We start from the raw sequence: 109,952 nt of genomic DNA on the forward strand, positions 1-109,952 counted from the left end.
TTTATGGGTTTTTTTGGGGGGGGGGGGGGGGGCCCGCGCGCCCCCGGGGGGGGGGGCGGGGGGGGGGCGCCCCCCCCGCCCCGAGGCTTGGGCCAGGGCTCAGGAGCTGGAGCGGCGGGAGCCGCCCAGGGCTTCCTTGACGGGCGACGCCGCGTCGCTGGCGGTGCGGTTGGCGATCTCGGTCAGGGCCTTGGCCTGCGCGGTGACGGCGTCGAACGAGCGGCGCGCGTGCGTGGCCTGCAGCTCGACGGCCTCCGAGAGCGACCGGACGCCCGACAGCGCCTTGAAGTAGCCGAGGGTCGCGTCGGCGTTCGTCTGCATCGCCTGCAGCAGCGTCTCCGAGAAGGCCCTCATGCCCTTCGCGGCGGCCTGCCCGCTCGTCTCCATGCCGGCCTTCACGGCGTCGGCGTTGGACTGGAAGCTCGCATAGGCGCTGCGGGCCTGGCCCATCTGCTTGGCGGCCATGTCCTGCATGGAGCCCGGCAGCCTGCCGGGCAGGAAGGCGGAGAATTGCGGCGCGACGGCCTTGAAGGGCTCCATCACGGCTTCGAAGGCGGCCAGCACGTCAGGCGAGGACGGGGCGGGCTTCGACGGCGCGGATGCGGTGGCGGCCGGCTTGGCGGCGCTGACGGCGGCCTTGACCGCCTCGGCGGCGACCTCGACCTTCGCGGCCGGAGCGGCGACGGCCGCCTTGGAGACGCTGGCCTCGAGCGCCACCGGGATCACCGGCTTCGCGGCCGGGCCCGACACGGCGTGCGCCGCGGCCGCGACCTTGGCGGCGGCCTTGACGGGAGCGGCGGGCTTGGCGGAGGCGGCGGGCGCAGGCTTGGCCGACGCCTTGGCGATGACGGGCTTGGCGGCCACGGGCTTGGCGGCGACGGGCTTGGCGGCGACGGACTTGGCGGAGGCCGGCTTGGCGTTCGGCGCCTTGGCGGCGGCCGGCTTGGCGGCGGGAGCCGCGACGGGCGGCTTGGCTTCGGTCTTGGTCACGGGCATGGCGGGTTCCGGAGTCTTGACGGGCTCGGGCGCTCTCGCGACCGAGGGCGCATGGACGGGTTTGGGCTCGGCCGCCTGAGCCGGGGCCTTGGCCGCGACGGCGGCCGGCGCCTTGGCGGGCGCGGCGGCCTTGGGCTGGACCCGGCTGGCCGGGACGACGGGCGTGGAGGGCTTCACGGCCAGCGGGCTCGGCTTGACGGCCGGCGCCGTCGCGGCCGGCGCGGGCGCCGGGGTCGGCTTCACGGACGCCGGTTCGGCGGCGACGGGCGCGGGCGCCTCGCTCTTCGGAGCGGGCGCCGCTGCGGCGGGCGCTGCTGGGGCGGGCGCGGCCTGCACGGCGGGCCTGCTGTCGAAAAGCGGCGCGGGGGCGGCCGGCTTCACGTCCCTGGCGGGCTTTTTGGCGGGGGCGTTCTGATCGGAGCTGGCGCCCTTGGCGCGCGGCTTGTCGGTTGCTGGCATGGTGGACCTCTATCCTTCGACGCCACGGACTCGCGCCGTGGCCGGATGGGGCCGCCAATTCCATGGGAGCCGTGCTCCCCGGCGGGAGTCGCGCTCCCGAGCCGCCCCTGGCAGCAGGTTCCGGGACGGCGACGCCGCCCCGGTACGCGGAACGCTCTTTACTTGCGCTTCATGCCTTCGGCGGCCTTCTGCACCGTCGCCTGGGCGTCGGCCGTGGCCTTCTGGAAGTTGGCCTGAGCCTCGGTCGCGGCCTTCTGGACCGTGGACTGCATGGTCGCGCCGAGATCCTGGAGCTGGCTCTGGAGGGCGGCGATCTGCGCCTTCACGAACTCGCTCTGGTGCTGCATGACCTCCTGCACGTCCTTGGCGCGGACGAGCTTCTGGGCCAACTCGAAAGCGGCGCCGACATTCTGCTCAGCGTAGCCGATCGCCTTGGTGGCGATGTCCTTGCCGGTGCTCTGAACGGTGGTCGCCTGGTTCTCGGCGGTCGAGACGGCCTTGTTGGCGGCGCCCAGGAAACCGTCGAAGGCCTTCTTGGCCTGCTCGACGCTCTTCTCGGCGAAGTCGCGCATCTCATTGGGGATTTCGTAGTTGATCGGGCCCTGCGCCATGGCGCGTATCCTCACGCGGAGCCATGATGCGGATCCCGCCACGGCGAGGCTCCTGTTCGCGTGGCGGTATTGGATTGTGCACTGCACACATAATGCTGCATTGCACAATCGTCAAGCACTTCCTGCGACATTAACGCTGTCGCCAATCCCTTGCATCCGGGAGCGCCGCCGTGTTGGACCTGATCGCCCGGACGACATTATATTAAGGGGTTGTTAGGGATATGAGAGCGGGCTAAAGCCTGCGCAAGGGAAGAGGTCAGGCTTGTCGGACATCGCCGACCAGGGGGCGCGCGCGGATCGGGCCGCCGTCGATCAGGAATTGGCCGCGCTCGACGAGCGAGGCCAGGCCGTGGTCGTGCTCGCCGGCGGCGGCGACCGCGTGCTGTGGGCCACCTCGAGCGGCGCGGCGCTGTTCGGCTTTCGCGACCCCGCCGAGCTGACGGCCGCCGTTCTGGACCCTCGCAGCTTCCCGGTGGAGCGCTTCGCCGAGCTCGCCCGCGGCGCTGCGCCGGAAACCGGCGCGCGGCTGGAGAGGCTCCGGCTGTCCGTGGGCCGCAGGATCGAGCTGGCCACCTTCGCGTGCCGCCGCGCCACGCTGGCGGACGGCGAGCCCGTGCTCGTGGCCATCGCCATGAACGGTCCGGTCCGCGCCGCCGGGTGGCGCTCGCCGCGCTCCGCGCTGGCGCCGCCCGCCTTCGCCCGCGCGCCTGCTCCCGGCGGGGTCCAGGCGCCGGCGCGGGTCGACGCCGCGGCCCTGCGGGCCCGGTTCGGCGGGCGCAGCCTGGCGCGCTTCACCTGGCGCACCGACGGCCAGCACCGCCTGGAGGACATCTCGGCGGATTTCGCCCGGGCGGTGGGCGAAGCCCATGCGCCCAAGGCCGGCGAGGATTTCGGCGCGCTCGACCATTATGGCGTCGAGGGCGGCTGCGCCGACTTCGCCGCCGCCCTGGGGCGCGGGCAGACCTTCACCGGGGTGGAGGTGATCTGGCCGGTCGCCGGCGCGGACCGCGAAGGCGTCGTCGTGGCGCTTTCGGGCGTTCCGACCTTCGATCGCGACCGGGGCTTCACAGGCTATCGCGGCTTCGGGGTCGTCCATCTGGATTCCCTCGCTCCGCTCAGCGCGCCGCCCGCGGAGCCGACCGCCGCCGCTTCCGCGGACGAGGCGGCGGCGCCCGTCGAAACGCCCCCTCCTGCGGCTGCGCCGCCCGCGGAGGCGCCGCGCGACATTCTTTCGCTGACGAGCCCGGCCGCCGACGGTGCGGCGGCGCGCAGCGTCGAAGACCTTCCCGCGCCCCCGGCCGAGGCCGCTCCCGAGCAGGACGTCGCCGAGCAGGAGCCGGAGGCCGTCGCGCCCTCGGCCGAGGGCGAGGCGGGCCGGGACGAGGATCCCGCTCCGCCCCCCGCCCCTGACGCGTCCCAAGCCGCCCCGCGCCCGACGCGCACGGCGCCCATGCCCTTCGTTGTCAGCGGCTCGGCCCACGCCACGCTCGGGACCGGCAAGGTGGTGCCGCTGCGCACCGGCTTCGTCCGGGCGCCGGACCCGGCGCTCGGCGCTCCGGGGCTGAGCCGGAGCGAGCGCCATGCGTTCCGGGAGATCGCCCGCGCCCTCGGCGCGCGGGTCGAGGGCGACGAGACGCAGGACGCCGACTCCCTGCCGTCCTCCCCGACGCCCGAGCCGAACGACGAGGCCGCCGCCGAGAGCTTCGGCCCTGAACCCACGAGCGCGGATGCGACGGCGCAGGAGCGCGAGGCCGCCTTCGCCGCCGACGCCGCGCCCCCCGCCCACGAGCCGGACGAACCGGATCTCTTCGCGGCGGCGGAGCCGGAGAGCGCGGCGTCCGTCGAGCCTCCCCGGCCCGACCCGCTCCCGCCCGGGCCCGAGCTGTCCGATCTGGCGCGCAACGCGGAGACCATCTTCGACCGCATCCCGGTGGGCGTCCTGGTCAGCCGGGGCGACGTGCCGATCGTGATGAACCGCACGCTCCTGGACGTGCTCGGCTATGAGGACATCGACGCCTTCCATGCCGAAGGCGGCATGGGCAAGCTGTTCCTCGGCAGGCCCGCCGACAGCCTGGAGACCCTGCCGGAAGGGTCGGCCGTCGTGCTGGCCACCCGCGAGGGCGAGGGCGTGGAGGTCGACGCCCGGCTGCAGTCGATCGTCTGGGACGGCCTGCCCGCCACCCTGATGTCGTTCAGGCGCGCCATCGACGGGGCGGCGCTCCCCAAGGTCAAGGCGATGGAGCTCGACCTGAAGCGCCGGATGGGCGAGGCGCGCGAGCTGCGCGCCATCCTGGACACCGCCACGGACGGGGTGATCGTCATCGACGAGGCCGGGCGCGTGCTGTCCCTCAACCGCGCCGGCGAGGCGCTGTTCGGCTACGACCAGAACGAGGTCGCGGGCGAGACCTTCATCACGCTGTTCGCGCCCGACAGCCACGCCCTGGCGCTCGACTATCTGGAGGGCCTCAAGGCCAACGGCGTGGCGAGCGTGCTGAATGACGGCCGCGAGGTGGTCGGGCGCGTGCGGCAGGGCGGCCGCATCCCGCTGTTCATGACCCTGGGCGCGATCAGCGACCTTCCCGACCGCAAGTTCTGCGCGGTGCTGCGCGACATCACGCCGTGGAAGAAGGCCGAAAGCGACCTGCTGGAGGCCAAGCGCGCGGCCGAGCACGCCAGCGCCCAGAAGTCCGACTTCCTGGCCAAGATCAGCCACGAGGTGCGCACGCCGCTGTCCGCCATCATCGGCTTCGCCGAGGTGATGATCGAGGAGCGCTTCGGGCCGATCGGCAACGAGCGCTACCTGGAGTATCTGCGCGACATCCACGCCTCGGGCGGGCACGTGATCAGCCTGGTCAACGATCTCCTCGACCTGTCCAAGATCGAGGCCGGACGGTTCGACCTCAACTTCATCAGCGTCGACGCGAACGAGATCGTGAGCCGGTCGGTCGCCATGATGCAGCCGCAGGCCGGCGCGGGCCGAGTGGTGCTGCGCACCAGCCTGAGCCAGCGCCTCCCGCATGTGGTGGCGGACGAGCGGTCGCTGCGCCAGATCGTGCTGAACATCCTGTCCAATGCGGTGAAGTTCACCGATCCGGGCGGGCAGGTGATCGTCTCGACCGCCTTCACGGACCGGGGCGAGGTCGCCCTGCGGGTCCGCGACACCGGCATCGGCATGACCGAGAAGGAGATCGAGACCGCGCTGGAGCCGTTCCGGCAGGTCTCGACCGCGCGGCGCGCCGGCGGCACGGGGCTGGGGCTGCCGCTCACCAAGGCGCTCGTGGAGGCGAACCGGGCGGCGCTGACCATCCGCTCCGAGAAGGATTCAGGCACGCTCGTGGAAGTGACGTTCCCGACCACCCGCGTGCTGTCCGAATAGGAGCGCAGGCCGCGCCGCGGCCCGTCGACGCTGGGCGGATCCCCCCGTCCGGCCGCACGTTGTCGCGCAGGCCTGACGTGAATGGAGGACTGGTCGTGGGCGAGGAGCGGGTAGGACGAAGCGAGGTCCGCGAGGGAGCGCGCCGCTGGGCGCCGCGGCTGGGCGCCATGCTGCTGGGAGCGGCTCTCGCCCTGCCGGACGCCGGGCCCGCCTCCGCCCGCGAGTGCACTTGGGGCCAGCCGGGCTATCGAGACTGCGTCGACGGCGAGATCGCGCACCGCAGCCGGCGGGTGAAGTCCGGCGACCGCAGCGCCATCTACAAGACCGCGCCGGTGCGCCGGCGGCCGGGCACGCTCACGCCCATCGAGCCGGTTCCCGGTCCGCAGCCCTCGCGGGTGGACGGCCGGCCCATCCCGAGCCAGGAACACCGGCTCGACGCGATCAGCCGCCAGAACATGCGGCGGGACGCGATCCCGAACCCGATCCAGGCGCCGGACTCGCGCATCAACACCATCCCGGGCCGGATCTGCCCCAACAACATCTGCTGACGGCCGCGCCCACATTGCCGAAAGTTCATCCGCCGGCCAGCCTCGCGTGAGGGCGGCCATGATCTGATCCTCTCAGCCAAGGTCCCGCACGGACCCGAGCTCCCAGAGGAGACACCACCATGGCGAACAGACGGAACAAGGTCATCATGGGCGGCGTCGCCGCCGTCCTTCTGGCCGGCGGGCTGACGGCCGCCGCCGCCCACGGCATGGGCCATGGCTGGGGCGGGCATGGCGGGCGCATGGGCGGCATGATGGGCGAGCGGTTCTGCGCCTCGTCGGAGGCGCTCGCGCCGCGCGTCGCCGGCCGGCTGGAGGCCGCGCTGAAGCCCACCGACGCCCAGAAGGCGGATTTCGAGGCGCTGCGGAAGGCCATGGGCGACGCCGAAGGCAAGCTGAAGGCGGGCTGCCCCACCGCGGCCGAACGCGCCGACCGCACGCCTCCCGGCCGGCTCGCGCTCGCCGAGAAGCGCATGGCGGCGGGGCTCGACGCCCTGCGGACGGTGAGGCCGCCCTTCGACGCCCTCTACGCCAAGCTGGACGACAAGCAGCGCGACTCGCTGCGCTGGATGCGGCCCGGGCCGATGTTCGGCGAAGACGGCCCCGGCTGGCGCCAGGGTCACTTTTGGAGCCGCGGCGAGCGAGCCAACTGAAACGGAGGACGTTTCCGACCGAAGAAGGCTGGAGAGTCAGTGTGAAATCGAAGCGGCCGCCGCTGATTAGCGGCGGTGCGCCGTCTGTGCCGCCAAGGAAGCGCTGCTTCCCGAGGTCTCACGTTCAGTAGAGCACCACCGAGCGGATCGACTTGCCCTCGTGCATCAGGTCGAAGCCCTCATTGATGCGCTCCAGCGGCATCGTGTGGGTGATCAGGTCGTCGATGTTGATCTTGCCGTCCATGTACCAGTCGACGATGCGCGGCACGTCGGTGCGGCCGCGGGCGCCGCCGAAGGCCGAGCCTTTCCAGACGCGGCCGGTGACGAGCTGGAACGGCCGGGTGGCGATCTCGGCGCCCGCGGGCGCCACACCGATGATGATCGACTGGCCCCAGCCCTTGTGGCAGCACTCCAGCGCCTGGCGCATCACCTGGACGTTCCCGGTGCAGTCGAACGAGTAGTCGGCCCCGCCCTTGGTGAGCTCGACCAGATGCGCGACGAGGTCCCCGCCGACCTCCTTGGGGTTCACGAAATCGGTCATGCCGAATTTCGTGGCGAGCTCCCGCTTGGACGGGTTCACGTCGACGCCGACGATCTGCTCGGCTCCCACGAGCCGCAGACCCTGGATGACGTTGAGGCCGATGCCGCCGAGCCCGAACACGACCGCCCGGGCGCCGGCCTCGACCTTGGCGGTCCAGATCACCGCGCCGATGCCGGTGGTGACGCCGCAGCCGATGTAGCAGACCTTGTCGAAGGGCGCGTCCGGCCGGATCTTCGCCACCGCGATCTCGGGCACGACGATGTAGTTGGAGAAGGTCGAGGTGCCCATGTAATGGAGCACGGACTTGCCCTCGAACCGGAAGCGGCTGGAGCCGTCCGGCATCAGGCCCCTGCCCTGGGTGACGCGGATCTTCTGGCAGAGATTGGTCTTGCGCGAGAGGCAGTACTCGCACTCGCGGCATTCGGGCGTGTAGAGCGGGATGACGTGGTCGCCCTTGCGCAGCGAGCTGACCCCGGGGCCGCAATCCACCACGACGCCCGCGCCCTCGTGCCCGAGCACGGCCGGGAACAGGCCCTCCGGGTCGGCGCCCGAGAGCGTGTAGGCGTCCGTGTGGCAGATGCCGGTCGCCTTCACTTCGATGAGGACCTCGCCGGCCTTCGGGCCCTCCAGATCCAACTCCACGATCTCGAGAGGCTTGTTGGCGGCGAAGGCGACGGCGGCGCGGGTCTTCATGAACAATCTCCGGTTGTATTCAGGGAGAATATCGCGCCCGCGCGCGACGGTCATGCGCGATCGTGGTCGTCACGGCGACGGGCCGGAGCCGAGTCGCCGCGGCTCGATCTGTCGGCGCAAGGAAAGCAACACGTTCCGGTTCTCTGAAATGAGAGCGGGGCGACCCCTTGCGGCGGCTGCAACGCGTCACCATCCTTTGCTTATTGGGGTCCGGGACCCTCTGGTAGTCTCCGTCGAGACTGCGATGTCGGACTCTTCCACCTGTCAGGCGCGTGACAACGCTCTGCTCTTGGGAGTTCGACATGCATTATACCTCCAGCTTCGGCGCTGATCGTCCTGCCGGCGAGGCCGCGCGCGCATCGCGGGCCGAGTCGCTGCGGCGCCTCGACGCCCTCGCCCGCCTGCTGGACAGCGCGGTCGCGATCCCGGGCACCCGGATCAGATTCGGCGCGGACGCCGTTCTCAACGTGATCCCCGGCCTCGGCCTGCTCGCCGCCAAGAGCGTCTCCGCATACCTGATCTGGGAAGCGCGCCGGCTGGGCGCGCCCGCGCCCCTGCTGGCGCGCATGGTCGGGCACGTGGCCCTGGACGCCGCCCTGAGCGCCCTGCCGGTGATCGGCTGGTTCGGCGACGTGTTCTACCGGGCCAATCTGAAGAACATGGCGCTGCTGCGCGCCTTCCTGGCCGACGACGCCGGCGCGCACGCGCCGTGGCGCCGCGGCCGGCCCGTGGGCTGAAAAGCCCGCCCTTCGTCTCCCCGCACGATCTCTCGGTTTCGATTCAGCCCACAGGAGGACTCCGCATGCCCACCCGCAACGCCAGCCGCCATACGTCCATGCAGGACTATCTTCACGACCTGCAGGGGGCCGAGGCCGAGCTGATCTTCGAGGCCGTCGTGGCCGCCTGCGCGGTCATCGCCTATGCGGACGGATGGGTCACCCCCGACGAGGAGCGCCGCATGGCGGGCCTGATCCGCAATTCCGAAACGCTGAGCGGCTTTGGAGCCGGCGATCTCGCGCACGCCTTCGAGGAGGCGACCGCGCGTTTCGAGGAGGACCACGACGGCGCCGAGGCATCGGCGCTGGCCTCCATCGGTCGCCTGAAGGGGCGCGCCCGCGACGCCGAGATGCTGGTGCGCATCTGTTGCGCGGTGGCCTCCGCCGACGGTTCGTTCGACGGCGAGGAACGCCGCGCCGCGACCCGGATCTGCAAGGCGCTTGGCCTCGATCCGGCCCGGTTCGACCTGCTCGACGCGGCCTAGCCTCAGCCGCGGGCTAGTGCCCGCCGCCCGCCGCGGCGCCTGGCTTGGGGGGCGCGGGCTTGCGCAGGAAGACGACCAGAAGGGCCGTGACCAGGAACAGGCCCGTGAGAAGGGTGAACGCGTCGGCGAAGGCCATGACCTGCGCCTCGCGCCGCACCAGGCCGGCCAGCCGCTTCACGCCCGCAAGCTCCGCGTCCGAACCCAGGCGGGACAGCGAGCCCTGGATGGCCGCCAAGGTCTCGACCGCCGCGTTGCGGCTCCAGTTCACCGTCTCGTGCAGGCGCGCGAGATGCAGGTCCATGCGGTCGTTGATGACCGTGTTGATGATCGCGAGACCGACCGCGCCGCCCAGGTTGCGGGTGAGATTGTAGAGGCCGGAGGCGTTCTTCAGCCGGGCCGGCGGCAGCGTGCCGAGGGCGAGGTTGTTGATCGGCACCATGCAGAACATCAGCGACACCCCGCGCAGAACCTGCGGCAGCAGCAGCTCGCCGAAGTCCCAGTCCTTGGTCAGCCCCGAGGCGATGAAGGTGCCGGAGGCGAAGCCGATCAGCCCGAAGAACAGCATCACGCGCGGATCGAGCTTCGACGACAGGCGTCCGGCCACGGGGGCGGTGAAGAACATGCACAGGCCCGTGACGAACATGGTCTCGCCGATCTGCAGCGCCGAGTAGCCGCGCACCCGCCCGAGATAGAGCGGATACAGGTAGGTGAGGCCGTAGAGGCCGATGCCCAGGATGAACGAGAACAGGGACCCGCCCGCGAAGTTGCGGTCCTTGAAGGCGCGCAGGTCGACGATCGGCTCCTCGGCCGTCAGCACGCGCCAGAAGAACGCGACGGCCGCCGCCGCCATGGCGACGGTGAAGACCACGATCAGCGGCTCCTCGAACCAGTCCTTGGTCGGGCCTTCCTCCAGCACATATTCGAGGCTGCCGAGGAACGTCCCCATGAAGGCGAGGCCCCACCAGTCGAAGCGGTCCATCAGCGAGAGGTCCGGCTTGTCGAAGTCCACCAGCGTGTAGGTCGCGATGGTGACGGCGACGCCCGGAATGACGTTGACCAGGAAGAGCCAGTGCCAGGAGAACAGCTCCGTGAGATAGCCGCCCACCGTGGGGCCGATCGTGGGCGCCAGCGTCGCCACCAGGCCGATGATGGGCGACACGACGTTGCGCTTGGACGGCGGGAAGATCGTGAAGGCGGCCGCGAACACGCTGGGGATCATGCCGCCGCCGATGAAGCCCTGGATGGCGCGGTAGACGATCATCTGCTCCAGGCTTGTGGCGGTGGCGCAGAGCGCGCTCGCGAGCGTGAAGCCGGCCGCCGATGCGGCGAACAGGTAGCGCGTCGAGAAGGCCCGCCCGAGGAAGCCGGACAGCGGGATCATGATCACTTCGGCGATCAGGTAGGCGGTCTGCACCCACGAGATTTCATCCGCCGAAGCCGACAGGCCGGCCTGGATCTCGGCCAGCGAGGCCGAAACGATCTGAATGTCCAGGATGGCCATGAACATGCCGAAGACCATGGCCATGAAGGCGATGAGGCGCTTCGGATCGATGCGGTCGGGGTTCGTGGCCGCGGCGGGGCGCGCCGGGGCCGGGAGAACTTTCGCCGTGGCGGTTGCGTCAGTCATCGCGTGTGCTCCGCTCGCGCTCCAAAGCTGAGCTTGCGGCTAATCTCAAGCCCCTCATCCTGAGGAGCAGACCCGCTCGGGTCTGCGTCTCGAAGGACGAGGGCTCCAGCAAATCGAGCGTTCTGGACCCCTCGTCCTTCGAGACACATCGCCAAGGGGCGATGTTCCTCAGGATGAGGGGCATTGGGATCAGGGCCGCCCATCCGGCCTGCCCTTGCCCCCCGCCTCACTCCGCCTTGGCGCTGCGGGTAGGCTCCGCCGCCGCGGCCGAGACCGGGCCTTCGCCGTCGCGCTTGGTCCAGACATTGGCGACGACGCTCAGGCCGGGGCGCAGCAGGCCCTGGCGGGCGACGTCCTCCGGCACCGCGATGCGCACGGGCACGCGCTGGACGATCTTGGTGAAGTTGCCGGTGGCGTTCTCGGGCGGCAGCAGGCTGAAGATCGAGCCCGACGCCGGCGCGAAGCTCAGCACGTGGCCTTCCAGCTTGCGGCCGGGCAGCGCGTCGACCTCGACGTCGACCTTCTGGCCGGCCTCGATCCGGGCGAGCTGCGTCTCCTTGAAGTTGGCCTCGACATAGACCGAGCCGAGCGGCACCAGGGCGGCGAGGCGCGCGCCGGGCTGGACATAGTTGCCCACCTCGACGGCCCGGTTGCCGATGACGCCGTCGACGGGCGCGGTCACGACCGTGAAGGAAAGGTCCCGCTCGGCCTTGGCGAGCGCGGTCCGAAGCTCGTCCAGCGTGCGGCGGGCTTCCTGCTCCTGCGCGCGGGCCACGGCGATGTTGGCGTCGGCGGCGTCGAGCGCGGCCTTGGCCGAGTCGACATTGGCGGCCGCCCGGTCGTGGTCGGCGCGGGTCTGGTCGAGACGCTGCTTGGAGCCGAAGTCGCTGGCCGCCAGGGCCTGGGCTCGGGCGAAATCCGCCTGGGCGCGGACCTGCTCGGCCTGGGCCGCCGCCAGCTGGGCGCGGGCCTGCCCGAGCCCGGCGGTCAGCGCCTCGACCTGGCGGCCGATGCGGTCGATCGTGGCCTGCTGGGTGTCCACCTTGCCGCGCGCGGCCTCGACGGCCAGCCTGTAGTCGCCGTCGTCGATGCGCGCCACCACGTCGCCCGCCTTCACGGCGGCGTTGTTGGCGAATGGCACGGCGGTGACGTAGCCCGGCACCTTGGCGGCGAGCGTGGTGACGTCCGCCTTCACATAGGCGTCGTCGGTGGAGACGATGAAGCGGCCATGCGTCCACCAGCCATAGCCGAACCAGCCGCCGCCGCCCGCCGCGGCGAGCAGCAGCGCCGTCAGGACGGCGCGCTTGCGGGAGCGCTTGGGCGGCAGGACCTGTCCGTCCAGCCCGCGTTCGGCGGCCGGTCCGTCCCGCTTCGCCACGAGCGATCCCGCGGAGGGCTGCGCGGCGGGCATGGCCTCGGGCCCCCGCTCCCGCACTTTCACCTGATCCTGCGCCTCGTCTCCAAGCAGAGCCTTGCCTTCGTGGAGAGCTGCGCCAGACTCGTCGGACATCGAAAAACTCCCCGGGCGCGTCACGCGGCCCGTCTGATCCCTGGACGCCCGTGGCGTCCGCCATCGAACCGAACGGTTCGGTCATTCACATCTTGCAATATGGGGCTTCAGCGGCGATATCAAGAGGTGACCGAACCGTTCGGTCATTTTTCGGAGAACGACCCCACGATGAGCGGCAGCTCCCCCACCCTGCGGGATCCCGATCCCACGGCCGACGCGCCCCAGTCCGTCATCGGCTCCGATCCCGCCAAGCGGCGGCAGATCGTCGACGGCGCGCGCGCGATCTTCCTGGAGAGGGGCTTCGAGGGGGCCAGCATGGGCGAGATCGCCCGGCGCGCCGGCGTCTCCAAGGGAACGCTCTATGTCTATTTCCAGAACAAGGAACAGCTGTTCTGCGCCATCATGGACGAGGAGCGCCGGCTCCATCTGGACCGGCTCGGCTCGCTCGATCCGGATCGCGACCTCAGGGAGGTGCTGGTCCAGTTCGGCCGCAGCCTCGTCATCTTCATCCTGAAGAGCAAGACCGTCGCCGGCATGAGGGCCGCGATCGCGATCGCCGAGCGGATGCCGGATGTCGGGCGCGCCTTCTACGAGCGCGGGCCGGCGACCACCATCAAGACCATGGCGGCGTTCCTCGACCGCAAGGTCGCCCAGGGCGAGCTCTCGATCCGCGACACCCGGCTTGCGGCCAACCAGCTGCTGGACCTCTACCAGACCTCGCTCGTGCGCCCCGCCCTCTTCGGGCTGGAGCCCTCACCCGAGGAGTTCGACGCCAAGGTGCAGACCGTGGTGGAGGCGGCGGTCGATCTCTTCCTGCGCGCGCACCGGCGCGACGACGGCGGCGAAGGCCGGAGCTGAGACGCCGTCGCCGCCTGTGCGATGGCGCACAGGCGGCCCCGCCAGGGCGTGGTTGAAGGACTCCAGCGAACGCAAGAGTCGCGCGGAGATCCTCATGGCTCGTATCGACAGTCTCTTCATCAGCGCGGCCCTGCTCTACGCCATCCTGGGCGTCGGGCTCGGCATCGGCATGGGTATGGCGGAGAACTTCGCCTACGCCCACCTGCATGCGCATATCAACCTGCTCGGATGGGCGACCCTGGCGCTGTACGGCGTCGTGCATCGCTGCTGGCCGGAGCTGCGCCGCAGCAGGCTCGCGACGGTCCAGTTCTGGCTGGCGATGGCCGGGCTGCCGGTGTTCCTGATCGGCCTGCCCTTCGCGCAGTTCCACCAGAACCCGGCCGGCGCGATCGTGGGCTCGCTGATGATCTTCAGCGGCGCCATCCTGTTCTTCGCGCTGTTCGCGCGCTGCGCCTGGAGCGGCGCGCGGCTTTCGGCGGAACCCCTCGCGGGGGCGCGCCCGCGCGGAGCCTGAGCCTCGGCATTCGGCCCCTTCGGAAGCCCCCGAAGGCGCGCCCGGCCGGTCCCCCCGGCCGGGCTTTCGTTTGGGCTCAGTTGGCCGTGACCCCGGCCGACTTCAGGACGGGCGTCCAGCGGGCGACTTCGGCGGCCACGAAGGTCTTGAGCGCCTCGCGCGTCCTGCCGTTCTCGTCCGGCAGGACGCCGCCGAGATCCTCCAGGCGCTTCTTGGTGGTGGGATCCGCGAGCGCCTTCACGAGGGCGTCGTTGAGCTTGGCGGTGATCTCGGATGACGTGCCCTTGGGCGCGAAGATCGCGTTCCAGGCGCTGACCTGGTAGTCCGGCAGGCCGGCCTCCTTGGTGGTCGGCAGGTCCGGAAGCGCCGGCGAGCGCTCCGGCGTCGCGATGGCGTAGGCCTTGATCGACCCCGCCTTGATCTGCTCGACGAGGTTGACGATCTGGTCGCACATGAAGTCGACCTGGCCGGAGACGAGGTCGTTCAGGGCCGGGCCGGTGCCCTTGTACGGCACGGCGGTCGGCTTGATGCCGAGCTGGACGTTCAGCATCACGCAGGTGGTGTGCGACACCGAGCCGATGCCCGCATGGGCCTCGTTGAGCTTGTCGTTCTGCTGCTTGGCGTAGCTCACGAACTCCTTCAGGTCCTTCGGCGGCAGATCCTTGCGGGCGACGATCACGATGGGAGTGCCGGCCGCCATGCCGACGGTCTCGAAGTCCTTGGTGGGATCGTATTTGAGGTTCGGGTAGAGGGCCGGCGCGGCGCCGTGCGTGCCCATGTGGCCCATCATGATGGTGTAACCGTCCGGCGCGGCCTGGGCCGTGCGGGTCGATCCCGTCGTGCCGCCGGCGCCGGCGACGTTCTCGATCACGATCTGCTGGCCGAGCGTGCGCGACATGTGCTCGCCCACGATGCGGGCGACCACGTCGGTCGGGCCGCCGGCGGCGAACGGCACGATCATGGTGACGGGCTTCGTCGGATAGCCCTGGGCGAAGCCGGGGGCGGCCGTGGCGAGCAGCAGCGCGGCCGCTGCGATGGCGGTGGACTTCATGGCGATCACTCCTGGTGACGGCGCCTTGGCGGCGCGCTCTCGGGCTGGGTCCTGACCGACGGGCCAGGACCGGGGGTGGACCTTCATTCGGTGAAGACCTCGTCGCGTCCCTTCTGGATCGACGGGAGCAGCGCGACGGCCAGCATGACGGCGGCGACGACCAGCAGGCCGGCCGAGACCGGCCGCTCCACGAAGGTGGAGAAGCTGCCGCGCGACAGGATCAGCGCCTGGCGGAGCTTCTCCTCCATCAGCTTGCCGAGCACGAAGCCGAGCAGCAGCGGAGCGGGCTCGAAGCCGAGCTTGATCAGCACATATCCCATGAGCCCGAAAAACGCCGTGAAGAGCACGTCGGACGGGTTGTTGTTGATGGAATAGATGCCGATGCAGCAGAAGATCAGGATGGCGGGGAACATCAGCCGGTAAGGCACCTTCAGGAGCTTCACCCACAGGCCGACCAGCGGCAGGTTGATGATGAGCAGCATCAGGTTGCCCAGCCACATGGACACGACCATGCCCCAGAACAGGCTGGGATTCTTGGTCATGACCTGCGGGCCGGGGATGATCCCGTGGATGGTCATGGCGCCGACCATCAGGGCCATGACGGCGTTGGGCGGAATGCCCAGCGTCAGGAGCGGGATGAAGGCGGTCTGCGCGCCGGCGTTGTTGGCCGATTCCGGCCCGGCGACGCCCTCGATGGCGCCGCGGCCGAAGCGGCGCGGATCCTTGGCGAGCTTCTTCTCCAGCGTGTAGGACGCGAAGGGCCCCAGCACGGCGCCGTTGCCGGGCAGGATGCCCAGGATGGCGCCCAGGCCGGTGCCCCGGATCACGGGCCAGAACGAATCCTTGAAATCCTGCTTGCTCGGCAGCAGCCGGCCGATGGAGCCCTTCATGACGTCGCGGGTCTCGGGGCTCTCCAGATTGCGCAGGATCTCGGCGAAGCCGAAGAGGCCCATCGCCAGCACGGCGAAGTCGACGCCGTCGGAGAGGTCCTGCAGGCCCATCGTCATGCGTTCCTGGCCCGATTCGAGGTCGGTCCCGACGGTGGACAGCAACAGGCCCAGCACGATCATGCCGAGCGCCTTGACGATCGAGCCGCGCGCCAGCACCACGGCGAAGACGAGGCCCATCACCATCAGCGAGAAATATTCGGCCGGGCCGAACAGCAGCGCGAGCTTGGTGAGCGGCAGGCCGAGCGCGGCGATCACCAAAGTGGAGACGCAGCCGGCGAAGAAGGACCCGATGGCGGCGATGCCGAGCGCCACGCCGGCGCGGCCCTGCTTGGCCATCTGGTGGCCGTCCAGCACCGTGACCACCGAGGTGGCCTCGCCCGGGATGTTGACCAGGATGGCCGTGGTGGAGCCGCCATATTGCGCGCCGTAATAGATGCCGGCCAGCATGATCAGCGCGCCAGTGGGATCCACCCCGAAGGTGATCGGCAGCAGGATGGCGATGGTGGCGATCGGCCCGACGCCCGGCAGCACCCCGATGAGCGTGCCGATCAGGCAGCCCACGAAGCACAGCAGGATGTTCACCGGCAGCGGGATCAGGCCGATGAGCGGCACCGAGACAGGCGCCAGCTTCAGGACCGTGGAGAAGCCGAGCGCGAGATTGGCGAAGAGATCCATCGGTCAGCGCTCAACCAAAAGCCAGGACGGGGATCGGCAATCCGAGGATCACCTTGAACAGGACGATGCAGAAGCCGGTCATGACGATCGAGAAGATCGCGGCCTCCTTCCAGCGCACCTCGTCGGTGGCGAAACAACTGATCAGCATGGATGCCGGCCCGGCGACCGCGAGGCCGGCGCTGCGGATCAGCAGGGCGAAGACGATGACCGAGCCGAGGATGAAGAGCGGACCGCGCAGATGCCAGCGCTCCAGCGCCGGCCCCTCGGCGACGAAAGCCAGGACGACGAGCAGCAAGCCCAGCCCGCCGACGATCACGGCGAGCGAGGTGGGCAGCATGCCGGCGCCCATGGCCCGCAGCGTGCCGAGCGGAAGGTCCGATCCCTGCCAGAGCGCGAAGGCCGCGACGGCGACCAGGAACAGCCCGGCGGCGGCGTCCTGCGGATTGCGCAATCCCCTGGCGCGCGAGCCGCCCGCGGGGCTCTCGTGTGTTCCGTCCATCGACCGTTCCCGCCCCAATTCGCCGGATGACGCCTTCGCAGGGGAGCCCTGCCGGCATTTGTAGTTTTCAGCGGTCCTTTTGTTGCAATAGGTTGGCCCAATATCAAGCCGGTTCGGCGGTGAAACCGCGCCGGAGCAGACAGGAAACGCCCATCATGGCCCAAACCGGCAGCAATCGAACCCATCGCGTCGCCGTCATTCCAGGAGACGGAATCGGCAAGGAAACCGTGCCGGAGGGCGTGCGCGTCCTGGAGGCCGCGGCCAAGCGCTTCGGGTTTCAGCTGCAGCTCGACGACTTCGACTTCGCGTCCTGCGACTATTACGCACGCCACGGGCGGATGATGCCGGAGGACTGGAAGGACCGCATCGGCCAGCACGACGCCATCTTCTTCGGCGCCGTGGGCTGGCCGGACACGGTGCCCGACCACGTGTCGCTCTGGGGGTCGCTGATCCTGTTCCGCCGGGAGTTCGACCAGTATGTGAACCTGCGGCCGTGCAAGCTGATGCCCGGCGTTCCCTCCCCGCTGGCCGGCCGCAAGCCCGGCGACATCGACTTCTACGTCGTGCGCGAGAACACCGAGGGCGAGTACTCGTCCGTGGGCGGGCGCATGTTCCCCGGCACCGACCGCGAATTCGTGGTGCAGGAGAGCGTCTTCACGCGCCACGGCACGGACCGGATCCTGAAATTCGCGTTCGATCTCGCCCAGAAGCGCGAGAAGAAGCACCTCACCTCGGCCACCAAGTCGAACGGCATCGCGATCACCATGCCGTATTGGGACGAGCGCGTGGAGGCGATGGCGAAGGCCTATCCGGACGTGCGGTGGGACAAGTACCACATCGACATCCTGACGGCGCATTTCGTGCAGAACCCGGACCGTTTCGACGTGGTCGTCGCGTCCAACCTGTTCGGCGACATCCTGTCGGATCTCGGCCCGGCCTGCACCGGCACGATCGCGATCGCGCCGTCGGGAAACATCAACCCGGAGCGCAACTTCCCGTCGCTGTTCGAGCCGGTGCACGGCTCGGCCCCGGACATCGCCGGCAAGGGCGTCGCCAATCCGATCGGGCAGATCTGGTCGGCCGCCATGATGCTGGAGCATCTGGGCGAGGTCGACGCCGCCCGCGCGATCGTGCAGGCGATCGAGACCGTCCTGTCCGAGCCCAAGCTGCGCACGGGCGACCTCAAGGGCCCGGCCAACACGACCCAGTGCGCCAAGGCCGTGGCGGACGCGCTCGCCTAGGGCTTGGCGGGCGGCGCGGGGGCGGCGGCCGGCCTGCTCCCGCGCCCGGTGAAACATTGGCGATTGTCAATGTCGGGCACGCGGGCTAGGAGACTGGCCTGCCACCGAGCCGGACCCGATGGACATCGCCCCCCAGACCCTCGTCTCGATCCTGCAGATCATCTGGATCGACCTCCTGCTGTCGGGCGACAACGCGGTCGTGATCGCGCTCGCATGCCGCTCGCTGCCGCCGCGCAAGCGCCGCGCCGGCATCGTGCTGGGCGCGAGCGTGGCGGTGCTGCTGCGCATCCTGTTCGCCTTCGTGATCAGCTGGCTCCTGGAGGTTCCGTTCCTCGGGCTGGCGGGCGGAGCGCTGCTGTTCTGGATCGCCGTCAAGCTGGTGACGGGCGAGGACGAGGAGCACGCCGTGAGCGAGAGCGACACGCTCTGGCGCGCGGTGCGCACGATCGCGATCGCGGATGCGGTGATGAGCCTCGACAATGTGGTGGCGATCGCCGCCGCGGCGGACGGCGACGCCAAGCTCTTCGTGTTCGGCCTGCTCGTCTCCATTCCGCTGATCGTGGTCGGGTCGACCCTGATCATGACGCTGATCGCCCGCTTCCCCATCTTCGTATGGGGCGGCGCGGCGCTGCTGGGATGGATCGGCGGAGAGATGATCGTCGGCGATCCGCTGGTCGCGGCGCGGCTGGGCGACACGGCCGCAAGACTGGCCACTCCGGCCGCCGTCGCAGGCGCGGCGCTCGTGGTCGTCGTCGCTGCGGCCTTGCGCGCGAGGCGGTCGGCGGTGCATCACCACTCCTGACACGCCCGCCACCGACTGCGAGACCGACTCCCCATGGACCTGAACTGGCACACCGCGCTCGCGATCCTCGAGGTCGTCTGGGTGAACATCCTCCTGTCGGGCGACAATGCGGTGGTGATCGCCCTGGCCTGCCGGGGGCTCCCCGCGCGCCAGCGGCGCGCCGGACTGGTGCTCGGCGCGGGCGTGGCGGTGCTGCTGCGCATCGTGTTCACCGTCATCGTGGCCAAGCTTCTGTCGACGCCTTTCCTGCGCATCATCGGCTCGATCCTGCTCCTGTGGGTGGCGGTGAAGCTGATCGCCGAGGACGACGAGGCGGACGACGACGCGGTCAAGGCCAGCGAGAGGCTCCTCAGCGCGATCTGGACCATCGCGGTGGCCGACATGGTGATGAGCCTCGACAACGTGCTGGCGATCGCGGCGATCGCCAAGGACAACATGGCCCTGATGGCGCTCGGCCTGGTGATCTCGATCCCGCTCATCGTGGCCGGCGCCACCCTGATCATGGCGCTCCTGGCGCGGTTCCCGCTGATGGTGTGGGCCGGCGCGGGGCTGCTCGGCTGGGTGGCGGGCGAGATGCTCGACTCGGATCCCTATCTGGTGGAGCGCTTCGGCGAGACGCAGCTGAAGCACCTGGAGATCCCGTTCGCCATCGCCGGGGCGGCGATCGTGCTCGGGGTCGGCTTCGTCATGAAGCGGCGCGCATCCGTGCACGCCGCCTGACCGCCGTGGGCCAGGCCGCGCCGCCGCCCCTGACGCTCAAGGGCATGCTCCTGGGCGCCCGCCTCGTGGCTCCGCTGATCCCGGGCAGCATCGTCTTCGCCGCCGCCTTCGGCACGACGGCCGCCCAGAAGGGCCTCAGCGTGCTCGAGACCATGCTGATGAGCGGGCTGATGTACGCCGGCTCGGCGCAACTGGTCGCGCTGGAGCTGTGGCGCGCCGAGGCCTGGACGGGCGCCGCCATCCTGGCCATCAGCGCGGTCGTGTTCACCGTCAATGCGCGCATGATCCTGCAGGGCGCGTCGCTGCAGCCGTGGATCTATCCGCTTCCCAACCGGGTGCTCTGGCCGAGCCTGGCGCTGTTGACCGACGCCAACTGGCTGATCGGCACGCGCTATCACGCGGATGGCGGGCGGGACGCCGGGGTCCTGATCGGGGCCGGGGTGATGCTGTGGGTGGTGTGGGTCGCCGGCACGCTGCCGGGACGGCTGCTCGGTGGCCTCATGGACCATCCCGAGCGCTTCGGCGTCGACCTCGTGATGCCGATCGTGTTCACCGCCATGGTGGTGCCGCTGTGGAAGGGCCGGCAGGACACGATCTGCTGGACCGTCGCGGCGACGGCCGCGCTGGCCACCGCCTGGCTGTTTCCCGGCTACATGTTCGTGGTCGCGGGCGGCCTCGCAGGCTCGCTGACGGGCGCGGCGCTGGGCGTTCTCGACGACCGCAGGCGGTCCGGCCATGGATAGCGCGGCGTGGTTCGGGCTTTCGGCCGGCTCGCTCGCGGCGATCGCCGCGATGGCGGCGGCGAGCTACCTGTGCCGCGTCCTCGGCGTGATCCTGATGGCGCATGTGCCGCTCACCACGCCGGTGCGGCGGGGGCTGGCCGCCCTGCCGGGCTCGATCATCGTGGCCATCATCGCCCCGCTCGTGGTCCGGGGCGGCCCGGCCGCGCTGGCGGCGCTGGGGGCGGCGCTCACGTCGATGCTGATCAGGCGCAACGAGCTGCTGGCCCTCGCGGTGGGCCTCACGACCGTGACGCTGTTGCGGGCCGCGGGTTTCTAGCCCCAGGCGCGCCGCCGGCCACGGATCGCGGATGTGCTAGCGCTTCAGCCGCTCGGTGATGCGCTTGGTCAGCATGTCCCGCACATGCCGGTAGGCGTCGAGCTTCTGCTCACGGGAGCCCTGCACCAGAGTGGGGTCGGGCGTCGGCCAGTATTCGACGTCGACCGCGCTGGTGCGCGTCAGCTCGAGCGCCTTGTGGTGCGCCTCCGGGCTGAGCGAGATGATGAGGTCGAAGTTCAGCCCCTCCCAGTCCTCGAGCTCCTCGAGCGTCCGGGGCTTGTGCTTGCTGGCGTCGATGCCGATCTCGTCCAGCGCCGCCACCATGAAGGGGTCGGTGTCGCCCTTGCGGGCGCCCGCCGACTGCACATAGACCGACTTGCCGAAATAGTGCCGCGCGACCGCTTCCGCCATGGGGGAGCGCACGGCGTTGTAGGCGCAGGCGAACAGCACTGCGCCGACCCGCCGGCCCGGGGCGCCCTCCTGCATGGTCACCCTTTCCAGTGCAGGGCCATGATCAGCGTGATGAGGCGGCGGGCCGTATCGAAGTCGACCTCGATCTTGCCGTCGAGACGTTGCACGAGCAGTTCCGCAGCCTCGTTGTGCAGCCCGCGGCGGCCCATGTCGATGGCCTCGATCTGGGCGGCGCTGGAGGTGCGGATGGCGGCGTAGTAGCTCTCGCAAACGAGGAAATAGTCCTTCACCACCCGCCGGAAGGGCGCGAGCGAGAGGATATGGGTGATGACGCTGGCGCCCTTCTCGTCGCGGACGTCGAGCGCCAGCTTGCCCTCCAGCAGGCCGATATGGAGCGAATAGGGGCCGCCGTCATGGCCCGGAAGGCCGAAGCAGTTGCACTCGATCAGGTCGTAGATCGCGATCGCGCGCTCATGCTCCTGCTCGGGCGCGGCGCGTCCAATGGAGACGTCGTCGAGGGTCACGGCCGCGAGGCGCTTCGTCGGCTTTGCCGTGCCGCCGGCGTCGTGATCCTGCGCCATCCGTCCCCTCACCCCAGATTGAGCCGCACCGCCACCGATCGGGCGTGCGCTTCCAGTCCCTCGGATCGTCCCAGCGTCACCGCCGTTGGCCCGATCGCGCGCAGCGACTCGGGGCTGCATTTCAGGATGGAGGTGCGCTTCATGAAGTCGAGCACGCCGAGCCCGGACGAGAAGCGCGCCGAGCGCGCCGTGGGCAGCACGTGGTTGGGCCCGCCCACATAGTCCCCGACCGCCTCGGGCGTATGGGCGCCGAGGAAGATCGCGCCGGCGTTGCGGATGCGCGCCGCCAGCGCTTCCGCCTCGTCGCACTCAATCTCCAGGTGCTCAGGCGCGAGGCGGTCGACCAGCGCGACCGCGTCGCCGAGGCGGGGGACGAGGATGACGGCGCCGTAATCGCGCCAGCTCGCGCCCGCGATGGCGGAGCGCGGCAGGGTCTTCAGCCGGCCCTCGACGGCGGCCTCGACCGCGTCGGCGAGTTCGGGACTGTCGGTGATCAGGATCGACTGGGCGGCGGCGTCGTGCTCGGCCTGGGCCAGAAGGTCCGCCGCGATCCAGTCGGGATTGGCGTGGCGGTCGGCCAGCACCACGACTTCGGAGGGGCCGGCGATCATGTCTATGCCGACCTGGCCGAAGACCCGCCGCTTGGCGGCGGCCACATAGGCGTTGCCCGGTCCGACGATCTTGGCGACGGGCGCGATCGTCGCCGTCCCGTAGGCCAGCGCCGCGATCGCCTGGGCGCCGCCGACCCGGTAGATCTCGGAGACGCCGGCGATCCGGGCCGCGGCGAGCACGGCGGGGTTCATGGCCCCGTCCGGCGTCGGCGCCACCATGACGATGCGCGGCACCCCGGCCACCTTCGCCGGGACGGCGTTCATCAGCACCGAGGAGGGATAGCTCGCCGTGCCGCCCGGCACGTAGAGCCCCGCGGCCTCGACCGCCGTCCAGCGATGGCCGAGCTCCACGCCCAGGGCGTCGACATAGCGGTCGTCCGACGGCCGCTGGCGCGCGTGGTAGGCTTCGATGCGCGCATGCGCGAGCCGCAGCGCCGACACGACCTCCGGATCGCAGGCGCGCCAGGCCCGTTCGATCTCGTCCTCGGTCACGATCAGGCCGGCCGCATCGATGTCCAGCCGGTCGAAGCGTCGGGTATAGGCCACGAGGGCCTCGTCGCCCCGGGCCACGACCTCCTCGATGATGGCCTTGACGGTCAGGTCGACGTCCTCCGACGCCTCCCGCTTCTGCGCGAGGAGGCCGGCGAAGTCCGCGTCGAAGGTGGGCGATCCGGCCTGGAGCCGAAGCGGCATCGAAGGGCCTTTCATTCTGCGAGGTCGTGCAAGGGACGGTTCGGCGTCTCCCAGGCCGGCCCGAGGTCGCGCAGCTCGGCCTCCAGGCACTCGACCTGGAGCCTGACGGCGCCGCCGCCCGAGAAGACGAGCGTCACATGGCCGGAGGGCGCGTCGCCCGGCGTGAAGGTCACGGCCAGCAGGTTGAGCACCGCGTCCGGGTCCTCGGCGCGGACGCGGCTGCGCTGCACCTTGAGCACGCGCGCGAAGGAGAGGCCCGTCCTGCGGCGCTCGCCCTTGGGACCCCGGACGGCCTCCCAGGCGAAGCGGTTGGCGACGAGAGCGAAGCGCTTCTCGCGGGGAAGATAGGTCATGTCGCCGACCTTCAGGACCGCGTCCTGCAGGTGCGCGGAGACGACCGCCAAGTCCTCCTCGTCGAGCGCCATCAGCTTCAGGGCTTCTACGCCGGTCATCCTTGTCCCTCGCTGTGAGACCCTGTAGCCGGGCCTCGGCCTTGGCGCAACCGAACCGCCGCGCCAGCCCCCAAATGGGCAGCGCAACGCGCGGTTCCAAGCCTCGGCGGCGCCGGCCGAGGCCCGCGCGGCGCGGGACGGATCACACCCGCCTTCGGGAGCCTTGATGTTTTTGCAGTTTATGCGTGAGATGCGGCGTGGCCAAAGCCACGCTGAAGCGGCGTCCAGGGACGCGACGGGTCGGAGAACCAGATGCGGAAGACCATCGCCATGGCGGCGGCGGGCGCTCTCCTGAGCTTATCGGGAGCGGCGGCCGCGAGCGAAACGCTCCCGGGCGGAGCGATCCTGCAAGGCCAGAGCGGCCGGATCGAACTCGCCCAATACTATGATCCGCCCCCGCCGCCCGGCTATTACCGCCCGCGTCCGCCGTCCTATGACCCGGACCCCTATTACCGCCCGCGCCAGCCCTCCTATCGGCCCGACCCCTACCGGCAGCCCCGCCCCTACTACCAGGAGCAGCCCCTTCGGCCGCGCGGGCGCATGACCGACATGTGCATCACCTCGCGTGGGCCCTGCCGCGTCTATCCCCAGCCGCCCGGCCGGCCGTGCCGTTGCGACGTCCCCGGTTTCGGGACGAAGCGGGGCGTGACGGGTTACTGAACGCGCCATGGAACGGGATGCTGGAGCGGAGCATTGAGCTTCGGTCCAGCCGTTCGCTCAAGGAGACGACCCGTGAAGCATGTCCATCTCGCCGCGTTGACCATCGCCGCTTGCCTGGCGGGAGCCGGCGAGACCTACGCCGCCGCCGCCGACTCCGTCGACCGGGCCGATCCCTACGCCCAGCCCGGCTACGGCCGTGGGTATGGCCGCCCCGGCGGGCAAGGCTACGGGGGTCAAGGCTATGGCGGCCAAGGCTATCGCCAGCAGCCCGCGCCCGCGTATCAGCAGCCCCGCTACGCGCCGCCGCGCCATGTGCAGCCGCGCTATGCGCAGCCCGAATACGCCCCGCGCTATGCGCCTCAGCCGCGCTACGTCCAGCCCGAATACGCGCCGCCGCGGCCCTATTACCGCCAGGGCCGCTACGCCTCCACCTGCCTGACGTCGCGCGGCGCGTGCCCGGCCCGTCCGGCGCCGCCGAACAGCCCGTGCGGCTGCGACATCCCCGGCTTCGGCTACAAGCGCGGCGCCACGACCTACTGACCGCGCCCACGCCGGCGTCCGAACGCGCCGCCGCGGCTCCTCCGCGGCGGCGTTTCCGTTCAGCCGCTGATGCGCTCGACCTCCGCGCCGCAGCGCACCAGCTTCTTCTCCAGCGCCTCGAAGCCCCGGTCGAGGTGGTAGACGCGGTGGACCATCGTCTCGCCCTCGGCCGCCAGCGCGGCGATGACGAGCGAGACCGAAGCGCGCAGGTCGGTCGCCATCACGGGCGCGCCCTTCAGCACCGGGGCGCCCTCCACGATGGCGAGGTCGCCGTCCAGGCGGATCCGCGCGCCCAGGCGAGCCAGCTCCTGCACATGCATGAAGCGGTTCTCGAAGATCGTCTCGCGGATCCGGGAGGTCCCGTCGGCGCGGGTCATCAGCGCCATGAACTGCGCCTGAAGGTCGGTCGGGAAGCCCGGGAAAGGCTCCGTCGTGACGTCGACCGGCGCGATGCCGCGGCCGTTGCGGCGCACCCGGACGCCCTCGTTCGTCGACGTGATCTCGGCGCCGGTCTGCGCCAGCACGTCCAGCGCGGCCTGCAGCAGCTCGGGCCGGGCGCCGCGGAGCAGGACGTCGCCTCCCGTCATCGCCACCGCCATCGCGTAGGTGCCGGTCTCGATGCGGTCCGGCAGCACCGGATGGCGCACGCCGCCCAGCGACGTCACGCCCTGGACGACGATCCGCGACGAGCCCGCGCCTTCGATGCGGGCGCCCATGCCGATCAGGCACTGCGCGAGGTCGACGACTTCCGGCTCGCGCGCGGCGTTCTCGATCACGGTCGTCCCGTGGGCCAGCGTCGCCGCCATCAGGGCGGTGTGGGTGCCGCCCACCGTGACCTTGGGAAACGCCACTTCGCCGCCGCGCAGCCCGCCCGAGGGCGCGCGCGCCACTGCATAGCCGGCGTCGATGTCGATCTTCGCCCCGAGGCTCTCCAGCGCCAGCAGCAGCAGGTCCACCGGACGCGTCCCGATGGCGCAGCCGCCCGGGAGCGACACGCGCGCCTCGCCCATGCGGGCCAGCAGCGGCGCGATCACCCAGAAGCTGGCGCGCATGCGCGAGACGAGCTCATAGGGGGCGGTGGTGTCCACGATGGTCCGGGCGCTGAACCTCACCGTCTCGCCCGCGTCGTCGGCCTGCCCGGCGCGCTTGCCGTCGATCGAGGCGTCGACGCCGTGGTTGCCCAGGATGCGCATCAGCTGACGCACGTCGGACAGGCGCGGCACATTCTCCAGGATGACCGTCTCCGGCGTGAGCAGGCTCGCGATCATGAGCGGCAGCGCCGCGTTCTTGGCGCCTGAAATCGGAATCGAGCCGTTCAGGGGGCTGCCGCCGACGATGCGGATACGATCCATGGGTCACCCGTGTTGGGGCGCCGGCCTCCGGCGCCGCGTATGCGACAGTTCGCGACTGACGTCGCTGGATTTAAGGCTCACCAGCGGGTCTGAATGCGACCGATGCAGGGCCTTGCGCCCGCCTTCGCTCCAAATCCCCGGATCGTGGCCATTCGGTCACAGAGGCTTCGTTGGAGGGGTCGGCGGGTCCGCCGGCGCCTCGTCCGCGGGGCCTTCGGGGCCGCGTGCTTCGGCCCCGTCGACGCGCGACCGCGCCTGCGCCTTGCGACGCTTCAGATTGTCGCGCAGCGCCGCTGCGAGCCGCTGGGTTCTGCGGTCTTTCTCGGTGGAGCCGGTCACCGGACACTCCGTGGGCGGGACGGTCTCCTTCCAGGAAGGCCATCCGAAAGCCGGGGTTAAGCAAGCGGGGCGATGATTATGCGTTCGGCGCGATCCAGACAACCGCCGGCGGCGCGCGGCCCCCTTATTTCAGCCGCAAGGGCGGGCCATTCCAGCGCCGCGCTGGTCGGGACATCTGCGGATTGAACCGCCTGACGGCCCGTGCCATGGACATCAGCATGGATTACGCAGCGTTCTTCGAACAGGCCGTGAGCGATCTGAAGGCCGAGCGGCGCTACCGCGTCTTCGCCGACCTGGAGCGCATCGCCGGCCGCTTCCCCCACGCCATCCGGCATACGGCGCAAGGGCCGCAGCCCGTCGTGGTCTGGTGCTCCAACGACTATCTCGGCATGGGCCAGCATCCGGCCGTCATCGAGGCGCTGGCGTCCACGGCGAGGCGCATGGGCGCGGGCGCGGGCGGGACGCGCAACATCTCGGGCAACCACCATCCGGTGGTGCAGCTGGAGGCCGAGCTGGCCGACCTGCACGCCAAGGACGCCGCGCTGGCGTTCACCTCGGGCTACGTCTCCAACCTCACCGGCATCGCCACCATCGCCAGGCTGATCCCGGACTGCCTGATCCTCTCCGACGCGCTGAACCACAACTCGATGATCGAGGGCGTGCGCAACGCCGGCCGGGAGAAAGCCATCTTCCGGCACAACGACCTGGAGCACTTGGAGGACCTGCTGCGGCGCGCCGGGCGGGACCGGCCGAAGCTGATCGTGTTCGAGAGCATCTATTCGATGGACGGGGACATCGCCCCGATCGGGCGCATCTGCGACCTCGCCGAGCGCCACCAGGCGATGACCTATATCGACGAGGTGCATGCCGTCGGCCTCTACGGTCCGCGGGGGGCCGGCGTGGCCGAGCGCGACGGCGAGATGGGCCGCATCGACGTCATCGAGGGCACGCTGGCCAAGGCCTATGGGTGCCTCGGCGGCTACATCGCCGGCTCCGCCCCGATGGTGGACGCCGTGCGCTCCCACGCCCCGGGCTTCATTTTCACCACCACGCTGCCGCCGGCCGTGGCGGCCGCGGCGTGCGAATCGGTGCGTCTCCTGAAGGCCTCCGGCGAGGAGCGGGAGCGGCACCAGCGCCAGGCGGCCCGCACCAAGGAGGTTCTGGCCGCCGCCGGGCTTCCGGTGATGCCCACCTCGACCCACATCGTGCCGCTGATGGTGCGCAACGCGGAGCTGTGCAAGGCGGCGTCGGACCGGCTGCTCGACACGCACGGGATCTACATCCAGCCGATCAACTATCCCACGGTGCCGCGGGGCGAGGAGAGGCTGCGCATCACCCCCACGCCGTTCCATGACGAGAGCCTGATCCAGGCCCTGGCTGACGCCCTCGTCGAGGTGTGGGATCACCTTGGCGTTCCGCGCGACGCCGCCGCCCCGCTCGCCGTCGCGGCGGAGTGACGGGAGGCGCGACCCCCACGAAAATGGCCCGCGGCGGCTTGCGCCCCCGCGCCCCATGTGGCAAGAGACCCCCGCTTCGGGACCCACGGCGCTTCGCCCCGTCCCGCTCGCTGCCGTAGCTCAGTGGTAGAGCACTCCCTTGGTAAGGGAGAGGTCGAGAGTTCAATCCTCTCCGGCAGCACCAGCCTAAGTCACTGACTCGCCAAACAGTCGTTGAGCAAGCTTCTCTGAGTCGCCGCTAGCGCGTCACGTGCACAGCGATCGGGTCGCTTGCCGGGAAGCTCTCCTCCTCGGCTTCGTCTAGGCGCTCATCGAGCCGCTCTTTGGAGTTCTCCGGAGAAGGCGGCGCTTCGTGCTCTAATGGCCTCGAGATGGGCTCGGCGCGTTCAGCGTCGGACGGTGTCGGTCGCGAACCACTCATCAGAGTTTCCTCCTCACTAGAGAACGGCAGCTAAAGAGTAGAGGCTGCGCTAGCCGCACGTGGGTAGATGGATTGGTCGAACAGATCGTCCGTGGGCGGCGCGACTGCGAAATCACCAAGCCGAACCTGGTAGGCCAACATCGTCCGTGTGTCCTCAAGGATGGAGGTCGGGTCGGTCGTGAAGTGCACGGCACGGGATTTCAGCGCCTTCTCCATCGTCGCCGGGCTGACCAGTCCGCCGCCCAAGATCGTGGCGACGACGGGTGCTGCAAGTCCCGGTTCCGTTGTCAGTTGTCGGGTCGCCTTAATGACGTGAGCCACAAATGAGATCACTGCGTCAGTGTGTTCCCGGATGAGTTCGCCGCGTGCGGCTATCACCACGCCGGGGATGCGGGGGAACATGTCCGTCGACACGATGATCTGGCGGGCCGTTGGGTCGCGCTCGAGCACCAATGTCAGGGAGGGCTCAAGGAGAGTGCCGCCGTCGATCGCCCCTGCCAGCATTGCCTGCTGAACGGCTTCAATCCCCATGGGGACGATCTCAACGTCAGTCGTCGCCACCTTCGCCGTCTCTCGCAACCAATATTGGAGCGCGACCGTCGGGACGGCTCCCGGTGGAAGCGTCCCGATCTTCGCTGGGCGGCCAGCATCCCTTCGGAACGCCGCAAACGCCTCGTCGGCGTTGCGGCCAGCGGCGAAAGCCCGGGCCAGGGCGCCTCGCGCAGCAAAGCCAGATCCGCCCAACGCGCAGGACGCGACGACGCGAACGTCGATGCCCTTCGACCGGGCCACCGCGATGGGGGCAATCCCAATGGCCATGAGGTCCATCGTTCCGGACGCAAGCGCCTGGATGCCAGCCGGACCTGAGTCAAACTTGACCAGGTCGAGCACGAAGCCAGCGATCGCTGAGTTCCGGCTGTCCGCCACCATGAATAAGGCGCTTGCGCCGATCACGGGCACGTAGCCCACACGGAGTCGCACAGGCTGCTGTTGCGCGCTGGCGAGTTGTGGAGACAAAGCCGCGCTGGTCGCCGCGGCCAAAAACGATCGCCGATCCATCGGAGTTTTCACCAATTCCGGCTCTAGCGCATGCCACAGCCTAATCCAGCAGGCCTCGCCCGTCCCCTACTGTTCTCATCACACTCTTGGCCAGCTACGAGCGCTTGGGCTTCGATGTCCGCGGCTGCGGCCCAAATGGGGCCCAGCTCCGACCGGGTCTGGGGCAATCGCGCGTTTTCCTGCCATGGACGAGCGCGGCGTATTTTCTCAGATCTGTGCGGAACTTAGGCCACCCCGGATACGGTGTTCCCCCTAGGGAACATCCGATTGTACGCGGTCGACTGGCGCTTAATGTCTCCGCTTTACTTTCAAGGGTTCACTCTCGATCCGGGGACACAGGCCATGACCCAGCACGCTTTCGATCTAGCGGGGGTGAATTGGCCAAAAATCGGCTCGGATTCCTCTTCGGATTGCTTTGGTGATCATCCGTCCCACCGAGCCCGCTTCCGGACACCTTCAGCTCAGCAGATCGTTCTTACCCCGGCAGGGAACACCATCTATCGGGAAGGGGAGCCTTGCCGTGCAATCTTCCAGGTTGCGCACGGCCTTGGGCGCACGTGACCGGCACAGCCGCCCAGGACGTTCCTACGCGTTACCGTCATATCCCGGTATTCGAGAAGCCTGTGGCCTCGGACGCCTTCGCGGCTCAGGTCGCCGCGACCGCGCGTCCTCGGCTCCGAGGAGGGTGAGAGCCCCCTGCCCCAGGGCCGGGCGACATCGCGCTGCCTGCCATGAGCGGAACAGATCGCGTGCCTGCCAACGGGAGAACGTTCCGGGCGTGACCGCGTTGGCGCGGGAACCCCCGACGGAAAGGATCTGCCATGGCCGAAGGTCAACAAGGCATACGCCTCCAGGTCGCCAACTCGCGCGCGGAGGACGCCGGTCGTGGCGTCGCCAGGATGGGTCCCAAGGCGCTGGCCGAGCTCGGCCTCAAGCCGGGCGACGGCGTCGAGATTATCGGCAAACGCCATACGGCGGCGATCGTGGTTCCACATTACCCCGAAGACGAGGGCCTGGACGTGGTCCGCCTGGACGGCCTTCAGCGGATCAACGCCGGCGTGTCCAGCGGCGATCATGTCGAGGTGCGGCAGGCGGATGTGAAGCCAGCCGCCCGCGTCGTCCTGGGTCCGGCGCAAAAAAACATTCGCCTGCAGGGCTCGGGCGAAGCCCTGTCGCGCACGTTCCGCGGCCGCCCGATGGTGGCTGGAGACATCATCTCCACCTCGGCCCAGTCGCCTTTGAAGACCGATCCGCGCGTGCCGGACGAGTTACGCGGGCTGTTCAACCTGCCGAGCTACGGGCTGCAGGAGATCCGCCTCGTGGTCGTCTCCACGGCGCCGCGCGGGGTGGTCCAGATCACGCCGCAGACCGATATCGAGCTGCGTGCCCTATATGAGGAGCCCAAGGAGGCCCGCCGCGCCGACGTGACCTATGACGATATCGGCGGCCTGGGCGACACGGTCGACCAGGTTCGCGAGATGGTCGAGTTGCCGCTGCGCCATCCCGAGCTGTTCCAGCGGCTCGGCATCGACCCGCCCAAGGGCGTACTGCTCTATGGCCCTCCCGGGACAGGCAAGACCTTGCTGGCGCGCGCGGTCGCCAACGAGACTGAGGCGCAGTTCTTCAGCATCGCCGGACCCGAGATCATGGGCCGCCACTACGGCGAGTCCGAGCAGCGGCTGCGCGACGTGTTCCAGCAGGCCCAGCAGAACGCGCCCTCCATCATCTTCATCGACGAGATCGATTCGATCGCGCCCAAGCGCGAGGAGGTCACCGGCGAGGTGGAGCGGCGCATCGTGGCGCAGCTCCTGACTCTCATGGACGGCCTGGAGCCGCGCCAGAACATCATCGTCATCGGGGCCACCAACCGCCGCGAAGCCATCGACGAGGCCCTGCGCAGGCCGGGCCGTTTCGACCGCGAGATCGTCATCGGCGTCCCTGACCAGCCCGGCCGGCGCGAGGTGCTGGCCATTCACACGCGTGGCATGCCGTTGACGGAGGACGTCGACCTCGACGAGATCGCGCGCGTCACCTACGGCTTCGTCGGCGCGGACCTGTCGGCGCTGGCGCGCGAGGCCGCCATGGAGTCGCTGCGGCGCATCCTGCCCGACATCAACCTGAAAGACGGCATCCCGCCCGATGCCATGGAGCGCCTGCGCGTGTCGCGCGGCGACTTCATGAACGCGCTGAAGCGGGTGCAGCCTTCCGCGATGCGCGAGATCATGATCCAGGTCCCCAATGTCAGCTGGGAGGACATCGGGGGCCTCGACGAGGCCCGCACGCGCCTGCGCGAGGGCGTGGAGCTGCCGCTGCGCTCGCCGGAGTCGTTCCGCCGCATCGGCATCCGTCCAGCAAAGGGCTTCCTGCTCTTCGGGCCGCCCGGCACCGGCAAGACGCTGCTCGCCAAGGCGGTGGCGCGCGAGGCGGAAGCGAACTTCGTCGCAACCAAGAGCTCCGACCTCCTCTCCAAATGGTACGGAGAATCCGAGCAGCAGGTGTCGCGCCTGTTCGCCCGGGCCCGGCAGGTCGCCCCAACCGTGATCTTCTTCGACGAGATCGACTCGCTGGCCCCGGCCCGCGGCGGCGGGCTCGGCGAGCCCGCCGTCACCGAGCGCGTCGTCAACACCATCCTGGCCGAGATGGACGGGCTCGAAGAGTTGCAGGGCGTCGTCGTGATCGCGGCGACGAACCGGCCCAATCTGCTCGATCCCGCTTTGCTCCGCCCCGGCCGTTTCGACGAGCTCGTCTATGTGCCCGTGCCAGACATGGCGGGCCGGCGGCACATCCTCGGCATCCACGTCAAGAGCATGCCGCTCGCGCCCGATGTCGACCTCGACGTCCTGGCCGAGCGGACCGCCCGCTTCACGGGGGCGGATCTGGAGGATCTCACCCGGCGCGCGGGCCTGCTCGCGCTGCGTGAGTCGCTCGACGCCAAGGAGGTCAGCCGGGCCCATTTTGAGCAGGCCCTGCGCGAGACGCGCCCCTCCGTCACCGCCGAGATGGAGCGCGACTACGAGGAGATGCTGCACACGCTGAAGCAGGAGCAGCCGGCCCGGCGGCCGATCGGCTTCCTGCCCCTGCGCGACGCCGCCGAGTGAGACAGCTTGTCCGCGATGCAGGTGTAACGGGTTGACGGGACAGCCCTTATCGGTCGGGCCGCGCCCAGACCTGGCTGAAGTCGAAGTGTCCCGGATATATCCGCGACGGCTGACGCGCGGTGCGCTAGAGCCCCGGGCGCCCTACACCCGCAGGGGCGGCGGCGTTTCCTCAGCCTGGGCCAGTTCACGAAGCAGCATCAGGATTTCCTGAGGCAGAGGCTCGTCGACGACGTCGTGCCAAAACTCCCAAAGGGCCTGCTCGATCAAGAGGGTGTGCTGCTCGCCAGCCATCACCTTATCGTCCGGTTCCATCGCTCCGCCTTGTCAGCCATCGCCGCCCTGTGCTGACAGAAGTTCGCCGCTTCCGCATCGTTCTATGTGGGAGAGCAAAGGGAGCCGTGTGTGCGGTCTGTTCTCATCCTGGCCAGTTGTCTCGGGCAACGCGTCACGGCGTCCTTTATCGGTCGTAACATTCGCCTTGCCCACAGAGGCGATGCAGGGAGTCCTCAGGCCCTCTTGAGCGCCTGCTCGACCCAATCGACGATCGCCGTCGTCGGCATCGCGCCCGAGGTGCGAGCGATCTCTTGCCCTTTGCTAATCATGATCATGCTCGGAATGCTGCGAATGCCGTAGCGCCCGGCAATGGCGGGTTCCGCCTCGGTGTCGAGTTTGCCGAGCCGCACCCGCGGCTCCAGCCGCGGCGCCGCCCTCTCGAAATTGGGAGTCATCATTCGGCACGGGCCGCACCATTCCGCCCAGAAGTCGATCACGACCGGCAGGTCGCTCTTGAGCGCGTGCGAATCGAAGTTCGCGCCGTTGAGCTCGACGGCTTTGCCAGCAAAGAGAGGGTTGTGACACCGCCCGCATTTCGGGTTGCTGTCGATTTTTGCGCGGGGAACGCGGTTCACTGATGCATCGGTCGGACAGGCGACGAACAGGATCTCGGCGCATGCTTCCGGCCGGCTATCGATGGTCGATTCGGACATCGGCGTCTCCTTGACACGGCGCGGCAGGCGGGTGCAGTCGGAGCGGCGCGCTAGCTTTTGGGGGCTTCACTCGCAAGCGCCTCCCGCAGCGCCTGTTCCTTGCTGAGATCGAGCGACGTCCTGATGACCGTGCCCCCGGTCCCCTTGATCGCCTCCAGGACCTTGTCGGTCGTCATCCGTCGGATGAGCAAAAAGAGAGCGGCGTTGCCCGGCTGAAGGTTCGCCGCCAGTTCCTTCATGAAGCCATCGTCGACGCCAATGTCCGAGAGCGCCCCGCCCAGGGCGCCGGACGCGGCGCCCACCGCTGCTCCGAGTACCGGCATCAGGAAGATGGCGCCGATCAGAAGTCCCCAGAGGCTTCCCGAAAGGGCGCCGATCGCCGTCGTGCTAACGAGCTGGTTGAGCCTGATCTTCCCCGACGCCGTCTTGACAGCGATCACGGCGTCTTCCAGCTCGATCAGGTATTCGCGCTGCAGGCGGAGCAGCTTCTCGCGCACCTCCTCGGCCCTTTCGTCGGACGGGTAAACGATGACCACCAGATCCGGCATTTCGTCCTCCTGGACATCTCAATGGGGCCGCAGCTGGCGCCGTGAGGAGCCGGCAGAGTCCGATCCGAACCCGGCCCGCAGTCAGCTTTGTCGAGAGGATGTGACCCGCCCGGCCAGCCCGCCGTGACGACCATCAGCAAAACGCATATTCGGTCAGCCTCGCAGGGCTGCTGCAAAATCGGCGATGTCCATTTCGAGTTCGTCGCTCAGTCGGACCTGCAGAACTGCCGAGAGCATGTCGAGGAGCGCACGGCCCGTGGAGGCCCTTGAACCCGGTCGGATCGCAAGCGTGAGTCGCGATCCGCGGTCCAGTGCGTCGATGATGAAATCCCGGTCGAAGTAGCGGTCGGAACTCGCAACAAAAAGCCGGAAGCGATGCGGATGGGCGAATTCGATCACCTCTGACTCGAGGACGGCATCGGCCCCAAGCAGGAGTCGTCGCTCGCGCAGTCTTGACCCTTCGCCCAGCGGGCCCTCCGTCAACAGTTCCGCGCTCTCGACTGTCCGCAGGACGAGAGGCCACTCCACCGCGTTCGAGACCAGGCGGAACACCTTCGCCGGTGACGCAGCGACCGTCCTGCTCGCATGGATCTGCATGGTTCACCCCGGGGAGTGTTGGATGAGGCGGCGGCGCCGCCAGGGCCATCCTCGTCGCCTGGAACAATGAGACGGACGTTATCGCCGCGTCCGTGACGATCGTCAGCAAATGGGCGCTCCAGCCCGGGCTCGCACAGCCCCCGACAGCCGGTGCTGATCATTGCTGACGTCGGTCAGTGTCCTGCACGCGTCGGCCAGATACCGTGCTAACAGACGACGCCCAACCCCCGTGCGCAGATCGCAACGCTGAAGCGACCCAGCACGACACTGCCATGCGGAGGTCAGCCATAAGGTTTCGTCGTCCGGCGCTCCCCGAATCGGCGAAGGAAAAGCCCTAGGAGGGCGAAGTTCTTGCCCTCTGTCCCGGCATTCGGAACGGAAATGAAATCCTCCGACTACTAAGCAGCTCACTGAAATCGGATGAGGCTCACGGGTTCTTTGCTTATTCGTACAGGGGTACGCGATCATGGCCAAACTCGCTCTTTACGTGCCGTTGAAAGCCAAGCCGGGCAAGGAAGGCGACGTCGCCAACTTCCTTCAAGCGGCGCTTCCGCTTGTTCAAGAAGAAATCGGCACGCTGAGTTGGTATGCAATCGAAGAAGCGCCCGGTCAGTTCGCAATCTTTGACACCTTCGACAGCGAGCAGGATCGACAGGCGCATCTTGACGGTAAGGTGGCCGCAGCGCTTATGGCGCAGGCGAGCGAACTATTCTCAGAGCCGCCGCAGATTCACAAGATATCGATCCTCGCAGCAAAGTGAGCTTACACCCCCGAACACACCGTTTCGGACACTTCAGCCAGTGCTCGATCGGCCCGATCGATATGGGCTGTCCCTGGCGCTTGGAGATATCGCCCTCGAACCCGAGCTTGACGCGAGCGCAAAGCGGGGCGGTAGCGCGAGCGATCACGCAACTGAGTAGCTGAGATCGGCGGCTCTCCGCCACGGGGCGCGCGCCAGGCGTTCGCCCATGGGAGTGCGCTAGCCGCCGAAAGCGGGAGAAGTGAGCGGCGTCAAACGAGAGACACTCTTGCGCCGCGCAAGCGGATAGGGGAGCAACGGGTCGTTTCAGGCGGCTCCGAAAGAATCCGTGCGCAATGTTCGGTCGGATCGGCTCAGGCGGCGCAGGTGTTCTTAAACTGACGATCGTCAGGGCGCATATTGCATCGAGATGTCATAAGATTGAGATGACGCCTTTGAAACCGAACTACTGATCTGGATGCAACAATCAACACAGGACTCCGACCCATGGCCAGATCACTCATTGGGAGCGAAGGGGTTATGCTTCGCATCAACGGCTCCGATCATCTGCTGCAGATCGAGCCGCGGGTCACGCTGTTGGATGCGTTGCGAGAATACGCGCATCTCAACGGCACCAAGAAAGGCTGCGATCAGGGCCAGTGCGGCGCCTGCACGGTTCACGTCGATGGGCGGCGCGTCCTCTCTTGCCTGACGCTTGCGGCCCAGGTCGAAGGGCTGGCGATCACCACGATCGAGGGTTTGGCGGTCAACGGCAGCCTGCACCCGGTACAGGAGGCTTTCATTCGCCACGACGCCTTCCAGTGCGGATACTGCACGCCTGGTCAGATCATGTCGGCTGTCGCCTGTATTGACGAAGGCCGGACCGGTTCGGACACGAGCATCCGCGAATATATGTCCGGCAATTTGTGCCGTTGCGGCGCCTATCCGCACATTGTCGCGGCCGTGCGCGACGCGGCGCAGGCCATGGGTTCTGCTGGGGGGCGAGCACGATGAACAATTTCGAATATGTTCGGGCCACCGCCATTCCCGACGCGCTGAGGGCCGTCGCCCGTCAACCTGGCTCCCGCTTCCTGGCTGGCGGCACCACCATGGTGGACCTCATGAAATGCGGCGTAGAGGTTCCGTCAGCGCTCATTGACATCACGCGCTTGCCGGGCCTCGACACCATAGAAACTGGTCCGGCGAGCGTGCGCATCGGCGCTCTCACAACGATGAGCGATGTCGCCGATCACCCCGAAATCCGGACGGAGTTCCCGGTTTTGTCGGAATCGCTGTGGCGTGGCGCCTCGGCCCAACTGCGTAACATGGCCACCATCGGTGGCAATCTGATGCAGCGGACACGCTGCAGCTATTTCCGCGAACCAGGGGTCTACGGCGCCTGCAACAAACGCAATCCCGGTTCGGGCTGCGCAGCCCTTGAGGGCGTCAACCGCGGCCATGCTGTCTTGGGCACGAGTCCAAGCTGCATCGCCACTAACCCCGGTGACTTTGCAGTCGCTCTTATCGCCTTCGACGCTACTGTCCATGTTGAAGACGGCCAGCAACAACGTCGCATCCCAATCGATGACTTCTTCCTGTTGCCCGGAGACACGCCCGATGTTGAGCACCCACTCTCGTCCGGTGAATTGATCGTCGCGGTCGAGGTTCCGACCTCCGCAGCGCTGCGCCGCTCGCACTACCTCAAGGTGCGCGACCGCGAGTCTTACGAATTCGCGGCGGCAAGCGCCGCTGTCGGCTTGGAACTCGAGGCGGACGGGCGCACGATTCGAGACGTCAGGGTCGCGCTCGGCGGCATCGCCACCAAGCCGTGGCGGGCGCGCACCGTCGAAGCGGCGCTAGTCGGGCGTACTTTCGACGAGCCGACCGTGCGGGCCGCAAGTCGCCTGGCCACCGAAGGCGGCGTCGACCATGGCGAAAACCGCTTCAAGATCGACCTGGCTCCCCGCGTCGTCGCGCGTGCGCTGCTGACCGTTGGAGGGATCGCCTGATGGCTGCCACCAATTCTGAATCGCTGGAGAGCAACGGAACGTTTCTCGGTCGTCGCATCTCGCGTGCTGATGGCGTCGCGAAAGTTACCGGGCAAGCCGATTACGCCCTCGAACACGACTTGGCAGGCATCGTCCATGCCGTGATCGTCGAGAGCACCGTGCCGTCGGGGCGCATCGGAAAGATCGATCTTGCTGCGGCCCGGACGATGCCGGGTGTGCTGCGGATCTTGACCCATGCCGACGCCCTGCCGCTCAAGAGTTGTCCCATGGTTCCGGCGGGTAGTGTCATGGAGAGCTTCTTGCCGCTCCAGGACGACCGCATCCGATACAACGGTCAACCCATCGCTCTCGTGGTCGCCGATAGCTTCGATCATGCAACCGAGGCTGCGGGCCGCGTGCGCATCGACTACGAGACCGAACTGGCCGTCTCGCACATGGATGACCCAACGGCTAGACCCATTGACGTCCCCGGCGCCCCGTCATCCGGTGTGGGCCGGGGCGACGCACAGGGCGCGCTCGCGGCGGCGGCGGTGCGCCTGGAGGCCGTCTACACCACGCCCCGTGAATACTCCTGTCCGATGGAGCCGCTTGGAGCAATCGCAGCCTGGGGCGATGGCGGCGGTCTGACCGTTTGGATGCCGAGTCAATGGGCAGAGGGTGCACGAAGGGCGTTTTCCGACTGGTTTGCAATTCCGATGGAGGAGGTGCGCGTCATTTCACCGTTCGTGGGCGGTGGCTTCGGAGTCAAGGTCACAGCTCACGCGGACTCGCTTCTCGCGGCGATGGCTGCGCGCGAAATGCGACGACCGGTAAAGCTGGCGCTGACCCGTCCGCAGAACTTCACCGGCAACGGCTTACGGCCCGCGATACGGCAGAAGCTGACGCTCGGCGCCAGCCAAGACGGAAAGCTGCAGGTGCTCATTCACGAGAATACCAGTGAGACCTCCGTCGATGACGATTATGTCGAGGGTGGCGCGGCCACCGCCAAGGTCATGTATTCCGTGCCGAACCTGAGCGCGACGCAGAAACTGGTGCGGGTCAGTTCCTTCACTCCGAGCTGGAAGCGCGCGCCCGGAGAAGCGATCGGTGCTTATGCGCTCGAAAGCGCGATGGATGAACTTGCCTACAAGCTTAAGCTCGATCCCATCGAATTGCGGCTACGCAACTACGCAAGCCAGGATCCTGAATCGGCGAAACCCTGGTCGACCCGCCGGCTGCGCGAAGCCTATGACGCCGGCGCACGCGCATTTGGCTGGGAGAGACGCTCGCCGGAGCCGCGTTCGATGCGAGATGGCCACGAATTGATCGGATGGGGAATGGCGGGCGGCGCTTTCCCGAATGTGCACACGCCCGGCGAGGCGAGGGTCACGATCGCCGCCGATGGTTCGGTCGATGTCGCATCGAGCGGCGCGGACATCGGTGGCGGCACCTACACCATCCTTGCTCAGACAGCCGCCGACGCGCTCGGCGTCCCGTTCGAGCAGGTTCGCGTTCGGCTCGGCGACACCAGCCTGCCGCGCGCACCGGTCGCCGGAGTTTCACAGATCGCCAATCTCCTCACCGGCGCCGTGGATAAGACCGCACGCGCCGCTCGCGAGGAGCTGCTGACGCTAGCGTGCAGTCATGCTGGTTCACCATTCAGGGCCAAGCGAGCGAACGACTTCACGATCAAGGATGGAATGATCGCGCCGAAGGATGGCTCCGCAGAAGCCGTCATGATCGCCGAGCTGATGCGACTGGTCGGGCGTGATCGGATCGAGGTCACGCGCAACACCATGCCGGCCGACAAGGCGTCATCCGAAACTGAGCAGCGCGACGCCTATGACAGTTTCAAATATATGGGCCCACCGTCGCCCGACCATGCGACTTATGCATGGTGCGCGCAATTCGTGGAGGTTCGTGTCGACGAGGACTATGGAACCGTGCGTGTCCGCCGCATGGTCGGAGCCTTTGATTGCGGCAGGCTTTACAACCCCAAGCTCGCCGAAAGTCAGTGGAAGGGCGGCATGATCATGGGAATGGGAGAAGCGCTTCTCGAAGCCATACACATCGATCGCCGCTATGCACGAATCACCAATAACAACCTTGCCGACTACGTCGTGCCGGTGAACGCCGACGTGCCTGATATCGAGGTCATTTCAGTGGGCGAGCCGGACTTTCACGCCAGCGCCCTCGGCGGCAAGACGGTGGGTGAAATCGGCGTAGTCGGCGCTGCCGCCGCCATCGCCAACGCCGTGTTCCATGCCACCGGCAAGCGGGTGCGCGACCTGCCGATCACGATGGAGAAGCTGATGTAGGTGCGCGATCGGGCGACGTTCGGACGAAGCAAAACGAGGAATTCAGTTCTGCGCGTCTCAGGCTCGTCCCGGCGCCCGGCGGACATCTTGCTGATCCGCTGGCTGACGTGCAGCCGCTTTGGAGGGCTCAGCCATGTATGCCGCCGCTCTCGCCGCCACGGCCTTGTTGTTGGCGCATGATGTCTACGGCGACCTCCGCAGCCGGGAAGGCAATTTGTGCTGTACGGGTGACCCTGTGCGTGGCGATTGCGAGTGGGCCGAGTACCGGCTTTTGCCGGATGGCGACGTGGAGATGCTGAGCCATCGCCACCGCACCTGGATCCATGTCGCGCATCAGATGGTGGTGTGGCTGCCGATTCCCGGCAGCGATCGCCCGGCGCATTGGTGTGGAGTGCGGCGCATGCCGGTCCTTCCTGGACAGATGTCTCCTCTGACGCCTGAAAACCCTGATCCGCGCTTTTTCACCTATTGCGCCTTCATCGATCCGGGCGGAGCTTGAGGAACCGGCTGCGATCCACTGAATAGGCTAGGCGCCGTTCGAGCTTTGATCCCAGAAACAGACTGCGGCCCACACTTGATCTCGCCCGTTGCGTGTGCGTGTTCGGGCCATCCTGCGCCCGGCCGGAACATACGCTTTCGACCATCGTCGGTGGATGATGACCCGGCCAAGCTGCGCACCCCGATCGACAGAGGCGCGCCAAAGGGGCCGAGCGCAAGGGGCTGGCTTCCGCAGCGCATCGTCGGGAGGGCTGCTGGACTAAGCCGAGCGAACGGCGACGACTCGCTTGACACTGTTGCTCCAGAGCGGACTCTGGCCTGCAGGATTGAGCTTACGCCTGCGCTCCTCAATCCGCTGTCATGATACGCCCTGTAGATCACGCACAGATCCGGAGGTCCGTCATGCGCACACTCGCACTCGTTGGATCCGCACTGTCCTTTGCAGCAGTCTTCTGTGTGCCGCCCCGTAGCGTCGCACAGGACCACGCTGTCGGGATCGCCACCCTAGAAAACCTCAAATGGGGCGACGCTCCCGCCGTACTGCCTAAGGGAGCTCAGTTCGCCGTATTGGCTGGCGACCCCACCAAGGCAGGACCATTCACGATCCGCCTCAAGATCCCCGCAGGCTACAAAATTCCGGCTCACAGCCATCCTACGGCTGAGGCCGTCACGGTGATCTCGGGCGAGATGAGTGTCGGGATGGGGGAAAAGTTGGACGAAGCTAACGCTCACAAAATGCCGATGGGAGCCTTCGTCGACCTCCCGGCGGACATGAACCATTTCGCGTTTTCGACAGCCGGCGCCATTCTTCAAATCAACTCAACTGGGCCTTTCGCAATCAAGTACGTCAATCCGGCTGACGATCCAAGCAGGAGCTAAACTCGGCTATAGCGCGTTGCGCCGCTTCGTCGCCGAGTCCAGTCATCGCGATTCGGCATCGAACCGGCGCGGCTATGGCCACCGACTGACGTCGCCCGAGCGAAGGGTCCAGGGGCGTCAGCCAAGCTGATAGGCCCTCCTTGGGCGTTTTCTCCCTGGACTTGACGCCGACGCGCGCCGCTGCGACGCCAGCGCCGCCCTGGTGGAGCGTTTTCGCAGTCCATCGGAAGATCCGAACGCCCCCACGGCTTCGCTTCCCTGTGCGAGGCCACGGCGTGCGCCGGTGCGGAGGCGGACCGACCCGATGGCCCGGTCTCACGTCCACTCCCTCCAAGCAGGTCCTGGCGCCGGGCGTGAGGCTTCCGGACACCGCTCTCCATCGATGATCCCGATTCCCGTCACGAAGGCCAAAACTGGGGCACAGCCAGATCTATGATAGACACACGTGAGAAAAATCGCTCGTCGGCAGCAAGCATGGACGAAGATATCAGAGAAAAATAGTTGCTGACGTCCCCACATCCGTGCTCCTCCAGTGCGAAGTTGAGAATAACATCGGGAAGGGCCGCAGATCGACGCGGCTATGCCATGCACAGCGACGTATTGAACCGTATTACTACGTATGACGGCCAGCGAGACCGGCCAGAACGCCCTACCAGAACGCTGGAAGATAGCGCCACTTTCTCTCTGGTCGGCACCTGGGAGTGGGACTTCGGAACAGGACATGTGACCTGGTCTGACGGACTCTACGGGCTGCTTGGCCTCAAGCCTGGCGAGATGCCGGCCCGCCTCGAATCCTTCATGGAACGCGTTCATCCGGAGGATAGGCCGAGGGTTCAGGCCAGCACCGACGCGGCCAAAACGAGGGGAGAACCCCTTGATTCCGAGTTCCGGATCATTCGTGCGGACGGTGAGGTCCGCTGGATCGCCGCAAAGGGCGAGATCTTCTGCGATGGCGCTGGCAAGCCGGCCTGGGCGGCTGGCGCCCTGTTCGACGTCACTCACATCCGCGAGGCTCAGCGCGACCTTGCAGCCCGGGAGGAGCGCTACCGCGCGCTCGCCACGCTGAACTCCGTCGGTGAATGGCGAGGCACCTCGACCGGCGAGCAGATCGAATGCCGCTTCTGGTCAGAATTCACAGGACAAGATCCAGAGGACTATCAGGACCACGGCTGGCTTGCCGCGATTCACCCGGGTGACGTGGAATGGATCAAGGGGATCTATTTCGACGCCCTCGAACTTGGCGCGAGCGCCGTTTGGAGCTTCCGGGTTCGTCACCACTCCGGGCAATACAGGTGGTGCCAGTCAAAGATGCTGCCCCTCAAGGACGGACAGGGCGAAATCCGCGAGTGGATCGGATCGATAGAGGACATCCACGATCGCCGCGAGGCGGAGGAACAGGCCAGAACCGAGGGAGAGCGCAGCAGGCTCGCTCTCGAAGCGGCGCGCATGGTCACCTGGGATTACGATCTGCAGACCCAGTTCGTCACCAGGTCTGAAAACGGCGCGGAGATTCTCGGGATCGGTTCAGGCGATGTGAGCGAGACCGAGCACTACGTGCATCCCGACGATCGCCAGCGCGTCATGGACGCCTTGCGCTGCATCCAAGACACCGGGAGTCCGTTAAGGATCAGAGTCGCCGGACGCGATGGGTTCGAGCCCGGGGAAAGCTGCTGTGCGATCTGCAGAAGGGCACTCGCCGCATCATCGGAATTACGTTTGACGTCACCGCCCAGAAGGAGGCCGAGTCCGAGCACGCGCGTGTCAGAGAGCAGGTCGCCAAGGTTGAGGGCCGGCTTGCGGCCCTTTCAGCGGTCGCCGGGGACTTCGTCTGGCTGGCAAGTCCGGAAGGACTGCTCGAAGATTGTCTCGGCTGGAAGGATTTTACGGGACAGTCGGCCCCGCAGATGCAGGGCTGGGGCTGGCTCAATGCGCTCCATCCTGCTGACCGCGAGCGGGTGCGCGATGCCATGCTGACGCAGCCGGGGGCTGAGCGAAACGAAGGCGAATACCGACTCCGAACCCGTACCGGCGATTATGTGTGGGTCCGCTCCCGCGGAGCTCCTGTCGCCCATAAGGATGGCTGGGTCGGTGAATGGATTGGAGTGATCGAGCGCCGGCCCGTCGCTGCGGAGGCATCCGGGAAGGCCGGGCAGGGGCTTCATGCAGGCGCCCCGAACGGATCGGATGGACCGCTGGACAGGCAGGTCATCGGCGGCGCCCAGATCCGTGCGGCGCGAGCCCTCGTGAACTGGTCAGTGCGTGAGCTGGCGAAGGCGTCAGGCGTATCTGCATCGACCATCCGGCGCACCGAGGAGGAGGTCGGGTACCCCGAGAACCGGGACCACGGCAGGCTGTGCATGCTCCGCAATGCGCTCGAGGCGGCGGGGGTCGAGTTCCTGTGCTCGGCAGGCGGCAGGGGCGGAGTGAAACTCGCCCCCGGCTGAGTCGCGCCTCGGGGTGGCGTCCCTGGACCACCTCCAGTCCCGGACAGGCCCAAATCAGCCTTGGTGAACACGGCAGCCCTCATTGGGGGTCTGCCCCCATTGTATCCGCTGAGCGATTTTGTCTCTCAGCATGTCGTCAGCACTCTTCGCGAGAGCAAGAAATGCTCGCGTAAGCGATGTGTACTTTCCCTTTTCTGATCCACGTTATCGAATTAATACATTGGCAATGTGCTCGTCCATAGTCTTCGTACTGTCAATTAGAAATGGAAGGAACAGATGATCAATATGATGATTTCGTTTTTCCGCGACGAAGAAGGGGCTACTGCAATCGAATATGGACTGATTGCAGCTCTGATTGCCATCGGCCTCATTGGGGCCGTGGGAAGTCTCAAGAGTAACCTCTCCAACACTTTCGATAACGTTGGAGCAAATCTCGGCAACGCATCAACGGCGACCGAGTAACACCGTGAACCGCAGGGCCTCGGCTTAGCGAGGCCCTGCGGATCGCCGACGAGATCCCATCAGTCGTCGGGCGCATCATTGGGAGGATTGAACGATGCAAGGGAAGCGCCTTCAGATGGCGCGTTGCGTGCGAGAGCATGCTCTCGAGGACATTTCTTTGATGGGGATCGAGAGCAAGGTCGAGGACGCCTACCGCTCTCTCATGGGCGTCGCATGGTCGGCGGGATCGCGAAAGCCTGATCATGGACATCGCCGCCGGCCTCTGCGCTGCAGACCGAATCCGGATTCATGCGCCGTGGCAAGCGCTTGCTGACGAGCCAGATCCATCCGAAAGCCCGTGACGCCGGGTAAGTCCGTCAGACGCCTCTTCAACCGCCGCAGGAGGAGTTATGCAGCTGTCAGCCGAGGGTCTGACTTGTCTGGTCGTCGACGATGATCCGGGCGTGTGCGCCTTTCTGTCAGCAGCCATCCGACAGATGGGCTGGACCACGCACTGCGCCGCGACTCGCCTCGCCACCCGTAACGCCGTGGCGGATTTCGACCCTCACCTCGTTCTCCTCGACTTGGCTCTTGGGTCGACGGACGCGATCGAGGTGATGTCCGATCTGACCGACATGAGATTCACAGGAGGCATCATTCTCATCAGCGGGCGGGGGCACGAAGTCCTCAATCAAGTGGCCCGTGTCGGAAGGAAGATGGGCCTGCAGGTGAGAGCGCCGCTTTCGAAACCTTTCGGTCTCGAGCAGTTGCGGTCCGCCTTCCTCGGCGAAGAAGAAGCGATCGTCTCCCGCAACACATTGAGCGTGCACGACACCCTCAGGAAGGGCCAGCTGGAACTCTCATACCAACCTCGCCTTGATCTCGCCTCCCGCACAATCACGTCCTTTGAAGCTATCTTGAGGGTGAGGCATCCCCGGATCGGTTTGATCGATGCTCCCAAGGTCTTCACGAAGCTGTCGAGGGATGATCTCTGGTCGATCGCTTCATTCTCAATTTCGAGCATAGTCCGGGATTGGAGCCAGATTTCTCAGGTATGCAATGTTCCCTTCGCACTCACTATGCCAGCCTGCCTGCTTGGCGGCCCAGGTATGGTGGATTTCGCGCGCAGCGTGTTGCCTTCAAGCAAATCGTGGCCGGGCCTGGTTTTTCTGATTCCCGGCGACGAGTTGCTGGAAACGATCCTGGCCAGCCGCGACGCCACGCTTCGACTGCAGCTTTATGGGGTTGACATTGGGGTAGACGACTTCGGGTTGACCCCCAGTTCGTTGTCGATTCCAGAGACGCTGATTTGCTCAGAGGTGGTGCTCGCCCCGACCATTGTAAACGGGGCGGCGAGTGAGGGTGTTCGCGCCGGACTTTGCAAAGTAGCGCTGAACCGTGCCCGCGAATCCGGAGCGCGGGTGGTCGCCAAGGGGTTTGTGCACTCTGAGGACATCAGTGTCCTGCGCATCCTCGGCGCCGAGATCGGCCAGGGACCCGCACTGTCCGATGCCTTCGCTCTAGAGGATTTGCTGGCCTATCTTACGCCGATCGCAGCCGAGTGATTTGCTCAGTCCCGGTGGCGGGCGCCCGACCTCCCCGCCCCGTGAACCGTTCGCCCCTGGGTTGGGCCGATGCGCCCGGGGCGGCCGAGAGGCCAAGCCCGATCAGTCCAGCAAGCATCCAACCCAGCAACTCACCATCCCGCTCCTCCCAGAGCCTTCGCAGGTCTTTGCGTTTCGCCGCAGTCCGTCCGGCGTCAGGCGAACGGCCTGCCCTTTCGCCCGAACAGGATCTGCGGATAGCAAGAGGCTTGTCGGGGCCGCCCAGCTCGACAAGGTCTCCCATCGCTCAACGGGAGGGAGGCTATGCGCTACCTGCTGATCGAGGCCCATAAGGGTGACCTCCTGTTCGGCTACAACAAGCTCGCTCAGGGTCTGTTCGACCGTGAGGAGATCGTACGTCGCGAGCCGGGCTCGGTTCGAAGGGTGCTGCATGACCAGCATGTCGACGGCCGCTTCAGAGTCCGGCTTTACGGCCCCTCGTTTTAGATCACAATCGGGGGGCGACGGGCTGGGCCATGAGCGGGCCCCGGCTAGGTCGACTGTATTCATATACTGAGACAGGTCGCCGAAGGGCGGCGGGCCTGCCCAGCAAATCGGCGGGCAAAGCCCGCTTTTCCCGCATGAGTTGCGGTTGACAGGGCTATACTCGCGTGAAACCGTTATAGTCGTCTATGACAGTTCCACGCGATGGAGATCGGTCATGCCCTCCGATGACAGCCCTGATCAGGGGCTTGCGGCTGCGCCTCGCGGCTATCCGGCGCTGGACGAGGACCGGATGGCGGCCCTGGCCGGGCGGCTGGAGCAGATCGTCGAGCTCCTTCACGAAGGCGCGCTGACCGAGCTCCAGCGCCAGGACATGCGCCTGAGCCTGAAGGCGCAGATCGCCAGCAGCGAGGCGCTGCATCGGGTCAGGCTGCAGAACTCCGAAGAGCCGGCCTTCATGTTCCACGCCGTGCAGGGATAGGCCCGTGATAAGCGACGACGTCGCCTTCCTGTCGATCCGGGAGCTCGGCGCGCTGCTGCGCAAGGGCGAGGTCTCGCCCGTCGACCTGGCGAAGCTCTATCTGGAGCGTCTGCAAGGGATCGGGACGGCGATCAGGGCGGTGGTCACCATCATGGACGACGTCGCCCTTCGGGAGGCGAGGCTGGCGGAGGCCGAGCTGCGCAGCGGGCTCGACCGCGGTCCGCTGCACGGCGTTCCGTACGGGCTGAAGGACATCGTGGCCGCCGTAGGCGCGCCGACGACCTGGGGGGCTCCGCCCTTCGCGGGGCAGAGTTTCGACCGCGAGGCGACGGTCGTGACCAAGCTGAGGACGGCGGGCGCGGTCCTGGCGGCCAAGCTGGCCACCATCGAGATCGCCGGCGGCATGGGCTACGACAACCCGGACGCGTCCACGACGGGACCGGCCGCCAATCCGTGGGACCCGAACCGCTGGACGAGCGGATCCTCCAGCGGGCCGGCCGGCGCGGTGAGCGCGGCCGCGGTTCCGTTCGCCATCGGCAGCGACACCAGCGGATCCATCCTGTTCCCGGCCGCCTATACGGGCACGGCGGGGCTGCGCGCCACCTATGGACGCGTCAGCCGGGCCGGCGCGATGACCTTGTGCTGGACCTTGGACAGGCTCGGCCCGATGTGCCGCACGGCCGACGATTGCGGCCTCGTGCTGGAGGCGATCGCCGGCCCCGACCCGCTGGACCGCTCCAGCCTGGCGCAGCCCTACCGCTATCGCCGGCCGAACCCGCGCCGCTCGGGCTTCCGCTTCGGCGTGGTGGAGGGATGCTGCGACGGGGCGGAGCCGGAGGTGAAGGAGCGATTCGAGGAATCTCTCGCGGTTCTGGGCGACATCGGCGCGCTCGAGAGCGTGGAGCTGCCGGACTTTCCCTATGCGGAGGTCACGCAGACCATCTCGGGCGCCGAGGCCTATGCGGCCTTCGACGAGTTCGTCGCGAGCGGCCGCACGGCGGAGCTGAAGGCCCGCAAGGCCCATGGGCACAGGCTCGCCGCGGCGGTGCTGCCGGCGCACGACTACATCCGCGCCCAGCGGATCCGCCGCCTCATCGCCGACAGCGTGTCCGAGCTGGCCGGCCGCTACGACGCCCTGCTGGCGCCCTCGCTGGGCGTGGTGGCCTGCAGGATCGACGAGGACTTCGAATACGGGCTGCCGCGCGCCTCCGGGCGGCGCCCGCTCAATCTGGCCGGCGTGCTGTCCGGCGCGCCGACGGTGTCGATCCTCAACGGCTTCGGCGAGGGCGGCCTGCCGACCGGCATCCAGTTCGCCGGCGCGCCCTGCGCCGAGAACGCCATCCTGGACGCGGCCCACGCGCTGGAGCAGCGCCTGGGCCTGAGCCGGCTGCGGCCGCCGCTCGCCGCGGCGGCGTCCCCGGGCCCGCCGCACGGGAGGGCTGCGACGTGAGCAGCTACGTCCTGCGGCGCATCCTGGCGATCGTCGCGCTGGCCTTCGGCATCAGCGTCATCGTCTTCCTGATCATCCGGCTCATCCCGGGCGACCCGGTCGCGGCCCTGCTCGGGACCGGCGCGGGCGACAAGGAGGTCGCGACCCGGCTGCGGGCGCAGCTCGGCCTCGACCTGCCGATGCACGTCCAATATCTGCAGTGGATCTCGGCCCTGTTCCACGGCGACTTCGGCTATTCCTACGGCAACCAGCAATCGGTGACCTCGCTGCTGGCGGCGAACTTCCCGGCCACGATCCAGCTCACCATCGCCGGACTGGCCCTCTCGCTCAGCTTCGGCATGGCGCTCGGCATCCTGGCCGCCGTGAAGCGCAATCGCGCCGCCGACACGGTCGCCATGACGGTGGCGCTCACCTTCATGTCGATCCCGAGCTTCTGGCTGGGCCTCCTCCTGATCCTGGCCTTCGCGGTGACGCTGCCGTGGTTCGACGTCGTCGGCGGCACGTCGCTGAAGGGCCTCGTCCTGCCGGCGACCACGCTGGCGCTGGGCTCCATGGGGTTCAACGCGCGCTTCGTCCGGTCCAGCATCATCGCCGCGCAGGTGCAAAGGCACGTCATCACCGCGCGGGCCAAGGGCGTCAGCCGCGTGCAGGTGTTCCTCAGGCACGTGCTGCGCAACGCGCTGCTGCCGATCCTGACCATCGTAGGCCTGCAGGTGGGGCAGCTGCTCTCCGGCACGGTCATCGTCGAGACGGTGTTCTCGCGGCCCGGCATCGGCAGGCTGCTGGTCCAGGCCATCCTGGCGAAGGACTACCTGACCGTGCAGGCGGTCGTGTTCATCATCGCCGGCATCTACGCGCTGACCAACTTCATCGTCGATCTCCTCTACCCGGTGTTCGACCCCAGGGTCGCGAGCAGGTGACCGGGCCATGACGATCCACAGCGACGCCGCCCCCGCCCCGCTCCCGCCGCCGCCGGCCGTGGACGACCTGCAGGACGCCATCACTCCCAAGGTCCCGCGCTGGCGCGTCGCCCTCCGGGCGCTGCGGCACCGCAGCCTGCTGGCGGGCCTGATCATCTGCATCCTGCTGACCGCGCTGGTGGCGGCCGCGCCGCTGCTGACGCCGCTCGACCCCAATGCGCAGGACCCGATGGCGACGTTCTCGCCGCCCTCGTTCGAGCACCCGATGGGGGCCGACGCGTTCGGGCGCGACCTTTTCGCCCGCGTGCTCTATGGCGGGCGCACGACCATGCTGGCGAGCCTGCTGGTCGTCGTGCTGGGCTGCGTGTTCGGCGCCAGCATCGGACTGATCGCGGGCTATTTCGGCGGGGCCGTCGGCTTCATCATCATGCGCTTCGTCGACCTGCTGCTCGCCTTCCCGGGGATCCTGCTGGCGCTCACCGTGACGGCGATCCTCGGCCCGGGGCTGATCAACGGCGTGATCGCCATCGCGGTGATCCTGGTCCCGGTCTATGCGCGCCTCGTCGAGGGCGCCACCGCCGAGGTCCGCAACCTGCCTTATGTGGACGCGGCCATCACGCTCGGGGCGGGTCCGTGGCGCATCATCGCGCGGCACATCTCCCCCAACGTGCTGTCGGGCGTGATCGTGCTGACCACCACCTGGCTCGGCATCGCGGCGCTCTGGATCACGGCGCTGGGCTTCATCGGGCTCGGCGTCCAGCCGCCCACGCCCGAATGGGGCAGCATCCTCAATGACGGGCAGAACTACATCACGCTGGCGTGGTGGATCACGGTGTTCCCCGGGGCGTTCCTGTCGCTGTTCGTCATCGGGGTGAATCTTATCGGCGACGGCCTCAGAGACGAACTCGATCCCACGCTGGCCCGGCGATAGCGGCCCAGAAGCAACGCCCCCCTCGACGGAGTCGAACCATGCAGAAGCGAGCCCGCACCCCCCTCTCCAAGCAAGCTTTCGCCGCCGCGCTCGCGGCCGGCGCCCTGTCGCTGGCGGCGCAGGGGGCGACCGCGCAGACGCCCAACAAGAACGCCAAGCTGACGGTGGGCTGGGCCGAACCGATCGACTCGCTCAATCCCGCCACCACCGGCGCCCGCAATGTCGGGCCGCTGGCGATGAACATCTTCGACACGCTGGTCTGGCTGACGCCCGAGTTCGAGGTGACGCCGCATCTGGCCACGAAGTGGACGGTGTCCGACGACGGCAAGACCTACACCTTCACGCTGCGCGAGGGCGTGACCTTCCATGACGGGACGCCCTTCGACGCGGAAGCCGTCGTGGCCAACATCAAATACATCACCGACAAGGCCACCCAGTCGAAGATCTCGCTCGGCCTGCTCGGGCCCTGCGGGACGGCGGAAGCGGTCGACAAGATGACCGTCAAGTTCACCTGCGCGACGCCCTACGCGCCGTTCCTGGCGCAGCTGGGCGAGCCCTACCTCGGCATCCAGTCGCCCAAGGCGATCGCCGAGTTCGGCAAGGACCTGGCTCTGCACCCCACCGGCACGGGTCCCTTCGCGTTCGTCAGCTACGAGCCCAACCAGAGCCTCGTGCTGAAGCGCAACGAGGCCTACAACTGGGGGCCGGCGGCGGTGAAGCATTCCGGCCCGGCCAACATCGCGGAGATCAAGTTCCAGATCGTCCCGAACTCCCAGGCCCGCGTCAGCCAGTTCCAGAGCGGCCAGTCGCAGATGATGCAGCAGACGCCCGGCGTCTACTGGAACGCCTTCCAGAAGGCCGGGACCTACACGGCCATTCCGGTGCCGATCAGCGGCCTCGGCATCTTCGCCCCGATCAACGCCTCCAAGTTCCCGACCGACGACATCCATGTCCGCAAGGCCATCCAGTACGCCATCGACAAGAAGGGCGTGATCCAGCTCGCCGAGGCCGGCGTCTTCCCGCCCAGCAACACGCCCCTGCTGAAGGGGATGACCGGCTACGACGCGTCGCTGGAGGACTCCTACCCCTACGATCCCGCCAAGGCCGAGGCGTCGCTGAAGGAAGGCGGCTGGACCAAGTCCGGAGAGTTCTGGGAGAAGGACGGCAAGCGCCTCGCCTTCACGATCAACGCGATCGCGACCGTGCCGTCCTATCCGCTGCTCGCGCAGGCGATGCAGGGCTATCTGCGCAAGATCGGCATGGACGTTCAGGTGCAGCAGCTCGCCACGCCGGCCTGGCTGGCCGCCAACACGAGCGGCGAAATGTCGATGACCCCGCTCCAGTATATCGGTGTCGACCCCGACGCGCTGCACTTCTGGTTCCTGCCCAACGAGTACTTCAACTGGAGCAAGTTCTCGGATCCGCAGCTCACCAAGCTGATCACCGAGGGCCAGCAGGAGCGCGACCCGGCCAAGCGCACCAAGATCTATCACGAGGCGCAGAAGATCATCATGGACAATGCCGTGATGATGCCCATCCGCCAGAACATCGACCTGGTGATGACCTCCAAGAAGCTGACCGGCGTGACCTATGCGGGCGGCGGTTTCGAATATCTCTGGGCCGCCTCGCTGGCCGACTGACACTCAAGCGCGAAGGGAACCGCCCATGAGAACGCTCATCAGGGCAGACCGGCTGATCGACGGCTCCGGCGCCGCGCCCCTCACGGACGCCGTGCTGGTCGTCGAGGACGGCGCGATCGTGGGCGCCTTCCAGGGCCGGGCGCCCGAGGGCCTGGCGACGGCGGAGGCCGAAACCATGGACTTCCCCGGCTGCACGATCATGCCGGGGATGATCGACACCCACGTCCACCTGAATCTGCCGGGCGACGGCACCTCGCTGGAAGACGCGGTGAGGGAGCCCGAAGGCGTCCTGGTCGCCACCTCGGTGATGACGGCCCAGCGTGCGCTGGCGGCCGGCGTCACCACCGTGCGGGACGTCGGCGCGTTGCGCAGCACCGCGATCCATGTGCGCCGGACGCTGGAGCTCGGCTACGGGCTCGGCCCGCGGGTCCTGGCCTGCGGGCAGCCGATCACCATCACGGGCGGACACACCTGGTACATGGGCGGCGAGGCCGACGGCGAGGACGCGCTTCGCCGCAAGGTGCGCGACATGGTCAAGCTCGGCGCCGACTTCATCAAGGTGATGGGCAGCGGCGGCGGGACCGTGAACACCATCTCGTACAAGCCGTCTTACCGGCGCGAGGAGATGGCGGCGCTCGCCGACGAGGCCCATCGGCTCGACCGCAAGATCACGGTGCATTGCCTGTGCGCCGAGTCCACGGACTACGCCATTGCGGCCGGCGTCGACCAGATCGAGCACGCCGGCTTCATCGCCGACGCGAAGGGAAACCAGCGCTACGACCCCGCCGTGGTGGACAGGCTCGCCCGCTCCGGCATCCCGGTCACCAGCACGCTGGCGGTGGGCGGCTCGGTCCTTCGCACCATGCGGGCGAAGGCGAAGAGAACGCCGGACGAAGAGGCGCTCCTGACCCGCTGGATCAAGATGTTCGACGAGAACCTGCTGCATTTTCGCAAGATGCGGGAGGCGGGCGTGCGCTTCGTGGCCGGGACGGACGCCGGCTGGCGGTTCACGCCCTTCGACGGGCTGCCCTTCGAGATGTCGCTCATGCATGAGGGCGGCATGCCCAAGGCGGAGGCGATCACGGCTGGGACCGGCTACGCCGCGGAGGTGATCGGCATCGCCGACAAGGTCGGCGCGCTGAAGCCCGGCCTGGCGGCGGACGTGATCGTGGTCGCGGGCGATCCGACGGACGACCTCGGAGCGCTTGAGGACGTCAGGCTGGTCATGCAGGCCGGCGTGGTGCGCAGCCGCTCCGGCGGCGCGGCTCCAGGCCGGGCGGCGCGATGACGGCGCAGCGGCGAGGCCGGACATGCTGAACGGGACGCGCCCAGCACAGGACGGCGGAGCGGGCTCGCCGCTCGCCGCCGGCGCGCCGGAGCTTCTGTCTGTCCAGGAGCTGCGGACGCATTTCCGCACCGCGTCCGGCGTCGTGAAGGCGGTGGACGGCGTCAGCTTCTCCATCGGCGCGGGGGCGAGCCTCGGGATCGTGGGCGAGTCCGGCTCGGGCAAGAGCGTCACCTCGCTGTCGATCATGCGCCTGATCGAGCCGCCCGGCTTCGTCGCCGGAGGCCATATCCTGTTCAAGGGCCGCGACATCGTCAGCTTCTCGGAGCGCGAGATCCGCGGCATGCGGGGACGCGACATCTGTCTCGTCTTCCAGGACCCGATGGCCGCCCTCAACCCGGTCTACACGGTCGGCGACCAGGTGATCGAGGCGCTGCAGGCCCATCAGGACATGGGCCGGCGCGAAGCCCGCGACCGGGCCATCGCGCTGTTCAAGATGGTCGGCATCCCCGCGCCCGAGCGCCGGGTCGACGACTATCCCCACAAGCTCAGCGGCGGCATGCGCCAGCGGGTCACCATCGCGATCGCGCTAGCCAACGAGCCCGACCTTCTGATCCTCGACGAACCGACCACCGCGCTGGACGTCACCATTCAGGCCCAGATCCTCGATCTGGTGAAGGACCTGCGCCAGCGGATCAACACGGCCGTGCTGCTCATCACCCACGACATCGGCGTCGTGAAGGAGATGTGCGAGGAGGTCGTGGTGATGTATGGCGGGCGCGTCATGGAGCGGGGGGCGACCGCGCAGGTGACCGGGGCCCCCCGGCACCCCTATACGGTCGGGCTTCTCTCCTCCATCCCGAGCCCGGCCATGAAGGGTCGGCGCCTCAACGCGATCGGGGGCTCGGTGCCGAGCCCCCTGCGCATGCCGCCCGGCTGCCCGTTCCAGCCGCGCTGCCCCCATGCGATGCCGGTCTGCGCGACCACGCCCGAGCTTCGCCCCACCGACAGCGGCAGCCTGGCCGCCTGCTGGCTTTACTAGGATGCGCAGATGACGAGGCAGGGCCACGCAGACGCGCAGGAACACGCCACGGGGGCGGCTCCCCTCCCCGCCGCGGGAGAGGCGCTGCTCGAGATCCGCAATCTCAGGACCTGGTATCCGGTCCGCAGCGGCGTCTTCAACCAGAAGACCGAGTGGCTGAAGGCCGTGGACGACGTCTCCTTCTCGATCCAAAAGCGCGAGACCTTCGGCCTCGTCGGCGAGTCCGGATGCGGCAAGTCCTCGCTCGGACGGTCGATCGTGCGGCTGGAGCGGCCGCAGTCAGGCCAGGTGCTGTTCGAGGGCGAGGACGTCCTGACCGCGTCGGAGCGCCGGCTGAAGGCCCTGCGGCCCAACTTGCAGGTCATCTTCCAGGACCCGCATGGCAGCCTCGACCCGCGCATGACCATCCGGCAGATCATCGCCGAAGGGCTCGTGATCCAGGGCGAAGCCGGCCGCGACGAGCGCGACGAACGGGTCGAGCATCTGGTCAGGGTGGTCGGGCTGCGCAAGGAGCATCTCGACCGCTACCCGCACGAGTTCTCGGGCGGCCAGCGCCAGCGGATCGGCATCGCGCGCGCCCTGGCGCTGCGGCCCAAATTCGTCCTGGCCGACGAAGCGGTCTCGGCGCTCGACGTGTCGGTGCAGTCGCAGGTGCTGAACCTCCTGTCGGACCTGCAGGAGGAGTTCGGGCTCACCTACCTGTTCATCGCGCACGACCTCTCGGTCGTGGAGTATTTCAGCGACCGCGTGGGCGTCATGTATCTCGGCAAGCTGGTCGAGGTCGCCAGCGCGGAGGACCTCTACGCCGACCCGCGCATGCCCTACACCCAGGCGCTGCTGTCCGCCATTCCGGGCGGGGGGCAGGACGGCAGGCAGGAGCGCATCATCCTGCGCGGCGACGTGCCGAGCCCGCTCAACCCGCCGTCCGGCTGCCCCTTCCGGACCCGCTGCTGGATGGCTCAGGAGATCTGCGCGCAGGCGACGCCGCCCTTGCGGGAGGTCCGCCCGGCCCACTGGGCGGCGTGCCACTTCGCAGACTGACGCCCTTCTTCCCCCGGAGATCCGAATGCTGGCGATCCACCATCCCGACCAGGCGCTGCACGATCCTGACCAGGTGTTCCGGACGGGCCGCTTCATCGCGCAGCCCGACCGCAGCGAGCGCTACCGGATCTTCCTCGATGCGGCGCGCCAGGACGGGCACGCGATCGTGGAGGCGCCGCTGGGCGGCCTCGAGCCGATCCTGGAGGTGCACGACGCCGGCTATGTGGCGTTCCTCCAGACGGTCCATGAGCGCTGGTCGGCGCATCCCGACTACGGGCCGGTCGCGATCCCGAACGTGCACCCCACCCACCGCATGCACCGCAAGCCGACGGAGCTGCTGGGCGAGTTCGGCTGGTACTCCAACTCGACCTCGTGCCCGATCACGGCCGACACCTGGCGCTCGTTGAACGCCAGCGCCCAGGCGGCGATCCACGCGGCGGACCGCCTCGCCGGGCCGGAGCGGGCCGTCTACGCCCTGTGCCGGCCGCCCGGCCACCACGCCTATCCCGACCTGATGAGCGGCGTCTGCTTCCTCAACAACGCCGCCATCGCGGCGCATCGGCTGACGAAGAGCCACGGCAAGGTCGCGCTGGTCGACATCGACGTCCACCACGGCAACGGGACGCAGTTCATCTTCTACGAGCGCGCCGACGTCCTGTTCTGCTCCATCCATGTCGATCCCAGCCTCACCGCGCCCTATTACGCCGGCTATTCCGACGAGTGCGGCGCCGGGGCCGGACAGGGGCTGACCTACAACCAGCCTCTCCCCTGGGGGACGCAGGACCCCGCCTGGCTGGACGCCGTGGACGGCGCGCTCTCCCGCGTCCGGGCCTTCGCGCCCGGCGCGCTCGTGGTGTCGCTTGGGTTCGACGCCGCCGAGCATGACCCGGTGGGCGCTTTCGGGATCACCGGCGACGGCTTCGCCGAGGCGGCCCGGCGCTTCGCCCGGCTCGCCCTGCCGACCCTGCTGGTGCAGGAGGGCGGCTATCTGAGCCCGCATCTCGGGGGCTATCTGAGCCGCTTCCTCGGCGCCTTCGAACGCCCCTCCGCCTGACCCACGAGAAGGATGACGACCATGCAGACTTTGCCGCCGCTCCGGACAGGCCGGGCCCGCAGGCTGACCGGCTCCCTCACGCCGTTCGAGGGCGTCGAGCTCTCCTTCGTGATCGTCGAGGGGCCTCGGCCCGGGCCATGCCTCGTCGTCACCGCGGGGGTGCACGGCTCCGAATTCTGCTCGGTCGAAGCCGCCGTCAGGCTCGCCCAGACGCGGCCGGAGGACATCAGCGGCACGCTGCTGGTGCTCCCGATCGTCAACCAGCAGGGCTTCTACCGGCGCAGCATCTACGTGATGCCGCAGGACGGGAAGAACCTGAACCGCATGTTCCCGGGCGACCCTGAGGGCACCGCCAGCCAGCGGCTGGCGCACTGGCTCGTCGCCAACATCTATCCGCATGCGGACGCCTATCTGGACCTGCATGGCGGCGACCTCGACGAAAGCCTCGCGCCGTTCACGATCTTCCCGAAGGGCTGCGCCAAGTCCGAAGCGCTCGCCGCCGCTTTCGGCGTCCCGGTCGCGGTCGCGGCGACCCGGGCCGGATCCACCATCATGGCCGCGAACGCGCTGGGCGTGCCGAGCCTGCTGCCGGAGGTGAGCGGAAACGGCCTGTGGGGCGAAGAGACGGTGGCGCAGCTCACGCGCGGCCTGCACGGCGTGATGCGGTCCATCGGCATGCTGCCGCAGGAGGCCGGATCCCCTGCCCCGGCCAGGCCGGAGATCATGACCATGTGGGTGCCGACGGCGCCCTGCTCGGGCCTTTGGTACGCCCGGGCCGAGGTGTCCGACACGGTCGAGAAAGGCGCGGTGATCGGAGAGATCCGGGACGTCTTCGGCGAGGTCCGAGAAACCATCCGCTCCGAGCAGGACGGCCGGATCCTGTACCGGCTCACCAGCCTGTCGGTGAACCAGGGCGAGGCGCTGCTGGGCGTGGGCTCGCCGCTGGCGGCCTGAGCCCCGCGTTCAGCGGCGGCCGGAGCGCCGGGCGAGGAAGTCCGACACGCGGGCCAGGCCGGCCTTCAGGATCTCGGGCCCGTTGGCGTAGCCGATCCGGACATGGCCCTCCATCTCCATGGCCGACCCTGGCGTGAACAGCACGCCGGTCTCCTGCAGCAAGGCGATGCAGAAGTCGCGGGAGGGCATGTCGAGATCGTATTTCAGCAGGGCCGTGGTGCCGGACTTGGGGCGCACCCAGGAGATGAGCGGCTCCCGCTCGACCCACTCCGCCAGCATGGCGAGGTTGCCGCGGGTGATCGCCTGGCTGCGGGACAGGACCTTGTCCCGGTTCTCCAGGGCCAGCGTGGCGAAGTAGTCGTCGATCATGCCGACCGAGATGGTGTTGTAGTCGCGGTGATGCATGACGCCCTCGATCGCCTCGGCCGGGCCCGCGACCCAGCCGAGCCTGAGCCCGGCGAGCGAGAACGCCTTCGACATGCCGGCCGTGCTGACGCCCTTCTCGTAGACGTCGGCCATGGAGGCGGTCATGCCGTCCCCCTCCTGGTCGGTTCCGCGGTAGACCTCGTCGCACAGGACCCAGGCGCCGCTCGCCCTCGCGATGGCGGCGATCTCCTCCAGCATGGCGCGGTCCATCAGCGCGCCGGTCGGGTTGTTGGGGTTGTTGATGGCGATGAGGCGCACGCCCGGCGCGGCCAGGTCGCGCAATTCGGCGAGATCGGGAAGGAAGCCGTTCTCCTCCCGCAGGCGCAGATGCACGACCTCCGCGCCGATGCTTTCCGGAATCGAATAGTGCTGCTGATAGGTCGGGATGACCGAGATGACGCGGTCCCCGCGCGACACCAGCGCCTGGTGCACGAGCGAGTTGGCTCCGATCGTCCCGTGCGTGACGACGATGTTGGAGCGCGCCTGGCGCTCGTACATCGACGCGATGGCGTCGCGCAGCCTGTCCGACCCCTCGATGGCGCCATAGGTCATCTTCATCGGCAGCAGCTCGGAGAGGCCGGGGTCGTTCTTGCCCGCGAGGGCGAGGAGCTGGGCGATGGTGAGGCTTTCGACGCAGGTCTCCGCGAGATTGAGCTCGCACCGGGTCTCGAACTCGTTCATCCAGATTTCGACGCCGAACGGGCGGATATGCATCGCGTGTCTCCAGACCGGGCAGCCGGCCGGAGCCTTGTAGCGACGATCGGGCGCGGAATCACCCCCGCGTTGCGCGGGTCCGGCGCGATGCTTGCGCGCGCCGCCGCGACGTCCGGATGATCCGTGGCGTCACGCCGCCATCGTGAAGGCGTCGGCCTGCTGGACCTCCTCGGTGACGACGGTGAAGCGCTTGAGCAGATGCGGGCCGAAGGAGGTGATCATGGCGACGTCCGCCGCGTCACGCCCGCGCGCGATCAGGATGCGGCCGATGCGCGGCTGGTTGTGCCTGGCGTCGAACGTGTACCAGCGCCCGCCGATATAGGCCTCGAACCAGGCGTTGAAGTCCATGGGCGCCGGATCGGGATCGACGCCGATGTCGCCCAGATAGCCGTTGCAGTAGCGCGCGGGAATGTTGAGGCAGCGACACAGGGTCACGGCGAGGTGGGTGAAGTCCCGGCACACGCCCGTGGCCTCCCGATAGGCCTCGGACGCGGTGCGCGTGGCCCGCGCCTGCGGGTAGCTGAAGACGAGGCTGCGGTTGACGAAGTCGCAGATGGCCTGGACCTTCGCCCAGCCGCCTTCGATCGCGCCGAAATTGCTCCAGGCGAGCCCGGCCAGGAGGTCGGTCTCGCAATAGCGGCTGCCCAGCAGGTAGGGCAGGACATTGGCCGGCAGAGAAGCGGGCGGGATGGCCTGGGCCGCCCAGTCCACAGGGTCAGGCTTGCCGCTGTCGCGGGCCACGCCATCCAGTCGCATCGTCAGCGCGCCCGGAAGGGCCGTGACGCGGCGGCTGACATTGCCGAAGGCGTCGACGAAGGTCTCGACCGGGACATCCTGGCTCACCGAGAACGGCGTCTCTCGGATGATCGAGGCGCGCCGGTCGGGATGCACGTCCATGGCGGTGACGAGGGTGGTGGGCTGGCTGATTTCGATCTCGATATCGAAGCCGTAGCGGATGAGCATCGGAGAACCTGCTGAGGCGCGAGCGTAAGGGATGTCCTCGCAACGGGCGGCGGCCTCGTCGGTTCCCTGGCTCGCAATTTGCTCATTTCATGGGCAGAAATGACGCTTCTGGAGCCGCGCTTTCGGGGCGACCCGGGCGATGCGCGGGCTGCGCGAGGGCGGCTCAGCCCTGGATGGGCCTCACCGCCAAAGCGAGGTCGGCCGCAAAGGGCGGCAGGGCCAGGGTCAGAGCGCCATGCTGGCTCGCTCCCTCCAGGCGCGCCGCCGGCTCGCCCGCCGCGGTGTCCCACGCCGTGGCCCGGTAGCGTCCGGGCTTCAGCCCCGGGATGGACAGCGTGGCGGACACGGGCGCGGCGGAGCGGTCCACCATGCCGCGCCGGTCCAGCGCGTCGGTCCGGAGCAGGTAGACGAGCGCCTGCCGGTCGTCGCCGCAGGCCGTGACATGCAGAGCGGCGGCGCTCTTCGCCTGCGCGTCGATCGCGACGCGACGGAAGGACAGCCAGTCGATCTCGGGCATGAAGCGCGACAGCGCGGCCTGGGCCCGCCGCATGCCGTCGGTCAGGCGATGGGGCCGCCGGTTCGGCCAGCGCATGCCGCCGCCCGCCCCTCCGGCCGCCAGATGCGCCCACTGCATGTGCCGGAAATACTCGTCGTCGAAGTCCTCCGGCAGGGTCTTCTTCTTGTCCTTGAACAGGTGGATCGGGCCGTGCTCGGTGTCGAGATACGGGCGCATGTCCCTGATCTCGCCGAGATGCGCCCGCACGTGCCGGGCCATGTCGAGGGCCGGATCGACGGTGTTCTGCGGGTCGTCGATAGTGCCCTTCTGGTAGACGTGGATCGTCGCGAAATCGAGATCCGGGTGCCGGAACAGCGGCTCGTTCATCGGCAGGTGGCCGCGCCATTCGAGTTCGGGACCGAAGAGCGACACCGTCTGGGGATGGCTGCGGCCGTAGAGGTCGCGCTCCAGCCGGCGCACATGGCCGGACAGGTCCGCGATGAATTCGGGGAAGCAGTCGGCGCTGTCGCCGGCCTGCGCGGGGTGGATCTCGTTCCACAGGTCCCACGCGAAGAACGCGCCCGAGCCGCCCCAGCGCCGGACGACGAATTCCAGCCGCGCCTTGATGGCCTTGCGGGTCTCGCCGCAGAGGAGAAACTCGGACGGCGACGCCAGCGGCCCCCCAAGGGCGCGGTTGTAGGGGTGCCAGTCCCATCGCAGCCACGTCCAGAACGTGTCGAAGGGCGTGATCAGGAAGCGCAGGCCCCTGCGCTCGGCCATGGCGAAGAAGTCGTCCCAGAGCCGGATCATCGCCGGAACGAAGACGCCGGCCGGACGCTCGAAATGGCGATGACGGATCTGCGCGTATTCGAGCATGACCCGGATGACGGTGGTTCCCTGGGCGGCGAGGCCGGCGAGATAGCGGTCCACCCCGGGCAGGTCGCGGCGGCGAAACAGCCCGTTCAGGTCGACCCACGAGATCGCGTCGTTATAGCCGATGGGGTGCCAGGGATCGCCGTCTTCGGTCTGGAAGTAAGGCGCGCCCGGCGCAACCTCGATCCAGGGCTGCCTGACGGGCGAAATCGACGCATGCGGCGCGAGGCGGCGCTTCAGATCAGACATGAGGCGGGCGACCCATGCGGGCGGGTCGCTTTTCGGTGAGGGCTGAGGAGAACATCGACGTCTCTGGCGCGGATCGTGGAACTCTGGATAAGCGGGCTCGCGCAAAGATCGTTCCCAAGTTCCAGACTTCCGTTCGCCTCCCCGCCGGCGTCCTCAATGCCTGTAGGCGGGCTCTTCGGCGTCCAGCACGCGCTTCACGCTCTCCAGGTGCAGGCGGGCCGACTCGGGGTCGCCCTCGCGCATCTGCCGGGCCGCGGCTTCGGCGACCGCGGGCGCGATGGGGGTGACGGCGCGCCCGGTCGCCATGGCGAGGCACTGCGCCTGGCAGGCGCGCTCGAGGTAATAGAGGTCGTCCCAGGCCTCCGCGATCGTCGGGCCGAGCACCAGCACGCCATGGTGCTTCATGAACACGATGTCGGCGTCGCCGATCGCGCCCGCGATCCGGTCGCCCTCGCTCTCGTCGAGAGCGAGCCCGTTATAGTCCCGGTCCACCGCGGTGCGGCCATAGAATTTGAGCGAGGTCTGGCCGGCGAAGAGCAGCGGGTCGCCCTCCGTCATGGCCAGCGCCGTGGCGTAGGGCATGTGGGTGTGGAACGCCGCCCGGGCGCGCGGGATGGCCTTGTGGATCCGCGCGTGGATGTAGAAGGCGGTCGCCTCCGGCTGGCCCTCGCCGTCGACCACGTTGCCGTGCAGGTCGCAGACCAGGAGCCGCGAGGCGGTGAGTTCGCGGAAGGCGTAGCCATAGGGATTGACGATGAAGAGGTCGTCATAGCCTGGGACCAGCGCCGAGAAGTGGTTGCAGATGCCCTCCTCCAGCCCATTGCGGGCGGCCATCCGGAAACAGGCGGCGAGGTCCACCTTGGCCTGCCGCACCGCGTCCGCGTCGAGCCTGGGTTGGTTCGGCCCCGCGGAGGCGGACGGGGCGGCGGCTGGGCCGAGGGAATGAGCCATGGGCGGTGTGCTCCGGAGGGGTGGACCGGCGCCACTCTAGAGGATGCTGTGTTTCGACGGAAACACAGCATCTCTCGTTTCCTGGTGGTCGCATGCTTTGGCGCGAAAAGCCGGTCCCCACCTTTTCGCAGCATGCTCAGGCGCAGGAGCATGGCCGGCCCAAGTCCCCGGCGCGCCTCTTCTCCCGTCTTTGTGGACCGCCGCGCCCCCCTGTCGCCGGGTCCGCGGTCGGAACCGACCCCCCGCCCAAGAGTTGTTGGCGCAACTGCAATGGCTGAGGAGACACGTCCATGAAAGCGATCTTGCTCGCGACCGCCCTCTGCGTGACCGGCGCCGCAGCGGCGACCGCCCAGGAGTTTTCGATCGGACCCGGCGGCGTGACCGTGGGCCGCGACCGCGACCGCGATTTCGATCGCCGGCGTTGGGACCGTCGCCACTATGACCGCGACTACACCACCGGAAGCGTGCGCGGCGGCTGCCGCTACGTCACGATCACCAAGGAAAACGACGACGGCGACACTGTCACTCGCCGCATTCGCCGCTGCGACTGATCACCAGTCGGCAGACCCCTGCGCCCGGCTGCGGCCGGACGCCTCAAGGCCGCTTCCGAGCGGCCTTTTTTCGTGGCCGCCGATCACTCGGGGTCCCAGCACTCCGCTCCCATGCCGATCGTGTCCACGACCTGGCACGCGGGGGCGGCGGATAAGCCCGAGGCGGGCGTGACCCGCAGCAGCAAGAGCGAACCGACGACGGCCGCCAGAACGACGATGACGGCGCCCAGGACGGCGGCGGATCCGGGGATGGCGAGTGCGACGCGCATGGGATGCTCCTGTTGAGAGATCCGACTATGCAGGCCTCCTCACATGCCCAGGGTGCGCAACCTCACATGACGGGCGAAAACGTCCCGTCGGGACGACTCATCGTCCGGGCCGGCGCGACGCCGGCCCTCCCGGGTGACGCGCCCCCGCGGGGTCGCGCGCGGAACGGTCCGGTCAGGCGCCCACGGCGTCGCTGACGCACTTCTTGGTGAAGCTGGTCTTCGCCGCGCCGGAGAGCTTCTTTTCCGCGGACGCGGTCGAGCACGTCTTGGCGGCGTCGGACTCGCACTTCTTCATGAAGCTGTTCATGGCGGCGCCCGCCAGCTTCTTTTCCGTCGCCTGGGCTTTGCAGGTCGTCTCGGCGAAGGCGCTGGTGGTGGCCAGGGCGCCCAGCACTAAGGCCATTGCAATTGCACGCATGTTTTCCTCCTGAGGCTTCGACGCGGGGCCGAGCGAAGGAACTCTGCATCAAGTGCGGGATGGCTACAACTATGCTGTTGGAGGCGGCGGAGGCAGGCCCGGCCGACGCGGCCGCCGCGGCTTCGCCGCCCCCGAGGCGCCGGAATTCGGAGACCGAAGCCGGCCCCAAGCCGCTTGACCGGGTAGGATTATCAGCCGATAAATAGCATGAGGCCGTTCGGCGGCCCATCAACGCGTCCCGCTCCCAGGGGTCAGAAGGACGCCGGACAACATTGGGAGATCGCCATGCCGCCCTTCGCGCGCCGCTTCGCCGTCCTAGCCGCCGCCACCCTGACGCTGTTCTCCGGACAGGCCTTCGCGGAGCCCGTGAAGATCCGGATCGGATGGTCGACGATGCCGGGGCACATGATCCCGGTGCTCTACTCCAAGCCCGAGATCCTGAAGCATTACGGCAAGAGCTATACGGTCGAGCCGATCCTCTTCCGGGGCAGCTCGCCGCAGATCACCGCCATGGCGGCGGGCGAGATCGACATGGCCGCCTTCTCGGCCCTGACGCTCGTCCTGGCCGTGACGAACGCGCGCCAGGACGTGAAGGTGGTGGCCGACATCATCCAGGACGGGGTCGGGGACCACCACTCCGAGACCTTCATGGTGCGCAGCGACTCCGGCATCAACACGGTCGCCGACATGAAGGGCAAGCGCGTCGGCAGCAACGCCATCGGGTCGGCCTCCGACACGGCCATCCGGGCGATGTTCAAGAAGAACAACATGAACGACAAGCGCGACTACACGGTCGTGGAGGTCGCCTTCCCCAACATCCCGCCCATGCTCGACGAGGGCAAGATCGACATGGGGACGGTGCTGCAGCCGCAGTCCGGCCAGTTCATCGAGAGCGGCAAATACAAGGTGCTGTTCCGCGCCAAGGACGCCGTCGGACCGTCGCAGCTCGTCTTCCTCACCGCCCGGACGGACTTCCTGGAGAAGAACCGGGAAGCCCTGAAGGATTTCTTCGAGGACCATGTCCGCGCCATGCGCTGGTTCCAGGATCCGGCGAACCGCACCGAGGCGGTCAAGATCATCGCGGACTTCATGAAGCAGACGCCGGACAAGCTCACGCATCTGTTCACGAACAAGGACTATTACCGCGACCCCTTCATGTTCCCCAACGTGAAGACCCTCCAGGACAGCATCAACGTCACCCAGGAGGTGGGCCTGATCCCGGCCAAGATCGAGGTCGCGCCGAAATATGTCGACCTCAGCTTCGTCGAGGAGGCCAAGCGGCGCATCGAAGCGGGCCGCTGACATGCACGGCGCGATCGAGCGTCCCCGGTCCGACGCGGCGTCGGGCATCGAGGTCCAGGGAGTCTCCCACTCCTACGGGTCGCGGCATGGGGCGGGGGTGCTGGCGCTCGACGACATCGCCCTCGACATCCGGCCCAACGAGTTCCACGCGCTGCTCGGCCCTTCCGGCTGCGGCAAGAGCACGCTGCTCTACCTGATCGGCGGTTTCATCCCGATCCAGAAGGGGGTGATCCACACGCGCAGCGGCCCGGTGACCGCGCCGGGCCCGGAACGCAGCATCGTGTTCCAGAACTTCGCGCTGTTTCCCTGGAAGACCGTGCTGCAGAACGTCGCCTACGGGCTGCGCAAGCAGGGCATGAACGCCCGGCAGGCGGAGGCGCGGGCGCGCGAGTTCATCGCGCTGGTGCAGCTGACGGGCTTCGAGGACGCCTATCCGTCGCAGCTTTCCGGCGGCATGCAGCAGCGCGCCGCCATCGCGCGAACGCTCGCGGTGGATCCCGAGATCCTACTGATGGACGAGCCCTTCGGGGCGCTGGACGCCCAGACCCGGCGGGTGATGCAGGAGGAGCTGCGGGCGATCTGGCAGCGCAGCCGCAAGACCGTGGTGTTCGTCACCCACGACGTCCACGAGGCGGTGTTCCTGGCCGACCGCATCTCCATCATGAGCGCCCGGCCGGGCCGCATCCAGCACGTGATCGACGTCGACCTGCCGAAGGACCGCGGCGAGGAGATCCTGGAGAAGCCGGAGTTCCTCGCGCTGAGCGAGCGGATCTGGCGGCTGGTCCGCGAGCAGGCGGTCAGCGCCAGCCGGGGCGGCCACTGATGCGCGCCGCGGCGGTCCGGTACTCGCCCCTGCTGGCGCTGCTGCTGCTCTGGGAGGCGCTGACGCTGCTGCGGATCACGCCGCCCGAGATGCTGCCCGGGCCGGGCGCCGTGCTGGCCGCCCTGTGGGAGATGCTGCGCAGCGGGGAGCTCGTCACCAACGCCGCCAGGTCTCTGACCCGCGCCGCCGCGGGCCTTGCGGCCGCCATCGTGGTCGGCATTGCGGCCGGGCTGTTCATGGCGACGTTCCGGCCCTTCCGGCTGCTGGTGAACCCGATCGTCCAGATCTTCTACCCGATGCCGAAATCCGCCCTCATCCCCCTGGTGATGATCTGGTTCGGCCTCGGCGACAGCTCCAAGATCTTCCTGATCTTCCTCGGCTGCCTGCTGCCCGTGATCGTCAGCACCTATAACGGCGCGCGCGGCGTCAATCACGTGCTCAAATGGTCGGCCGCGAGCCTCGGGGCCAGCCGGTGGGAGGTCCTGCGCGAGGTGGTGATCCCGGCGGCCAAGCCCGACATCCTGGCCGGATGCCGCACCGCGCTGGCCTTCTCCTTCATCCTGATGGTGAGCTCGGAATTCGTCATCGCGAAGGACGGGGTCGGCTTCCTGATCAGTTCGCTGGGCGACGGCGGGACCTATCCGGCCATGTTCGCCGTCATCCTGACGGTCGCGGCGGCGGGCTTTGCGGCCGACAGGCTCTATGCGGCCTTTTCGCGCCGGCAGCTGCGCTGGAGGGAGCCGTGAGCACGAGCGACAGCGCCCGCCCCATCCCGCTCGCCGCCTCCGGCTCCGCCAGGAGGACCGTCCTGGCGGACCTGTGGACGGCCGCCGGCGACGTCGTCGTGCAGGTCCTCGTGGTGCTGGCGCTTCTCGCCCTGTGGGAGACGGCGACGCGGCTGAAGCTCGCGCATCCCTTCCTGCTGCCGCCGCTTTCGGACGTGCTGGCGCGGCTCTGGTCCGACGCGGCGTCGGGCGCGGTCTTCGTCGATCTCGGCCTGACGCTCTACCGGGCGCTGCTCGGCTTCGGCGCGGCCGCCGTGATCGCCATCCCGCTCGGCGTGCTCATGGCGCGCTCGGCCGCGCTGCGCTGGTTCTTCGATCCGCTGATCTCGGTCGGCTTCCCGATGCCCAAGATCGCCTTCCTGCCGATCTTCATCCTGTGGTTCGACATCTACGACACGTCCAAGATCATCATGGTGGCGTTCTCGTGCTTCTTCCCCATCGTGTCGGCGACCTTCGCGGGCACGTCGTCCGTCGACAAGTGGCCGCTCTGGTCGGCGCGGGCGCTGGGCGCGAGCGAGCGGGAGACGCTGTGGGAGGTCGTGCTGCCGATGGCCTCGCCGCAGATCCTCACCGGCCTGCAGATCGCGTTGCCGGTGGGCATGATCACCACCGTGGCGACCGAGATGTTGATGGGCGGCCGCGGCATCGGCGGCGCCATGATCACGGCGGGGCGCTTCGCCGACTCCGTCGGCGTGTTCGCCGGGATCGTGGAGATCGCCATCCTGGGCTTCGTCGTCATCAAGGGGCTGGAGGCCCTGCGCGGGAGGCTCCTGGCGTGGCATCCGGAATCGCGGCGCTAGGCGGGTGAGCGCGCCCGGCGTCCTGCTGGTCCCGTACGGGGCCGACCAGTGGTCGCTCTCGGCGATCCGCTGCGGCCGCACGCCGGCGGGGGCGCTGCGGGTCTGCGCGCCCTTCCCGTGCGTGGCCATCGAGCCCGCCGCACGGGAACCGCTGCGGCTCAACAACGCCCCCTATGCGCTCGGGGCCGCGGCGGCGGCCGGATCGAGCCCGCTGCAGGCGCTTCGCGCGCATGTCAGGCATCTCTGCCGACCGTGGGACCGGCTCTCGCATCGGTTCCTCGACGCCTATTTCGATCACCTGGAGGCGTCCGTCGCGGCCGACATGGACGCCCTGCGGCGGCGGGCGGAGCCCTTCGCGGGGCTGTTCGCCCCGGAGGACTGGATCTACTCCGCGCCGCGCCCTCTCCCGCGCGCCCACCTGGCCGCGCCCGAGGCCGCCCCGACCGGAACCGAAGCCGACCATGTCCAGGCGGACGTCGCGTTCTGGCTCGGCGACCGCTTTGCGGCGGCGCTCTCGACCCAGTCCGGCCTGACCCCGGCCCGAGGGCGCGCCCGGGCCGAGCGGCTGGCCCGCGCGGGCGTGCGGGTCGTCGCCTTCAGCGCGGCCGATCTCGCCCGTCCGGAGCCCCTCTTCGACGCGCTCCTGGGCGGCCCCGTCGCCCGGTTCTGGGCGGCCGAGCCCATCCCGTGCGGACCGTTCCGGCCGCCGGCCGTCGACGGGTAGGCGCCGGAGAGGCTACGGGGCGGGCGCCAGGGCCAGCAGGCTGTTGCGCAGCGCCGCCTCCGGGATGTTCTGGGTGATGAAGACGATCCGGCTGCGCCGCTCGGCGTCGGGCCAGCGCGGCAGCGTCGCCATCGGGTGGACCAGATGCTGCACCCCGTGCACCACCACGGGCCCTGGCTCGCCGATCACGTTCAGGACGCCCTTCATCCTGAGCAGGTCCGCGCCGCGCAGCGACGTGATGGCGGCCAGCCACCGCCGCAACGCCGGCATCGCGATGGGCTGGTCGAGCGTCATGCAGAAGGCGCGGATGTTCGGCCCGTGGCGGTTCGGGTCGTTATGGGCGTGGTCGTGCTCCTCGGGGCCGTGGTCATGCGCGTGGTCGTGGTCATGGTCATGGCCGTGCGCGTCGAAGGCTTCGGCCGCCAGCCAGCGCTTCGCCGCCTCGGCGTCGTCGCCAGGCTCGGCCGAGCGGCTGAAGAGGTCGTCGGGCGAGGCCCGGCCGTCGACGACCCGCAGGACGGCCGCGCCGGGGTTGATGGCGCGCAGCCGGTTCTCCAGCGCCTCCAGCGCCGTAGCCTCGGCCAGATCGGACTTGGTGAGCGCCAGCACGTCGGCCAGCGCCGCCTGCTTGGCGGCCTCGGCGAACTGGTCCAGCTGCGCGAGCCCGTTGACGCCGTCGACCGTGGTCACCACCGTCCGCAGCCGGAACAGCGGCGCCACCAGCGGGTCCGTCGCCAGCGTCTGCAGGATGGGCGCCGGGTCGGCGAGGCCGGTCGTCTCGATCGCCACCCGCGAGAAGGCCGGGATCTCCCCGCGGTCGCGCTTGGCCACGAGGTCCGTCAGCGTGTCGACGAGATCGCCGCGGATCGTGCAGCAGATGCAGCCGCTCTGCAGCACGAGCGTGTTCTCGAGCGCCGTCTCGACCAAAAGGTGGTCGATCGAGATCTCCCCGAACTCGTTGATGACGACGGCGGTGTCGGCCATCCCCGGGTCCTGGAGGAGATGGTTGAGCAGCGTGGTCTTGCCGCTGCCCAGGAAGCCGGTGATCACCGTGACGGGGAGCGGAGCCATGGTCAGAAGGTCATCTCCAGCACGTAGAGGCCGCCCGTGAACCGGTCGACCGCATAGACGACGCCGTTCTCGTCCACGAACACGTCGTTGATCTGCACGGTTCCGACGCGCGTCCCCTCGGGGGCGGGCGGCACGAAGGCGGCGACCTCCCTGGGCTGGAGCGGGTTCGTGAGGTCGTAGGCGCGCACGCCGGCGTTGAAGAAGGTGGAGAAGATCAGCGTGTCGGACTTGAACGACGTCTCGCCCGGCCTGTTCTCATGCAGGTTGTGCGAGCCGTAGCGCCCGCCCTTGTGGCCATAGGTCTCGAAGGGCGGCATCGGCAGCGTGCTGATCGGGACCAGGTTGGTCTCGACGCGCGCGTCGACGATCCAGGTCAGCTTCGGCCAGTCCACGCCGTCGTCCTTGACGCATTCGTCGGACACGACGAGCAGGTCGCGGCTGAACAGCGGCAGCACGGTGTGGGTGAAGCCCGGATAGGGCGGGTGCGGGTTGAAGTTGGACACCACCTTGGGCGAGCCCATGTCGGAGATGTCGAGCACGAAGGCGCCGCCGTCCAGATAGCCCACATAGGCGCGGTCCGGCCGCTCCGGGAACACGTTGGTGTTGTGGGCGCGGAAGCCCGAATCGATCGGCAGGCGCTTGGGCGGCGGGGCGTCGTCGCCCTCCCGGGTTCCGGGCATCCACCAGCGGCCGATCTCCACCGGCCGGGACAGGTCGCTGACGTCCAGGATGCGGTAGGGCTGGTCGTCCAGCGGGTTGCGCGGCGTGAAGTCGGCGGCCCCGCCGGCGAAGTGGATGGTGCGGCCGTCCACGAACCAGACCTGGTGCACCCCGCGCGAATGCGGGCCGGAGCAGTCGAAGAAGCTGATCGACCTCGGCTGCTCGGGGACGCTGACGTCGAAGAGCTCGATGCCCGCCGGCTGCAGCCCCGGCTCCAGCACCTGGTAGGCGACCGCCATGATGTTGCCGCAGGTCTCCAGCGAGTTGGAGCGGATGCGGTTGTGCGGCAGGTCGGTCTGGACGATCACCTTCGGGCGGCTCGGATCGGTGACGTCGACGCCGGTGAAGTTCTTGGGCGGGCCCTCATGGGCCAGCCACAGGATGCGCCGGCCATCGGGCGCCGCCTGGAGCGACATGCCTTCCCCGAGGCCGCCGAATCCCCGCAGCGTGTCGTGGGCGATCAGCTTGAACCCGTGCGCCTCGTCGGCCTTCATGCGGCGTCTCCCTGGGGCCGGGACGCTCCGATCGGCGCCCGCCTTCTTATTTATCGAGTGTTCAATAACGCGGCCGACGGGTCAAGCGCGGCCCCGGCGGGGCCGGCCGGCGCGGCGCGGGCGCCCTTCAGTGCAGCCGCACCGACACCGGCGCGATGGAGTCGATGAGCCCGCGCCGGGCCTCCTCGGCCTCGGCCATGGCGGCCAGCGCCTGCTCGCGGCTGCTGCGGCTGGAGCCGGAGATGACGACGCCGCCCAGCATGGCCGCGATGGCGAAGACCGTCAGCGAGGTGTTCCAGCCGACGACGCCGACGGCGGCGAGGAGCAACGCCGCTCCGCCGAGCGCCGCCGCGCCCTTGGCGATGACGATGAGCTTGCGGGAGCGTTCGGCCGCCTCGGCCAGGCTCTCGATCCTGGCTTCCAGTCGGGCGATCTCGTCCCTCGTGTCGTCGAGGCTCATCGGCGGGCGTCTCGCGGGCGGTCCCGCCTTTCCACCACAGGAGGCCGCCCCGCCGCAAGGGGCGCGGGCTCACGGATGGTCGAGCGCCCGCCGGATCCATCCCATGGGCGCCTCCGACTCCAGGAACGCCACCGCCAGCCCCAACGCGTCTTCGCCGATCGGCCGACGCGAGACCGCCGCCGCCACGACCACGTCGCAGCGCTGGGACACCGCGACCCCCACCGCCGAGCGCGGCCCCTCGGGCGTCTCCAATACGTAGCGCCGCGCGCGGCCGGGCAGCGCGCCGAAGCGGATGGGGGCGCCCGGCCCCGCGGGCCGGAAGGTCGGCGCGATCAGGTCGAGGTCGGTGACGCCGTCCACCTCGGCGTCGTCCGTCACGCCGGTCGCGCAGTTGCAGAAGCCGAGCTTCGGCCGGACATAGACGACGAGGTCGTCCCCGCATCCCTCGCAGGCGAAGGCCCGCCCGGGGGGCCAGCCGTCGCGCGGGAAGGGCCAGGCCTTCTCCGCCCAGGCGGCCTGGCCGAGCCGCGGCGGGGCGGGCTCGGCGGCGGCCGTCGCCAGCGCGGCCAGCAGCGAGCCGGCCGCCGCGAGCGCCCGGACCGCCGCCGCGCGCCGCATCGGACTACTTCAGCCCCGCGACGCTGCGGGCGTCGCCGGTGAGTTCGAGGATGTGCATGCCCGTATTGGCGCGGTCGACGATGTAGATCAGGCCGCGGTCGTCCGTCTCGACATTGTTGGTCTGGATGGCGACCTTGCACCGGTCCTTGCCGTCGACCTTCACGCAGCGATTGTCGGTGGCCTCCGTGACGCTCGGGATGAAGAAGCCGACCTCCTTGGGGTTGTAGGGATCGCGGATGTCGAGCGCCCGCACGCCGGCGTTGAAGAAGGCGATGAAGGCCATCTTCTTGTAGAAGACCGGGTCCATGCTCTCGTTCGACGAGTGCGAGCCGAAGCGCCCTCCCCGCTGGCAGAAATCGCCGGAGCTCTCCTTGGCGGTGTAGTTCGACACCACCATCGGCCGGCTCTCGACCGTGACGTCGACGAACCAGACCATCTGGCGCGCCTCGTTGCACTCGTTCAGGATCGCCTCGTCGACGATCATCACGATGTCGCGCTTGGCGCCGTCCTTGTCCTTGGCGAATTCGGCGACGGGCATCTGCAGCATCGGGAAGGTGGTGTGCGCGCCGTTGAGCGACGACATCGCCATGCGGGCGATCTCCGGCCCCTTCAGGTTCTCCGGCGTCGGCTCCTTGGGCCCGTTCAGCAGCTTCTCGCGGTCGACGATCTGCAGCACGCCGCCCTTGTTGGTGCCGTAGCCGAAATAAACGCGGTTGCCCTGCGGCCCGGTGGAGATGGGGCCGTGAAGCTCGGTCGGCACCGCGCCGGTGGAGCCGGGCTCCTGCCCGGGCAGGCCGAAGTCGCGGATCTTCGCCGGGTGGGCCGGGTCGGACAGGTCGTAGACCTGCGTCATGCGGCGGGTGCGCCAGTCCGGCGCGCCCGACACCAGGAAGGCGATCCCGGTGTCGCACTCCCACCAGCTCTTGTGGGTGTCCTTGAGGCCGGAGATCCGCGTCACCAGCGCCGGGTTGGCCGGGTCCGCCACGTTCCAGATCTCGTGCGCCTCGCCGCCGAAGGTGCGCAGCATGTAGACGGCGGACTTGTCGCCCTTGGGCAGGGACTTGCCGTCGCAGACGCGCACCATCTGGGCCCCGCCGGCCTCGTAGGTGCCGGGCTGGCCGGGCAGGTGCTTCAGATATTTCGGATGGGCCGCGTCGGTGGCGTCGATGATGGAGGTGCCGTTCGGCTCGGCCTTGCCCGTCGCCGGGTTGACGGGCGTGGGCACGTCGTCGGTGCCGCCATGATGGCCCACATAGGCGATGTAGCGGTCGCCCTGATGCACGATGGTCGGCTGGTAGGCGCTGCGCGCCTGCAGGTCGCTGTAGCCCACCAGCTTCATGTTGGAGGCCTCGGGCGCGGCGCTCTGCGCCGTCGCGGCCGTCATGGCCCAATGCGCGGCGCCCAGCGCGAGGGCTCCGGACAGGAGTATCCGCATGGTCGTCTCCTCCACGTGTTTTGCTTTGGAGGGATGTTTGCAATCGATTGCGCCCGCGTCAACGGCTGGCCCCGCCCGGGGCTGCGCGCCTTTTGCATGGCAGCCGATTGGTCGCGCGGCGGCCAACGTCGTGAACCGATCATGAAGAAGATGCGGCCAATCCGACCGGACAGATTCACTTAACCTGAACAACGATTCAGATACGGCCATTAACCTCCGGGTCAGCCCGCGAATGCCTGAATGCTCGCACGAATTGCAGTCATCGAGAGCACGGACATGGGCAAGACCGACCTTCAGACCTTCGCCGACATCGTCGCCCGCACCGGGCGCATCACCTTCGGCGACGCGCAGCGCCTGCACCGCGACGTGCTCCCCGACGGGGTGAGGAGCCGCGACGACGTCGAGATCCTGATCCGCCTCGAAGCCTCCGTCCGGCGCTACGACCGCGCCTTCGCGGGCTGGCTGGTGGCCAACGTGGTCGACTACGCGGTGTGGGGCGAGCGCCCCACCGGCGTCGTCACCGACGCGATCGCCGCCTGGCTGGCCGGGCTCCTCGACGCCGACCGCCCGGTCCTGGCCCGCATCGCCCGCGAGATCGCCCGCGAGACGCAGGAGGTGGGCGGGACGCTGGAGGAGGTGGTCTCGCAGGATGCCGGGATGGAGGCGGCGATGGCGGCGGCGCAGGTTGGCGGGGGTGAGGCGCGGGTTTGAGGGACTATCGGGCCGCAGGTGCCGATAGAGGTCATGTCAAAATGCGCCATCAGCCGCTTTTCGGCTTTGAGTGTCACAAACCACTGCACACGCTACGAGCAAAACGGTTGGCACCTGCAAGGGCGCACTTGGAGTTGGGCCCTGGAGGCGGCAAGCGAACTGATCTCGGGCAACGGACGCTGCTGGTTATGATACAAAATTACATTCTGTTTGAGTTTCCCACTGTAGACAACTCAAGTTAATAACTAATGGTCGAGCGTTGCAATGTTCATTGGGTACAGATATTTTTCAACCCCGTGAAATGTTGCTCATCTACCACCGACATCATGCGCAGAAGAGACTGCGCTGCATCTCTCGTCTCCTCTAAAGTCATGGTTGAGAAGGAGATCAGGTCGTCCAAATTGTCAGAGTGGGATTCGACTTGGGACAGCCGCTCTAAAGCAGACATCTTGATGCGGTCCAACTCTTCAAACTCGTTACAAAGTTTCTGGACTTTTCCTTTTAAGCCATCGGGACCGGGACACTTAAACGCCAGGAACACGTCGAGCACCCGCCGCAGCACGTGGGGAATCATGTATGAATAATCATAATATTCGTCTCCACTCTCATGGAATTTTAAGAGATGATGAAAAAGGAAATGATACTCTGAGTCATAGTCCCGAAGCAGTTTGGACAGCGGGACGATATGAGATACCCGCTTCTTGACATCCTGCGGCATTGAGACATCCAAAAAAAGAAAGGCCGCAGTGGGATCTTTGCACTTATTTCCTTTGATCTGGTCTTTCCACCCTTTGCGGAACTCGTTCATGCACTGCTGATTGTGGGTGAGCACAAATAGTTGCTTGGCATCAGACAAACTGCTGAGCACGAGGGCGCAGGCAAAATTGAGTGCTTTGCTGTCGAGGCTTGAAATCGGATCATCGATTACAATGATTAGGTTCTTCAGCTTGCGTCCATCTGACTTCAGAGTTGATAGAAAATAAGCGAGGGCGATGGCGGTCTTCTCGCCTTCGCTGGGCAGGCCATCCAAAATTTTGCCGTGCCTACGAAATTCGTAGCCTTCGTCGACGGGATGGACGGTGAGTTCCTCGTGACCGAGATAGGACGCTAAAAGCCTGTTGATGGCGTCGGCTGCGGGTTTATGGACACGAATGCTTTGACGCAGGCCATCTGCCGCTTTGGTCGCCTGCTCTATCTCAATCCTTAGAACTTCGACTAGCGCCGAGGCTTCCTCAAGGGTTGAAACGTGTTCGCCGAATCGCATTCTGCACACCGCGATATAGTGCTTGCGGATCGATTCTTCGGCCGCAATCCTGTAGGATTTGAAGTTGGCTGCGATGGCGTTATGTTGTTTGATAAGCGAATTGACCGCCTGTAGCGCTGCCGACAGCGCCTCCGCAGCGGTGTCGACCTCGTCATCCGTCGGAAGGCTAGATACATCTGCAACCGAAGCCGGTTTGGCCCGTTTTTCGGCTAGCGTGCGTCCGAGACGCGTAAGCTGATCTTTCGATATTTGGATCGCCGAGACCAACGAGGCGCGAACGATCTTGAAGCCGGCGGCCAAATCCGGCTGGAGCGCGTCTGAGGTCGGAAGTGTTCGCTCCAAAATTTCTAACTGGTTGACGTTCGCCTGCAACCGCTCAACCGTTTTATCAAGTTTCTCCACGAACTCATCAATCTGGTTATCTAGAGTTCTAGCAAGTGCAGCTCGCCTCTCAGCGCTGATTTTGCTGCCGCAATAAAGGCAATCCTGTAACGCATGGCCCTCGTGGTACTCGTGGCCGGCCTTGATCCACAAAAGCATGTCTGGATGTTTCTGGACCTCCGCCATAGACACACCGGAGAGTGTCTGGCCGCAGATATCTCGCACAAACCGAATAGCTTTAGGCAGTACAGCGACGTCGTAAGCGACATCTGCCAAAGGGTCGGCCGCTTTGTCGACTCTCAGCCCATCTCCTGCAGCAGTTAGCGCGGCGACGTCCAGTAACGGTGTTTCTGCCTCGGGCCACCGATCGTAGTCGGCTTGGAGATGATTGGCTTCATATCTGCGATTACCTAGATGGAGGCGCTCGGCCGTCAGCTTCGCTGTGTCACGCTTGTAGCCGCTAAACGCCTTCTCGGCGGCGCTCTCTTGTTTCTGCGCAGCAGTATATCTGGTTTGGAGACCGAAAATGTTCGTCTCCAGTTTCGCTAACGCAGCGGCGGCCTGGGCCTGATCGACTCCGATAAAGAAAATGGGTTTGGCCTTGCCAACCGTCCACTGGAGATTCTTCTCGATGAAATCGCCGTTGAATACCAAGACAGATTTTTCTAGTCCTGTTAGGTTTTCATCCGATGCGTAAACAGTTCCGTTGTCCATAATGAAGCTGAAGGAACTGCCGCGCGGGAGTTTAGGATCCATATTGCCGGCTTCAAGTGACGCAAACAGGCGCGACAACGTGCTCTTACCGGAGCCGTTAAAGCCATAAATCAGATTGTAGCGGCGGAATTCTAATGACGGCGACCTAGCCGTTCGGTTCGCCAGAATGCCCATGTCTCTTAAGGAACTAATATTGCTGATTATCGACACCACAAAAGTCCTGAAACGACCATCCATTGCAGCTTAGCAAGAGCAGACTTGCGAGACTAGACAACTATTCCGTTAGAGACGGAGTTTCTGGCCACTCATAATTGCACCAGCGCGGATGACGAACTCGCCCTCGATACCCTCACCACCCCCCTTCCCACCCCGCCCTCCCCGCGGCTAGGCTCCGCCGCAGGAGGACCCCCCATGCTCGACCACATCGGCTTTCCGGTTTCGAATTATCCCGAGGCGCTGGCCTTCTATAAACGCGTGCTCGGGACGCTGGGCTATGGGCTGGTGATGGAGGTCGACGCCGAGACGAGCGGGGGAGCCGCGCATGCGGGGTTCGGGCGCGACGGCAAGCCGCAATTCTGGATCACAGAGGGCACGCCCATCGTGGGGCGGCTGCATGTCGCCTTCGCGGCGGCCGATCCGACGGCCGTCGACGACTTCTACGCCGTCGCGATGGCGGCGGGCGCGACGGACAACGGCCCGCCCGGGTTGCGCCCGCATTACCACCCCAACTACTACGGCGCCTTCGTGTTCGACCTCGACGGGCACAATATCGAGGCCGTCTGCCACGACGCCGGGCGCTGAGGCCCGGCCCCGGTCACGCCCCCAGCGGCGCGGCGAGGCGCTCGGCCAGGAGGTCCCACGCGTCCGGGCCGGGCAGGCCCCAGCGCAGCCAGGTCGGCTTCTCGGCGAAGGGCCGCACCAGGATCCCGCGCCGGCCCAGCTCGGCGAAGACATCCGCCGCGCGCGGGCGCTCGGCCAGCCTGAACAGCGCCGTGCCGCCGACCACGCGAAGCCCGATCCGCTCCAGCAGCGCGTCGAGCCGCCGGCCGTCGCCGTCGAGCCGGCGGGCCGTCCCGGCCAGCCAGGCCGGATCGGAGAAGGCGCGCCGCCCGATCCGCACCGCCGGGCCGCTGACCGCCCAGGGGCCGAAGGCGGCGCGGACCCGGCCCGCCAGCGCCGGGGGCGCGATCACGAAGCCGAGCCTGAGGCCGGCCAGCCCGTAGGTCTTGCCGAAGGAGCGCAGCACGAGCGCGCCCGCCTCCGGAGCCGCCGGCGCGACGGTGGCGGCGGGGCCCATCAGGTCGGCGAAGGCCTCGTCGACGACCAGCGTCCCGCCGCGGGCGCGCATCGCGGCGGCCGTCTCCAGCAGCGCGGCGGGCGGGACATGCCGCCCGTCCGGGTTGTTGGGATTGACGACCACGACCACGTCGAAGTCCCGCGCCTGGGCGAGGTCCTCGATCGGCGCCGTCTCGGCCCCGGCGCGGGCAAAGCAGCGCGCGTGCTCGGCGTAGGCGAAGCCGAGCACGCCGACGCGCCGGGCCTGGAGCAGCCCGGGCAGCAGCTGGATCGCCGCCTGCGTGCCCGGCGCGGCGACCACCGCGTCGGCGGAGCGCGCCCCATAGGCGCGGGCGGCGTCGGCTTCCAGCGCGGCGATCTCGGCGGCTTCGGGCAGCCGGGTCCAGGCCGCCGCGTCGAGGTCGCCGACCGGGTAGGCCACCGGGTTGATCCCCGTCGACAGGTCGATCCAGGGCTGCGGCGCGCCGGGAAAGCGCGCGCGTGCGGCGGCGAGAGCGCCGCCGTGGTAGAACAGCGCGCCTTCGCCGCCGGCCTGGGCCTTCTCGCGTTCCGGTCCCGCCCCGCTGCCCATCGATGACATTCCCGTCCTGCCTGATCCTCAGCCTCGCGGCGCTCGCCCTCGAGGCGCTCGTCGGCTATCCGCCCGTGGTGTACCGCGCCATCGGGCATCCGGTCACCTGGATCGGAGCGCTGATCGCGCGGCTGGACCGGGGGCTGAACGAGGAGGCGGCCCCGCCGGCGCGCCGCCGCGCCGCGGGCGCGCTGGCGCTTCTCGCCGTCCTGGCCCTGTGCGGCGGCGCGGCGGCGGCGCTGCAGGCCGTGCTGGCGACGTCCTGGCTCGGCGTCATGGTCCTCATCGTGCTGGCGTCCAGCCTGCCGGCCCAGCGCAGCCTGGACGAGCACGTCCGCGCGGTGGCGGCCGCGCTCGAGACGGGCGGGCTCGCGGCGGGCCGCAAGGCGGTGTCGATGATCGTCGGCCGCAATCCCGAGGTCCTGGACGAGGCCGGCGTGTCGCGGGCGGCCATCGAGAGCCTGGCCGAGAACTTCGCCGACGGCGTCGTCGCGCCGGCCTTCTGGACGGCCGTCGCCGGCCTGCCGGGCGGCGTTGTCTACAAGGCGATCAACACGGCCGACAGCATGGTCGGGCACCGGACGCCGCGGCACGAGGCCTTCGGCTGGGCCTCGGCGCGGCTGGACGACCTCGTCAACCTGCCCGCCTCGCGCCTGTCGGCGCTGTGGCTGGTCCTGGCCGCGGCGTCCGCCCCGGGGGCGTCCGCCAGGGGCGCGCTCGCGGCCGTGCGGCGCGACGCGCGGCGCCACCGCTCGCCCAACGCCGGCTGGCCCGAGGCCGCCATGGCGGGCGCGCTCGGCCTGGCGCTGGCCGGCCCGCGCGTCTATGGCGACACGCTGGTGGACGACGCCACCATGGGCGACGGGCGCCGCGACGCGTCGGCCGCCGACATCCGGCGGGCGCTGGCGCTCTACCGGCGGGCCTGCGCCATCCAGTGGCTCGCGGCGGCCGGGCTGGCCGCGCTCCTCATCGGGCCAAAGTGAGGATGCGGTCGAGGTCGAGATGCGCCTCCAGATGCGCCGCGAGCGCGTCGAGCGTCGCCTCCACGTCCGCCTCATAGGCGTAGCCGGAGGCCTCCGCGCCCATCCAGCGCAGCCAGGCGGCGCGCTGGCGGTCGTCCCCGAAGAGGCCGTGCACGTAGCAGCCCCTGACGCGGCCGTCCGCCGAGGAGGCGCCGTCCGGCCGCCCGTCGGCGAAGCGCAGGACGGGCCGGGCGGCGTCCGGGCCGGAGGTGACGCCGATATGCATCTCGTAGCCGGCGAAGGGCGCGCCCTCCGCGACGCTCGCGCCGGCCACGGCCTCGAGTCGCTTCGCCGCGGTCAGCGTGGTCTCGACGTCGAGCAGGCCGAGGCCGTCCACCGCGCCGGCGGGGCCCTCCATGCCCTGCGGGTCGTCGATGCGCCGGCCCAGCATCTGGTAGCCGCCGCACAGGCCCAGAACCCGGCCGCCGCGCCGGACATGCGCCTTGAGGTCGATGTCCCACCCCTCCGCCCGCAGCGCCGCCAGGTCGGCGATGGTGGCCTTGGAGCCGGGCAGGATCACGACGTCCGTCTCCGCCGGGATCGGCTCGCCGCGCCCCAGCATCAGGAGGCGCAGGCCGGGCTCGTTCTTCAGCGGGTCGAGATCGTCGAAATTGGAGATGCGCGGCAGCGTCAGCACCGCCGCCGTGACGGGCGCGCCGGCGGGGCGGCGGCGCGTCTCCAGGGCGACGGCGTCCTCGGCCGGCAGCCGGTGGGCGTCGCGGAAATAGGGGATGAGACCCAGCGCCGGCCAGCCGGTGCGCTCCGCGATCACGCCCATGCCGTCGGCGAACAGGGTGGGGTCGCCGCGGAACTTGTTGACCATGAAGCCCGCCACCAGGGCGGCGTCGTCGGGGTCGAGCACCGCCCGGGTCCCGACGATCTGCGCGAACACGCCGCCCCGGTCGATGTCGCCGACCAGCGCCACCGGGACGCCGGCCGCGCGGGCGAAGCCCATATTGGCGATGTCGTTGGGGCGCAGATTGATCTCGGCGGCGCTGCCCGCGCCCTCCACCAGCACCAGGTCCGCCTCGGCGCGCAGCCTTGCGAAGCTGTCCAGCACGGCCTGCATCAGCCGCGGCTTCCAGGACTGGTACTCCCTCGCCCTGGCGTTGCCCATGATGCGGCCCTGGACGACGACCTGCGAGCCGATCTCGCTCTGCGGCTTCAGCAGCACCGGGTTCATGTGCACGGTCGGCGCCACCCCGCAGGCGCGCGCCTGCAGCGCCTGGGCGCGGCCGATCTCGCCGCCGTCGGCCGTCACGGCGGCGTTGTTGGACATGTTCTGCGGCTTGAAGGGCCGCACCGCCAGTCCGCGGAGGCGAAAGGCGCGGCAGAGGCCGGCGACGACGAGGGACTTGCCCACGTCGGAGCCCGTGCCCTGCAGCATCAGCGCCCGTGCGGCGGGCCGCGCCATCAGAATTCGATGCCCTGCTGGGCCTTCACGCCGGCCGCGAAATGGTGCTTCACCACCGTCATCTCGGTGACGAGATCGGCGGCCGCGATCAGCTCCGGCTTGGCGTTGCGCCCGGTGACGACGACGTGCAGGTCAGGCCGCCGGGCCGAGAGCGCGGCCACCACCTCGTCGAGCGGCAGATAGTCGTAGCGCAGCGCGATGTTGAGCTCGTCGAGCACGACGAGCCGGATCGCCGGGTCGGCCATGAGCTCCTGCGCCTTGCGCCACGCGGCCTCGGCGGCGGCGACGTCGCGGGCGCGGTCCTGCGTCTCCCAGGTGAAGCCCTCGCCCATCGTGTGCCAGCGCACGAGGTCCTGGAAGCGCTCGAGCGCATGGCGCTCGCCGGTGTCCCAGGCGCCCTTGATGAACTGCACCACGCCGATCGGCCAGCCATAGCCGAGCGCGCGCATCGCCAGCCCGAAGGCGGCCGTCGACTTGCCCTTGCCGGGGCCCGTGTTGACCATCAGGAGCCCCTTGGATTCGATGGTCTTGGAGGCCACCTCGGCGTCCTGCACGGCCTTGCGCTTGGCCATCTTCTCGCGATGGCGGCGCTCGGCGTCGGGTTCGGCCGGGGCGCTGTCGGGGGCGTCGGTCATGATCGGTCTCGCGGTCGGGCGGACATCAAGAGCATGGGCCGGGAGCGGCGCGCAAGACGGATGCGGGGTCGGGCGGCCGCTTCATTGACAGGCGTCGGCCCGCGCGCCTATCACTGGGGCCGTGAAGGTCCCTCGCATGAGGGTGAATAGGGAATGCGGTGAGGGTGGCTCCGGGCCAGCCGATTCCGCAGCTGCCCCCGCAACTGTCAGCGGGTAGCCGCGCGCCACAGGCCACTGGACCGGTTCACCGGTTTCGGGAAGGCGGCGCGAGGCGCCGATCCGCGAGCCAGGAGACCTGCCCTCACGACGACTGAGCTTCGGGCGGGGCGCCCCGGAGCGGTTCGACGGCCCATGGCCGCCTGGATCGGGGACGCGACGCGTGCCCGCATGCGCCCGACATGATGCGCCTCACGGCGCGGGAGATCCGGGACGCATGGCCGACACCACGATCCATATCTGCGTGACCTGCCGGGCCGCCGAGGACCCGCTCGAAGCCGAGCAGGGCCGCGCCGGAGCGCGCCTGCACAAGGCGGTCGCCGATCTCGCCGCCGCGCGCGGCGCGCCGGTGCGGGTGGTCGGGGTGGAATGCCTCAGCGTGTGCAAGCGCCCCTGCACGGTCGGCTTCGCCGCGCCCGGCAAGTGGACCTATGTGTATGGCGACTTCCCCGCCGAGACCGGCGCCGACACGATCCTGGCCGGCGCCCTGCTCTACGCCGAGGCGGGCGACGGCCTCATTCCCTGGAAGCAACGTCCCGACGCCCTGAAGAAGGGCGTCGTCGCCCGCACGCCGCCGCTCGCGTCGGCGTCATCCCCCGTTCCCCCGCTCGCCGAGGCCGCAGAATGACCGCGACGCCGCACACCGCCCTGCAGAAGGTCCCCGTCACCATCGTCACCGGCTTCCTGGGCGCCGGGAAGACGACGCTGATCCGCCATGTGCTGGAGAACGCAGGCGGGCGCCGGCTCGCTTTGGTGATCAACGAATTCGGCGACGTCGGCGTGGACGGCGACATCCTGCGCTCCTGCGGGGTGGAGAGCTGCCCCGAGGAGAACATCGTCGAGCTCGCCAACGGGTGCCTGTGCTGCACGGTGGCGGACGACTTCATCCCCGCCATCGAGGCGCTGCTCGCGCACGAGCGCCGCCCCGACCACATCATCGTCGAGACCTCCGGCCTCGCCTTGCCCAAGCCGCTGGTGAAAGCCTTCGACTGGCCGCCCATCCGCTCGCGGCTCACCGTGGACGGCGTCATCGCGGTGGTGGACGGCGCCGCCGTGGCGGCCGGCCGCTTCGCCGACGACCCGGCCAAGCTCCTGGCGCAGCGCGAGCAGGACGGCGCGGTGGACCACGACAACCCGCTGGAGGAGGTCTACGAGGACCAGCTCCTCTGCGCCGACCTCGTGGTGCTGAACAAGGCCGACCTGCTCGACGCCGACGATCTCGCCCGCGTGACGGCCGAGATCGGCGCGGCGACGCCCCGCGCGGTCAAGATCGTGCCGACCCGCGAGGGCCGCATCGAGGCCGACCTGCTGCTGGGCGTCGGCGCCGCCGCCGAGGACGACCTCGCCCAGCGCCCCTCGCATCACGACGACGAGGAGGGGCACGACCACGACGACTTCGACAGCTTCGTGGTCGAGATGCCGGCGGTGTCCGATCCCGCCGCGCTGGTCAGCCGCCTCGCCCGCATCGCCGAGGACTACGACGTCCTGCGCATCAAGGGCTTCCTGGAGGTGTCCGGCAAGCCGATGCGGCTTCTGGTGCAGGGCGTCGGATCGCGCTTCCGCCACCAGTTCGACCGGCCATGGGCGCCCGGAGAGGCGCGACGCGGGCGGCTCGTGGTGATCGGCGAGAAGGGCGTCGACCGCGCCGGCCTCGAGGCCGCCCTGGCCGATCCCGTCGCGGCCTGAACGGAGCCGGCATGCACCTGCTGCGCACGGAGACGCGGACGCTCGACGCGGCGGAAGCTGCGGTCGACCTTGCGCAGTCACCGGCGGACCTGGTGTTCCTGTCCTTCACGGACAGCGACCTGAACGCGCTGTCGCAGGCCTGGGAGGACGGCGCCGGCCGCTATCCCGACCTGCGCGTCGCCGGGCTCGCGCAGCTGAAGCACCCCTATTCGGTCGACCTCTACGTCGCCAACGTCGCCTGTCGGGCGCGGCTGGTGCTGGTGCGGCTGCTCGGCGGCCTCGACTATTGGCGCTACGGCGTCGAGGAGCTCTCGGCCGCCGCCCGGCGGGAGGGCTTCGACCTCGCGATCGTGCCGGGCGACTACCGGCAGGACGAGCGGCTCGACGCCGCCTCGACCCTGCCCGCCGAAGACCTGCGGCGTCTCTGGGGGTGGTTCCACGAGGGCGGCCCCGACAATCTGGCGCAGTGCCTGGCCTTCCTGTCCACCCGCATCGGCCGTCCCCTGGGGTGGCGCGAGCCGGCCGCCGTCCCCGCCATGGGGGTCAGCGCCGACCTCAGCCGGGCCGGCGCGGCGGCGGACGCGCCGCGGGCGCTCGTCACCTTCTACCGGTCCGTCCTGATGGCGGCCGATACGGCGCCCATCGCGGCGCTGGCCGACGCCCTCGCCGAGCGCGGCTTCGCGGTGACCAGCGCCTTCGCGTCGAGCCTCAAGGACCCTGCCGCCGCGGCGGGGCTTTCGCGGCTGATCGCCCGCGAGAAGCCGGACGTCATCCTCAACGCCACCGCCTTCTCGGGCCGGGCCGACGCCGGGCCGGGCGTGCTCGACGAGGCCGACGCGCCCGTGTTCCAGGTCATGCTGTCGGGCTCGCGCCTGGAGGCCTGGCGCGAGACGAGCCGCGGGCTGAGCGCCGCCGACCTCGCCATGAACGTCGTGCTGCCCGAGCTCGACGGGCGCATCATCGCCGGGGCGATCTCGTTCAAGGCCGAGGCGCCCCGGCGCGAGCGGTTGGAGTTCGCCAGCCTCCTGCACCGGCCGGAGCCGTCGCGCGTCGCCGCCGTGGCGGACCTCGCCGCCGCCTGGGCGAGGCTGCGCCGCACGCCCGCGGCGGAGCGCCGCGTCGCCTGCGTGCTGTCCGACTATCCGCACAAGGGCGGCCGGACCGGCTATGCGGTGGGGCTGGACACGCCGGCCAGCGTCAGCGCCATCGCCGAGGCGCTGCGGGGAGCCGGCTACGCGGTGGGCGAGGCCATCGACGGCGCGCTCCTGATGGACAGGCTGACGGCCGGCGGGCCGACGGACTCCTCCGGCTGGGAGCGCATGTCCGTCGCCGACTACGCGGCCCATTTCGCCGCCCTGCCGCAAGCCCTGCGGGACGCGATCACGGCGGCCTGGGGCGATCCCGCCGACGACCCGGCGGTGGCGGACGGCGCGTTCCGGTTCAGGGTGGCGCGCTCGGGCGCCCTCCTGGTGGCGCTGCAGCCGCCGCGCGGACGGCCGCAGGACCGCAAGGCGGACCACCACGACGCCAACCTGCCGCCGCGGCACCTCTATGTGGCCTTCTACGCCTGGCTGAGGACCGTGGCGGACGTCCACGCCATGATCCATTGCGGCGCGCATGGCACGCTGGAATGGCTGCCCGGCAAGGCCGTCGCGCTGTCGCGCGACTGCGCGCCCGAGGCGGTGCTGGGCCCCATGCCGGTCGTCTATCCGTTCATCGTCAACAACCCGGGCGAGGCCGCGCAAGCGAAGCGCCGGATCGCGGCCGTCACGGTGGGCCACCTCACGCCGCCCCTGGCGGAGGCCGGCCAGCACGGCGCCGCGGCGGAGCTGGAGGCGCTGTTCGACGAATATTCCGACGCCCAGGGCCTCGACGCCCGCCGCGCGCGGCTGATCGCAGCCGCGATCCTGGAGCGCGCCGTCGAGACGGGCCTCGCCGCCGAGGCGGGAGTCTCCGATCCGGCCGATCCCGAGGACGGCCTGCAGAAGCTCGACGCCTGGCTGTGCGACCTGAAGGAGGCGCGGATCGGCGACGGCCTGCACGTGTTCGGGCGCTCGCCCGAGACGGGCCCGGCCGGCGCGCTGGCCTCCGGCCCGGCCGAGACGGCGGCGCTCCTGAAGGCTCTGGACGGCCGCTTCGTCGAGCCCGGCCCCGCCGGCGCTCCCTCGCGCGGGCGCGCCGACGTGCTGCCGACCGGGCGCAACCTGTTCAGCGTGGACCCCCGCTCCATCCCCACCCGCACGGCCTGGGAGATCGGCAAGCGCACCGCGCAGGAGATCGTCACCCGCTACGCCCAGGACCATGGCGACTGGCCCAAACGGATCGTGCTCGATCTGTGGGGCAGCGCCACGATGCGCACCGGCGGCGACGAGATCGCGCAGGCGCTGGCGCTTCTCGGCGTGCGGCCGGTCTGGGACCACGCCTCCTCGCGGGTGTCGGGCTTCGAGATCCTGCCGCCGGCGGTCTTCGGCCGACCCCGGGTGGACGTCACCCTGCGCATCTCCGGCCTGTTCCGCGACGTCTTCCCCGGCCAGATCGCCCTCTTCGACGACGCCGTCCGGGCCGTCGCCGAGCTGGACGAGGACGACGACGAGAACCCGCTGGCCGCCGCCCGGCGCGCCTCGACGGCCGAACCGCTGCGCATCTTCGGGACCGCGCCGGGAGCCTACGGGGTCGGGCTCGGGCGCGTCCTGGCCGAAGGCGCCTGGGAGAGCCGCGACGACCTCGGCGCCGCCTATCTGGCGGCGAGCTCGCACGCCTATGGCCGCCAATCCGACGGGTCCGCGGCGCCCGCCGCCTTCGGCGAGCGCGTGGCCAGCGCCGACGCCTTCGTGCATGTTCAGGACATGGCCGAGCAGGACGTGCTCGATTCCGACGCCTTCGCCGAACATGAGGGCGGCTTCGCCGCCGCGGCGGCCAGCCTCGGCTCCACGCCGGCGCTCTACCACGCCGACACGGCCGCGCCGGACCGCACGCGGGTGCGCACGCTGGCCCAGGAGGTCGCCCGGACCCTGCGGGCGCGGGCCACGAACCCGCGCTGGCTCGAAGGCCAGATGCGCCATGGCTGGCGCGGCGCCTCCGAGATCGCAGAGACGGTCGACAATCTCTTCGCCCATGCGGCGCTGGCGGAGGTCGTCGAGAGCCGGCAGTTCGACATGATGTTCGACGCGGCCTGCGGGGACGAGCGCGTCCGCGCCTTCCTGCTGTCGGCCAATCCGGCCGCCGCGCGCGCCATCGCGCAGCGGTTCGACGAAGCGCAGCGGCGCGGGTTCTGGCGCCCGAGGCGCAACTCCACGGCCAGGATCCTGGCCGAGATGCGCGCGGACGGGGGCGCGCCGTGACGGCCGCCTCGCTGCGCAAAGGCTGGTGCCCGGGCGCCCACCGCCCCATGCTGACCGGCGACGGCCTGCTGGTGCGGCTTCGCCTCACCGGCGGCGTGGTCCCAGCCCCACTGGCGCGGGCCGTCGCGGACTGCGCGCGGCGCTTCGGAAACGGCGCGCTGGATCTCAGCGGCAGGGCCAACCTGCAGCTGCGCGGGGTCTCCGACGCCAGTTTCGGCCCCCTGACGGAGCGGCTCGAGGCCCTCGGCGTGCTGGACCAGGATAGGGACGGCGAGGCGGTGCGCAACGTCGTCTCCAGCCCGCTCGCCGGGCTCGACCCATCGGCCCTGCTCGACGTCCGGCCTGTCGTGGAGGCGCTGGAGCGCCGCCTCGCCGGCGACGCGCCGCTGCACGCGCTGCCGGCCAAGTTCGGTTTCCTGGTCGACGACGGCGGGCGTTTCGGCCCCGGCGACGTCGCGGCGGACGTGCGCTTCGAGGCGCGGCCTGGGCCGAACGGCCCGGTCTTCGCGGTCGGCCTCGGCGGCGACCGGCGGGACGCCGTCCTGCTGGGCGCCTGCGCCCCCGACGCCGCGCCCGACGCGGCGGCGGCGCTGGCCCGGACCTTCATCGCCTTGCGCCGGACCGGCGCCGACGCGCCGCGCCGCATGGCGGCCATGCTGGCCGCGACGGGGGCGGAGCCGTTCCGGGCCGCCGCGCAGTTCATTGAAACGGCCGACGCGCCCGTCCCCGAACGTCGGCCGGCGCAGCCCTTGGGCTATACGGACCTCGGCGGCGGCCTGGGCGCGATCGGGTTCGGCGCGCCCTTCGGCCGCTGGGCCGCCGACGACCTCGACAGCCTCGCCGGCATGGCCGAGCGCTACGGCCCGGGCGAGCTGCGCCTCACGCCCTGGCGCGCCATCATGGTCCCGGTCCGCGTGGAACGGCTCGAGGCCGAGCCGGGCGGCGCGCAGCCGGCCGTGGCGCAGCTGCTTCGATCCTCTACATTCATCGCCGACCCCTCCGACCCACGGCTCGCGGCGGCCGCCTGCCCGGGCGCGCCCGACTGCGCCAGCGCCACCACGGCGACCCGCGAGGACGCCGCCCTGCTGGCGCAAGCCGCGCGCGGGCTGGCCCCGTCCGGCGTCACCCTGCATGTGTCGGGTTGTCCGAAAGGCTGCGCCCGTCCGCATGCGACGGACGTGGCGCTCGTCGGCCGGAACGGTCTATACGACCTCATCCGCCATGGCCGGGCCGACGCAAACCCGGTCCGCCGGGGGCTGACCGCCCGAGAGGCGCGGGACCTGATCGAGCAGATGGGACGCAGCGTTGAGTGACCGCACCGACTACATCCGCGAGGGCGCGGAGATCTACCGGCGCTCTTTCGCGATCATCCGGTCGGAAGCCGACCTGGCGCGCTTCACCCCCGAGGAGGAGGTCGTGGCCGTGCGGATCATCCACGCCTGCGGGATGGTGGAGACGGCCGCCGACATCGTGTTCACCCCCGGCGCCGTGGCGGCGGGACGCGCCGCGCTGCGGGCCGGCGCGCCGATCCTGTGCGACGCCCGCATGGTGGCCAACGGGGTCACGCGCGCCCGGCTGCCGGCCGACAACGAGGTGATCTGCACGCTCGACCATCCGGAGACGCCGGCTTTGGCCGCCCGCTTGGGCACGACCCGTTCGGCCGCCGCCATGGAGTTCTGGCGCGACCGCATGGGCGGCGCGGTGATCGCCATCGGCAATGCGCCCACCTCTCTGTTCCGGCTGCTCGAGATGCTGGACGAGGGAGCGCCCCGGCCGGCCGCCGTGATCGGCATGCCGGTCGGCTTCGTGGGCGCGGCGGAATCCAAGGACGCGCTCCTCGCCGACGGCCGGGCGCCGTCGCTGGTGGTGCGCGGGCGCAAGGGCGGCAGCGCCATGGCGGCGGCGGCCGTCAACGCGCTCGCGAGCGAGCGGGAGTGAGCATGGAGCCGCACCCCTCCCCCTCCGCGGGCGTGCTGCACGGCGTCGGGCTCGGCCCGGGCGACCCGGAGCTCCTCACCGTCAAGGCCGTCAAGGCCGTGCAGTCGAGCCCCGTCGTGGCCTATTTCTGCAAGAAGGGCCGGCGCGGCAACGCCCGCACCATCGTGGAAAGCTGGCTGAAGCCGGGCAGCGAGGAGCTGCGGCTCGTCTATCCGATGACCGTGGAGGCGCCCTTCGACTCTCCCGAGTATGTCGCCAGCCTGTCGGGCTTCTACGCCGAAGCGTCGGAGGCCATCGCGGCCCACCTGGCCGCCGGGCGCGACGTGGCGCTGCTGTGCGAGGGCGACCCTCTCTTCTACGGCTCGTTCATGCACATCTACATGCGCCTGCGGGACCGGTTTCGGGTCTCGATCTGCCCGGGCGTGACCGGCATGTCGGGCTGCTGGACCGCGGCGGGCGCTCCGATCACCTGGGGAGACGACGTGCTCACCGTCCTGCCGGGCACGCTGAGCCGCGACGCGCTCGTGGCGCGGCTCGCCCGCACCGACGCCGCCGTGGTGATGAAGATCGGCCAGAACTTCGCCAAGGTCCGCGACGCCATCGCGGAGGCCGGCCTGTTGGCGCGCGCCATCTATGTGGAGCGCGGCACCATGGCGGAGCAGAAGATCCTGCCGCTCGCCGAGAAGCTCGACGACGAGGCGCCGTATTTCTCGATGATCCTCGTTCCCGGCGAGGGACGGCGGCCATGAGCGCCGGACCGGGCCGCCTCGTGGTGGCGGGCCTCGGCCCCGCCGGGCCGGACTGGCTGACGCCGGAGGCCTCCCAGGCGCTCGCCGAAGCGACCGACGTCGTCGGCTACGGCCCCTATGTGGACCGCGTCCCCGAGCGGCCGGGCCTCTTGCGCCACGCCAGCGACAACCGCGTCGAGGTGGACCGCGCCCGCCACGCGCTGACGCTCGCCTCCGAGGGCCGGAGCGTCGCCGTGGTGTCGGGCGGCGACCCGGGCGTGTTCGCCATGGCGTCGGCCGTTTTCGAGGCGGTCGAGGCCGGTCCGCCGGAGTGGCGCGGCCTCGACATCCGGGTGCTGCCGGGCGTCAGCGCCATGCAGGCCGCGGCCGCCCGGCTCGGCGCGCCGCTGGGGCACGACTTCTGCGCCATCTCGCTGTCCGACAACCTGAAGCCCTGGTCCGTCATCGCGCGCCGGCTCACGGCGGCGGCGCAGGGCGACTTCGTGATCGCGCTCTACAACCCCGCCTCGAAAGCCCGTCCGGGGCGGATCCATGAGGCCTTCGCGCTGCTGCGGGCCCACAAGGACGGCGCCGCGCCGGTCGCCTTCGCGCGGGCGGTGGGGCGCCCGGACGAGCGCATCGTCCTCGCCACCCTGGCGCAGGCCGACCCGGCTCTGGCCGACATGAGCACCCTCGTGCTCGTCGGCTCTAGCGAGACGCGGCTGCTGGAGAGGCCGGGGGCGGACCGGCCCTGGCTCTACACCCCGCGCAGCTATGGAGCCGGGCGGTGAGCCTCCAGCCAGGCCATCACGGCCTCGACGTCGTGCAGCCGCGGGACATCCGGGGCGGGCGGGCGGGCCACCATCACGACCGGGATGCCGAGCCGGCGCGCCGCCTCCAGCTTGGCGGAGGTCGCGCCGCCGCCGCTGTTCTTGGTGACGACCATGTCGACCCCCGTCCGGCGCATCAGCTCCTCCTCGTCGGCGACGCCGAAGGGGCCGCGCGCCAGCACGAGCTCGCGCCGGGGCAGCCGCTCGAGCCCGTCCGGCGGGTCGATGCTGCGCACCACATAGCGGTGCTGGGGGGCCGCCGCGAAGGCCGGCAGGGACAGGCGTCCCACTGTCAGGAACACGGTGCGGGGCTCGGGCCCGAGCGCCTCGACGGCCTGTTCCATGTCCGGGACCTCGATCCAGCGGTCGCCCTCGCCGGGCGTCCAGGCCGGGCGGGTGAGGACGACCAGCGGCGTCCCGGTCTCGGCGCAGGCCAGGGCGGCGTGGCGGGACATCTGCGCCGCGAAAGGGTGGGTCGCGTCCACCACGGCGTCGAAACCGTCCCGGCGCAGGACATCGGCGAGGCCCGCGGGGCCCCCGAACCCGCCGACGCGCGTCCGCAGCGGGGCCGCCGCCGGCGCGCTGGTGCGCCCGGCCAGCGAGAGGACGGCGTCGATGTCGGGCCGGCCGGCGAGGCGGCGCGCCAGCGCGCTCGCTTCCGTCGTTCCGCCCAGGACCATGACGCGCATCGGTTGATCCACTCCCGGAGGCCGGCGTGACGCCGGCCCCGCACGCCGCGCCGCAGCGCTGGCTGTCGATCGTCGGCATCGGCGAGGACGGCCTCGACGGCCTCTCTCCTGCCGCACGCCGGCTGATCGAGCAAGCGGAACTCGTGGTCGGCGGAGAGCGGCACCTCGCCTTCGTCGAGGGGGTCGGTCCCGGCCGGCGCATGGCGTGGCCGTCGCCGCTGACCGACGCCGTTCCGCGCATCCTGGAACAGCGCGGCCGGCCGGTCTGCGTCCTGGCCAGCGGCGACCCGTTCTTCTACGGCGTCGGGGCCACCCTGGCGCCCCATGTGGCGGCCGAAGAGGTGATCTGCCTCCCGGCGCCGTCGGCCTTCAGCCTGGCGGCGGCCCGGCTCGGCTGGGCCCTGCAGGACTGCGCGCTGGTGTCGCTGCACGGTCGCGCCTTCGAGCGGGTCGCCCCGCATCTGCAGCCCGGGGCGCGCATCCTGGCGCTGTCGTGGGACGGCTCGACCCCGGCCCGCCTCGCCGCGCATCTCAGCGCGCGCGGCATGGGGCGCTCGCGCCTCACCGTCTGCGAGGCCATGGGCGGCCCCCGCGAGCGGCTCACCACGATGGCGGCGCAGGACTACGCGCTCCAGGAGGTCGATCCGCTCAATCTCGTCGCGGTCGAGATCGCGGCGGACCGCGACGCCGCGGTCCTGAGCCTCGCGGCCGGGCTGCCGGACGCCCTGTTCGAGACGGACGGGCAGATCACCAAGCGCGAGATCCGGGCCATGACGCTGTCGGCCCTGGCGCCGCGACGGGGCCAGCTCCTCTGGGACGTGGGCGCCGGCTCGGGCTCGGTCGCGGTGGAGTGGATGCTGCGCCATCCCGCCAACCGCGCCGTCGCCGTCGAGGCCCGGCCGGACAGGGCCGCCCGCATCGCCCGCAACGCGCTGGCGCTCGGCGTGCCCGACCTTTCGATCCGCGAAGGCCGCGCGCCGGCGGCGCTCGACGGCCTTCCCCCGCCCGACGCCGTGTTCGTCGGCGGCGGCGCGACCGATCCCGCGGTGCTCGACGCCGCCTGGGCGGTCCTGCCGGACGGCGGGCGGTTCGTGGTCAATGCGGTGACGCTGGAGACGCAGGCCGAGCTCATCGCCCGGCATCGGCGCTTCGGCGGCGACCTGGTCTCCGTCCAGATCGCCCGGGCCGACGCCGTGGGGCCGTTTCATGGCTGGCGGCCGGCCATGCCGGTCGTCCAGTGGGCGGTCAGCAAGGGAGCCGGGCGGCCATGAGCGCCGGCCCGGCGCTGGCCATCGGGGTGGGATGCCGCAAGGGCTGCGCGGCGGAGGCCGTCGCGGCGCTGGTGCGGCGGGTCCTGGCCCTGCACGCCGGGGCGGCGGAGGGGACGGCCGCGCTGTTCACCATCGTGGACAAGCAGGCCGAGCCCGGCATCGCGGCCGCCGCCGTGGCCTTGGGGCTGCCGCTCGTCTATCTGCCGCGGGCGGCGCTGGAAGAGGCCGCGCCCGCCGCGCTGACGCGCTCGGAGCGGGTGGTCGCCCTGTTCGGCGTGCCGTCCGTCGCCGAGACGGCGGCGCTGGCCGGGGCCGGGCCGGGATCCCGGCTGCTGGCGCCGCGCGTCAGCCAGGACGGCGCGACCTGCGCCATCGCGGTTTCGCAAAAGGGAGAGCCGTCATGACCGTGCATTTCATCGGCGCCGGCCCGGGCGCGCCGGACCTCATCACGGTGCGCGGGCGCGACCTCGTCGCCCGGTGCCCGGTCTGCCTCTACGCCGGCTCGCTGGTGCCGCGCGAGATCCTGGCGCATTGCCCGCCGGGAGCCCGCATCGTCGACACGGCGCCGCTCTCGCTGGAGGCGATCGCCGCGGAATATGAGCGCGCCGAGGCGGCGGGCCAGGACGTGGCGCGCCTCCACTCCGGCGACCTCTCCGTCTGGAGCGCCATGGGCGAGCAGCTGCGGCTTTTGCGCGAGCGCGGGATCGCCTACACGATCACGCCGGGCGTGCCCTCCTTCGCGGCCGCCGCGGCGGCGCTGGGGCGGGAGCTGACGCTGCCCGAAGTGGCCCAGTCGGTGGTGCTGACCCGCACCTCCGGGCGCGCCTCGTCGATGCCGGAGGGCGAGACGCTGTCGGCCTTCGCCCAGACCGGCGCGACCCTGGCGATCCACCTCTCCGTGCACGCGCTCGACCGCGTCGTGGCGGAGCTGACGCCGCATTACGGGCCGGACTGCCCCGTCGCGATCGTGTACCGGGCGTCCTGGCCGGACGAGCGGATCCTGCGCGGGACGCTGGGCGACATCGCCGCGGAGGCGGCCCGCTCGCCGATGGAGCGCACGGCCGTGATCCTGGTCGGCCGGGCGCTGGGCAGCGAGGATTTCCGCAACAGCGCCCTCTATGACGCCGACTATGCGCGCCGCTTCCGCACGCCTGGCTGGCGCGGGACGGGCGACGCCTAGAGCATGTTGCGAAAAGGTGGAAACCGGCTTTTCGCGCCAAGGCATGCGAGTGCCAGGACACGAGAGCATGTTGTGTTTCCGTCGAAACACAGCATGCTCTAGACCCGCCTGAACGGCGTGCGGGCCACGAGCGCGCCCTGGCGGTCGAAGACCACGACCTCGAGCTCCGCATCCGCGCCGGCCAGCGCCTTGGCGGCGGTGCGCCACGCCGCCTCGGCCACCACGGCGGGCAGGTCCACCTGCGCGTCCCGGGCGCGCTGAAGCACCTCGTTGGCCGCGTTGGCGGTCTCGGCGGCGCGGGCCAGGTCCTCGCCCCCGCCCGCGTCGCGGATGCGGTCCGCCAGCCAGCCGAGATCGACCTCGCCGCGTCTGGAATGCAGGTCCAGGAGCCCCTGGCCGAGCTTCGTCATCTTGGCGAAGCCGCCCGCGACCGTGACGCGCCGCACGGGGTGGCGGCGGATATATTTCAGCATGCCGCCGACGAAGTCGCCCATGTCGATCAGGGCGGCGTCCTCCAGCCCGTGCAGGCGCTGGACGGCGGCCTCCGAGGTCGAGCCGGTCGCGCCCGCCACATGGTCCAGCCCCACCGCCCGGGCCACGTCCACGCCACGGTGAATGGTGTGGATCCAGGCCGCGCAGGAATAGGGCGTGACGATGCCGGTGGTGCCCAGGATGGAGAGCCCGCCCACGATGCCGAGCCGGCCGTTCAGCGTGCGCTGCGCCAGCGCCTCGCCGCCCGGGATGGAGATCTCGACCACGACGTCGCCGGGCGCGCCAAGCAGGGCGGACGCCTCGGCCACCGCCAGGCGCATCATCTCGCGCGGGACCGGGTTGATGGCCGGCTCGCCGGGCGGGATCGGCAGGCCCGGGCGGGTGACCATGCCGACGCCAGGTCCGGCTCTGAAGGTCACGCCGGAGCCCGGCGGCCCGCGGCGCACCGTCGCGACCACCAGGGCGCCATGGGTGACGTCCGGGTCGTCGCCGGCGTCCTTGACGACGCCGGCCGTCGCGGCCTCGCCGGAAAGCCCGGTCGCAGCCAGCGCGAAAGCGGGCCTTGAGCCGTTCGGCAGGGCGATGGCGACGGGATCGGGGAACCGGCCGGTGACGAGGGCCTCGAAGGCGGCGCGGGTCGCGGCCGTCGCGCAGGCGCCCGTGGTCCAGCCCCGGCGCAGCTGGGGATGGGGTCGCTCGGGGTCGCTCGGGGGCTGGCTCATGCCCGGACGCTCATCGCCGAAAGCTCATGGGTGCGGTCCTAGCGCGATGCGGTCGGGGCGCAAAGCTCTTCTCGCAAGAGCCTTGATGGCGCTGCGCGTTTCGCGCAGGGATACGGCATGACTGCGCATCCCACGCCCGGCCTCGTGATCGTCGCCCCCCGCTCGTCGAGCGGCAAGACCACCGTGACCCTCGGCCTGCTGCGGGCCTTCGCGCGGCGGGGCCTGCGCGTCACCGGCGCGAAATGCGGGCCGGACTACATCGACCCGGCCTTCCACGCCGTCGCGACCGGCCGCCCGAGCCTCAACCTGGACGCCTGGTCGATGCCGCCGGCGCTGCTGTCGGGCCTCGCCGCGCGCGTGACGGCCGACGCCGACCTGGCGCTTTGCGAGGGCCTCATGGGGTTGTTCGACGGCGTTCCGGCGGCGCCGGGCCGCTCGGGATCGTCCGCCGACGTCGCCGCCGCGCTGGGCTGGCCGATGCTGCTCGTCCTCGACGTGAGCGGCCAGTCGCAGTCCGCCGCCGCGATCGTGAAGGGCTGCGCGACCTATGACGCGCGGGTCCGGCTCGCCGGGGTGGTCGTCAACAAGGCCGGCAGCGCCCGCCACATCAGGCTGGTGCGCGACGCCGTGGAGGCGCTGGGCGTCCCGGTCTTCGGCGCCCTGCCCCGCTCGGAGGCGGTCAGCCTGCCGGAGCGCCATCTCGGGCTCGTGCAGGCGAGCGAAACGAGCGGGCTCGACGCCCGCCTCGACGCGATGGCGGACCTGGTCGAAGCCCATCTGGATCTCGACGCCATCCGGGGCTCCGCCCGGCCTTCCTCCCTCGGGGCGGACGGATCGGACGGACTGGCCCTGCGCCCGCCCGGACAAAGGATCGCCCTGGCGCGCGACGACGCCTTCTCGTTCATGTATCCGCATCTGCTGCAGGGCTGGCGGACGGCCGGGGCCGAGATCGTACCCTTCGCGCCGCTCGCGGACGAGCCGCCCGCCTCCGACTGCGACGTTTGCTGGCTCCCCGGCGGCTACCCGGAGCTGCATGCGGGACGCCTGTCCGCCAACCGTCGGTTCCTGGACGGCCTGCGGGCCTTCGCCGAGACCCGGCCGGTGCATGGGGAGTGCGGCGGCTACATGGCGCTGGGCCGGACCCTGACCGACGCCGCCGGCGTGGAGCACCCGATGGCCGGGCTCCTGGGCGTGCGCACGAGCTTCGCCCGACGCAAGATGAATCTCGGCTATCGCGACGCGGCGCTCGCCGCCGACGGACCGCTGGGCCGGGCCGGCGCGCGCCTGCGCGGGCACGAGTTCCATTACGCCAGCGTCACGGATCCGGGGGAGGACGGGCCGTTCGCGACGGTGACGGACGCCTACGGGTCCGCTCCCGCCCCGTCCGGCGGCCGGCGGGGGCTCGTGACGGGCTCCTTCTTCCACGTCATCGCGCGCGCCGACTGACGCGCGCCCCTCTTTCGAAGAAAAGCGGCCCACGCCCATGCGCACCGACATCATCGACCTTCCGCCCGACGTCCCCGGCTCCCGCCGCAGCCTGACGGCGCTGCGCTTCGGGGCGCCCGGCGCCCGGCCGCTCGCCTATGTGCAGGCGGCGCTGCACGCCGACGAGATTCCCGGCATGATGGCGGCCCACCATCTGCGGGCCGAGCTGGAGCGGCTGGAGGCCGACGGCCAGATCGTCGGCGAGATCCTGCTCGTGCCGGTGGCCAACCCCATCGGGCTCGGCCAGCGCGTGCTCGGCGGCAAGATCGGCCGCTTCGACCTCTCCGACGGCCTGAACTTCAACCGCGGCTTCCCGGCGCTCGGCCCCGCGGCGGCCAAGCGGGTCGAGGGGCGGCTGACCGACGACGCGTCACGCAACGTCGCGATCATCCGCGACGCGCTGCTCGACGCTCTGTCGGCCGAGCCGGCCGAGACGCCGGCCCAGCATCTCAAGCACGCGCTGCTGCGGCTGGCGCTGCCGGCCGACATCGTGCTCGACCTGCATTGCGACAGCGAGGCCGCGCTGCACCTCTACACCCTCACCCCGCTGGCCGGGATCGGCGAGGAGCTCAGCGCGGAGCTCGGCTGCCGGGCGCTGCTGCTCGCCGACGTGTCGGGCGACGACCCGTTCGACGAGGCCGTGACCCGGCCCTGGGTGGACGTGGCGGCGGCCGCGGGCGGCCGTCCTGCGCCGCTGGCCTGCTTCTCCTGCACAGTGGAGTTGCGCGGGACGTCCGACGTCAGCGACGCGTTCGGGCGCAGCGACGCCGCCGCTCTGGTGCGTTTTCTGCGCCGCCGCGGCGTGATCGCGGGCGAGCCGGGCCCCCTTCCCCCCGCGCTCTGCGCCGCGACGGAACTCGCCGCGTCCGATCCCCTCACCGCGCCGGTGGCGGGCGTGGTGTCCTATCTGCGGGCGCCGGGCGACATGGTCGCGGCGGGCGAGGCCGTGGCCGAGCTCATCGATCCTCTGACCGGCGCGGTCACGCCCGTCGCGAGCCCGCAGCCGGGCGTGCTCTTCGCCCGTTCGGCGGCCCGCTTCGCGACGCCGGGCCAACGCCTCGGCAAGGTCGCCGGGACGGTCCCGACCCGCCACGGCAAGCTCCTCAGCCCCTGACCGCGCCGGGCCGCTAGACGGCGACCTGCGAGCCCACCTCGATGGTGCGCCCCGTCGGGATGCGGAAATGGTCGCTCATGTCGCTGGCGTTGCGGGCGAGACGGATGAACAGCTTGTCCTGCCAGGCCGGCATCAGCGACCGGGCCGCCGGGCGCAGCGCCCGGCGGGAGATGAAGAAGGACGTGCTCATCACGTCGAAGGTCAGGCCCAGCGCCCGGCAGGCGAGGAGAGCCTTCGGCACGTTCGGGGTCTCCATGAAGCCGAAGCGCAGCGTAACGCGCGAGAAGCTGGCGGACACGGGCTCCAGCGTCGCCCGCCGCTCCCGGACGACGCGCGGCGTGTCCTCGGTGATCACGTGGAGGATCAGGTTCCTCTCGTGCAACACCTTGTTGTGCTTAAGGTTGTGGAGCAGCGCCGCCGGAGCGTTGTCGGGGTTGCCGGTGAGGAACACGGCCGTGCCTTTCACGCGCTCCGGCGACCGCTTCTCGAGCGCGGCGATGAACTGCGTCAGCGGAACCTCCTCGCGCCGCGCCTTCTCGCCGAGGATGGACGCGCCGCGGCGCCAGGTCAGCATTACGACCATCAGCGCGGCGCCGACCGCCACCGGCATCCAGCCGCCTTCGACCAGCTTCAACGCGTTGGCGAAGAGGAACACCGCGTCGATGGCCAGGAAGGGCGCGATCAGGAGGGCGGACGCGGCCGGCGACCAGCCCCACACGCGCCAGAGCACGAAGAAGGCCATCACGGCCGTCACCACCATGGTCCCGGTCACCGCGATCCCGTAGGCCGAGGCCAGGGCGCTGGACGACTTGAAGGCGTAGACGAGGAACACCACGGCCAGCAGCAGCATCCAGTTGATGCGCGGGATATAGATCTGTCCCTTCTCGGTCTCGGAGGTGCGGCGGATGTCCATGCGCGGCAGCAGCCCGAGTTGGATCGCCTGCTGGGTGAGCGAGAACGCGCCGGTGATCACCGCCTGGCTGGCGATGATGGTCGCCATCGTGGCGAGGACCACCATCGGGATCAGCGCCCAGGCCGGATAGAGCAGGTAGAACGGGTTCTCCAGCGCCTCGGGCCGGTCCAGCAGCAGGGCGCCCTGGCCGAGATAGTTGAGCGCCAGCGACGGCAGCACGATGAAGAGCCATGCGGTCTGGATCGGCTTGCGGCCGAAATGGCCCATGTCGGCGTAGAGCGCCTCCGCGCCGGTGACGGCCAGGAAGACCGCTCCGAGCGCGAAGAGCCCCGCCGCGCCGTGCTGCGCCAGAAAGGCCAGGCCATGCATGGGGCTGATCGCGGCCAGGATCGCCGGCGAGCGCAGAAGATGGACCGCGCCGCCGACCGCCATCGCGGCGAACCAGACGGCCGTGATCGGCCCGAACACGAAGGCGACCGCCGCCGTGCCGCGGCTCTGGACGGCGAAGAGCAACACCAGGATCCCGAGGCTCAGCGGGATCACGTAAGGCTCGAAGGCCGGCGTCGCGAGGTTCAGGCCCTCGACGGCCGACAGCACCGAGATCGCCGGCGTGATCATGGCGTCGCCGTAGAAGAGCGCCGCCGCCGTCATGCCGAGGATCGGGATCAGCCGGGCCTGATGTCCCATGGCGCGCTGCACCAGCGCCATCAGGGTCAGGGCGCCGCCCTCCCCTTCATTGTCCATGCGCAGGATCAGCAGGACGTATTTCAGCGTCACCACGACGATCAGCGCCCACAGCACGAGCGAAACCACGCCGTAGATCATCTCCGACGTCAGCACGCCGCCGCCGGCCGCGGCGACGAGGCTTTCCTTCAGGGCGTAGAGCGGGCTGGTGCCGATGTCGCCATAGACGACGCCGATGCTGCCCAGCATCATGGTCCAGAAGCCGGCCCGGGCGGGGCCGTGAGGTTGGGAGTGGACGACGGGCGGCCGCTCGGTCGACGGCGCCTCTGCGACGATGCTCATGGAGGTGAACCCTGCCGCGCGGATCAACCCGCGCACCTCGGCATCTAGGCGTCATCCCGGGCGCTCGCAGCCATGGAGCGGGTTTTCAGGTCCTTTCACATATGACTTTCCTATACGTTCCGGGACCGGCGCCCCTCATGTCCCCGACGGCGCGGACCAGACGGGCGGGCGGCATGGCGCAGCGGACGGACCAGAGACGGAGCGACCAGGGCGGACTCGCTCCGGCCGCCGCCACGGCGCTGGCGGTGCTGGGGGCGCTCGGCTTCGCCAAGCTGTTCGAGCCCGTGCTCGGCCTGGAGAACATCGACCTCGTGTTCCTGACCGCCGTCGTGGCGATCGCGGCCCGCTACGGCCTGGGGCCCTCCATCGCGGCGTCGATCGCGACCGTGCTGGCCTACAACTTCTTTTTCCTGCCGCCGCTCTACACCTTCGTGGTGTCGGAACCCAGGCACGTCGCCGCGCTGGTCTTCTTCACCATCGTGGCGGTGATCACCAGCAACCTCGCGGCCCGGGCGCGGCGGCGTGCGCTCGAAGCCCGCAGCCGGGCGGAGACCAACGAGGCGCTGTTCGCCTTCAGCCGCGACATCGCCGACGCGCAGGCCGGGGACGACCTGCTCGGCGCCACGGTCGCCCGCATGGCCAAGCTGATGGGGCGCGACGTCATCCTGTTGTTGCGCGCCCCGTCCGGCGCGCTGGAGACCGGGGCGGCCTCGCAGGCCGGTGCCGCAGCGTCGGACCTCGAGCGCCAGGCCGTCCAGTCGGCCTGGAGCGACGCAGCCAAGGCCTCCGGCGTGGACCGTGAGGTCCTGCGCTTTGGCGAGCGCTTCTACTTTCCCATGCGCGCCAGCCACGGCGTGACGGGCGCGGTGGGGCTCGGCCCCTCGCCGGACGGCGCCCTGTCGGCCGAGGACGAACGGCTCGTGCGGGCGCTGGCGGACATGATCGCCGTCGCCGTGGAGCGCACCAGGCTCGCGGCGGAGCGGGACGAGGCCCGGCTCGCCGCGGAGGCGGAGCGGTTGCGCTCGGCCCTGCTGAACTCGCTCTCGCATGACCTGAAGACGCCGCTCGCCTCCATCACGGGCGCGATCACGGCGCTGCGCGAGTATGGCGCCCTCTACGACGCGGCCTCGCGCGACGAGCTCGCCGCCACGATCCAGGACGAGGCCGAGCGCATGACCCGCTTCGTCGGCAACCTCCTGGACATGACGCGGCTGGAGGCGGGCGCCGTCCGGCTCCTTCGCGAGCCGACCGATGTGGGCGAAACGATCGGGGCGGCCCTCCGGCGCACGGCGTCGCTGACCAGGGATCACCGGATCGTCGTGCAGGTCGCCGGCGAGCTCCCCCTGCTGGATCTCGACGCCGCGCTGCTGGAGCAGGCGGTCGTCAATCTGGTCGATAATGCTGTCAAATACGCTCCGGCGGGCTCCGCCGTGACGCTCTCGGCGCAGGCCGAGGCGGACGGCGTCAGGATCCAGGTCGCCGACGAGGGGCCGGGCTTGCCGCCCGACGCGCCCGAGCGGGTGTTCGACCTGTTCTACCGCGCCCCAGGGGCCGGGCCGCGGCCGGCCGGGACCGGGCTCGGGCTGGCGATCGTCCGCGGCTTCGTCGAGGCGCTGGGCGGGACCGTTTCGGCGCGCGATGGGGCCGGAGGGCGCGGAGCCGTGTTCACGCTGGCCTTCCCGCTGACGCTCGCCTCCCCTGCGCCCGGAGCCGACCCATGACCACGCCCGCCATCCCGCTGCTGGTCGTCGACGACGAGGGTCCGATCCGCAGGCTCATGCGCACGAGCCTCGGCGCGCAGGGCTACCGCGTGCTGGAGGCCGCCACCGGAGCCGCCGCGCTCGCCGCCGCCGCCCGCGACGCGCCGGACGCGATCCTGCTCGATCTCGGCCTGCCGGACATCGGCGGCCTGGAGGTGATCCGGCGCCTGCGGGCCTCGGGCGACCCCACGCCCATCATCGTGCTTTCGAGCAGGGACGACGAGCGGGGCAAGGTGGAGGCCTTGGACCTCGGGGCCGACGACTATGTCACCAAGCCCTTCGGCATGGCCGAGCTGGTCGCCCGGATCCGCACGGCGCTCCGCCACCGCATCCAGCAGCAGGGGGCCGAAGCGGTGTTCCGCAGCGGCGACCTCCTCGTCGACCTCACCCGCCGCATCGTCCAGGTCGGCGGCGTCGACGTGAAGCTGTCCAACAAGGAGTGGGCGATCCTGCGAGTCCTGGTCTTGAACGCCGGCAGGGTGCTCACCCACAAGGCGCTGATGCAGGAGGTGTGGGGGCCGACCGTCGACGTGCAGTATCTGCGCATCTATGTCCGCCAGCTGCGCCAGAAGATCGAGCGGGACCCGGAACGGCCCGAGCACATCGTGACCGAGACGGGGGTGGGCTACCGCCTGAGCGACGCCGGGTGACGGCCCGCGTCCGCCTGCGGCCCGGGGCAGCTAGAGCGCAACTTTCACGGCGATGACGCGTTTGCGCCCGTGTCAGCCTCCAGCGAGACGGTCCTCATGCTTCATTCGCCCGCGCCTTCCGCCCCGCGTCGCTCCAGGACCCGGGGCGCCGTCCGATGAGCGCCGGGACGATGAGGGCGGCCCGCCTGGAGGCCGCCGGCCGGGCGACCGTGGTCGAGGCTCCCATCCCGGTCCCCGGGGCCGGGCAGGTCCGGATCCGTCTCGAAGGCTGCGGAGTCTGCGCCTCCAACCTGACGCCCTGGGCCGGGCCGGACTGGATGGAGTTTCCGACCCAGCCAGGCGATCTCGGCCATGAGGGCTGGGGCGTCGTCGACGCGCTGGGCGAGGGCGTCCAGGAGCTCGCCCCAGGCGACCGCGTCGCGGCGCTCTCGTTCAGGAGCTACGCCGAATACGACGTGGCGGACGCCCGGAACGTCGTCAGGCTCCCGGATGCGTTGGCCGGCCAGCCCTTCCCGGGCGAGCCGCTGGGCTGCGCTATGAACATCTTCCGGCGCAGCGGAATCGAGGCCGGCCAGACGGTAGCGATCGTCGGCGTCGGCTTCCTCGGGGCCATCCTGACCCGCCTCGCCGCGGACGCCGGCGCCAGGGTCATCGCCATCTCGCGCCGGGATTATTCGCTCGACCTCGCGCGGCGCATGGGCGCGGCCGAGACGATCCCGATGGAGGACCACGGCGCCGTCATCGCCCGGGTCAAGGACCTCACGGGCGGCGTCTTCTGCGACCGGGTCATCGAGGCGGTCGGCAAGCAATGGCCGCTCGACCTCGCGGCCGAGATCACCCGCGAGCGCGGACGGCTGATCGTGGCCGGCTACCACCAGGACGGACCGCGGCAGGTGAACATGTGGCTGTGGAACTGGCGCGGCCTCGACGTCATCAACGCCCATGAGCGCGACCCGAAGGTTTACATGCAGGGCATCCGCGAGGCGGTCGACGCGGTGGCGTCCGGCCGGCTGGACCCGTCGGGCCTCTACACGCACCGCTTCCCGCTGGACCGGCTGGGCGACGCCCTGGACGCCACGCGCGACCGACCGGACGGCTTCCTCAAGGCGCTGGTGACCTTCTGATGGCGGCGCGTCGCCCCCGCATCGGCTTTCTCGGCGTCGGCTGGATCGGCCGCCACCGCATGCAGGCCATCCTGGAGACCGGGCTCGTCGAGGCGGCCGCCGTCGCCGACCCCTCGCCCGAGATGGCGCAGGAGGCCGGGCGCCTCGCCCCGAGGGCCCTGCAGGCCGCCACGCTCGACGACCTTCTGGACGCCGGGATCGACGGCGTCGTCATCGCCACCCCGAGCGCCCTTCACGCCGAGCAGTCCATCCGGGCGCTGGAGCGCGGCGTCGCGGTGTTCTGCCAGAAGCCCCTCGGCCGCACCGCCGCGGAAGCCCAGGCCGTGGTGGACGCGGCCCGCAGGGCCGACCGCCTGCTCTGCGTCGACCTCTCCTACCGCTTCACGGAGGGCATGGCGAAGATCCGCGACGTCGTCGCGTCCGGGGGACTGGGACGCGTCTACGCGGTCGACCTCGTCTTCCACAACGCCTATGGGCCGGACAAGCCGTGGTTCTACGATCAGGCCCAGTCGGGCGGCGGCTGCGTGATGGATCTCGGCGTCCACCTCGTCGACCTGGCGCTGTGGACGCTGGGCTTTCCCGGCGTGACCGGCGCGACCAGCTCGCTCTTCGCCGGGGGCGAGCCGCTGGCCGGCCGCGCCGACCGGGTGGAGGACTACGCCGTCGCGTCGCTCACGCTGGACACCGGCGCGGTGGTCCAGCTCGCCTGTTCGTGGCGGCTGCAGGCCGGCTGCGACGCCATCGTCTCGGCCGCCTTCTACGGGACGGAGGGCGGCGCGGCGCTGCGCAACGTCGACGGCTCGTTCTACGACTTCCGGGCCGAGCGATTCCGCGGGACCGCCCGGGAGGAGCTCTCCGCCCCGCCGGACGCCTGGGGCGGCCGCGCGGCGGCCGACTGGGCCCGCCGGCTGGCGGCCGGCGAGCGCTTCGACCCGCAAGCCATGCGGCTCGTGGACGTCAGCCGCGCCCTCGACCGGATCTACGGGCGCCCCGGTTCCTGATCGGCCCGGCTCGTGCGAGCCTCGGGCGATTCGGCCCCGCGCCTGCGGCGAGGCTCACTGACGGACGAGGACGACATGCCGGCGATAGCGATCCATGGCGGATGCGGGGTGATGGCCAGGCTCGGCCTCTCGGAGGACGAGTGGCGCGCCGCGCGCGACGACCTGGCGCGCGCGCTCCGGGCCGGCTGGGCCCGGCTGCAGGCCGGCGGGAGCGCCGTCGACGCGGTCGAGGCCGCCGTGACCACGATGGAGGACTCGCCGCATTTCAACGCCGGCCATGGGGCGGCCTTCAACGCCGCGGGCGAGAACGAGCTCGACGCCGCCATCATGGACGGCGCGACGCTGGGCGCCGGCGCGGTCTGCGCGGCGCGGCGCATCCGCAACCCGGTCCGGGCCGCCCGCGCGCTGATGGAGGGCGGCGAGACCGTGATGCTGACGGGCGACGCCGCCGACCGCTTCGCCGCCGCCGCCGGCCTGCCGGTCGAGGACCCCGCTTACTTCGGCACCCAGAGGCGCCGCGACGCGCTCGCCTCCATGCAGGCGCGCCTGCGCGCCGGGACGGCGGCCGAGGCCAGCGAGGCCGAGAAGCACGGCACCGTCGGGGCCGTCGCGCTCGACGCGAAGGGCCATCTGGCCGCCGCCACCTCGACGGGCGGGTTCACCAACAAGCCGGTCGGCCGCGTCGGCGACAGCCCGGTCATCGGCGCCGGGACCTATGCGCGCGACGGCGTCTGCGCGGTGTCGGGCACCGGCAAGGGCGAGTTCTTCATCCGCCACGTGGTCGGGCACGAGATCGCCAGCCGCATGGCCTATCTGGGCGAGGACGTCGAGACGGCCTCGCGCCGCGTCGTCATGGAGGACCTCGCGCCCCACGGGATCGGAGCCGGGCTCGTCGCCATCGACGCGCAGGGGCGCATCGCCGCGCCCTACAACACCGACGGCATGTTCCGCGGCTGGATCGGGCCGGACGGGCGCCTCAGCGTCGCCACCCACGACGAGGTCTACGCGCTCGGGCCGGCCGGCTGAACCTCTCAGCCGGAGAGGTCGGCGAAGCGGCGGGCCAGCAGATAGGCGACCGTGGCCGAGACGGCCGTCACGGTCGCGCCCCAGGCGATGTCGACCAGCGCCATCGCGGGCGTGTAGCCGCGCAGCGTCGCCCAGTTGGTGAGATCGTAGGTGGCGTAGGCGAAGAAGCCGAACAGCGCACCATAGAGGGCCGCGTCGGTCCATTGGCCCGAGCGCACGGCCGGCATCATGGCGAAGACCACGATGCCGACGACATAGAGCAGGTAGAAGGCGGCCGCGACCGGCAGGTTCGGCTTGTCGAGCAGCAGCGCGCCGATCTGCTCCATGTAGAACTTGCGCGCCACGATCGACAGCCAGGCGAGATCGAGGGGCAGCATCACGGCCGCGGCGCAGAGATAGAGGATGATGGCTCGCTTCATGCCCGAACGTCCGCTCCGAAGGCGCGGCCGGATGGTCGGACGCCTCCTGTGTGCGTACCGGAAGGCAAGCTGGATCACGGCGGCGGGCACGAGAGGGTGATTCGACGCAGCCCTCCTGTTTTGGCAGAGTGCGGGTTGGGGGGCGCCTCTGCTCGCGGGTGCTCGCGATGTTCGAGTTCGCTGAATTCCAGAAGCCCTGCCCGGGTTGCGGCAACAGGACTCCCAGCCTGTTCACCTGGGCCAAGACCGACAACAAGCTGCTCTGCATGCGCTGCGGCGGCGCGATCGAGCTGCCCGAAGCGGCCCGCTTCATGCGCTTCCGGTTCGCCCAGACGGGAGCGTTGCTCACCGAGGCCGAGCGCAAGGTCTTCGAAGACACGCACTGAGGCCGCGGCCACGCTCCCGGCGGGAGCGCGGCCGGGGGACGTCAGGCGTCGAGCAGATGCTCGATGCGGATCGGCAGGCTGCGGATGCGCTTGCCGGTGGCGTGGTGGACGGCGTTGGCGACCGCCGCGTTGGTCCCCACATTGCCGAGCTCGCCGAGGCCCTTGATGCCGGAGGGGTTGACCAGCTGGTCCTCCTCCGACAGCAGGATCACCTTGACCTCCGCCACGTCGGCGTTCACCGGGATCAGATATTCCGAGAGGTTGTCGTTGACGTAGCGGGCGGCCCGCACGTCGATCTCGGTCTGCTCGTGCAGGGCGGAGCCGAGGCCCCAGATCAAGCCCCCCATCAGCTGGCTGCGCGCCGTCCGGGGGTTCATGATGTGGCCCGCCGCGAAGGCGCCGACCAGCCGGGGCGCGCGGATCTCGCGCGTCCGCTCATGCACGCGCACCTCCACGAACTCCGCCCCGAATGCGTACTGGATGCGGTCCTCGAGCCGCGAGCCGCCGGTGATGCCGGACTTGCCCGCATAGAGCCCGGCCAGGGCGTCCGGGCTGGAGCCATGCGGGACGAACTCGCCATATTCCTCGAGCGCGCCCGCGCCGAGAGCCTTGAAGAGCTCGCCCACGTCGTGGAATTCGCCGCCGGGGCCGATGAGCTTGCCCTGGGCGATGGTCCACCCGGACAGGCCCGCGCCGGGGCCGCCGACCGAGGCGGTCGTCTGCGGCTCGGCCCGCGCCACAAGCCGGCCGATGATCCGCTCGCAGGCCAGGGCCACGGCCGAGCAGACGCTCGCGGTCGAGATCGAGCCGCCGGCCACCGGCGCGGGCGGGAGCTGGGTGTCGCCCATCACGACGTCGACGTCCTCCAGCGGCACGCCGAGCTTCTCCGACGCCATCTGGGCCACCACCGTGTAGGCGCCGGTGCCGATCTCGTGGCCCGCCGTCTCCACCCGGACGCCGCCCTGCGGGCGATAGCGCACGCGCGCCGCCGCCGGGGCGAGCTGGGTCGGATAGCAGGCGGTGGCGCAGCCCCAGCCGATCAGCCAGTCGCCGTCCCGCATCGAACCGGGGCGCCTGTCCCGGCCCGACCAGCCGAAAGCCTCGGCGGCCGCGTCATAGCACTGCATCAGCGAGCGGCTGGTGTAGGGCAGGCCCTTGATGGGCTCGTTCATGGTGTCGTTGACGCGCCTGAGCTCGACCGGGTCCATGTCGAGCTTGAAGGCGAGCTCGTCCATGGCGCTCTCCAGGGCGAACATGTAGGGCACTTCCGGCGGCGAGCGCATGAAGCCGGGCGTGTTGCGGTCGGCATGGACGATGTTCACCTTGGTGAACACGTTCGGGACCTTGTATATGCGCGCGGTCGTATCCGTGCCGGCCACCATATAGGCGTCGGGCCGGGAAGTGACCTCCCACCCCTCATGCGACAGCGCCGTCAATCGGCCGTCGCGCGACGCGCCGAGGCGCACATGGTGGCGCGTCTCCGCCCGGTAGGTCGCGACCGTGTAGCCCTGGTCGCGCGTGGTCACGAGCTTCACCGGCCGGCCCAGCCGGCGCGCCGCGATGGCCACCAGCGCGGTGCGGGGCGTGATCGCGCCCTTCGAGCCGAAGGCGCCGCCGATGAAGCGGCTGACGATGCGGATGTCCTGCTGGTCCATCCCGAGCTGTTCCGCCAGGCCGGCGCGCAGGCCGTAGACGGTCTGGCTGGGCTCGTGGACGGTCAGCTCGGAGCCCGACCACAGGCATGTGGTGGTGAAGAGTTCGATGGGATTGTGATGCTGGGTCGGGGTCTCGTATCGCCCCTCCACCACCACGTCGGCGGTCGCGAGCGCCTGCTCGGCGTCGCCGACCTGCGGATCCTCGTGCTTGTCGCTGGCGTCCTTGGCGGACCGCTCCTGCGCGCCGGGGGCGTCGAAGCCGGCCGAGGGCCGTTCGGCGAAGTAGCGCGCCTTCAGCCGGTAGGCGGCGTCGCGCGCCGCCTCGAAGGTGTCGGCCACCACCATGGCGACGATCTGGCCGTCGTGGAAGATCTGGTCGGTCTCCAGCGGCCGGATGCTGGTCGAGGCGGTCCCGCCCTGGCTCATCATCGTGGCGGCCTTCACCTCGCCCGAGACGTTCTGGTGCGTCAGCACGTCGAGCACGCCCGGCATGTCCAGCACCGAGGCGGGATCGATGGAGAGGACCTTGCCCTTGGCGATCGGGCTCGTGACCAGGACCGCGAAGGCCGGGTTGGCGACCGGGATGTCGGAGGCGTAGCGGGCCGCGCCGGTGACCTTGAGGCGGCCGTCGATGCGCGGGGCCGGCTGGCCCATATTGGCTTTGGGTTCGGGTGCGGCGTCGACCATCGGTCAGCCCTCCATCTCGGCGGCCTGGATGAGCGCCCGGACCAGGGTCTCCTGGCCGAGCTTCACCTTGAAGGCGTTGTCCCCTGCGGGCCGCGCCCGCTCGAAGGCGGCGCTCGCGGCCTTGCGGGCCAGGTCCTCGTCGAAGCGCTGGCCGCGCAGGACCTCCTCGGCTTCGTAGGCGCGCCACGGGATGGCGGCCACGCCGCCGAGCGCCACGCGCGCGTCCCGGACGGCGCCGCCGTGGAGGTCGAGGGCGACCGCCGCCGAGGACAGGGCGAAGGCGTAGGATTCGCGGTCCCGGACCTTGAGATAGAGGGAGCGGCGGGCCCAGGGCTTCGCCGGGACCGTGATGGCGGTGATCAGTTCGCCCGGGTCCAGCACCGTCTCGACCTCCGGCGCATCGCCCGGCAGGCGGTGCAGGCGCGCCGCCTCGATGCGGCGGCGGCCGCGCGGACCGATGGTCTCGACCGCGCCGTCCAGCGCCACGAGAGCCTGGGCGAAGTCGCCCGGATAGCTGGCGATGCAGTGCTGGCTCACGCCCAGCACGGCGTGCAGGCGGTTCACGCCGCCCAGCGCCGAACAGCCCGAGCCGGGATCGCGCTTGTTGCACGCGTCCCAGGACGTGTCGCGGAAATAGGGGCAGCGCGTGCGTTGCAGCAGGTTGCCGCCCATCGTCGCCATGTTGCGCAGCTGCGCGCTCGCGGCGAGCAGGAGGCTTTGCGACAAAGCCGGGTAGTCGCGCTTCACCGTCTCGTCGTCGGCCACGACCGCCATCGGGGCCAGGGCGCCGATGCGCAGGCCGCGCTCGCCGGCCTGGACACCGCGCATGTCCGGCTCCTGCTCGGCGAGGCCCTTGACGTCGACCAGCGCCTGCGGGCGCATGACGTCGAGCTTCATGAGGTCGACGAGGGTCGTGCCGCCGGCCAGGAACGCCACCGGGGACGAGACCGCGGGGCCGCGGCCGACATCGGCGAGCCCGACGGCTTCGCGCAGGGTTTCGGGCCTGCTGTACTGGAACGGGCGCATGGGTCAGCCCTCCATCCGGTCGCGCGCCTGCTCGACGGCGGCGACGATGTTGGGATAGGCGGCGCATCGGCACAGATTGCCGCTCATGAATTCGCGGATCGCCGCCGGCGAGGAGGCATGCCCCTCCTGCACGCAGGCGACGGCGGACATGATCTGCCCGGGCGTGCAGTAGCCGCATTGGAACGCGTCATGATCGATGAAGGCCTGCTGCATGGGGTGCAGGTCGCCCTGCGCTCCGGCGAGCCCCTCGATGGTGGTCACCTCGCGGCCTTGCACGCTGACCGCCAGCGTCAGGCAGGAGAGGACGCGGGCGCCGTCGAGATGCACCGTGCAGGCGCCGCATTGGCCGTGGTCGCAGCCCTTCTTGCCGCCGGTCAGGCCCACATGCTCGCGCAAGGCGTCGAGCAGGCTGGTGCGGACGTCCAGCGCCAGCCGATGCTCCTGCCCGTTGATCCTGAGCCGCATCGGGACGGGCGCGGCCGGGTCCGGCTCGCGCCGCGTCTGGGCGGCGGCGGGGCCGGCGAGGCTTTCGGCCACGAGCGGGGCCGCGAGGGTGGAGGCTGACGCCCCGAGGAAATGTCGGCGGTTGACGGCCGGCCGCGTCGCGTCGTCGCTAGCCATGGGAGGCTCCGGTCATGGGGGGTGAACCTGTCCCCCAACGGCGCCCCGGGCATGCGGTTCCGGCCGGCCCGGCCCTCGGCGCCCGTGGCGCTCCGCCGCAGCAGGCCCGGCTCGCCCCGGCTCAATCCCAGAGATGGCGGTTCCACATATGGGTGCAAATGCGGTAGTCGGCGCCCTCCATCCGGCAGAGGAACAGGTACTTGCCCGAGACCGTGCGGTGGTTGTCCTTCATGTGGAAGGCGTAGACGCCGATCTCCTGGACCATGTCGGGGGCGATCGCCCGCCGGTCCTCGCAGGTGATGGTGACCGCCGAGGCGTGCTCGGCGAAGCTCGCCCAGAAGCCGCCGGCGCCCGCCCGGCCGCGCACCACGCCCGAGTTGATCGGCACGACGACGGCGTCCTCGGCGTAGAGATCCTGGATGGCGGCGTGATCCTGCGCGTTGAACGCGGCGAACCAGGCGTCGTTGAGCCTCGCCAGGGCCTGCTCGTCGATGGTCATCGCGAAGTCCCTTCCTGCGATTTCTCTGCAGATTGCAACTCTACGTTGAGAATTCCCTCATAGGGTAACTTGGGTGTCTTCCGTCGCGGTGTCCTGATGCTGGAAAAATCCTGGCGAGGCCGGTTCGTCACGAGGCTCGTGAGCCATGTCTCGCAGTCCGACCAGGAGCGGGGCTCCGGCGCGGATCACGATCCCTTCCGGGCCGCCGCGGCGCGCCACGAGCGGCCGCATGAGAGACTCTTCCCTTACGACGTCGTCGACAAGAAGGCCGAGCAGGAAGCTCGTCGCGGGGCGGCCGGCCGCTTCCGCCCCACCCCGAAGCCGGCCCCGGCCCCGGCCACGGCCGACCTGGAGCAGAGGGTCATCTTCAAGAAGCCCGACCCGAAGGTCGTGGTCATCGTGACCGAGAAGCCGCGTCCGGGCCCCCAATGGCACTGGAAGGCGAACGGGCGCCAGCCGCCGGGCCAATAAGCGAGCCCTCCCCGGCCGGTCAGGGCGCGATGATCTTATCGATGGTGATCGGCAGGTCGCGGATGCGCTTGCCGGTGGCGTGGAACACCGCGTTGGCGATAGCCGCCGCCGTGCCGACGATGCCGATCTCGCCCAGGCCCTTCACGCCGATCGGACTGACCTTGTCGTCATGCTCCTCCACGAAGATCACGTCGATGTCGTGGATGTCGGCGTTCACCGGCACGTGATATTCGCCCAGGTTGTGGTTCATGAAGCGGCCCAGCGTGTGGTCGAGCAGGGTCTCCTCCTGCAGGGCCATGCCGAGGCCCATCACGACGCCGCCCAGGATCTGGCTGCGCGCCGTCTTGGGATTGAGGATGCGCCCGGCCGCGACGGCGTTGACGATGCGGGTGACCCGCACCACGCCCAGCTCCTCGTCGATCTTCACCTCGGCGAAGATGGCCGAATGGGTGTAGCCGGCGTAGAGCATCTGCGTGATCCGGCTGGGCGCGGCGCTCTCCTCCTCCTCGATCGCGTCGAGGCCGGCCCCGGCGAGGATCTCCGAAAAGCTCAGGCTCCGCGCCGCGTCCGACGCGAGGACGACGCGGCCGTCCCGGAACGCCACATGGTCGAGGTCGGCGTTGCCGAGGGGCGAGCCGTCCAGCCCGCGCGCCGCCTTCAGGAGCGACTTGCGGGCCGACTCGCAGGCCGCCTGGACGGCGCTGCCCGCTGACGCGGCGGTCCAGGACCCGCCCTCGACAGGCGACTTCGGCAGCGACGAGTCGCCGAGCTTCACGTCCACCTTGTCGAGGGGCAGCCCGAAGGCGTCCGCCGCAAGCTGCGCCAGGATCGTGTAGGTGCCTGTGCCGATGTCGGCCGTCGCGCAGGCGACCTCGACGCCGCCGTCCCGCTTCACGGTGACTCGAGCGGCCGTCTTCTGCATCATGGCCTCCCAGACGCCGCTGGCCATGCCCCAGCCGACGAGTTCGCGGCCCTCGCGCATCGAGCGCGGCGTGGGATTGCGGTTCGACCAGCCGAAGCGCTCGGCGCCTTGCGCGTAGCAGGCGCGAAGCTCCTTGCTGGTGAAGACCTTGTCCTCGTCCTTGTCCTTGGCGTTGAAGTTGCGCAGCCTGAGCTCGACGGGATCGAGGCCGAGTTCGCAGGCGATCTCGTCCATGGCGGTCTCGAGCGCATAGACGCCCAAGGTCGCGCCCGGCGCGCGCATGTCGCAGGGCGTGTAGGTGTCGAGCTTGGCCAGCCGATAGGTG

The 109,952-nt window shown here is 69.7% G+C and carries 108 protein-coding genes, 1 tRNA gene and 1 riboswitch (1 of these 110 running past the window's edge); of the genes, 66 read left to right on the forward strand and 43 right to left on the reverse strand.

Annotated elements, in window-relative coordinates; all coding sequences use genetic code 11:
* Positions 1–99: 99 nt before the first annotated feature.
* Together ACYVO7_RS00005 and ACYVO7_RS00010 are read right to left on the reverse strand one after the other, a co-directional pair.
* Entirely contained in the window at positions 100–1,455 is a 1,356-nt protein-coding gene (locus ACYVO7_RS00005; protein ID WP_460447808.1) for a phasin family protein, read from the reverse strand.
* Between the two features lie 158 nt (positions 1,456–1,613).
* The gene (locus ACYVO7_RS00010) at positions 1,614–2,066 is read right to left on the reverse strand and encodes a phasin (RefSeq protein ID WP_460447809.1); all 453 of its coding nucleotides are present in this window, start codon (positions 2,064–2,066) and stop codon (positions 1,614–1,616) included.
* A 262-nt stretch (positions 2,067–2,328) separates the two neighbouring features.
* On the opposite strand from ACYVO7_RS00010, the gene ACYVO7_RS00015 reads away from it, so the two are divergent.
* The 3 genes from ACYVO7_RS00015 to ACYVO7_RS00025 all read left to right on the forward strand — a co-directional run bounded on the left by ACYVO7_RS00015 (position 2,329) and on the right by ACYVO7_RS00025 (position 6,640).
* On the forward strand, positions 2,329–5,442 hold the full coding sequence (locus tag ACYVO7_RS00015; protein WP_460447810.1) for a PAS domain-containing sensor histidine kinase: 3,114 nt from the start codon (positions 2,329–2,331) through the stop codon (positions 5,440–5,442).
* Between the two features lie 77 nt (positions 5,443–5,519).
* Positions 5,520–5,990 (forward strand): hypothetical protein, encoded by a 471-nt coding sequence (locus ACYVO7_RS00020; RefSeq protein WP_460447811.1) that lies wholly within the window; start codon positions 5,520–5,522, stop codon positions 5,988–5,990.
* 119 nt (positions 5,991–6,109) lie between these two features.
* Positions 6,110–6,640 (forward strand): Spy/CpxP family protein refolding chaperone, encoded by a 531-nt coding sequence (locus ACYVO7_RS00025; protein WP_460447812.1) that lies wholly within the window; start codon positions 6,110–6,112, stop codon positions 6,638–6,640.
* A 124-nt stretch (positions 6,641–6,764) separates the two neighbouring features.
* Here the strand turns inward: ACYVO7_RS00025 and ACYVO7_RS00030 are convergent, their stop codons facing one another.
* Positions 6,765–7,874, reverse strand: coding sequence for an S-(hydroxymethyl)glutathione dehydrogenase/class III alcohol dehydrogenase (locus ACYVO7_RS00030; protein WP_460447813.1), 1,110 nt, complete (start codon positions 7,872–7,874; stop codon positions 6,765–6,767).
* Positions 7,875–8,176: 302 nt separating this feature from the next.
* Here ACYVO7_RS00030 and ACYVO7_RS00035 point away from each other — a divergent pair, with 302 nt between their 5' ends.
* Both ACYVO7_RS00035 and ACYVO7_RS00040 read left to right on the forward strand, forming a co-directional pair.
* On the forward strand, positions 8,177–8,611 hold the full coding sequence (locus ACYVO7_RS00035; protein ID WP_460447814.1) for a DUF4112 domain-containing protein: 435 nt from the start codon (positions 8,177–8,179) through the stop codon (positions 8,609–8,611).
* Between the two features lie 65 nt (positions 8,612–8,676).
* Positions 8,677–9,135, forward strand: a complete 459-nt coding sequence (locus ACYVO7_RS00040; RefSeq protein WP_460447815.1) for a tellurite resistance TerB family protein — start codon at positions 8,677–8,679, stop codon at positions 9,133–9,135.
* 13 nt (positions 9,136–9,148) lie between these two features.
* On the opposite strand, the gene ACYVO7_RS00045 is transcribed toward ACYVO7_RS00040, so the two are convergent.
* Together ACYVO7_RS00045 and ACYVO7_RS00050 are read right to left on the reverse strand one after the other, a co-directional pair.
* Positions 9,149–10,762, reverse strand: coding sequence for a DHA2 family efflux MFS transporter permease subunit (locus ACYVO7_RS00045; RefSeq protein ID WP_460447816.1), 1,614 nt, complete (start codon positions 10,760–10,762; stop codon positions 9,149–9,151).
* Between the two features lie 226 nt (positions 10,763–10,988).
* Positions 10,989–12,272 carry an HlyD family secretion protein gene (locus ACYVO7_RS00050; protein WP_460447817.1) on the reverse strand — a complete coding sequence of 428 codons (1,284 nt, stop codon included), beginning with the start codon at positions 12,270–12,272 and terminating at the stop codon, positions 10,989–10,991.
* Positions 12,273–12,440: 168 nt separating this feature from the next.
* Between ACYVO7_RS00050 and ACYVO7_RS00055 the strand changes: the two genes are divergently transcribed.
* Both ACYVO7_RS00055 and ACYVO7_RS00060 read left to right on the forward strand, forming a co-directional pair.
* A complete protein-coding gene (locus ACYVO7_RS00055) occupies positions 12,441–13,130 on the forward strand; it encodes a TetR/AcrR family transcriptional regulator (protein WP_460447818.1) in 690 nt (229 codons plus the stop codon).
* 94 nt (positions 13,131–13,224) lie between these two features.
* A complete protein-coding gene (locus tag ACYVO7_RS00060; protein ID WP_460447819.1) occupies positions 13,225–13,644 on the forward strand; it encodes a hypothetical protein in 420 nt (139 codons plus the stop codon).
* Between the two features lie 76 nt (positions 13,645–13,720).
* Here ACYVO7_RS00060 and ACYVO7_RS00065 read toward each other — a convergent pair whose 3' ends face one another.
* The 3 genes from ACYVO7_RS00065 to ACYVO7_RS00075 form a co-directional block, all read right to left on the reverse strand.
* On the reverse strand, positions 13,721–14,695 hold the full coding sequence (locus ACYVO7_RS00065) for a tripartite tricarboxylate transporter substrate binding protein BugD (protein ID WP_460447820.1): 975 nt from the start codon (positions 14,693–14,695) through the stop codon (positions 13,721–13,723).
* A gap of 83 nt (positions 14,696–14,778) precedes the next feature.
* A complete protein-coding gene (locus tag ACYVO7_RS00070; RefSeq protein ID WP_460447821.1) occupies positions 14,779–16,320 on the reverse strand; it encodes a tripartite tricarboxylate transporter permease in 1,542 nt (513 codons plus the stop codon).
* 10 nt (positions 16,321–16,330) lie between these two features.
* The gene (locus ACYVO7_RS00075) at positions 16,331–16,819 is read right to left on the reverse strand and encodes a tripartite tricarboxylate transporter TctB family protein (protein WP_460447822.1); all 489 of its coding nucleotides are present in this window, start codon (positions 16,817–16,819) and stop codon (positions 16,331–16,333) included.
* Between the two features lie 155 nt (positions 16,820–16,974).
* Here ACYVO7_RS00075 and ACYVO7_RS00080 point away from each other — a divergent pair, with 155 nt between their 5' ends.
* From ACYVO7_RS00080 to ACYVO7_RS00100, 5 genes are all read left to right on the forward strand, one after another.
* Complete coding sequence (locus ACYVO7_RS00080; RefSeq protein ID WP_460447823.1) at positions 16,975–18,060, forward strand: tartrate dehydrogenase; 1,086 nt, start codon at positions 16,975–16,977, stop codon at positions 18,058–18,060.
* A gap of 118 nt (positions 18,061–18,178) precedes the next feature.
* On the forward strand, positions 18,179–18,862 hold the full coding sequence (locus ACYVO7_RS00085) for a TerC family protein (RefSeq protein ID WP_460447824.1): 684 nt from the start codon (positions 18,179–18,181) through the stop codon (positions 18,860–18,862).
* Between the two features lie 33 nt (positions 18,863–18,895).
* Positions 18,896–19,582 (forward strand): TerC family protein, encoded by a 687-nt coding sequence (locus tag ACYVO7_RS00090; protein WP_460447825.1) that lies wholly within the window; start codon positions 18,896–18,898, stop codon positions 19,580–19,582.
* A gap of 5 nt (positions 19,583–19,587) precedes the next feature.
* Entirely contained in the window at positions 19,588–20,325 is a 738-nt protein-coding gene (locus ACYVO7_RS00095; protein ID WP_460447826.1) for an AzlC family ABC transporter permease, read from the forward strand.
* Positions 20,318–20,641, forward strand: coding sequence for an AzlD family protein (locus ACYVO7_RS00100; RefSeq protein ID WP_460447827.1), 324 nt, complete (start codon positions 20,318–20,320; stop codon positions 20,639–20,641). The genes ACYVO7_RS00095 and ACYVO7_RS00100 overlap by 8 nt, the downstream gene beginning before the upstream one ends.
* A gap of 36 nt (positions 20,642–20,677) precedes the next feature.
* Here the strand turns inward: ACYVO7_RS00100 and ACYVO7_RS00105 are convergent, their stop codons facing one another.
* The 4 genes from ACYVO7_RS00105 to ACYVO7_RS00120 are packed head-to-tail and all read right to left on the reverse strand — an operon-like array spanning position 20,678 to position 23,389.
* Positions 20,678–21,127 (reverse strand): arsenate-mycothiol transferase ArsC, encoded by a 450-nt coding sequence (locus tag ACYVO7_RS00105; protein ID WP_460447828.1) that lies wholly within the window; start codon positions 21,125–21,127, stop codon positions 20,678–20,680.
* 2 nt (positions 21,128–21,129) lie between these two features.
* Positions 21,130–21,633: a UPF0262 family protein gene (locus tag ACYVO7_RS00110; RefSeq protein WP_460447829.1), complete on the reverse strand. Its 504-nt coding sequence runs from the start codon at positions 21,631–21,633 to the stop codon at positions 21,130–21,132.
* An 8-nt stretch (positions 21,634–21,641) separates the two neighbouring features.
* Positions 21,642–22,937, reverse strand: a complete 1,296-nt coding sequence (gene hisD, locus ACYVO7_RS00115) for a histidinol dehydrogenase (RefSeq protein ID WP_460447830.1) — start codon at positions 22,935–22,937, stop codon at positions 21,642–21,644.
* An 11-nt stretch (positions 22,938–22,948) separates the two neighbouring features.
* Positions 22,949–23,389 carry a DUF2948 family protein gene (locus ACYVO7_RS00120; protein WP_460447831.1) on the reverse strand — a complete coding sequence of 147 codons (441 nt, stop codon included), beginning with the start codon at positions 23,387–23,389 and terminating at the stop codon, positions 22,949–22,951.
* Positions 23,390–23,641: 252 nt separating this feature from the next.
* On the opposite strand from ACYVO7_RS00120, the gene ACYVO7_RS00125 reads away from it, so the two are divergent.
* Positions 23,642–24,049 carry a hypothetical protein gene (locus ACYVO7_RS00125; RefSeq protein WP_460447832.1) on the forward strand — a complete coding sequence of 136 codons (408 nt, stop codon included), beginning with the start codon at positions 23,642–23,644 and terminating at the stop codon, positions 24,047–24,049.
* 72 nt (positions 24,050–24,121) lie between these two features.
* On the forward strand, positions 24,122–24,589 hold the full coding sequence (locus ACYVO7_RS00130) for a hypothetical protein (RefSeq protein WP_460447833.1): 468 nt from the start codon (positions 24,122–24,124) through the stop codon (positions 24,587–24,589).
* Between the two features lie 59 nt (positions 24,590–24,648).
* On the opposite strand, the gene murA is transcribed toward ACYVO7_RS00130, so the two are convergent.
* Entirely contained in the window at positions 24,649–25,941 is a 1,293-nt protein-coding gene (gene murA, locus ACYVO7_RS00135; RefSeq protein ID WP_460447834.1) for a UDP-N-acetylglucosamine 1-carboxyvinyltransferase, read from the reverse strand.
* Positions 25,942–26,097: 156 nt separating this feature from the next.
* Entirely contained in the window at positions 26,098–26,280 is a 183-nt protein-coding gene (locus tag ACYVO7_RS00140) for a hypothetical protein (RefSeq protein ID WP_460447835.1), read from the reverse strand.
* A gap of 218 nt (positions 26,281–26,498) precedes the next feature.
* Between ACYVO7_RS00140 and hemA the strand changes: the two genes are divergently transcribed.
* On the forward strand, positions 26,499–27,737 hold the full coding sequence (hemA, locus tag ACYVO7_RS00145) for a 5-aminolevulinate synthase (protein ID WP_460447836.1): 1,239 nt from the start codon (positions 26,499–26,501) through the stop codon (positions 27,735–27,737).
* Positions 27,738–27,846: 109 nt separating this feature from the next.
* Positions 27,847–27,921: transfer RNA gene (locus ACYVO7_RS00150), tRNA-Thr, on the forward strand.
* Positions 27,922–28,188: 267 nt separating this feature from the next.
* Here ACYVO7_RS00150 and ACYVO7_RS00155 read toward each other — a convergent pair.
* Positions 28,189–29,217, reverse strand: coding sequence for an ABC transporter substrate-binding protein (locus ACYVO7_RS00155; protein ID WP_460447837.1), 1,029 nt, complete (start codon positions 29,215–29,217; stop codon positions 28,189–28,191).
* Positions 29,218–30,038: 821 nt separating this feature from the next.
* Between ACYVO7_RS00155 and ACYVO7_RS00160 the strand changes: the two genes are divergently transcribed.
* Positions 30,039–32,315 carry a CDC48 family AAA ATPase gene (locus ACYVO7_RS00160; RefSeq protein ID WP_460447838.1) on the forward strand — a complete coding sequence of 759 codons (2,277 nt, stop codon included), beginning with the start codon at positions 30,039–30,041 and terminating at the stop codon, positions 32,313–32,315.
* A gap of 141 nt (positions 32,316–32,456) precedes the next feature.
* Here ACYVO7_RS00160 and ACYVO7_RS00165 read toward each other — a convergent pair whose 3' ends face one another.
* The 4 genes from ACYVO7_RS00165 to ACYVO7_RS00180 all read right to left on the reverse strand — a co-directional run bounded on the left by ACYVO7_RS00165 (position 32,457) and on the right by ACYVO7_RS00180 (position 34,446).
* Positions 32,457–32,627, reverse strand: a complete 171-nt coding sequence (locus tag ACYVO7_RS00165) for a hypothetical protein (RefSeq protein ID WP_460447839.1) — start codon at positions 32,625–32,627, stop codon at positions 32,457–32,459.
* Between the two features lie 194 nt (positions 32,628–32,821).
* Positions 32,822–33,301, reverse strand: a complete 480-nt coding sequence (trxC, locus tag ACYVO7_RS00170) for a thioredoxin TrxC (protein WP_460447840.1) — start codon at positions 33,299–33,301, stop codon at positions 32,822–32,824.
* 50 nt (positions 33,302–33,351) lie between these two features.
* A complete protein-coding gene (locus ACYVO7_RS00175; protein ID WP_460447841.1) occupies positions 33,352–33,849 on the reverse strand; it encodes a DUF1269 domain-containing protein in 498 nt (165 codons plus the stop codon).
* A 153-nt stretch (positions 33,850–34,002) separates the two neighbouring features.
* The gene (locus ACYVO7_RS00180) at positions 34,003–34,446 is read right to left on the reverse strand and encodes an SRPBCC family protein (RefSeq protein WP_460447842.1); all 444 of its coding nucleotides are present in this window, start codon (positions 34,444–34,446) and stop codon (positions 34,003–34,005) included.
* A gap of 466 nt (positions 34,447–34,912) precedes the next feature.
* Between ACYVO7_RS00180 and ACYVO7_RS00185 the strand changes: the two genes are divergently transcribed.
* From ACYVO7_RS00185 to ACYVO7_RS00285, 21 genes are all read left to right on the forward strand, one after another.
* Positions 34,913–35,206, forward strand: a complete 294-nt coding sequence (locus ACYVO7_RS00185) for a putative quinol monooxygenase (protein WP_460447843.1) — start codon at positions 34,913–34,915, stop codon at positions 35,204–35,206.
* Between the two features lie 519 nt (positions 35,207–35,725).
* Positions 35,726–36,199, forward strand: a complete 474-nt coding sequence (locus ACYVO7_RS00190; protein WP_460447844.1) for a (2Fe-2S)-binding protein — start codon at positions 35,726–35,728, stop codon at positions 36,197–36,199.
* Positions 36,196–37,194 (forward strand): FAD binding domain-containing protein, encoded by a 999-nt coding sequence (locus ACYVO7_RS00195; protein ID WP_460447845.1) that lies wholly within the window; start codon positions 36,196–36,198, stop codon positions 37,192–37,194. Before ACYVO7_RS00190 ends, ACYVO7_RS00195 begins: the two co-directional genes overlap by 4 nt.
* The gene (locus tag ACYVO7_RS00200) at positions 37,194–39,491 is read left to right on the forward strand and encodes a xanthine dehydrogenase family protein molybdopterin-binding subunit (protein ID WP_460447846.1); all 2,298 of its coding nucleotides are present in this window, start codon (positions 37,194–37,196) and stop codon (positions 39,489–39,491) included. The genes ACYVO7_RS00195 and ACYVO7_RS00200 overlap by 1 nt, the downstream gene beginning before the upstream one ends.
* A gap of 133 nt (positions 39,492–39,624) precedes the next feature.
* Positions 39,625–39,990, forward strand: coding sequence for a hypothetical protein (locus tag ACYVO7_RS00205; RefSeq protein ID WP_460447847.1), 366 nt, complete (start codon positions 39,625–39,627; stop codon positions 39,988–39,990).
* Positions 39,991–40,391: 401 nt separating this feature from the next.
* Positions 40,392–40,868, forward strand: a complete 477-nt coding sequence (locus ACYVO7_RS00210) for a cupin domain-containing protein (RefSeq protein ID WP_460447848.1) — start codon at positions 40,392–40,394, stop codon at positions 40,866–40,868.
* Between the two features lie 585 nt (positions 40,869–41,453).
* On the forward strand, positions 41,454–42,842 hold the full coding sequence (locus tag ACYVO7_RS00215; protein WP_460447849.1) for a PAS domain-containing protein: 1,389 nt from the start codon (positions 41,454–41,456) through the stop codon (positions 42,840–42,842).
* Entirely contained in the window at positions 42,773–43,312 is a 540-nt protein-coding gene (locus tag ACYVO7_RS00220) for a PAS domain-containing protein (protein WP_460447850.1), read from the forward strand. Before ACYVO7_RS00215 ends, ACYVO7_RS00220 begins: the two co-directional genes overlap by 70 nt.
* Positions 43,313–43,588: 276 nt before the next feature.
* Entirely contained in the window at positions 43,589–43,774 is a 186-nt protein-coding gene (locus ACYVO7_RS00225; RefSeq protein WP_460447851.1) for a Flp family type IVb pilin, read from the forward strand.
* Positions 43,775–44,163: 389 nt separating this feature from the next.
* Positions 44,164–45,318, forward strand: a complete 1,155-nt coding sequence (locus tag ACYVO7_RS00230) for an EAL domain-containing protein (protein ID WP_460447852.1) — start codon at positions 44,164–44,166, stop codon at positions 45,316–45,318.
* 303 nt (positions 45,319–45,621) lie between these two features.
* Positions 45,622–45,804, forward strand: a complete 183-nt coding sequence (locus ACYVO7_RS00235) for a hypothetical protein (RefSeq protein ID WP_460447853.1) — start codon at positions 45,622–45,624, stop codon at positions 45,802–45,804.
* A gap of 214 nt (positions 45,805–46,018) precedes the next feature.
* On the forward strand, positions 46,019–46,282 hold the full coding sequence (locus ACYVO7_RS00240) for a hypothetical protein (RefSeq protein WP_460447854.1): 264 nt from the start codon (positions 46,019–46,021) through the stop codon (positions 46,280–46,282).
* Between the two features lie 4 nt (positions 46,283–46,286).
* Positions 46,287–47,732: an amidase gene (locus tag ACYVO7_RS00245; RefSeq protein ID WP_460447855.1), complete on the forward strand. Its 1,446-nt coding sequence runs from the start codon at positions 46,287–46,289 to the stop codon at positions 47,730–47,732.
* Positions 47,729–48,652 carry an ABC transporter permease gene (locus ACYVO7_RS00250; RefSeq protein ID WP_460447856.1) on the forward strand — a complete coding sequence of 308 codons (924 nt, stop codon included), beginning with the start codon at positions 47,729–47,731 and terminating at the stop codon, positions 48,650–48,652. The genes ACYVO7_RS00245 and ACYVO7_RS00250 overlap by 4 nt, the downstream gene beginning before the upstream one ends.
* A gap of 7 nt (positions 48,653–48,659) precedes the next feature.
* Entirely contained in the window at positions 48,660–49,583 is a 924-nt protein-coding gene (locus ACYVO7_RS00255) for an ABC transporter permease (RefSeq protein ID WP_460447857.1), read from the forward strand.
* 38 nt (positions 49,584–49,621) lie between these two features.
* The gene (locus tag ACYVO7_RS00260) at positions 49,622–51,223 is read left to right on the forward strand and encodes an ABC transporter substrate-binding protein (protein ID WP_460447858.1); all 1,602 of its coding nucleotides are present in this window, start codon (positions 49,622–49,624) and stop codon (positions 51,221–51,223) included.
* A 25-nt stretch (positions 51,224–51,248) separates the two neighbouring features.
* The gene (locus ACYVO7_RS00265) at positions 51,249–52,511 is read left to right on the forward strand and encodes an amidohydrolase family protein (protein ID WP_460447859.1); all 1,263 of its coding nucleotides are present in this window, start codon (positions 51,249–51,251) and stop codon (positions 52,509–52,511) included.
* 22 nt (positions 52,512–52,533) lie between these two features.
* Entirely contained in the window at positions 52,534–53,550 is a 1,017-nt protein-coding gene (locus ACYVO7_RS00270; RefSeq protein WP_460447860.1) for an ABC transporter ATP-binding protein, read from the forward strand.
* A gap of 9 nt (positions 53,551–53,559) precedes the next feature.
* Positions 53,560–54,591 carry an ABC transporter ATP-binding protein gene (locus tag ACYVO7_RS00275; RefSeq protein ID WP_460447861.1) on the forward strand — a complete coding sequence of 344 codons (1,032 nt, stop codon included), beginning with the start codon at positions 53,560–53,562 and terminating at the stop codon, positions 54,589–54,591.
* Positions 54,592–54,616: 25 nt separating this feature from the next.
* Positions 54,617–55,645, forward strand: coding sequence for a histone deacetylase family protein (locus tag ACYVO7_RS00280; protein WP_460447862.1), 1,029 nt, complete (start codon positions 54,617–54,619; stop codon positions 55,643–55,645).
* Positions 55,646–55,666: 21 nt separating this feature from the next.
* Positions 55,667–56,599, forward strand: coding sequence for a succinylglutamate desuccinylase/aspartoacylase family protein (locus tag ACYVO7_RS00285; RefSeq protein ID WP_460447863.1), 933 nt, complete (start codon positions 55,667–55,669; stop codon positions 56,597–56,599).
* Between the two features lie 9 nt (positions 56,600–56,608).
* On the opposite strand, the gene ACYVO7_RS00290 is transcribed toward ACYVO7_RS00285, so the two are convergent.
* The 4 genes from ACYVO7_RS00290 to ACYVO7_RS00305 all read right to left on the reverse strand — a co-directional run bounded on the left by ACYVO7_RS00290 (position 56,609) and on the right by ACYVO7_RS00305 (position 61,271).
* Positions 56,609–57,739 (reverse strand): aminotransferase, encoded by a 1,131-nt coding sequence (locus ACYVO7_RS00290; protein ID WP_460447864.1) that lies wholly within the window; start codon positions 57,737–57,739, stop codon positions 56,609–56,611.
* Between the two features lie 129 nt (positions 57,740–57,868).
* Positions 57,869–58,702: a transglutaminase-like domain-containing protein gene (locus ACYVO7_RS00295; protein WP_406856459.1), complete on the reverse strand. Its 834-nt coding sequence runs from the start codon at positions 58,700–58,702 to the stop codon at positions 57,869–57,871.
* Positions 58,703–58,865: 163 nt separating this feature from the next.
* Positions 58,866–60,320, reverse strand: coding sequence for a glycoside hydrolase 5 family protein (locus tag ACYVO7_RS00300; RefSeq protein ID WP_460447865.1), 1,455 nt, complete (start codon positions 60,318–60,320; stop codon positions 58,866–58,868).
* 153 nt (positions 60,321–60,473) lie between these two features.
* Positions 60,474–61,271: an aldolase gene (locus ACYVO7_RS00305; RefSeq protein ID WP_460447866.1), complete on the reverse strand. Its 798-nt coding sequence runs from the start codon at positions 61,269–61,271 to the stop codon at positions 60,474–60,476.
* 290 nt (positions 61,272–61,561) lie between these two features.
* Here ACYVO7_RS00305 and ACYVO7_RS00310 point away from each other — a divergent pair, with 290 nt between their 5' ends.
* Positions 61,562–61,822, forward strand: coding sequence for a hypothetical protein (locus ACYVO7_RS00310; RefSeq protein ID WP_406856456.1), 261 nt, complete (start codon positions 61,562–61,564; stop codon positions 61,820–61,822).
* An 83-nt stretch (positions 61,823–61,905) separates the two neighbouring features.
* On the opposite strand, the gene ACYVO7_RS00315 is transcribed toward ACYVO7_RS00310, so the two are convergent.
* Together ACYVO7_RS00315 and ACYVO7_RS00320 are read right to left on the reverse strand one after the other, a co-directional pair.
* Complete coding sequence (locus ACYVO7_RS00315) at positions 61,906–62,091, reverse strand: hypothetical protein (RefSeq protein ID WP_460447867.1); 186 nt, start codon at positions 62,089–62,091, stop codon at positions 61,906–61,908.
* Positions 62,092–62,263: 172 nt separating this feature from the next.
* The gene (locus ACYVO7_RS00320; protein WP_406856454.1) at positions 62,264–62,509 is read right to left on the reverse strand and encodes a hypothetical protein; all 246 of its coding nucleotides are present in this window, start codon (positions 62,507–62,509) and stop codon (positions 62,264–62,266) included.
* 285 nt (positions 62,510–62,794) lie between these two features.
* Here ACYVO7_RS00320 and ACYVO7_RS00325 point away from each other — a divergent pair, with 285 nt between their 5' ends.
* Genes ACYVO7_RS00325 through ACYVO7_RS00345 form a run of 5 tightly spaced genes read left to right on the forward strand, consistent with a single transcriptional unit; the run spans position 62,795 to position 66,943 of the window.
* Positions 62,795–63,811, forward strand: coding sequence for an ABC transporter substrate-binding protein (locus tag ACYVO7_RS00325; protein ID WP_460447868.1), 1,017 nt, complete (start codon positions 62,795–62,797; stop codon positions 63,809–63,811).
* Position 63,812: 1 nt separating this feature from the next.
* Positions 63,813–64,634, forward strand: coding sequence for an ABC transporter ATP-binding protein (locus tag ACYVO7_RS00330; protein WP_460447869.1), 822 nt, complete (start codon positions 63,813–63,815; stop codon positions 64,632–64,634).
* The gene (locus ACYVO7_RS00335) at positions 64,634–65,380 is read left to right on the forward strand and encodes an ABC transporter permease (RefSeq protein WP_460447870.1); all 747 of its coding nucleotides are present in this window, start codon (positions 64,634–64,636) and stop codon (positions 65,378–65,380) included. Before ACYVO7_RS00330 ends, ACYVO7_RS00335 begins: the two co-directional genes overlap by 1 nt.
* Positions 65,377–66,219: an ABC transporter permease gene (locus ACYVO7_RS00340; protein WP_460447871.1), complete on the forward strand. Its 843-nt coding sequence runs from the start codon at positions 65,377–65,379 to the stop codon at positions 66,217–66,219. Before ACYVO7_RS00335 ends, ACYVO7_RS00340 begins: the two co-directional genes overlap by 4 nt.
* Positions 66,220–66,223: 4 nt before the next feature.
* Positions 66,224–66,943 carry a hypothetical protein gene (locus ACYVO7_RS00345; protein ID WP_460447872.1) on the forward strand — a complete coding sequence of 240 codons (720 nt, stop codon included), beginning with the start codon at positions 66,224–66,226 and terminating at the stop codon, positions 66,941–66,943.
* Between the two features lie 12 nt (positions 66,944–66,955).
* Here the strand turns inward: ACYVO7_RS00345 and ACYVO7_RS00350 are convergent, their stop codons facing one another.
* The 5 genes from ACYVO7_RS00350 to ACYVO7_RS00370 form a co-directional block, all read right to left on the reverse strand.
* Positions 66,956–68,014 (reverse strand): CobW family GTP-binding protein, encoded by a 1,059-nt coding sequence (locus ACYVO7_RS00350; RefSeq protein WP_460447873.1) that lies wholly within the window; start codon positions 68,012–68,014, stop codon positions 66,956–66,958.
* Positions 68,015–68,016: 2 nt separating this feature from the next.
* Entirely contained in the window at positions 68,017–69,228 is a 1,212-nt protein-coding gene (locus tag ACYVO7_RS00355; RefSeq protein WP_460447874.1) for an LVIVD repeat-containing protein, read from the reverse strand.
* Between the two features lie 127 nt (positions 69,229–69,355).
* Positions 69,356–69,688 (reverse strand): hypothetical protein, encoded by a 333-nt coding sequence (locus tag ACYVO7_RS00360; RefSeq protein WP_460447875.1) that lies wholly within the window; start codon positions 69,686–69,688, stop codon positions 69,356–69,358.
* A 69-nt stretch (positions 69,689–69,757) separates the two neighbouring features.
* Entirely contained in the window at positions 69,758–70,306 is a 549-nt protein-coding gene (locus tag ACYVO7_RS00365) for a hypothetical protein (protein WP_460447876.1), read from the reverse strand.
* 4 nt (positions 70,307–70,310) lie between these two features.
* Complete coding sequence (locus tag ACYVO7_RS00370; RefSeq protein ID WP_460448525.1) at positions 70,311–71,690, reverse strand: LVIVD repeat-containing protein; 1,380 nt, start codon at positions 71,688–71,690, stop codon at positions 70,311–70,313.
* A gap of 291 nt (positions 71,691–71,981) precedes the next feature.
* Here ACYVO7_RS00370 and ACYVO7_RS00375 point away from each other — a divergent pair, with 291 nt between their 5' ends.
* Positions 71,982–72,452, forward strand: a complete 471-nt coding sequence (locus tag ACYVO7_RS00375) for a hypothetical protein (RefSeq protein WP_460447877.1) — start codon at positions 71,982–71,984, stop codon at positions 72,450–72,452.
* A gap of 268 nt (positions 72,453–72,720) precedes the next feature.
* On the opposite strand, the gene ACYVO7_RS00380 is transcribed toward ACYVO7_RS00375, so the two are convergent.
* Positions 72,721–74,985, reverse strand: coding sequence for an AAA family ATPase (locus ACYVO7_RS00380; protein WP_460447878.1), 2,265 nt, complete (start codon positions 74,983–74,985; stop codon positions 72,721–72,723).
* 237 nt (positions 74,986–75,222) lie between these two features.
* Here ACYVO7_RS00380 and ACYVO7_RS00385 point away from each other — a divergent pair, with 237 nt between their 5' ends.
* Positions 75,223–75,612, forward strand: a complete 390-nt coding sequence (locus ACYVO7_RS00385) for a VOC family protein (RefSeq protein WP_460447879.1) — start codon at positions 75,223–75,225, stop codon at positions 75,610–75,612.
* Between the two features lie 13 nt (positions 75,613–75,625).
* On the opposite strand, the gene cobD is transcribed toward ACYVO7_RS00385, so the two are convergent.
* Positions 75,626–76,678 carry a threonine-phosphate decarboxylase CobD gene (cobD, locus tag ACYVO7_RS00390; RefSeq protein WP_460447880.1) on the reverse strand — a complete coding sequence of 351 codons (1,053 nt, stop codon included), beginning with the start codon at positions 76,676–76,678 and terminating at the stop codon, positions 75,626–75,628.
* 2 nt (positions 76,679–76,680) lie between these two features.
* On the opposite strand from cobD, the gene cbiB reads away from it, so the two are divergent.
* Positions 76,681–77,661 (forward strand): adenosylcobinamide-phosphate synthase CbiB, encoded by a 981-nt coding sequence (cbiB, locus tag ACYVO7_RS00395; protein ID WP_460447881.1) that lies wholly within the window; start codon positions 76,681–76,683, stop codon positions 77,659–77,661.
* On the opposite strand, the gene ACYVO7_RS00400 is transcribed toward cbiB, so the two are convergent.
* Positions 77,645–79,087: a cobyric acid synthase gene (locus ACYVO7_RS00400; protein ID WP_460448526.1), complete on the reverse strand. Its 1,443-nt coding sequence runs from the start codon at positions 79,085–79,087 to the stop codon at positions 77,645–77,647. The genes cbiB and ACYVO7_RS00400 overlap by 17 nt on opposite strands.
* Positions 79,088–79,113: 26 nt before the next feature.
* Positions 79,114–79,749, reverse strand: a complete 636-nt coding sequence (gene cobO / locus ACYVO7_RS00405) for a cob(I)yrinic acid a,c-diamide adenosyltransferase (RefSeq protein WP_460447882.1) — start codon at positions 79,747–79,749, stop codon at positions 79,114–79,116.
* A 108-nt stretch (positions 79,750–79,857) separates the two neighbouring features.
* A riboswitch (cobalamin riboswitch) is annotated at positions 79,858–80,066 on the forward strand.
* Between the two features lie 116 nt (positions 80,067–80,182).
* Between cobO and ACYVO7_RS00410 the strand changes: the two genes are divergently transcribed.
* From ACYVO7_RS00410 to cobJ, 7 genes are read left to right on the forward strand one after another with little or no spacing between them, the layout of a single operon-like run.
* The gene (locus ACYVO7_RS00410) at positions 80,183–80,593 is read left to right on the forward strand and encodes a DUF1636 family protein (protein WP_460447883.1); all 411 of its coding nucleotides are present in this window, start codon (positions 80,183–80,185) and stop codon (positions 80,591–80,593) included.
* Complete coding sequence (gene cobW, locus ACYVO7_RS00415; RefSeq protein WP_460447884.1) at positions 80,590–81,651, forward strand: cobalamin biosynthesis protein CobW; 1,062 nt, start codon at positions 80,590–80,592, stop codon at positions 81,649–81,651. Before ACYVO7_RS00410 ends, cobW begins: the two co-directional genes overlap by 4 nt.
* Before the next feature lie 11 nt (positions 81,652–81,662).
* Positions 81,663–84,992, forward strand: coding sequence for a cobaltochelatase subunit CobN (gene cobN / locus ACYVO7_RS00420; protein WP_460447885.1), 3,330 nt, complete (start codon positions 81,663–81,665; stop codon positions 84,990–84,992).
* Positions 84,989–86,305: a precorrin-3B synthase gene (cobG, locus tag ACYVO7_RS00425; RefSeq protein ID WP_460447886.1), complete on the forward strand. Its 1,317-nt coding sequence runs from the start codon at positions 84,989–84,991 to the stop codon at positions 86,303–86,305. Before cobN ends, cobG begins: the two co-directional genes overlap by 4 nt.
* A complete protein-coding gene (locus ACYVO7_RS00430; protein ID WP_460447887.1) occupies positions 86,298–86,930 on the forward strand; it encodes a precorrin-8X methylmutase in 633 nt (210 codons plus the stop codon). Before cobG ends, ACYVO7_RS00430 begins: the two co-directional genes overlap by 8 nt.
* 2 nt (positions 86,931–86,932) lie before the next feature.
* Positions 86,933–87,679, forward strand: a complete 747-nt coding sequence (locus tag ACYVO7_RS00435) for a precorrin-2 C(20)-methyltransferase (RefSeq protein ID WP_460447888.1) — start codon at positions 86,933–86,935, stop codon at positions 87,677–87,679.
* A complete protein-coding gene (gene cobJ / locus ACYVO7_RS00440; protein ID WP_460447889.1) occupies positions 87,676–88,449 on the forward strand; it encodes a precorrin-3B C(17)-methyltransferase in 774 nt (257 codons plus the stop codon). Before ACYVO7_RS00435 ends, cobJ begins: the two co-directional genes overlap by 4 nt.
* On the opposite strand, the gene ACYVO7_RS00445 is transcribed toward cobJ, so the two are convergent.
* Positions 88,431–89,177, reverse strand: a complete 747-nt coding sequence (locus tag ACYVO7_RS00445) for a cobalt-precorrin-6A reductase (protein ID WP_460447890.1) — start codon at positions 89,175–89,177, stop codon at positions 88,431–88,433. The genes cobJ and ACYVO7_RS00445 overlap by 19 nt on opposite strands.
* 26 nt (positions 89,178–89,203) lie before the next feature.
* Here ACYVO7_RS00445 and cbiE point away from each other — a divergent pair, with 26 nt between their 5' ends.
* The 3 genes from cbiE to cobM are packed head-to-tail and all read left to right on the forward strand — an operon-like array spanning position 89,204 to position 91,628.
* A complete protein-coding gene (cbiE, locus tag ACYVO7_RS00450) occupies positions 89,204–90,448 on the forward strand; it encodes a precorrin-6y C5,15-methyltransferase (decarboxylating) subunit CbiE (protein WP_460447891.1) in 1,245 nt (414 codons plus the stop codon).
* Positions 90,445–90,852, forward strand: a complete 408-nt coding sequence (locus ACYVO7_RS00455; protein ID WP_460447892.1) for a cobalamin biosynthesis protein — start codon at positions 90,445–90,447, stop codon at positions 90,850–90,852. Before cbiE ends, ACYVO7_RS00455 begins: the two co-directional genes overlap by 4 nt.
* Positions 90,849–91,628, forward strand: a complete 780-nt coding sequence (gene cobM / locus ACYVO7_RS00460; RefSeq protein ID WP_460447893.1) for a precorrin-4 C(11)-methyltransferase — start codon at positions 90,849–90,851, stop codon at positions 91,626–91,628. The genes ACYVO7_RS00455 and cobM overlap by 4 nt, the downstream gene beginning before the upstream one ends.
* Positions 91,629–91,726: 98 nt before the next feature.
* Here cobM and ACYVO7_RS00465 read toward each other — a convergent pair whose 3' ends face one another.
* Complete coding sequence (locus ACYVO7_RS00465) at positions 91,727–92,842, reverse strand: cobalt-precorrin-5B (C(1))-methyltransferase (protein ID WP_460447894.1); 1,116 nt, start codon at positions 92,840–92,842, stop codon at positions 91,727–91,729.
* A 117-nt stretch (positions 92,843–92,959) separates the two neighbouring features.
* Here ACYVO7_RS00465 and ACYVO7_RS00470 point away from each other — a divergent pair, with 117 nt between their 5' ends.
* Both ACYVO7_RS00470 and ACYVO7_RS00475 read left to right on the forward strand, forming a co-directional pair.
* A complete protein-coding gene (locus tag ACYVO7_RS00470) occupies positions 92,960–94,288 on the forward strand; it encodes a cobyrinate a,c-diamide synthase (RefSeq protein WP_460447895.1) in 1,329 nt (442 codons plus the stop codon).
* Positions 94,289–94,325: 37 nt separating this feature from the next.
* Positions 94,326–95,441, forward strand: a complete 1,116-nt coding sequence (locus ACYVO7_RS00475) for a succinylglutamate desuccinylase/aspartoacylase family protein (RefSeq protein WP_460447896.1) — start codon at positions 94,326–94,328, stop codon at positions 95,439–95,441.
* Positions 95,442–95,454: 13 nt separating this feature from the next.
* Here ACYVO7_RS00475 and ACYVO7_RS00480 read toward each other — a convergent pair whose 3' ends face one another.
* Positions 95,455–97,380: a potassium transporter Kup gene (locus ACYVO7_RS00480; RefSeq protein ID WP_460447897.1), complete on the reverse strand. Its 1,926-nt coding sequence runs from the start codon at positions 97,378–97,380 to the stop codon at positions 95,455–95,457.
* Positions 97,381–97,553: 173 nt separating this feature from the next.
* Here ACYVO7_RS00480 and ACYVO7_RS00485 point away from each other — a divergent pair, with 173 nt between their 5' ends.
* The 5 genes from ACYVO7_RS00485 (at position 97,554) to ACYVO7_RS00505 (ending at position 102,941) form a co-directional block, all read left to right on the forward strand.
* A complete protein-coding gene (locus ACYVO7_RS00485; protein WP_460447898.1) occupies positions 97,554–99,101 on the forward strand; it encodes a DUF4118 domain-containing protein in 1,548 nt (515 codons plus the stop codon).
* Positions 99,098–99,790, forward strand: coding sequence for a response regulator (locus ACYVO7_RS00490; protein ID WP_460447899.1), 693 nt, complete (start codon positions 99,098–99,100; stop codon positions 99,788–99,790). Before ACYVO7_RS00485 ends, ACYVO7_RS00490 begins: the two co-directional genes overlap by 4 nt.
* 155 nt (positions 99,791–99,945) lie before the next feature.
* On the forward strand, positions 99,946–100,914 hold the full coding sequence (locus ACYVO7_RS00495) for an MDR/zinc-dependent alcohol dehydrogenase-like family protein (RefSeq protein WP_460447900.1): 969 nt from the start codon (positions 99,946–99,948) through the stop codon (positions 100,912–100,914).
* Entirely contained in the window at positions 100,914–101,915 is a 1,002-nt protein-coding gene (locus ACYVO7_RS00500) for a Gfo/Idh/MocA family protein (protein WP_460447901.1), read from the forward strand. The genes ACYVO7_RS00495 and ACYVO7_RS00500 overlap by 1 nt, the downstream gene beginning before the upstream one ends.
* Positions 101,916–101,990: 75 nt before the next feature.
* Positions 101,991–102,941: an isoaspartyl peptidase/L-asparaginase family protein gene (locus ACYVO7_RS00505; RefSeq protein ID WP_460447902.1), complete on the forward strand. Its 951-nt coding sequence runs from the start codon at positions 101,991–101,993 to the stop codon at positions 102,939–102,941.
* A 5-nt stretch (positions 102,942–102,946) separates the two neighbouring features.
* On the opposite strand, the gene ACYVO7_RS00510 is transcribed toward ACYVO7_RS00505, so the two are convergent.
* Positions 102,947–103,360 carry a DUF2177 family protein gene (locus tag ACYVO7_RS00510; protein WP_460447903.1) on the reverse strand — a complete coding sequence of 138 codons (414 nt, stop codon included), beginning with the start codon at positions 103,358–103,360 and terminating at the stop codon, positions 102,947–102,949.
* Positions 103,361–103,527: 167 nt separating this feature from the next.
* Here ACYVO7_RS00510 and ACYVO7_RS00515 point away from each other — a divergent pair, with 167 nt between their 5' ends.
* A complete protein-coding gene (locus tag ACYVO7_RS00515; RefSeq protein ID WP_406856416.1) occupies positions 103,528–103,746 on the forward strand; it encodes a hypothetical protein in 219 nt (72 codons plus the stop codon).
* A 41-nt stretch (positions 103,747–103,787) separates the two neighbouring features.
* On the opposite strand, the gene ACYVO7_RS00520 is transcribed toward ACYVO7_RS00515, so the two are convergent.
* The 4 genes from ACYVO7_RS00520 to ACYVO7_RS00535 all read right to left on the reverse strand — a co-directional run bounded on the left by ACYVO7_RS00520 (position 103,788) and on the right by ACYVO7_RS00535 (position 108,234).
* Entirely contained in the window at positions 103,788–106,088 is a 2,301-nt protein-coding gene (locus ACYVO7_RS00520; protein ID WP_460447904.1) for a xanthine dehydrogenase family protein molybdopterin-binding subunit, read from the reverse strand.
* Positions 106,089–106,091: 3 nt separating this feature from the next.
* On the reverse strand, positions 106,092–107,114 hold the full coding sequence (locus ACYVO7_RS00525; RefSeq protein ID WP_460447905.1) for an FAD binding domain-containing protein: 1,023 nt from the start codon (positions 107,112–107,114) through the stop codon (positions 106,092–106,094).
* Between the two features lie 3 nt (positions 107,115–107,117).
* Positions 107,118–107,735, reverse strand: a complete 618-nt coding sequence (locus ACYVO7_RS00530; protein ID WP_460447906.1) for a (2Fe-2S)-binding protein — start codon at positions 107,733–107,735, stop codon at positions 107,118–107,120.
* 121 nt (positions 107,736–107,856) lie between these two features.
* The gene (locus tag ACYVO7_RS00535; protein WP_460447907.1) at positions 107,857–108,234 is read right to left on the reverse strand and encodes a YybH family protein; all 378 of its coding nucleotides are present in this window, start codon (positions 108,232–108,234) and stop codon (positions 107,857–107,859) included.
* Positions 108,235–108,330: 96 nt separating this feature from the next.
* On the opposite strand from ACYVO7_RS00535, the gene ACYVO7_RS00540 reads away from it, so the two are divergent.
* Positions 108,331–108,705: a hypothetical protein gene (locus ACYVO7_RS00540; protein ID WP_460447908.1), complete on the forward strand. Its 375-nt coding sequence runs from the start codon at positions 108,331–108,333 to the stop codon at positions 108,703–108,705.
* Between the two features lie 19 nt (positions 108,706–108,724).
* Here ACYVO7_RS00540 and ACYVO7_RS00545 read toward each other — a convergent pair whose 3' ends face one another.
* A protein-coding gene (locus ACYVO7_RS00545) for a xanthine dehydrogenase family protein molybdopterin-binding subunit (protein ID WP_460447909.1) crosses the window boundary here: on the reverse strand, positions 108,725–109,952 show its 3' portion. 1,013 nt of this gene lie beyond the right edge of the window; 1,228 of the gene's 2,241 nt are visible here — the last part of the coding sequence; its start codon lies off the right edge, out of view; it ends in the stop codon at positions 108,725–108,727.

It is taken from the genome of Alsobacter sp. SYSU BS001988 (assembly GCF_054796215.1).

Bases quoted from the DNA above. Each gene is read 5' to 3' on its own strand.
- ACYVO7_RS00005 (WP_460447808.1), bottom strand. From the start codon at position 1,455: ATGCCAGCAACCGACAAGCCGCGCGCCAAGGGCGCCAGCTCCGATCAG.
- ACYVO7_RS00010 (WP_460447809.1), bottom strand. From the start codon at position 2,066: ATGGCGCAGGGCCCGATCAACTACGAAATCCCCAATGAGATGCGCGAC.
- ACYVO7_RS00025 (WP_460447812.1), top strand. From the start codon at position 6,110: ATGGCGAACAGACGGAACAAGGTCATCATGGGCGGCGTCGCCGCCGTC.
- ACYVO7_RS00030 (WP_460447813.1), bottom strand. From the start codon at position 7,874: ATGAAGACCCGCGCCGCCGTCGCCTTCGCCGCCAACAAGCCTCTCGAG.
- ACYVO7_RS00035 (WP_460447814.1), top strand. From the start codon at position 8,177: ATGCATTATACCTCCAGCTTCGGCGCTGATCGTCCTGCCGGCGAGGCC.
- ACYVO7_RS00040 (WP_460447815.1), top strand. From the start codon at position 8,677: ATGCCCACCCGCAACGCCAGCCGCCATACGTCCATGCAGGACTATCTT.
- ACYVO7_RS00045 (WP_460447816.1), bottom strand. From the start codon at position 10,762: ATGACTGACGCAACCGCCACGGCGAAAGTTCTCCCGGCCCCGGCGCGC.
- ACYVO7_RS00050 (WP_460447817.1), bottom strand. From the start codon at position 12,272: ATGTCCGACGAGTCTGGCGCAGCTCTCCACGAAGGCAAGGCTCTGCTT.
- ACYVO7_RS00055 (WP_460447818.1), top strand. From the start codon at position 12,441: ATGAGCGGCAGCTCCCCCACCCTGCGGGATCCCGATCCCACGGCCGAC.
- ACYVO7_RS00060 (WP_460447819.1), top strand. From the start codon at position 13,225: ATGGCTCGTATCGACAGTCTCTTCATCAGCGCGGCCCTGCTCTACGCC.
- ACYVO7_RS00065 (WP_460447820.1), bottom strand. From the start codon at position 14,695: ATGAAGTCCACCGCCATCGCAGCGGCCGCGCTGCTGCTCGCCACGGCC.
- ACYVO7_RS00070 (WP_460447821.1), bottom strand. From the start codon at position 16,320: ATGGATCTCTTCGCCAATCTCGCGCTCGGCTTCTCCACGGTCCTGAAG.
- ACYVO7_RS00075 (WP_460447822.1), bottom strand. From the start codon at position 16,819: ATGGACGGAACACACGAGAGCCCCGCGGGCGGCTCGCGCGCCAGGGGA.
- ACYVO7_RS00080 (WP_460447823.1), top strand. From the start codon at position 16,975: ATGGCCCAAACCGGCAGCAATCGAACCCATCGCGTCGCCGTCATTCCA.
- ACYVO7_RS00085 (WP_460447824.1), top strand. From the start codon at position 18,179: ATGGACATCGCCCCCCAGACCCTCGTCTCGATCCTGCAGATCATCTGG.
- ACYVO7_RS00090 (WP_460447825.1), top strand. From the start codon at position 18,896: ATGGACCTGAACTGGCACACCGCGCTCGCGATCCTCGAGGTCGTCTGG.
- ACYVO7_RS00100 (WP_460447827.1), top strand. From the start codon at position 20,318: ATGGATAGCGCGGCGTGGTTCGGGCTTTCGGCCGGCTCGCTCGCGGCG.
- ACYVO7_RS00105 (WP_460447828.1), bottom strand. From the start codon at position 21,127: ATGCAGGAGGGCGCCCCGGGCCGGCGGGTCGGCGCAGTGCTGTTCGCC.
- ACYVO7_RS00110 (WP_460447829.1), bottom strand. From the start codon at position 21,633: ATGGCGCAGGATCACGACGCCGGCGGCACGGCAAAGCCGACGAAGCGC.
- hisD (WP_460447830.1), bottom strand. From the start codon at position 22,937: ATGCCGCTTCGGCTCCAGGCCGGATCGCCCACCTTCGACGCGGACTTC.
- ACYVO7_RS00120 (WP_460447831.1), bottom strand. From the start codon at position 23,389: ATGACCGGCGTAGAAGCCCTGAAGCTGATGGCGCTCGACGAGGAGGAC.
- ACYVO7_RS00125 (WP_460447832.1), top strand. From the start codon at position 23,642: ATGCGGAAGACCATCGCCATGGCGGCGGCGGGCGCTCTCCTGAGCTTA.
- murA (WP_460447834.1), bottom strand. From the start codon at position 25,941: ATGGATCGTATCCGCATCGTCGGCGGCAGCCCCCTGAACGGCTCGATT.
- hemA (WP_460447836.1), top strand. From the start codon at position 26,499: ATGGATTACGCAGCGTTCTTCGAACAGGCCGTGAGCGATCTGAAGGCC.
- ACYVO7_RS00155 (WP_460447837.1), bottom strand. From the start codon at position 29,217: ATGGATCGGCGATCGTTTTTGGCCGCGGCGACCAGCGCGGCTTTGTCT.
- ACYVO7_RS00160 (WP_460447838.1), top strand. From the start codon at position 30,039: ATGGCCGAAGGTCAACAAGGCATACGCCTCCAGGTCGCCAACTCGCGC.
- ACYVO7_RS00165 (WP_460447839.1), bottom strand. From the start codon at position 32,627: ATGGAACCGGACGATAAGGTGATGGCTGGCGAGCAGCACACCCTCTTG.
- trxC (WP_460447840.1), bottom strand. From the start codon at position 33,301: ATGTCCGAATCGACCATCGATAGCCGGCCGGAAGCATGCGCCGAGATC.
- ACYVO7_RS00175 (WP_460447841.1), bottom strand. From the start codon at position 33,849: ATGCCGGATCTGGTGGTCATCGTTTACCCGTCCGACGAAAGGGCCGAG.
- ACYVO7_RS00180 (WP_460447842.1), bottom strand. From the start codon at position 34,446: ATGCAGATCCATGCGAGCAGGACGGTCGCTGCGTCACCGGCGAAGGTG.
- ACYVO7_RS00185 (WP_460447843.1), top strand. From the start codon at position 34,913: ATGGCCAAACTCGCTCTTTACGTGCCGTTGAAAGCCAAGCCGGGCAAG.
- ACYVO7_RS00190 (WP_460447844.1), top strand. From the start codon at position 35,726: ATGCTTCGCATCAACGGCTCCGATCATCTGCTGCAGATCGAGCCGCGG.
- ACYVO7_RS00195 (WP_460447845.1), top strand. From the start codon at position 36,196: ATGAACAATTTCGAATATGTTCGGGCCACCGCCATTCCCGACGCGCTG.
- ACYVO7_RS00200 (WP_460447846.1), top strand. From the start codon at position 37,194: ATGGCTGCCACCAATTCTGAATCGCTGGAGAGCAACGGAACGTTTCTC.
- ACYVO7_RS00205 (WP_460447847.1), top strand. From the start codon at position 39,625: ATGTATGCCGCCGCTCTCGCCGCCACGGCCTTGTTGTTGGCGCATGAT.
- ACYVO7_RS00210 (WP_460447848.1), top strand. From the start codon at position 40,392: ATGCGCACACTCGCACTCGTTGGATCCGCACTGTCCTTTGCAGCAGTC.
- ACYVO7_RS00215 (WP_460447849.1), top strand. From the start codon at position 41,454: ATGCACAGCGACGTATTGAACCGTATTACTACGTATGACGGCCAGCGA.
- ACYVO7_RS00220 (WP_460447850.1), top strand. From the start codon at position 42,773: ATGCAGGGCTGGGGCTGGCTCAATGCGCTCCATCCTGCTGACCGCGAG.
- ACYVO7_RS00225 (WP_460447851.1), top strand. From the start codon at position 43,589: ATGATCAATATGATGATTTCGTTTTTCCGCGACGAAGAAGGGGCTACT.
- ACYVO7_RS00230 (WP_460447852.1), top strand. From the start codon at position 44,164: ATGCAGCTGTCAGCCGAGGGTCTGACTTGTCTGGTCGTCGACGATGAT.
- ACYVO7_RS00235 (WP_460447853.1), top strand. From the start codon at position 45,622: ATGCGCTACCTGCTGATCGAGGCCCATAAGGGTGACCTCCTGTTCGGC.
- ACYVO7_RS00240 (WP_460447854.1), top strand. From the start codon at position 46,019: ATGCCCTCCGATGACAGCCCTGATCAGGGGCTTGCGGCTGCGCCTCGC.
- ACYVO7_RS00255 (WP_460447857.1), top strand. From the start codon at position 48,660: ATGACGATCCACAGCGACGCCGCCCCCGCCCCGCTCCCGCCGCCGCCG.
- ACYVO7_RS00260 (WP_460447858.1), top strand. From the start codon at position 49,622: ATGCAGAAGCGAGCCCGCACCCCCCTCTCCAAGCAAGCTTTCGCCGCC.
- ACYVO7_RS00265 (WP_460447859.1), top strand. From the start codon at position 51,249: ATGAGAACGCTCATCAGGGCAGACCGGCTGATCGACGGCTCCGGCGCC.
- ACYVO7_RS00270 (WP_460447860.1), top strand. From the start codon at position 52,534: ATGCTGAACGGGACGCGCCCAGCACAGGACGGCGGAGCGGGCTCGCCG.
- ACYVO7_RS00275 (WP_460447861.1), top strand. From the start codon at position 53,560: ATGACGAGGCAGGGCCACGCAGACGCGCAGGAACACGCCACGGGGGCG.
- ACYVO7_RS00280 (WP_460447862.1), top strand. From the start codon at position 54,617: ATGCTGGCGATCCACCATCCCGACCAGGCGCTGCACGATCCTGACCAG.
- ACYVO7_RS00285 (WP_460447863.1), top strand. From the start codon at position 55,667: ATGCAGACTTTGCCGCCGCTCCGGACAGGCCGGGCCCGCAGGCTGACC.
- ACYVO7_RS00290 (WP_460447864.1), bottom strand. From the start codon at position 57,739: ATGCATATCCGCCCGTTCGGCGTCGAAATCTGGATGAACGAGTTCGAG.
- ACYVO7_RS00295 (WP_406856459.1), bottom strand. From the start codon at position 58,702: ATGCTCATCCGCTACGGCTTCGATATCGAGATCGAAATCAGCCAGCCC.
- ACYVO7_RS00300 (WP_460447865.1), bottom strand. From the start codon at position 60,320: ATGTCTGATCTGAAGCGCCGCCTCGCGCCGCATGCGTCGATTTCGCCC.
- ACYVO7_RS00305 (WP_460447866.1), bottom strand. From the start codon at position 61,271: ATGGCTCATTCCCTCGGCCCAGCCGCCGCCCCGTCCGCCTCCGCGGGG.
- ACYVO7_RS00310 (WP_406856456.1), top strand. From the start codon at position 61,562: ATGAAAGCGATCTTGCTCGCGACCGCCCTCTGCGTGACCGGCGCCGCA.
- ACYVO7_RS00315 (WP_460447867.1), bottom strand. From the start codon at position 62,091: ATGCGCGTCGCACTCGCCATCCCCGGATCCGCCGCCGTCCTGGGCGCC.
- ACYVO7_RS00320 (WP_406856454.1), bottom strand. From the start codon at position 62,509: ATGCGTGCAATTGCAATGGCCTTAGTGCTGGGCGCCCTGGCCACCACC.
- ACYVO7_RS00325 (WP_460447868.1), top strand. From the start codon at position 62,795: ATGCCGCCCTTCGCGCGCCGCTTCGCCGTCCTAGCCGCCGCCACCCTG.
- ACYVO7_RS00330 (WP_460447869.1), top strand. From the start codon at position 63,813: ATGCACGGCGCGATCGAGCGTCCCCGGTCCGACGCGGCGTCGGGCATC.
- ACYVO7_RS00335 (WP_460447870.1), top strand. From the start codon at position 64,634: ATGCGCGCCGCGGCGGTCCGGTACTCGCCCCTGCTGGCGCTGCTGCTG.
- ACYVO7_RS00350 (WP_460447873.1), bottom strand. From the start codon at position 68,014: ATGGCTCCGCTCCCCGTCACGGTGATCACCGGCTTCCTGGGCAGCGGC.
- ACYVO7_RS00355 (WP_460447874.1), bottom strand. From the start codon at position 69,228: ATGAAGGCCGACGAGGCGCACGGGTTCAAGCTGATCGCCCACGACACG.
- ACYVO7_RS00360 (WP_460447875.1), bottom strand. From the start codon at position 69,688: ATGAGCCTCGACGACACGAGGGACGAGATCGCCCGACTGGAAGCCAGG.
- ACYVO7_RS00365 (WP_460447876.1), bottom strand. From the start codon at position 70,306: ATGCGGCGCGCGGCGGCGGTCCGGGCGCTCGCGGCGGCCGGCTCGCTG.
- ACYVO7_RS00370 (WP_460448525.1), bottom strand. From the start codon at position 71,690: ATGACGGCCGCGACGGCGCAGAGCGCCGCGCCCGAGGCCTCCAACATG.
- ACYVO7_RS00375 (WP_460447877.1), top strand. From the start codon at position 71,982: ATGCTCGCACGAATTGCAGTCATCGAGAGCACGGACATGGGCAAGACC.
- ACYVO7_RS00380 (WP_460447878.1), bottom strand. From the start codon at position 74,985: ATGGGCATTCTGGCGAACCGAACGGCTAGGTCGCCGTCATTAGAATTC.
- ACYVO7_RS00385 (WP_460447879.1), top strand. From the start codon at position 75,223: ATGCTCGACCACATCGGCTTTCCGGTTTCGAATTATCCCGAGGCGCTG.
- cobD (WP_460447880.1), bottom strand. From the start codon at position 76,678: ATGGGCAGCGGGGCGGGACCGGAACGCGAGAAGGCCCAGGCCGGCGGC.
- cbiB (WP_460447881.1), top strand. From the start codon at position 76,681: ATGACATTCCCGTCCTGCCTGATCCTCAGCCTCGCGGCGCTCGCCCTC.
- ACYVO7_RS00400 (WP_460448526.1), bottom strand. From the start codon at position 79,087: ATGCTGCAGGGCACGGGCTCCGACGTGGGCAAGTCCCTCGTCGTCGCC.
- cobO (WP_460447882.1), bottom strand. From the start codon at position 79,749: ATGACCGACGCCCCCGACAGCGCCCCGGCCGAACCCGACGCCGAGCGC.
- ACYVO7_RS00410 (WP_460447883.1), top strand. From the start codon at position 80,183: ATGGCCGACACCACGATCCATATCTGCGTGACCTGCCGGGCCGCCGAG.
- cobW (WP_460447884.1), top strand. From the start codon at position 80,590: ATGACCGCGACGCCGCACACCGCCCTGCAGAAGGTCCCCGTCACCATC.
- cobN (WP_460447885.1), top strand. From the start codon at position 81,663: ATGCACCTGCTGCGCACGGAGACGCGGACGCTCGACGCGGCGGAAGCT.
- ACYVO7_RS00435 (WP_460447888.1), top strand. From the start codon at position 86,933: ATGGAGCCGCACCCCTCCCCCTCCGCGGGCGTGCTGCACGGCGTCGGG.
- cobJ (WP_460447889.1), top strand. From the start codon at position 87,676: ATGAGCGCCGGACCGGGCCGCCTCGTGGTGGCGGGCCTCGGCCCCGCC.
- ACYVO7_RS00445 (WP_460447890.1), bottom strand. From the start codon at position 89,177: ATGCGCGTCATGGTCCTGGGCGGAACGACGGAAGCGAGCGCGCTGGCG.
- ACYVO7_RS00455 (WP_460447892.1), top strand. From the start codon at position 90,445: ATGAGCGCCGGCCCGGCGCTGGCCATCGGGGTGGGATGCCGCAAGGGC.
- cobM (WP_460447893.1), top strand. From the start codon at position 90,849: ATGACCGTGCATTTCATCGGCGCCGGCCCGGGCGCGCCGGACCTCATC.
- ACYVO7_RS00465 (WP_460447894.1), bottom strand. From the start codon at position 92,842: ATGAGCCAGCCCCCGAGCGACCCCGAGCGACCCCATCCCCAGCTGCGC.
- ACYVO7_RS00470 (WP_460447895.1), top strand. From the start codon at position 92,960: ATGACTGCGCATCCCACGCCCGGCCTCGTGATCGTCGCCCCCCGCTCG.
- ACYVO7_RS00475 (WP_460447896.1), top strand. From the start codon at position 94,326: ATGCGCACCGACATCATCGACCTTCCGCCCGACGTCCCCGGCTCCCGC.
- ACYVO7_RS00480 (WP_460447897.1), bottom strand. From the start codon at position 97,380: ATGAGCATCGTCGCAGAGGCGCCGTCGACCGAGCGGCCGCCCGTCGTC.
- ACYVO7_RS00485 (WP_460447898.1), top strand. From the start codon at position 97,554: ATGGCGCAGCGGACGGACCAGAGACGGAGCGACCAGGGCGGACTCGCT.
- ACYVO7_RS00490 (WP_460447899.1), top strand. From the start codon at position 99,098: ATGACCACGCCCGCCATCCCGCTGCTGGTCGTCGACGACGAGGGTCCG.
- ACYVO7_RS00495 (WP_460447900.1), top strand. From the start codon at position 99,946: ATGAGCGCCGGGACGATGAGGGCGGCCCGCCTGGAGGCCGCCGGCCGG.
- ACYVO7_RS00500 (WP_460447901.1), top strand. From the start codon at position 100,914: ATGGCGGCGCGTCGCCCCCGCATCGGCTTTCTCGGCGTCGGCTGGATC.
- ACYVO7_RS00505 (WP_460447902.1), top strand. From the start codon at position 101,991: ATGCCGGCGATAGCGATCCATGGCGGATGCGGGGTGATGGCCAGGCTC.
- ACYVO7_RS00510 (WP_460447903.1), bottom strand. From the start codon at position 103,360: ATGAAGCGAGCCATCATCCTCTATCTCTGCGCCGCGGCCGTGATGCTG.
- ACYVO7_RS00515 (WP_406856416.1), top strand. From the start codon at position 103,528: ATGTTCGAGTTCGCTGAATTCCAGAAGCCCTGCCCGGGTTGCGGCAAC.
- ACYVO7_RS00520 (WP_460447904.1), bottom strand. From the start codon at position 106,088: ATGGTCGACGCCGCACCCGAACCCAAAGCCAATATGGGCCAGCCGGCC.
- ACYVO7_RS00525 (WP_460447905.1), bottom strand. From the start codon at position 107,114: ATGCGCCCGTTCCAGTACAGCAGGCCCGAAACCCTGCGCGAAGCCGTC.
- ACYVO7_RS00530 (WP_460447906.1), bottom strand. From the start codon at position 107,735: ATGGCTAGCGACGACGCGACGCGGCCGGCCGTCAACCGCCGACATTTC.
- ACYVO7_RS00535 (WP_460447907.1), bottom strand. From the start codon at position 108,234: ATGACCATCGACGAGCAGGCCCTGGCGAGGCTCAACGACGCCTGGTTC.
- ACYVO7_RS00540 (WP_460447908.1), top strand. From the start codon at position 108,331: ATGCTGGAAAAATCCTGGCGAGGCCGGTTCGTCACGAGGCTCGTGAGC.